The following is a 115343-nucleotide window of genomic DNA, read 5'->3' on the forward strand; positions in this document are numbered from 1 at the left end:
GGCGTCGGCGGGGGCGGCGCCGAAGAAGTCGGGCTTGCCGCCGTCCTTGCCGGCGCGCAGCAGGTGGCTGGTCAGCCCGGCGCTGGCGGTGGTGACCTTTGCCACGGGGATCGTGACGTCGACCTTCGCCGCGGCGAGGTTCTTGGGATCGATGACGAGGGTGCCGGTCACGTCGCCGAAAATGCCGGTATATTTGCTGAAGCCGAGGTGATCGACTTCCCACACGACCATCGTGTGGCCGGCGTCGGCGGCGTAGGTGCCCGCGGTGACGCGCGTCTTGTCGGGCGCGCCGGGGGCGGAGCCGCCCTGCGCGAGGACGATCGGGGTGGCGACGAGGGCGAGTGCGAGGGCGGCGAGGGGGACGATGCGACGCATGAGAAAGTCTCCTGTTGAGGACGGCGGGAAGCTAGGCGAAGGCGAGGGACGGCGTCAATAAGCCCCACGGAAACGCAGCGTTGCGATTTGGGTTGCGGCTGCGCATCACCGCAAGGCGCTTGTGCCGCGCCCGCTTTCATGCTGCAACGCGGTAAGCTACGAAAGCTGGGCACGAAGGCTGGGGGCCGACGTCGATGGATAGCTTGTTCGCCCGCGAATCGGGCGAGGTTGAAAATGCCTTTCTGGCGGCGCCGTTCGAAGCGGACGGCTGGAACGCGGCGTTGCGTCTGTTCGCGCGGCGGACCGGATCGTCGCGCGCGCAATTGCTGGGGCTGGGCGACGACGCGACTTTGTTCAACTTCATGCCCGATATCGACCCCGCCTATCAGCGCGAATTCGTGGAAATCGAGGGATGGCGGCCCGAGGTCAACTGGCGCGTCGCCGCGAGCGGCCGCCCGCTCGAGATATTGAGCGAGGCGCATTACGACATCGCGCGCCAGCACAGCGGCACCGACGATTATGAAGAGCATATCCGTAAGTGGGACGGCGTCCACGGCTGCCAGACCGTGTTGGTCGAGGGCGAGGGGCTGCTCGTCGGGCTGGCGGCGCTGCGGTCCGAGCGCGACGGTCGCACCGGGCAGCGCGACCGCAAGCTGTTCGCCGCGGGCGCGACCTATGCGCTGGCGGCGGTCCGCATGCAGCAGGCGATGGCGCAGCGCGGCGCCGCGATGACCGTCGGCGCGTTCGACGCGATCGATGTCGCGGCCTTTCTGGTCGACCGCCACGGCGCGGTTGCGGCGCTGTCGGGGGCGGCCGAGGCGATTGTCGGCGATGGGCCGGGCGGGGGCGCGGGCGGAGCGCTGCGCCTGCGCCGCGGCCGGCTGGGTGCCGCGCGCCGCGATGCCGATACGGCGTTGCAGGCGGCGCTGACACGCGCGCTGAACGGGGAGGCGATGCAGCAGCACTGGATCGGGTCGCCGCAAGATGGCGAGGACGGGTTATTGTGCGAACTCTTCCGCCTGCCGCGGCGCGAATGGGATTTCGGATTCGACCCGCGCGTGCTGGTGGTCGCGCGGCGCGCCGCGGATATTCCCGCGATGCGGATCGTGCCGCTGCGCGCGGCGCTGGGCCTGACCGAAGCCGAGGCCGAGATCGCGCTGCGCCTGGCGAATGGCGAGGCGCGCGAGGAGATCGCGGCGGGGCGCGGCACGAGCACGCAAACGCTGGGCACGCAGATCAAGTCGATCCTGCGCAAGAGCGACGTCGCCCGCGAGGCCGAACTGACGGCGCTGGTGAACCGGTTGCTGCGCTAAAGGAACGGACCGGAAGATACCGGCGGCGGGTCGCGAGCCGCCGATATCCCCCCTCAGGCCGGGCGCCGTCATTGCCGTGCAACGCCGTGCCCCCCATGATCCACCGGCAGGCCGAGGCAAGCCGTTGATCTGCGGCGGGTATCATCGATCTGTCGCGAGTGTCATACCCCGTTCGGGGTATATGCGACGAGCAGAGGGTCAGGGTCCTGCCCCTAGGGCGCGCGGCGTGCCTCGAACCATTCGCGCATCGCCGCGGCGGCGCAGCCGGTGAAACCGTAGCTGCCGACGGGCGAGCAGCTGTTCGGGCGGCTCGCTGCCGCGGCGCCATTGGTATAGCCGTCGACGGCCGAGGCCCAGCTGCCGCCGCCGGCGGGAACATCTTCCTTCAACTCTTCGCGCAATTCCTTGGGCACGCGGTAGCGTTCGGTCTCGGGCTGCTGCGCGCAGACGACGATCTCGTCGCCTTTGGGTTCGGGGCAGGGTTCGTCGCCATAGGTGTAGAGGACCGAGGTGCGCTGCGGCGGCTCGCCCGATTGCGCGAGCGAGCTGTCATTCTGCGCCAGTGCGGGCGCGGCGAAGGCGAGTGCCGCGAAGAGGGGGAGGAGGAGGCCGGCTGTTTTCTTCATTATCGATCGCGTTCCCAGACCCCGTATCCCCGCGGCGCAGATTGATGCGCGAAGATGAACCTAAGCCGAACTCGCCCGGCCTAACCCATTGCGCTTTCGGCGGGAACGGGAATGCGGCGGCCCGGCGCGGGGCCGATGTTACTCAGATGGTGTCTCGAAAATGGAAAACCAGACCCCGTTCCGGTAGTTCGTCGTAGCGGGGTGGGCCTTTGCAACGCTGCATGCCCCCCGACCCCTCCCGCAAGCGGGAAGGGAGAAGGATGGCAACTTCCGGTCGATATCGTCGCCGCGGAGCGGCTGTCTTGGCCGGTAAACCTTCCGGCAGCCGATCTTTGATGTGAACCGACTGGAGCGCCGCGCCTAACCTGCTAAGGGCATCCTATGCTTCACCTGCACGGCCACGGCGGCACCGTCCAAATCGATGGTGTCAAATATGACTGGGAACTCCTGAGCGAGCCCCAACTGTCCTCTTCCGAAGGCTGGAGGGGCATGAGGGTCGCCCTGCGCCAGAGAGATATGCCACGCGAAGCCGTGCTGGAATTTCCGACGCCAAAGCGCCTGTTGAAAGGTTTGCCGAAAGGGCGTTCGCACATCAACGACGCGATAGCCCTGCGAGGGGTGCGAGCGGCATTGTCGGCAGGATGGGACCCGACTTCTCGCGGCAAGCCGATAGTCTTCATGGTTGATGCCAACGGCGACTAAGCGCAATCGTCTGGAGCACTGGCATCCAGCCTGAAGCGCGGCAATTCCTCCTTTGGGAGAAGGGGAATATGAGGGTTTATTTTAATCGCCCAACCAATCGGTTGTGATCGCTCCCCTATGCCCCTCCGGCGCCAGCGCGGCGCGCAGGGCTTCCAGCAGAGGCGGCAGCGCCTGCGTGAAGGCGTAGGGCGGGTTGACGATAAAAAGGCCCGCGCCGTTATAAATGTCGGGCTGATCGCGATCGTACAACCAATGCTCCACCACCAGAAATTTCGGGATGCCGAGCTTGCGTAGCTGCGCCTTCCACCGCACATGCGTGGCGCGGTCTTTCAGCGGATACCAGATCACCGTCACGCCATGCGCCCATTTGCGGTGCGCGGCGGCGAGGGTGGCGGTAATCTGTGCGCGTTCATCGGTCTGCTCGTACGGCGGGTCGACCACCACCACGCCGCGCGCGGTGCGGGGCGGCAGCATCGCCAGCCAAAGCTCGTAGGCGTCGCGCTGATGCACGGCGGCGGATGTGCCGCGCATCGCGCCGCGCAGGGCATAGGCGTCGTCGGGATGCTTCTCGTTCAGGATCAGAAAATCCTGCGGACGCAGAAGCTGCGCCAAGAAGCGCGGCGATCCGGGGTAGAGGCGCGGCTCTTCCCCGGCATTTACCGCCTGCACGGCGGCGCGATAGTCGTCCAGCAAGGGGTTCGTGTCGGCAAAGGCGCGCACTACGCCTTGTGTAGCCTCACCGGTGCGCCTCGCCTCCTCGCCGCCAAGGTCGTACAGCCCGCACCCGGCATGGGTGTCGATCAGGGTGAGCGCGCTCTCTTTGAGCTGCAACGCCCGCACGAGGGCGATGAGCAGGCAGTGCTTTACGACATCGGCGCTGTTGCCGGCATGGAAGGAATGGCGATAATTCATTGTAACTCAAAATCCTGGCGATCTGCCTCTATACCAACGGCTGGGCGCGGAAGCCGAGCGCGAGGCGATGGAAGCAACCAATCCGGTGCCCGTATAGAATCGGGCGGAAACCTTCAAAGCATTCTGCGCAAGGCCTCAACGAGCCGGATGCGATTGGCTTTGCCGCGAAGCGTCCGGTCGTCTGATGTCGGACGAACATTCACATAACGTCGCATTATCAGAACTGCGGCGCTTCGACGCCCGCGTCCGTCAGTAGCGGACCTGCATCCGCCCGATGTCGAATGACTTGGATCGGTCGTTTCCCGCCACTGCCCTATATGGCGCCGAGCGAGGCGCTGATCGCACCCCACACCTGCGTCAGTTCGTCGGCGGTGATGCAATAGGGCGGCATCACGTAGAGCGTGTTGCCGAGCGGGCGGAGGAGGACGCCGTGGTCGCGGGTGAAGGCGATCAGGCGCGGGGCGAGGTTCGAGAGATAGCCCGCGTCGGGGACGACGATGTCGAGCGCGGCGATGGTGCCGAGGCGGCGCGGGTTTTGGGCGCGCGGGTCGTGGCTGAGCAGCGACAGATGCGCGGCCTGTGCGTCGGCGAGGGTGTCGATGCGTTGCTGGACGGGCTCGTCGCGCCAGATTTCGAGGTTCGCGTTCGCGGCGGCGCAGGCGATCGGGTTCGCGGTGTAGCTCGACGAATGATAGAAGGTCTTGCTGCGGTCGGTCGAAAAATGGGCCTCGAAGATCGGTTCGATGCAGAGGGTGACCGCGAGCGGCAGGCTTCCGCCGGTCAGGCCCTTCGACAGGCAGACGATGTCGGGGATGACGCCCGCCTGATCGCAGGCGAAGCGCGTGCCGGTGCGGCCCCAGCCGGTCATCACCTCGTCGGCGATGAAGAGCACGCCGTGGCGGGCGCAGATGGCGCGCATCTCGGCGAGCACCCATGCGGGATAGATGAGCATGCCGCCGGCGCCGAGGATCAAGGGTTCGACGATGAAGGCGGCGGGTTTTTGTGCGCAGGCGGCTTCGAGCGCGTCGAGCGTCGCCTGTTCGCGGCCTTCGTGCGGGAAGGGGATGGTGTCGACGTCGAACAGCAGCGGCTGCCAGGCGCGGTTGTAGACGCCGCGCTCGCCGACCGACATCGTGCCGATCGTGTCGCCGTGATAGCTATGCTCGAGGACGAGGATGCGGCTGCGCGGCTCGCCGATGTTATACCAGTAGCCGAGCGCCATTTTGAGCGCGACCTCGACGCTGGTCGAGCCCGAGTCCGAGAAGAAGACGCGCGTGAGCGGATCGGGGGCGATGCGGATCAGCTCGGCGGCGAGGCTTTCGGCGGGCTCGTGCGTCCAGCCGGCGAAGATGAGCTGGTCGAGCTTTTCGGTCTGGGCGCGGATCGCGGCCATGATGCGCGGGTGCGCGTGGCCGTGGGTGGTGACCCACCATGAGGAGATGGCGTCGATCCAGCTTTGGCCGTCGGCGGCGTAGAGTTTGGCGTCTTTGGCGTGCGAAATCAGCGGGATGGGGTCGCCGAGGCCGTGCTGGGTGAAGGGGTGCCAGATGGGGGAGGTCATGTGGGAACCATTCTCTTTCGTCATTCCCGCGAAGGCGGGAATCCCGCTTAGTCGCGAACGATGCAAAGAAAAAGCGGGACCCCCGCCCTCGCGGGGGTGACGAAAATTAGAGGAAGTCGGCGAGGTCGAAGTTTGCGCTGAATGCGGCGGCGAGCGTTTCGCTGGTCAGCGGATCGATGATCGGCAGGCGGCCCAGGCGGCGAACGCCCGCGATGTCGGAGATGATCGCCTCGCTGTCCTCCACCGTGTCGCCGAGAAAGGCAATTCCGTGGATCGGGACGCCGCGCGCGCTGAGCGCCTCGATCGTGAGCAGGCTGTGGTTGATCGTTCCGAGCGCGGTGCGTGCGCAGACGATGACGGGAACCTGCCATTTCGCGAACAGGTCGGCGTAGAGCGTCGTGCGCGTCACGGGAACGAGCGCGCCGCCGGCGCCCTCGACGATGAGGTTGCCGGTTGGCGGGGTCAGCGTTTCGATGCCGATGTTAACGCCGTCAATTTCGGCGGCCAGATGCGGCGAGGCGGGGGTGATGAGGCGCCAGGCTTCGGGGTGGATCGGCACGCCCGCGAGGCGCGCGACGGCCTCGCTGTCGGTCTCTTCTTCGAGACCCGACTGGATCGGTTTCCAGTAAGGCGTGCCGGTGGCCTGTGCCAAAGCGGCGGAAAAGATGGTTTTTCCGATACCGGTATCGGTGCCGGTGACGACGAAGCGCGTCATGCCGCGGCCATCGCCTGCGCCAGCGCGTCGGCCATATCGTCTATGTTATCTTCGTCAACATTGAGCGTGATCGCGATGCGGAGACGCGCGGTTCCCTGCGCCACCGTCGGTGGGCGGATGCCGCGGATGTCGAAGCCCGCGTCGCGCAGGCTTCCCGCGATGCGCATCGTGCGATCGTTGTCGCCGATGATCACGGGCAGGATCTGCGTGCCGCTGGCGGGGATGCCGAGCGGCACGAGGCGTTCGGCGGCGTGGCGGACGAGGGCGTGGAGGCGCGCCTGCCGTTCGGGCTCGTTCGCGACGATCTCGATCGCCTGACGGACGAGCCACGCCATCAAGGGCGATGGCGCGGTCGAGAAGATGAAGGGGCGGCCGCGGTTGACGATGAAGTCGGTCGCGACTGCGGGGGCACAGAGCAGCGCACCCTCGGCGCCCAAGGCCTTGCCGCAGGTGTGGAGGGTGATCAAATTGTCGCGGCGCGGCAGCGCGTGTGCGAGGCCGGTGCCGCCGGGGCCGAACACGCCGGTCGCGTGCGCTTCATCGACGACGAGCACCGCGTCGTGGCGGTCGGCGACCGCAGCGAGATCGGCGAGCGGGGCGCGGTCGCCGTCCATGCTGTAGAGGCTTTCGACCGCGATCCATGGGGTTCCGGCGCCGCCGCCCGCGCGCCAGCGGGTGATGATGTCCTCGAATGCCTGTGCGTCGTTGTGCGCGGCGGCGATGCTGCCGGCGCGGCCGAGCTTCATGCCGTCGTGCGCGCTCGCGTGGGTCAGTTCGTCGTGGACGACGAGGTCGCCGCGCTGGGGGAGCGCCGCGAACAACGCGGCGTTGGCGGCGAAACCGGTGGGGAAGAAGAGCGCGGCTTCGCTGCCATAATGGCGCGCGGCGTGCGCTTCGAGCGCCTCATGCTCGGCGTGATTGCCGCGGAGCAGGCGCGAGCCGCCCGAGCCCGCAGGAAGGCCGCGTTCGATGCCGGCGGCGAGGGCGGTGCGGAGCGCTTCGCTATCGGCGAGGCCGAGATAGTCGTTCGACGCGAAATCGCGCCCGGCGCGCGGCGCGAGGGTGCGGCGGCGGCTGTCGTGCGCGAGCGCCGCAAGGTCGGCGTGGTGGGCGATAAAAGGGGAGGTCACCATCTTCTTCCTTCTCTCGTCATCCCCGCGAAAGCGGGAACCCAGTAGCAACGCTGGCTCGCTGGGTCCCCGCTTTCGCGGGGATGACGAAGTTTTTCAGTCTGTGCGGCTGCCGCCTCTTAGCGCCTGCCGTTCTTCGCCGGTCAGCCGGTGCGGGGTGGCGATCGGTTCGAGTGTTTTTGCGTCGAAAAGCGCGGCTTTCCGACGGTCGCCCGAGACGATGTCCTTGATCGCCCGAATAAAAAAGCGCCGCATCAGCGTCGGCGTACCCATGCGGGGCAGATGGCTGGCGTCGCCGGTTGCGTCCTGCGTGAAGAGATGGCCGCGTAGTGGCCCGAAGACCCGTTCGCGCCTTGCCGGATCGCAGGCGGCGGTCAGGATCGTGATGAAGGGGAGTTTGCCGTTCTTGAAGGTATTGAACAGCGGCGTTCGGCAGCAGGCTGCATACCAGCGCAGCGTCGGCGCGTCGGTCAGGTGGAGGCAGGCGAGCCGGTCGCGGCCGGTGTCGAGGTGCATGCGCGCGCAGCGCGTCTGATAGAGCGACGTGCCGCCGTGCGCGTCGAGCAACTGCGCGTGGCCGAGATGGTGCGTGAGGTTCTGGCAATCGGTGCAGTGGCAGACGACATGGTCGCCCTCGCCCGAAACGACGGTCATCGTTCCGGTAACGGTCCCGCAGTCGCAGGCGAAGGAGAGATCGGATGAGGTCATCAGCCGGCCCTAGCGCCTTGCCCGCGATTGCGGAAGGGCAGTCAGGGACAAGCCTCGCGATCATCAATTGCGGTTCCAATCCTCCCTGTCGCGCAGCGATGGGGAGGTGGCAGCGCGAAGCGCTGACGGAGGGGCAATGGCGCGACGTTGCTGGCCCCTCCACCACTCGCTTCGCGAGCGGTCCCCCTCCCCATGGCTTTGCCACAGGGAGGATTTCCGTCAGTTCTTCGACTTGTCGACGAGCTGGTTCTTGGCGATCCACGGCATCATCGCGCGGAGTTCAGCGCCGGTCTTTTCGAGCTGGTGCGCGGCGGCGGCCTTGCGGCTCGCTTTCAGTTCGGGCTGGCCGGCCTGGTTGTCGAGCACGAAATCCTTCACGAAGCGGCCCGACTGGATGTCGGCGAGGACGCGCTTCATTTCGGCCTTGGTTTCGTCGGTGATGATGCGCGGGCCGGTCTTGATGTCGCCATATTCGGCGGTGTTCGAGATCGAATAACGCATGTTCGCGATGCCGCCTTCATAGAGGAGGTCGACGATCAGCTTGGTTTCGTGGAGGCACTCGAAATAGGCCATCTCGGGGGCATAACCCGCCTCGACGAGCGTTTCGAAACCCGCCTGGATCAGGTGGGTGATGCCGCCGCAGAGCACGGCCTGTTCGCCGAAGAGGTCGGTTTCGCACTCTTCCTTGAAGGTCGTCTCGATGATGCCGCTGCGGCCGCCACCCACTGCGGACGCGTAGGAGAGGGCGAGCGCCTTGGCGAAGCCGTTACCCGACGAACCCGCGCCCTGCGCTTCCTGCGCAACCGCGATCAGGCAGGGGACGCCGCCGCCCTTCTGATATTCGCTGCGCACGGTGTGGCCGGGGCCCTTGGGGGCGACCATGAAGACGTCGATGTCGGGGCGCGCGTCGATCAGGCCGAAGTGAATGTTGAGGCCGTGCGCAAAGGCGAGCGCGGCGCCGGGCTTCATGTTGGGGCCGATGTCGTCGGCGTAGATTTTTGCCTGATGCTCGTCGGGGGCGGCGATCATGATCACGTCGGCCCATTCGGCGGCTTCCTTGTTCGAAAGCACCTTGAAGCCCGCGGCTTCGGCCTTTTTGGCGGTTGCCGAACCGGGGCGGAGCGCGATCGCGACCTCCTTGACGCCGCTGTCGCGCATGTTCTGCGCGTGGGCGTGACCCTGGCTGCCATAGCCGACGACGGCGACCTTCTTGCCCTTGATCAGATCCTGGTCGGCGTCGCGATCGTAATAAACCTGCATGTCTTTCTTCCCTATTATTCGTCATCCCAGCGCAAGCTGGGATCGGTCTCGGTGTTAAACTGCGTGCGATCCCAGCTTGCGCTGGGATGACGGTGACTCAGAGCGCCTCCGACCCGCGGGCGATGGCGACGACGCCGGTGCGGCCGACCTCGACCAGCCCGCATTCGCGCATCAGCGCGATGAAGCGGTCGACCTTGTCGCTCGTCCCGGTGATTTCGAAGATGAAGCTGGTGAGCGTCGTGTCGACGACCTTCGCACGGAAGACGTCGGCCATGCGCAGCGCCTCGATCCGCTTGTCGCCGGTGCCCGCGACCTTCACGAGCGCGATTTCGCGTTCGACATGCGCTTCGCCCGCGTCGTTGAGGTCGATGACCTTGTGCACGGGGACGAGCCGGTCGAGCTGCGCGATGATCTGGTCGATGATCGGCGGCGGACCCGAGGTGACGATGGTGATGCGCGACAGCGCGTGGTCGGCGGTGATATCGGCCACCGTCAGGCTTTCGATATTATAGCCGCGCGCGGTGAACAGCCCGGTGATCTTGGCGAGCACCCCGGCTTCGTTGTCGACGGTGATGGCGAGCACGTGGCGCTCGCCGGCTTCGGTTTTGATTTTCATATGTTTTACACCAGTGCCTTGGCTTCGTCGTCCATCGTGCCGGTAACGTCGCTCGGCTGGAGGAGCATTTCGGTGTGCGCGGCGCCCGAGGGGATCATCGGGAAGCAGTTGGCGAGCTGCGCGACGCGGCAGTCGACGATCACCGGTCCCGGGGTCTCGATCATCTTCTTGATGCCGTCCTCGAGCTGGCCGAGATTATCGATGCGCAGGCCCGTCCACCCGTAAGCGTCGGCGAGCTTCACGAAATCGGGCAGGCTGTCCGAATAGCTGTTCGAATAGCGGCTTTCATAGGTCAGTTCCTGCCACTGGCGGACCATCCCCATCCATTCATTGTTGAGGATGAAGATCTTCACCGGCAGGCGGTACTGGCTGACCGTGCCCATTTCCTGGATGTTCATCTGCAAGCTGGCTTCGCCCGCGATGCAGATGACGAGGCGGTCGGGGTGCGCGATCTGCGCGCCGACCGAGGCGGGGAAGCCATAGCCCATCGTGCCGAGCCCGCCGCTGGTGAGCCAGCGGTTGGGCGCCGCGAAGCCGAAATGCTGCGCCGCCCACATCTGGTGCTGGCCGACCTCGGTCGTGATGATCGGGTCGAGCCCGCGCGTCGCGTCGAACAAGGCCTTCACCGCGCGCTGCGGCATGATTTCGGCGCTTGCGTCCTTCTTTTCGGGGAAGTCGAGGCAGCGCGTTGCGCGCCAGCCGTCAACGCGGCGCCACCATTCGCCCAGGTCGCGGCCGTTGTGGCCCGCCGCCTGCCAGCCCGCGATGATCGCATCGAGCGCGCGGCCGGCGTCGCCGACGATCGCGAGGTCGACGGGCACGATCTTGTTGATCGAGCTGCGGTCGATGTCGATGTGGATTTTCTTCGAATCGGGCGAGAAAGCGTCGAGGCGTCCCGTCACGCGGTCGTCGAAGCGCGCGCCGACCGCGATGATCAGGTCGGCGCGGTTCATCGCCATATTGGCCTCGTAAGTGCCGTGCATGCCGAGCATGCCGAGCCATTTCTCGTCGTCCGACGGGAAGGCGCCGAGGCCCATCAAGGTCGAGGTGACCGGCGCGCCGGTGAGCGCCACGAGCTGGCGCAGCGCCGCGCTGGCGTCGGGACCGGCGTTGATCACGCCGCCGCCGGTGTAGAAGATCGGGCGCTCGGCCGCGGCGATCATCGCGACCGCCGCGGCGATCGCATCGGCGTCGGGTTCGACCTGCGGGCGATAGCTTTTGTGCGCGATCTTTTCGGGGATCACATATTGGCCGGTCGCGACCTGCACATTTTTGGGGATGTCGATCACGACGGGGCCGGGGCGGCCGTGCGTCGCGATGTGGAACGCCTCGTGCATGATCGGGCCGAGGCGGTCGGGGTCCATCACCAGATAATTATGCTTGGTGCAGTGGCGCGTGATGCCGACGGTGTCGCATTCCTGGAACGCGTCGGTGCCGATCAGCGCGGTCGACACCTGACCCGTCAGCACGACCATCGGGATCGAATCGAGCAACGCGTCGGTGATGCCGGTGACGGCGTTGGTCGCGCCGGGGCCCGAGGTCACGAGCACGACGCCGGGCTTGCCGGTCGAGCGCGCATAGCCCTCCGCCGCGTGCGTCGCCGCCTGTTCGTGGCGGACGAGAATGTGCTGGATCGTCGGGTGCTTGTAGAGCGCGTCATAGATGGGAAGGACCGCGCCGCCCGGATAGCCGAACACCGTATCGACCCCGAGGTCGACCAGCGCCTGAACCACCATGTCGGCACCACTCATTTCCGTCACGACGAAACTCCTTCCAAACACAAAAAGGCAGCGCCTTGTGCGCTGCAACAGGGTGCGGGCAATAGGTGTATGATTCTAACCTGTCAACAGCTTATCACGTAATATTATTGCTAATTCCTTGATGGAATCGATGTTTAATGACTCGGTGTGGCGCGGCCAGTCAGCGGGCGGCTGGTTGCGGAACCACGTATATTGGCGTTTTGCATATTGGCGCGTCGCGGCCTGCGTCAGCTCGAGCGCCTCGGCGCGGGTGATTTCGCCGCCGAGGTGGCTTGCAATCTGCGGCACACCGATCGCGCGCATCGCGGGGAGGTCGGGGTCGAGACCGCGTGCGAGCAGGGCTTTGGCCTCCTCGACCGCGCCGCGTTCGAACATCTGGACGAGGCGCGCGTCGCAGCGGTCGCGCAGCCATTCGCGCGGGGGCAGGAGGACCAGCGGGGCGAGCGCGATCTCATCGGCGATGCCGCCCGCGATCGCCTGCTGCCAGTCGGCGAGGGTACGGCCGGTCGAGCGCACGACCTCGAGCGCGCGCGCGACGCGGGTGGTGTCGGCGGGGTTGAGGCGCGCGGCGGCTTGCGCGTCGGCGGCGGCGAGCGCGGCGTGCGCGTCGGCGACGGGGAGCGCGCGGACGGCCTCGCGAATGTCGGGGTCGATCTCGGGCACCGGCGCGATACCGTGGAGCAGGGTGCGCATGTGCAGGCCGGTGCCGCCGACGAGGATGGGGACTTGCCCCGCGGCGTGCGCGTCGGCGATGACGCCGCGCGCCTCGTCCGCCCAGCGCACGGCATTATGCGCGTCGGCGGCGTCGATGTGGCCGAAGAGGCGGTGGGATATGCCGTCCATCTCCGCATCGGTCGGCCGCGCCGAGAGGATGCTAAGGTCGGCATAGACCTGGCTCGCGTCGGCGTTGACAACGAGCGCGTCCCGGCCTGTCCCGCAAAGAGATTTTGCGAGCGCGACCGCCAAAGCGCTCTTGCCGCTGGCGGTGGGTCCGGCGATAAGTGCCACGGGAGGCCGCGTCCTGGCGGTCGAGAAAGAAGGAGATGCCATGTTCGTCGCGACGCTGATAGCAGCAGGAAAGCTGACCGACGAGGTGGTTCGCGAAGGGATCGACCGGCTCGCCGCGACGGGGCACGATGTCGGTGCCCCGCACTGGATCGACGAGCATGACGCGGCCGACATCGTATTCCACGGCAGCCTGGTGAGCGCGCGCAAGGAACTGGCGCTGATGGACCATGGCTCGCTCGACATCGTCGTCCAGCCGCTGGGCGACCGGACGAAGAAGCTGATCATCGCCGACATGGATTCGACGATGATCACCGTCGAATGCATCGACGAACTCGCCGATTATGCGGGGCTGAAGCCGCAGATCGCGGCGATCACCGAGCGTGCGATGCGCGGCGAACTCGATTTCCGCGCCGCGCTCGAGGAACGCGTCGGATTGCTCGCGGGGATGCCCGAGGCGACCTTGGCCGACTGCCGCATGGAGCGCGTGCGGCTGACGCGCGGCGCGCGGACGCTGGTGCAGACGATGAAGGCGCATGGCGCGCACTCGATCCTGATCTCGGGCGGCTTCACCGCCTTTGCCGGCCCGGTGGGCGAGGCGATCGGGTTCGACAAGGTCGTCGCGAACGAGCTGGAGATCGCGGGCGGCAAGCTGACCGGCAAGGTGCGCGAGCCGATCGTCGACAGCAAAACGAAATTGGAGACGCTGAAGGCCGAGGCGGCGAAACACGGCCTGCCGCTCGCCGAGACGTTGGCGGTCGGCGACGGCGCGAACGACATTCCGATGATCACCTCGGCGGGACTGGGGATCGGCTATTACCCGCACCCCGCGGCGGGCGAGGCGGCGGCGGCGGTGATCCGGCATCATGATTTGACGGCCTTGCTGTGGGCGCAGGGTTATCCGCGGCGGAGCTGGGTGCTGGGGTAGGGCGGGGCGCTTTCGGCTTGTCGTCGACATAAACCGGCATCGTCACCCCGGACTTGATCCGGGGTCCCGCTTGCTACTCAAACGGGCGAGTCGAACAAACCTGCCAGTTGGTTGCCGCGCTCCATCTTCGATGGATGGAAAAAGCGGGACCCCGGGTCAAGCCCGGGGTGACGAAAAGGGTCGGGGCAGATTGTTGCGAAATGTGGAGGGCGTATGGCGAAGCACCGCATCTATTCAATGAGCGTCGCGAGCGTTTATCCGCATTATATCGCCAAGGCGGAGAAGAAGGGGCGGACCAAGGCCGAGGTCGACGAGATTATTCGCTGGCTGACGGGATATAGCCAGGCGGCGCTCGAGGGCGAGCTGGCGAAGGGGACGAACTTCGAGGATTTCTTTGGCGGGGCGCCGAAGCTGAATCCGGCGCGCGAGCTGATCACCGGGGTGATTTGCGGCATCCAGGTCGAGAATATCGAGGATCCGTTGATGAAGGAGATCCGCTATCTCGACAAGCTGATCGACGAACTCGCGCGGGGCAAGAAGATGGAGAAGATCTTGCGGAGCTGATCACGAACGATGACGTGATCGCGCGCTTTATCCTGCCAGTATTAACGATGTTAACATTGCTGTCGGGCAAATGCGGTCGATGTTTACGTCGTCAACACTGGTGCGGAAATTGATGTCGGCGCGGTGATCCGGCGCGGGCGCGGCGCCGACGGATTGGCGTCAGTCCTTGGTCTTGACCTTTACCCACACATGGACCGTCGCGGCGAATTTGCCGGGTTCGGGTTTGGCCACGTCGATCCGCTCGGCGGTGACGAGTTCGCCGGTGGCGAGGTTGAAGCTGGCCCAGGGTTTCGGCATGCGGCCGAAGGTCATTTTCTGGATCGGCTGGCCGGTGGCGGTGTTCATGATTGTTGCGGTGATACCCATGGCGGCCGGGTAGCGGCAGCGCGATGATTCTGTCCAGTGGGGAAAGCGGGATGGTTATGCGGTCGCGGCGATTTCATCGATCAGCCAGCCGCGGAAGCGCAGCATCGCGTCGTTTTCGGGGCGCGACATCAGGCGGGTGAGCCAGTAGCGGCCGGCGTCGATCGTGACCGCGAAGGGCTGGACGAGCAGCTCGGCGGCGAGTTCGCGGGTGAACATCGCCGGGGGCGCGAGCGCGACGCCCTGACCTGCCGCCGCCGCGGTCGCCATCAAGGCTGAGCTGTCGAAGACGGGACCGCGGAGGACGGGGACGGGCACGCCCGCGGCGGCGAACCAGAGCGCCCATTCGTCGGCGCGGTACGAACGCAGCAGGCGTTCGTGGATCAGGTCGGCGGGGGTCTTGAGGCGCGCGGCGATCGCGGGGGCGCAGACCGGCGCCATCGGCGCGGCGAGCAAAGGTTCGGCATGGGTGCCGTGCCAGGCGCCGTCGCCGAAGCGGATCGCATAGTCGAGCGCCTCGCCCGCGAGATCGACGCGGTTGTTGTTCGTCGAGATGCGCAGGTCGATCGCGGGGTGCAGGCGCGCGAAGGCGTCGAGGCGCGGGAGCAGCCAGCCGGTCGCGAAGGTGCCGACCACGCCGACCTTGAGCGCCTCACGGAAGCGGCCGCCCGCATATTGGTCGAGCGTCGCGGCGACACGGTCGAAGGCATCGGCGACGACGGGGACGAGCGCATGCCCCTCGTCGGTGAGTGCGAGGCCGCGCGGCAGGCGGTGGAAGAGGCGCGTGCCGAGACGGCGTTCGAGCTGCGCGACCTGATGGCTGACCGCGCCCTGGCTGACGCAGAGCTCGATCGCGGCGCGGGTGAAGTTGAGGTGGCGCGCCGCGGCCTCGAAGGCGCGGAGGGCGTTGAGGGGGAGTTGGGCGCGGTCCATTGGGCTTCCTGTATTGTGATATGGCCTGCCTCGTCATCCCGGACCCTTCGACTGGCTCAGGACAGGCTTGATCCGGGATCCATGGCCCGACGGCGGCGCGAGTGGACCCGGATCAAGTCCGGGGTGACGAAAGCTTTGGGAGAAATGTATGAAAAATTCTCATGGCTTTGTCGAGAAATCATGCTTTGTGGGCGGCGCCCGAGCGCGGCATCCCGGCGGGGAAGGGAGACAGATATGATCGCGATGATGACAATTGCCGCCTGGCTTGCGGGTGTGAGCCATGTGCCGCTGCCGCTCGCCCAAGAGGCGAAGGCGCAGATGGTGGCGGGCGCGGTCGCGCCGGGTGCGGACGACCCGTTGACGCGGCCGATTGCGGCCTCGCGGGCGGCCGAATGGCTGGCGCCTGCCAGACCTGAGAAGATTTTCGGGACAAGCTATCTCGTCGGCTTCGGCGGGCTGAGCGTCGCGCTGATCGATACCGGCGACGGGCTGGTGCTGGTCGACGGCGCGCTGCCGCAGGCGGCGCCCGCGATCCTCGCCAATGTCCGCGCGCTGGGTTTCGACCCCAAAGACATCAAATTTATTCTGAGCACCGAACCGCATTTCGATCACGCCGGCGGAATCGCCGCGCTGGCGCGCGACACCGGCGCGACCGTCGTGGCGAGCGCGCGCGGCGCCGAGGGGCTGCGGTCGGGCAAACATGCGGCGGACGACCCGCAGCTCGCCTATGGCGGCAGCTGGCCCGCCGTGACGCAGCTGCGGGTCGTCAAGGACGGCGAGGTGCTGAAGCTGGGCAAGGCCGCGATCACGGCGGTGGCGACGCCGGGGCACACGATGGGGAGCATGAGCTGGAGCTGGCGGGCGTGCGAGAAGCAGATGTGCAAGACGATCGTCTTTGCGTCGAGCCTCAACCCGGTGTCGGCCGACGACTATCGTTATACTGCGCCGGCGAGCGCGCCGATCGTAAAGGCGTTCGAAGCGAGTCATCGCAAGATGGACGCGCTCGCATGCGATATCCTGATTTCCGCGCACCCCGACAATGCGGGGAGCGGACGATATAATGACCAGCCGGGTGCGTGCCGCGCTTACGCCGAGCGGTCGCGCAAGGCGCTGGCAGCGCGTCTCGCGAAGGAAGCGGCCGGATCCTGACCCGCCTGCCGCGACTCTAGTCAGGGAAGCGGCGGCTCCGCCTGGAACGGATCATAGCGGGCCGGGTCATAGGCACCGAAACGCACGGCGCCCTCGGTTTCGCTCCATCCTTTCGACAGCGCGACCGCCACCTCGCCGTCGTCGTCGAGGAGAGCGCGGTGCACGGCGGCGCAGGGCACCGATGCCTGGTCGCGACAGACCAGCGGCCCCGGCGGGAGCGGATCGGATCGCCAGACCTGGCGAAGTGTCGCGGCGGTGCCGGGATCGTCGGCCTGTAACTGGCGCCAGGGGCCTTCGGCGAGCGCCGCGACGTCGGTGCGGCCGGCAAGCAGCTCAGCGAGGGCGGCTTCGTGGGTGCCCGCATGGCGCCGTGTCGCAAAAGCCGGGGCGCGACCGGTGCTTCGCAGCGCGGCCGCCTGAACCAGTGCGCCGGACGTCGAGCCCGGCAGCACTTCGGTGTAGCGCAAGTCGCCGGCGCGTGCGCCGAGGGCGTCGAGCGACGCAAGCCCGCTGTCGCGGCGCACGAGCAGGACGCCCCGATAGCGATCGAGCACGGCCGGAGGCGTGGAAAGGACGGCGATCGGCCGGACATCCGGGCAGGAGCGAGCCTCGACGAATGCGCCGAGATTGGTCATCGCAATATCGATCTCGCCGCGGCAGAGCGCCTTCGCCAGCGCTTCGGGCGTGTCGAGCAAGCGGACCTCGGTCGGCCGCCCGGACGCGCGTTCGACGAGTGCGGCAAGCGGCGCGAGCGCAACCGACCGGTCGTAGCGCGGATAATGATAGGTGCCGACGCGCAGCGCCGGTGGTGTTTCAACCGGCGATGCCCACGCCGCGAGAAGAGTCAGAATCATGACCGCGCGATGGACGGGACGGTCGCCGAAGCAAAGGATTCTCCGACGAACGACATGTCGGCGCGACTAGCGATTCATCACCAGACAGGCCTGACCGCTCTTGCGCACGCTCGCGCAGAAGCTCTCGGCTTCGCCCTTGTTCGCGAAGCCGCCGGCCTGGAGGCGGGTGAGCTTGCCGCTTTTGACCAGATAGGGCGTGCGGCCGGCGAAGGCGGGATTTTTCTTTTCGAGCGCGGTCCAGAGATTGCGGGCGTTCGCCTCGACGCCGAAGGCGCCGAGTTGCGCGCGCCACGGGCTCGCGGTGCCGTTGTGGACGCGGACCGGCGCCGGCGTGGCTGCAGCGGTGGCGACGGGTGCGGGCTTGACCGCCGCCGGCTTGGGTTCGGCGGGCTTGGGCGCGGGCTTTGCCGGCTCTGCCTTCGGCGGCAGTTTGCCGCTTTCGGGCGGCGCGGCGTAGGTCGTGCCCGGCTGGCCGGTGGCGGCGACGGCGTTGGCGGTTGCTTCGGCGGCGGCGGCTGCGGCGGCGCTCGCCACGGGCGATGAGGCCACCGCGACGTTGCGGATCGGCTCGGGTTTGGGCTGCGGTGCCGGCGTGGGCTTGGCGGCGGGCGGCGTGTCGATCACCGGCGGCGGTGTGTAGCGGGTGCCGGGGGTCGAGGCGGGCAGGCTCGCGACCTTCACCGGCGAGGCCGCCGGCACGGGTTTGGGCGCGGGCGGCGCAGCGGCGTTGACCGCGGCGAGGCGCGCCTGCTGTTCGCCGCGCTCGATTTCGGGGAGCAGCGCGAGGCCGCGCTGGCGCTGGTCGAGCGGGATCAGATTGTCGAGCTGCGCGAGGCGCGCCGAAGCGATGCCGAGCCCGGCGTCGCTCGCGCGCTTGGTCAGCGCATAGGCGCGCGGCCAGTCCTCTGCCGCGAGGTCGCCGTTGAAGTGCGCGGTGCCGAGGACATATTGCGCGCGCGGTTCGCCGCGCGCGGCCGAAGCGATGATGAAGGGCATCGCCTCCTGCCGGCGGTTCGCGGTGAAGAGCACGAGGCCGAGATTATCCTCCGCCTGCAAATGTCCCTGCTTGGCGGCGCGGCGATACCATGCCTCCGCCTGCACGAGATCGGCGGGAACGCCGCGGCCGAGCTTATAGGCTTGCCCCAGATTGAACTGCGCATCGGCGTCGCCGGCGAGGGCGAGCGGGCGCCATTCGGCAACCGCTGCCGCATAATTGCCCGCCTGCCAGGCATCGACGCCGTCCTTGACGTCGGCATAAGCGGGTGCCGCCAGCATCGATGCCGCGATCAGCGGCAGAGCCAGCGAAAGGACGGTGCGGAAAGAACGCATCTTATTCTCCAATGACTTGCGCCGCATGAGGCCGGCTGCAGTCCCCGGGTCTTTATAGCGCCAATTGGCTAACACGGCGTTAGCGACAAAAGCGCCCACGCCGAACTTGATCCGTTCTGGTACAAGTTCGTCTTAGGAGAGCGTTTACCATATTCGCGAGGAAGTCGTTCACCCTCTTTTTATCATCGTTAACCCAATTTTAGCGCCCCGCATGGCATCCCTTCGCCGAATTCTGGATTTCCGAGGGGGTAAACGCAGTGCGCGTATTGGCATTGGCTTCACAGAAAGGCGGGTCGGGAAAGACCACGCTGTCGGGGCACCTCGCGGTGCAGGCGCAGCTTGCGGGCGCCGGCCCCGTCGTTCTGATCGACATCGATCCGCAGGGCTCGCTCGCCGACTGGTGGAACGAGCGCGAAACCGACCTTCCGGCCTTTGCGCAAACGACCGTTGCGCGGCTGGCTTCCGACCTCGAAATCCTGCGCCAGCAGGGCTTTAAGCTGGCGGTCATCGATACGCCGCCGGCGATCACCATGGCGATCCAGAGCGTGATTTCGGTCGCCGAGCTGATCGTCGTCCCGACGCGGCCGAGCCCGCATGACCTGCGTGCCGTCGGCGCCACCGTCGACCTGTGCGAACGCGCCGGCAAGCCGCTGGTGTTCGTCGTCAACGGCGCGACGCCGAAAGCGAAGATCACCAGCGAAGCCGCGGTCGCGCTGTCGCAGCACGGCACCGTCGCCCCGATCACGCTGCACCACCGCACCGATTATGCCGCGTCGATGATCGACGGCCGCACGGTGATGGAAGTCGATCCCAACGGACGCTCGGCCGACGAGATCCGCCAGCTGTGGACTTATATGAACGACCGCCTCGAAAAGAATTTCCGCAGGACCGTATTTGCCGCGCCGCTGCCCACACAGGGCAATTATGGCGCGGTTCGCCCGATGGGTGGTGGCTTTGGCCGCCGCATCGCTGGCCAGTGACGGGGAGTACGGGAATCATGGGCGAACCAAAACCTCTCGCATCGCTGAGCGCCGGACTGCTTGCCCGCAAGGGTGGAGCGCGTCCCGCCATGCGCCGCCAGCCGCTCGGTAGCGGCCCCGCACCCCTCAACCCCGGCGGTTACGACGACCTCGGCTGGAACGACATGGGTTATGATGTCGATCCCGACCAGTCGGCCGAACCCGCGCGGATGCTCGACCTGAAGCCGCTGCTCACCGGATCGGTGCTGGCGCATAATGTCGAGGCCGAACATGCGGTCGACGAGAGCGTCGGTCACGAGCTGACGCCCGAATTTTCGGCCGAATATACCGGCGAGTTTGCCGCTCCGGCCGACGATTATGGCGTCGACCAGTTCGAAGCCGAAGCCCCCGAGGTTCCGGAAATCGTCCGCCAGCAGGAATCGCTGATCGAACGCGTCGCCGCGGTGGCGCGCAAGGTCGAGGCGCGTCCGGCGCCGGCGCCGAAGAAAGAAAAGGCACCGCGCGCGCTCCGTGCTCGCGAAAAGGCCGCCTTCACGCTGCGCCTCGATGCCGAGCGCCATCTGCGCCTGCGCCTCGCGAGCGCGGTGACGAACCGGTCTTCGCAGGTGATCCTGACCGACCTGCTCGACGAATATCTGGCTTCGCTGCCCGAAATCGACGCGATGGCGAGCCGCCTGCCGGCGACGCGCCCGGTGCGCGGACAGCGCTGAAGAATAAAGAGGGGGACCCGTCATGAACCGCAAGATGCTGATGAACCTGGCCGTTTCGGGTTTTGTCCTGAGCGTGGCCACCGGATGCAGCGGCATGGGCAAGATGGCCGACGCGCCGTCGCGCGCCGCCGGCAAGCCCGCGGTCGCCGCCAAATCGGCGAGCGAGGCGCGCGTCGCGCTCGAAGCCGGGAAAGCCAGCAAGGCGGTCGGCCTGGCCGAAGCCGCGGTTCAGGGCAGCCCGCGCGATGCAAGTTATCGCGCGCTGCTGGGACAGGCGTACCTCAATGACGGGCGCTTTGCATCGGCGACCGCGGCGCTGACCGAGGCGATCGAACTCGGCGCGAGCGACGGCAATACGGTGCTTTCGCTGGCGCTCGCGCAAATCGCGCAGGGCAAGGGCAGGGAAGCCGTCACGCTGCTGACCGAGCATCGCGCGGTGGTGCCGGCGTCGGACCTCGGGCTGGCGCTGGCGCTCGCGGGCGATAATGAAGGCGCGATCTATGTGCTGAGCGAAGCCGCGCGCGCCGAAGGCGCCGGGGCACGGACGCGGCAGAATCTGGCGCTGGCGTTCGCGCTGTCGGGCCGCTGGGCGCAGGCGCGTATCCTCGCTTCGCAGGATCTGTCGATCGCCAAGCTCGAAGGGCGGATGGCCGAATGGTCGAAGCTGGCCGAACAGCCCGATGCGCAGATGCGCGTCGCGAGCCTGATCGGGACGAAGGTGCGGCAGGATGCCGGCATGCCGGTCCAGCTTGCGCTCAGCAATTTCGGCGCCCCGCAAATGGCCGCAGCCGAGCCCGCAATCCAGCTCGCGAGCGCCGATCCGGCGCCGGTCGCGGACTATGCGCCGCCGCCGCCCGTCCTTGCGGATGCGAGCAGCGCGATCCGCAGCGTCGAACTGCCGATGCCCCAGCGCAACGCCGACGGCGTCGTGCCGGTGACCGAATTGCCGCAGCCGAAACCCGCGGGCGAGGTGATCCTTGCCGACGCCGCGCCCTATCGCGCCGCACCCCGCGTTGCCGGCGAAGGGCGCATCCGCCCGGCGCAGCAGCAGGCGCTCGAGCTGGCGACGGTGCTGATCCCGAAGGCGATGGGTTTCGACGCGAAGAAGCCGAGCGGCTGGGCTGTGCAGCTGGGTGCCTATGACAGCCTGGGCATTGCCAAGGAAAAATGGGGCACGCTGAAAAAGCGGAGCGCCATGCTGGCGAATTTCCCGGCGTCGAGCCACGCCGCGACGGTGAACGGCCGCAATTTCTATCGCCTGACGGTGAACGGCCTCGCGACGCGCGCCGACGCGACGAGCCTGTGCAACGAGTTGAAGGCGCACGGTCAGACCTGTTTCATCCGCGCGATGGGCGGCGGCGAGACGATCCAGTGGGCGTCGAAGGCCAGCACGATGCGGCTCGCTTCGCGCTAAAAGACTTTACCCGGATAAGGGGGAGGGGCGTGGCCGCAAGGCCGCGCCTCTTTTGTTTGGGGGTGTCCGGGTCCGACCGGTTGCCGACTCCAACACGAAGGGTAAGGAAACAACGTCCGCTCACCACCCCAAAGCAGACCTAACGGATGCGTAATCCGCCCTTCCACATCATCGTCGCGCGGCCTTGCACGGGCATGCCGTCGAAGGGCGTGTTGCCGGCCCAGGCTGCCATTTTCTTCGCGTCGACCTGCCACGGCGTACCCTCGTCGACGAGGATGAGGTCGGCTTCTTTGCCCACCGCGAGTTTGCCGGCGTCGACCCCGAGCAGGCAGGCGGGAGTGCCCGCGAGCAGTTCGAACAGGCGTCCCGGCGAGATATGGCCGTCGCGCACGAGGCCGAGGCCGAGCGCGAGCAGCGTTTCGGCGCCCGCCATGCCGGGCAAAGCCTCGGCGAAGGGCAGGCGCTTGTCCTCGGGGCCGCGCGGGTCGTGGCCCGAGGCGAGGATGTCGATCGTGCCGTCGGCGATCGCGGCGAGGCACGCGTGGCGGTCGTCTTCTGAGCGGAGCGGCGGCGACAGGCGCGCGAAGGTGCGGAAATCGCCGATCGCGGTGTCGGAGAGCAGCAGGTGCGCGGGGGTGATGCCGCAGAGGACGGGTAGCCCTTTCGCTTTCGCGGCGCGGATCAGCTCGAGCCCTCGCGCGGTGGTGACCTGGCGGAAATGGACGGGGGCGCCGGTTTCTTCGACGAGCGCGAGGTCGCGCGCGATTGCGATCGCCTCTGCGATGGCGGGGGCGGAGGCGAGGCCGAGGCGCGTCGCCATCTCGCCGTCGGTCGCGACCGCACCGGCGGTGAGCCCTTCGTCCTCGGCATGGATGATCGTGACGAGGCCGAGCGAGGCGGCGTAGGCGAGGACGCGGCGCATCACGCCGCTGTCGGCGATGCGCGCGCGGCCGGTGGCGATGGCGCGCGCGCCCGCCTGTTTCATCAGGCCGATTTCGGCGAGTTCCTTGCCCGCGAGACCTTTTGTGGCGGCGGCGAGCGGGTGGACCCAGAGGTCGGGCTTGCCGCCTTTTGCGGCGCGCTCGACGAGCCCGGCGCCGTCGAGCGGGCCGTTGTCGGGCATCAGCGCGGCGCGCGTGATGCCGCCGAAGTGGAAGGCGGGCTTGTCGGTCGCAAAGACGCCGAGGTCGATGATGCCGGGGGCGAGCCACTGGCCCTTGGCGTCGACGGTCTCGGTGCCGTCGGGGATTTCGGCCGGATCGAGCGCGGCGATGCGGCCGTCGACGACGAGCAGGCTGCCCGCACGCGGCGTGTCGGCGCCCACCAGCTGCGCGTTCGTGATGTGGAGCGGCTTCAGTTCCATCCGGCGACTCCCCGCTTGCGGCGCGTCAGGATGTCGAGGCATGCCATGCGCACCGCGACCCCCATTTCGACCTGTTCGGTGATCGTCGAGCGCACCGGATCGTCGGCGACATTGCTGTCGATTTCGACTCCGCGGTTCATCGGGCCGGGGTGCATGACGATCGCATCGGGTTTCGCTTTTTCGAGGCGTTTTTCGGTGAGGCCGTAGAGTGCGTGATATTCGCGTGCGCTGGGCAGGTAGGCGCCGTCCATGCGCTCGTTCTGGAGGCGGAGCATCATCACGACGTCGGCGTCCCTGATGCCTTCGTCCATGTCGGTGAAGGTGGTGACGTGCATGCGGTCGATCGCGGGCGGGGTGAGCGTCGGCGGGGCGACGACGCGCACCTCGTTGCCGAGCAAGGTCAGGGCGAGGATGTTCGAGCGTGCGACGCGGCTGTGGAGGACGTCGCCGCAGATGGCGATGGTGAGTCCCTCGACGCGGCCGAGGCGGCGGCGGATCGTGAGCGCGTCGAGCAACGCCTGCGTCGGATGCTCGTGGCGGCCGTCGCCCGCGTTGAGCACGGGGCAGTCGACCTTGTCGGCGATAAGCTGGACCGCGCCCGAGCTGCCGTGACGGATCACCATCGCGTCGGCGCGCATTGCGTTCAGCGTCATCGCGGTGTCGATCAGCGTCTCGCCCTTCTTCACGCTCGACTGCGCGGCGTGCATGTTGACGACGTCGGCACCGAGGCGCTTGCCCGCGATTTCGAACGAAAGGAGCGTACGCGTCGAATTTTCGAAAAAGGCGTTGATGATCGTGAGGCCCGCGAGCCGGTCGTCGTGCTTGGCGGCGCCCGAGCGGTTCAAATCGACCCATTGCTCGGCGGCGTCGAGAACGTAGGAAATCTCCCACGGGGTGAGCTGGGCGATGCCGATCAGGTGGCGATGACGAAAGGCATCGCCGCCGGGCGGATAGTCGCTGGCGGGTCGGAGTGTTGATGTTGTCATTAAAGCCGAGCGTCTACGCAGGCGGGGCGATTCTGGCAAGTATGATCCTCCCTGTCGCGCAGCGATGGGGAGGTGGCAGCGCGGAGCGCTGACGGAGGGGTTATAGCGCGACGTAGCGGCCCCTCCACCACCGCCTACGGCGGCGGTCCCCCTCCCCATGGCTTCGCCATAGGGAGGATCAGGCGATCAGCGGATCAAGAAACCCGAGCGCCCACAGCAAAAGAACGACGAGTTCGAGGAACAGGATCGCGATCATCTGCGCCGCGAACGGCTGTTTGCGCGTCTTGTGGCGGATGAGGCGCGACGCGGCGAAGGTGCCGGCGGCGCCGCCGAGCAGCGACCAGCCGAGGAGGGTAGTTTCGGAAATGCGCCGCGCGCCGCTTTTGGCGAATTTCTTGTCGAGGACCATCAGGGCGAACGCGATCCCGTTCGTTGTGCCAAGCCAGATCGGGATATATGCGGTCAACCGCGCGTCATCGCGTCGATGGCGCCTTGCAGGATGAACGCCGCGGCGGCGCTGTCGACGCGTTCGGCGCGTTTGGCGCGGCTGACGTCGGCGGCGATCATCGCGCGCTCGACCGCGGCGGTCGACCAGCGTTCGTCCCAGAGCAACAGGGGGAGGGCGAGGGGCGCGAGGTTGCGCGCGAAAGCGCGGGTGCTTTGGGTGCGCGGGCTGTCGGTGCCGTCCATGTTGAGCGGCAGGCCGACGACGAGGCCGACGATGTTGTGATGCGCGATCAGGGCTTTCAGCGTTTCAAGATCGACCGAGAATTTCTTGCGGATGATCGTCTTGTCGGGGGTCGCGAAGCTCCAGTTCACATCGCAGAAGGCGACGCCGATCGTCTTGGTGCCGACGTCGAGGCCCATGATGCGGCCGCCGTTGGGGAAGTGGGCAGCGAAATCGGGGGCGGCGGTGGTGATCATGCGACCATCCCTAGCCGTTCGTGTCGAGCGAAGTCGAGACACCGTGAAGGCATGCCCTGCCGATGGGCATCTCGACTTCGGCCGATGCGAGCGGATTAGATAGCGGGACCCCGGATCAAGTCCGGGGTGACGAAGGTGAGGGAAGGGGTGACGAAGGAGGAGAGGCGGGGGCGGGCGTCGGCGCCGCGGGTGGCGGCACCGGCGACGGCTTGCCCTCATAGGTTGCGAGGCGGCGGAGGGCGTCGGCGCGGACGTTCGCCCAGAAGAGGGTGATGTCGTAGACGTGATAATTGTTGCCGGGGAGCACATAGCCCGCGACGACGTAATTTTTCGCGATGTCGGCGTCGCCGATCATCAGGAAACCGCGCGTGTCGTCGCATTTTGCGCCGATCTTGCCCGCGATCAGCGACCCGCTCTTGAAGCCCTCGGTCGGCTTGAGCGTGCCGATATTCGCCTCGGGCGGGGCTTCGGTGTCGGGGATGCCGGTGAGCGGGTTGGTGCAGAGCATTCGCGTTTCGGCGCGCGGGCGGCCGTCGAAACCGATCGTGCCGTCATAGGCGCCGGTGACCATCGCGGGATCGGCGGGCTCGGCGAAACTCGCCCAGCCGATGATGCAGCCCTTTTGTTCGGGGGTCTGGCACGCGGGCAGGCCGAGCCCGGCGATGTCGGTGTCGAGGCTGACCGGCCAGCCGATGACGTACGCCGCAACGATGCGTTTCGCGAGCGGGGTGCCCGCGATTTTCGTGCGGAGCAATGTCGTGAGGTGGAGCGCACCCTGGCTGTGGCCCGCGAGGATGATCGGCTTGTCCTTCGGCTGCGCGGCGAGAAAGGCGTCGAACGCCTCCTCGACGTCGCGATAGGCCGAGTCGATCGCCTTGCCCGCGGTGACGCGGTCCTGCGCGAGGAAGGCGCCAAGCGTCGCCTGGCGGTAACGCGGCGCCCAGATTTCGCCCGCGTCGGCAAAGGCGCTCGCCATGCCCTGCACGAACAGGTTCGCGCGGTGGTCGGAATCGCGGTCCTCGAGCGGGGCGTTCCAGCTCGAGCGGCTGTAATAGCTCGTTGGGTGGACGAAGAAGATCGCGGCGTCGCCCTTCGGCGTCGCGGCTTCGGTTGTGGTTGGGGCGGCGTTGGCGGGCGGGATGATCTGCCCTGCCTGCGCTGCGGCGTCTTCGGTGCCGGGGGTCTCGCTGCCGTCGGCGGCGGGGCGCCACGCCGACGGGTCCTTTTCCATGCCCGGGCGCGCGAACCACATTTTCGGGTCGTCATAAGCGTTCGGGGCGACCGCCGCCTGCGGCTTGAATTCGGTGCTGGGGACGAAGGCGGTGCGCGCGATCCAGCCCGGGAAGAGCTGGTACACGACCCCGGCGGCGACGATCAGCAGGATGACGGCGGCAATGATGTAGAGAAATTTGCGGGCCAAATGGGATTCCATACGGTCGGGAGAGATGAATTCGGGCTTCTCTAGCGGCTCCGGTGCCCGGCTACAAATAACTCGTCATGCGGAATTCGGATCCGTAAACAGGTTCAGGAAGATGGTTTTACGCGAAAGGCTTTGACGCATGACCGAAGCGACCGCACCCGCCGCCCCCGATTCGCCCCTCCGTCCGCTCCACGTTTCGGCACGCCTCGACGAGAATGATCTGCCGTGGCCGCTGCGCCCGTGGATCATGGCGGCGATCTGCGCGCTCGCCGGGCTCGGCTTTTACCTGTTGATCGATCATCATTATGACGACGCGCTGTCGCACTGGCGCAGCGCGCTGGCGACCGGCGTTGCCGTCGCGGCGGTCGTGTTCGTGCTGGGGGTCGAGCTGCGTCGCTGGCAGTGGGCGCTGGGTTTCGCGGTTCTTTGGGGCGTCATCCTCGGACTGATCGCATGGCAGACCGCGGCGTATAATATTCAGGGCAATCCGGTCGAATGGCCGTTCTGGTCGGGGATACTCGCGGTGCTCGTCGCGACGCCTCTGTTCCAGACGCGGCGCGATGTCGCGCCCGACTGGCGGTTCTGGAAGCTGTGGCAGATGCCGTATGAGCGGCTCCACAGCCATGCGTGGACCGATGCGGTGATCGGCGCGGCGTCGCTGGCCTTCGTCGGCATCACCTTTCTGCTGACCGTCTTGATCGGGCAGATGTTCAAGCTGATCGGGATCAACCTGATCTTCGACCTGCTCAACGACGAATGGTTCGGCTGGATGCTTGCGGGCGCGGCGTTTGGCGGCGCGGTGGGCCTGCTGCGCGAGCGCGACAGGCTGGTTGCGACATTGCAGCGGCTGGTGATGATGGTGCTCGCGGTGCTGGCGCCGGTGCTGGCGGTTGCTTTGGTGCTGTTCCTGCTGTCGCTTGCGGGGACGGGGCTGCAAAAGCTCTGGGATTCGGGCTTTTCGACCGCGGCGGTGATGATGGCGGCGGCGGCGTTCGCGGTGCTGCTCGCCAATGCGGTGATCGGCAATGGCAGCGACGACCGTGCGACGAGCCCGGTGCTGCGCTGGGCGGCGCCGGTGCTGGTTGTTGCGGTGCTGCCGCTGGCGGGGATCGCCTATTACTCGATGCATTTGCGGGTGATCCAATATGGCTGGACCCCCGAGCGCATCTGGGGCGTGATCGCGGCGGTCATCGCGCTCGCTTACGGGATTGCGGGCCTGTGGGCCGTGGTGAAGGGGCGGCGCGATTTCGACGACTGGCTGCGTCCGCTGCAACAGCGGCTGGCGATCGGGCTGGCATTGCTCGCGCTCTTCCTTGCGCTGCCGATCCTCGATTTCGGGACGATTTCGACGCGCGATCAGCTGGCGCGGCTGAAATCGGGGGCGGTGCCGGTCGAAAAATTCGACTGGGCGGCGATGGCGTTCGATTTCGGGCCGAGCGGCCGCGCGGCGCTGCGGGATATTGCGAAGTCGGCCGACAAAACGAAGGCGGGCCTCGCGAGCTGGGCGCTGAAGGCACAGGACCGTTGGGCGCTCCAGCGCGACGGCGAGGCGATGACGGCGCGCGATGCCGCCTTTGGCGCGCGCAAGATCGAAGAGAAAGTGCGGGTTCAGCCCGCGAGCCGGCCGCTGCCTGCCGAACTTTATGCGTTGCTCGACCAGCGGAGCTTTTGCCGCACGGCGCCCTGTATCGTGCAATGGGTCGGCGACAGCCGCGTCGCGGTCGTTTCGCAAGGCGGCATGCTGACGCACTTCGCGATCGACCCCACGACGAAGAAGTGGAGCGACTATTATGAGGGAAGCGATCCAGCCGAACAGAAACGACGCGAATTGACCGTCGGCGATATGGAACGGGGCGGGGTCGAAGTGCGCGCGGTGACGCGCCGCCAGATTTTTGTGAACGGCAAGCCGGTGGGCGGCGATTTCGAGTGATTTAGTCCTCCCTGACGCGCAGCGATGGGGAGGTGGCAGCGCGAAGCGCTGACGGAGGGGCGATTGCGCTGACGTTGCTGCCCCTCCACCACCGCCTTCGGCGGCGGTCCCCTCCCCATGGCTTCGCCGCAGGGAGGATCAGGATGGTTGAAGCGATCCGGCTGGGATGCTAGCGGCGCGGCTTCGTTAAAGTTAGGGCGATCATGTCAATCGATCAGGCAACAGTCAGGAAAATAGCGTCGCTGGCGCGCATCGCGATCAGCGATGCCGAAGCCGCCGCGATGGAAGGCGAATTGAACGGCATTTTGGGCTGGGTCGAGCAACTCGGCGAGGTCGATGTGACCGGGGTTGAGCCGATGACCGCGGTGATCCCGAACAGCCTGCGGCTGCGCGACGATGTCGTCGATGCCGATCCGCTGACCGGCGGCGGCCGCCGTGATGACGTGCTGGCGAATGCGCCGGCGGCGATGCACGGCTTTTTCGGTGTTCCCAAGGTGATCGAATAATGACCGAGCTTACCAATCTGACCGTTGCGCAGATCCGCGACGGGCACCGCGCGGGCGATTTCAGCGCCGTCGAGGTTGCCGAGGCGTTCAACGCCAATGTCGCGGGTGCGAAGGCGCTCAACGCGTTTATCGTCGAGACGCCCGAGCATGCGCTCGCGGCGGCGAAGGCGGCTGATGCCGACCGTGCTGCCGGAACGCTGAAGCCCTTGTCGGGCGTGCCGATCGGGATGAAGGACCTGTTCGCGACCAACGGCGTCCAGACGACCGCCGCGAGCCACATGCTCGAAGGCTTTGTCCCGCGTTATGAATCGACCGTGTCGGCAAAGTTGTGGGACGCGGGTTGCGGCATGCTCGGCAAGCTCAATCTCGACCAGTTCGCGATGGGGTCGTCGAACGAGACGAGCTATTTCGGCAATGTCATCAGCCCGTGGAAGCGCAACGACGGCGGCAACGCCGCGCTCGCGCCGGGCGGTTCGTCGGGTGGGTCGTCGTCGGCGATCGCGGCGCGGCTGTGCCCCGCGGCGACGGGGACCGACACCGGCGGTTCGATCCGCCAGCCCGCGGCGTTTGTGGGGATTTCGGGGATCAAGCCGACCTATGGCCGCTGCTCGCGCTGGGGCATCGTGGCGTTCGCGAGCTCGCTCGATCAGGCGGGGCCGATGGCGCGCGACGTCAAGGATTGCGCGATCATGCTCGAGAATATGGCGGGCTTCGATCCGAAGGACGCGACGAGCCTCGACATGCCGGTTCCCAATTGGGAAGCGGCTTTGTCGAGCGATCTCAAGGGCAAGACGGTCGGTATTCCCAAGGAATATCGACTGGAAGGCATCGATCCCGACATCGACGCGATGTGGGATGCGGGCATTGCGATGCTGAAGGATGCGGGGGCCGAGGTCGTCGAGATCAGCCTGCCGCACACCAAATATGCGTTGCCGGCCTATTATATCATCGCGCCCGCCGAGGCGTCGTCGAACCTCGCGCGTTATGATGGCGTGCGTTATGGTTTGCGCGACCTGCCGCAGGGTGCGGGGTTGCAGGACATGTACGCCGCGACGCGCGCCGACGGCTTCGGGCCCGAGGTCAAGCGGCGCATCATGATCGGCACCTATGTGCTGTCGGCGGGCTTCTACGACGCCTATTACACGCAGGCGCAGAAGGTGCGGACGCTGATCGCGCGCGATTTCGAGCAGGCGTTTGCAAGCTGCGACGTGATCCTCGCGCCGACCGCGCCGTCGGCGGCGTTCGGGCTGGGCGAAAAGACAGCCGATCCGCTGGCGATGTACCTCAACGACGTGTTCGCGGTGCCCGCGAGCCTCGCGGGGCTGCCCGCGATGTCGGTGCCCGCGGCGCTGAACCGCGAAGGGCTGCCGCTGGGGCTGCAGATCATCGGCAAGGCGTTCGATGAGCAGGGCGTGCTGAACGCCGGGCTGGCGATCGAGGAACGCGCGGGCTTTACGGCGCGCGCCGAGAAGTGGTGGTAACTCACGTCGCCCCAGCGAAAGCTGGGGCCGCTGGCGGCGCAACAGGACGTTAGCGATCCCAGCTTTCGCTGGGATGACGAAATTAGCGAGCGATCCCAGCTTTCGCTGGGATGACGAGGAAAAAACATGTCTGACTATCGCATCAAGGGCGAAACCGGCGAGTGGGAGGTCGTGATCGGCCTCGAGGTCCATGCGCAGGTCACCTCGAACGCCAAGCTGTTCTCGGGCGCCGCGACGGCGTTCGGGGCGGAGCCGAACACGCAGGTGTCGCTGATCGACGCCGCGATGCCCGGCATGCTGCCGGTGCCGAACCGCGAGTGCATTCGCCAGGCGGTGCGCACGGGCATGGCGATCGAGGCGCAGATCAACAAATGGTCGCGGTTCGACCGCAAGAATTATTTCTATGCCGATTTGCCGCAGGGTTACCAGATTTCGCAGCTTTATCATCCGCTTGTCGGCGAAGGTTCGCTGACGATCGCAGCCGATGAGAAGGCCGGGATTCCCGCCGACAAGGCGATCGGGGTCGAGCGTATCCATGTCGAGCAGGACGCCGGCAAGCTGATGCACGACCAGCATCCGACGATGTCCTATGTCGACCTCAACCGCAGCGGCGTCGCGCTGATGGAGATCGTCTCGCGCCCCGACATGCGCTCGCCCGCCGAGGCCGGCGCCTATGTCCGCAAGCTGCGCTCGATCCTGCGCTATGTCGGCTCGTGCGACGGCAATATGGAAGAAGGCTCGATGCGCGCCGACGTCAATGTCAGCGTCCGCAAGCCCGGCGACGAGTTCGGCACGCGCACCGAGACGAAGAACGTCAATTCGGTGCGTTTCGTGATGGCGGTGATCGAGGGCGAGGCGAAGCGCCAGGTCGAGCTGATCGAAAGCGGCGGCACGGTGGTGCAGGAAACGCGCCTCTACGACCCCGACCGCAACGAAACGCGCTCGATGCGGTCGAAGGAAGATGCGCATGATTATCGCTACTTCCCCGATCCCGACCTGTTGCCGCTCGAACTCGACGATGCGTTCCTCGCCGAATGCCGCGCCAGCCTGCCCGAACTGCCCGACGCCAAGCGCGCGCGCTATCTGGCGGCGGGGATTTCGCCGTATAACGCCGATGTTCTGACTGCCGAGGTCGAGGCGGCGCGCTGGTTCGATACGTTGCTCGATGCGGGCGCCAAGCCCGTTGCGGCGGCGAACTGGGTGACGAGCGAATTGTTCGGCGCGCTCAACCGCATGGGCCGCGACATTTCGGATTCGCCGGTTTCGCCCGCGCACGCCGCCGAGCTGCTCGGTCTCGTCGCCGACGGCACGATTTCGGGCACGATCGCGAAGCAGGTGTTCGAAAAGATGCTCGAAAGCGGCGACGCCGCAGGCGTGATCGTCGAGCGCGACGGGCTGAAGCAGACGAGCGACACCGGCGCGATCGAGGCCGAGATCGCCAAGATCCTGACCGCCAATGCCGACAAGGTCGAGCAGTATAAGGGCGGCAAGGAAGCTTTGTTCGGCTTCTTCGTCGGGCAGACGATGAAGGCGATGCAGGGCAAGGCGAACCCGCAGGTCGTCAACGAGTTGCTGAAGAAGGCGCTCGGCTGAGAATAAGTGATCGGATTCACAGCGAATTCAGCTACTTCTGTGTCATAGGCGTTGCAATCGGTGCCTATGTGACGAAGGATGTGAAGATGAAGCGGATTCTGGTTTCGTTTTATAGTGTGCTCGCACTGGGCAGCGCGGCGAACGCGGCGCCCGCGCCCGCACCCGCGGTGAACAACGGTTATGACTGGGCGATGCGCGTCAACGACGAGGAACGCGCGCAGAGCGCGATCCTCGCCTATGAGGTTGACGGCACCGATGACCAGCCGCTGAACTTCACCTGCGAGGAGGGCGGCGACCGCGTCTTTGCGGGGATTTCGGGCGGGGCTCTCAATCTGACCGCGATCGAACTCGAAGCGGGCGGCCAGCGTGTGCGGTTGACCGGAACGACCGACGCGGACGAACTGCCGACCTTCACCGCGCAGGAAATGCCCGCGACGTCGCCGCTGTTCCGCGCCTTCGCGGCGAACGGCTGGCTGCGGATGACCGCAGACGGCGCCACGGTCGATATGGCAGCAACGCCGGGCGGCAAGCAGGCAATCGCGCGCTTTGTCAAATTCTGCGCCGGCTGACGCGGCGCGGCGGATGCTGCGCGCGCTGTTGACGCTGTGGTTGTTGCTCGCCTGCGCGACGCTTGCGCGGGCGGAAACGGTGGTTTTTACCGACGTCAATGTCGTGCCGATGGATCGCGAGCGCGTTATCGCGCGCACGACGGTGATCGTCACCGACGGTGTGATTTCCAGCATCGGGATCAAGGCGAAGCTGCCCGCGGACACGCCGGTGGTGGACGGCAAGGGGGCGTGGCTGGTGCCCGGCCTCGCCGACATGCACAATCATGTAACGAGCCGCGACGATCTGGCGCTGCTGCTCGCCAATGGCGTCACGACGATGCTCAACATGGGCGAGGCGACGAACGCGTTCGCCGGGCGGACGCGGATCGCGGTGAACAAGGGCGAGGTGCCGGGGCCGCAGATCTTCACCGCCTTCGTCATCGACAGCGACCCGCAATATGGCCATTTCGTCGTGCGGACGGCCGACGAGGCGCGCGCGATCGTGCGGCTGGCGAAGACCAACGGCTACAGCTTCATCAAGGTTTATACGAACCTGTCGGCCGAGGCGTTCGCGGCGCTCGCCGACGAAGCCAAAGCGCAAGGGGTCGGGATCGTCGGGCATAATGTGAAGGCGGTCGGGCTTGCGAAGCAACTTGCGGCGGGGCAGGCGATGATCGCGCATGTCGAGGAGTTCTTCTACGGCTTTTTCGCCGAACCGCCCGCCGACGATCCAAACGCGCCGCCCGCCGACGCGCGGATTGCCGACGCGATCGCGCTGGCAAAGGCGCATGATGCGTTCGTCACATCGGACCTGTTCAACTATCGCACCATCGCGGCGCAATTCGGCAAGCCCGAGGTGGTGAAAGCCTATCTGGCGGCGCCCGAGGCGCGCTATCTGTCGCCCGCCGACCGGCTGGCCTGGGCGGGGTCGGGCTATCAGAAGAAGGCGGTCGACCTGTCGCGGCGCGTGGCGTTCGAGGCGCGCTTCGTGAAGGCGATGGCCGACGCCGGGGTGCCGCTGATCGCGGGCGGCGACGCGCCGACGATCCCGGGGCAGGTGCCGGGGTTCGCGCTGCACGGCGAGATCGACGCGATGCTGGCGGCGGGGCTGACGCCGTGGCAGGCGCTGTCGGCGGCGACGCGCACGCCGGGCGAATTCGTCGCCAAGACGGTGCCGGGGGCCGAGAGGTTCGGCGTCGTGGCACCGGGCTATCGCGCCGACCTCTTGCTCGTCGCCGAAAATCCGTTCGAAAGGCCCGCGACGCTGCGCGCGCCGTTAGGGGTGATGGCGGGCGGACGCTGGCATGATGCGGCGGCGCTGAAGACAATGTTGGCCGAGGTCGCGGCGAAGCGCGTCGTTCCCTAGTCGGCGGCTTTCCAGACGCTGCGTCCCTCCTTGATCGTTTCGCGCACCTTGATCGACTTGATGTCATCGACCGGCGTGGTCAGCGGGTTCTTGTCGAGGATCACGAAATCGGCGAGCAGGCCCGCTTTGATGCGGCCCTTGCGGTCTTCCTCGAACGCCTGCCAGGCGGGGCCGGTGGTGAGCGCTTGTAGTGCCTCGTAAGCGTTCAGGCGCTCTTCGGGGCCGCTGACGACGCCGGTCGGCGAGACGCGCGCCATCGAGGTCCAGAGCATGAAGCGCGTGTCGAGCGGGGTGACGCTATAGTCGCTGTGGTTCGACGCGATGAGCCCCGCGGCGCGCGCCGAGCGGAAGGGGCTGATAAAATCGACCACTCCGGCGGGGAAGTTGGTGCGGTGGACGTCGGCCCAATACCAGGCGTGGTTCGAGAAATAGGCGGGGCCGACGCCGATGCGCTTGTAGGCCGCAAGCTGGTCGCGGCGCTGGAACTGCGAGTGGATGACGATCGGGCGGCGGTTGTCGGCGGCCTTGATGCCGAGCGCGTCGAAGCCCTTGATCGCCATGTCGATCGCGGCGTCGCCATTGGCGTGGACGAAGAGCTGCCAGCCGCGATCGTGAGCCTTGCGCGCCAAACCCTGAAATTCAGCGTCCGACATGCCGGGGTGGCCGTGCCAGGGATGATCGCCGGCGGGGCTGCCGCGCGCATAGTCGCGCGTGAAATAGCCGGTGCGCGCCTGCACCGATCCGTCGAGGATGAACTTGATCCCCTGCAATTTCACATGGTCTTGATAGACACCGAACTTGCGGTCGGGGCCGGCGAGCAGCGCGTCGAGCTCGGTGTAGATGGGGAGCAGTGCGAGATCGATCTTGAGCCGTTCGCGCGCCGCGGGGCTGGTCAGGAAGGCGAGGTCGGGGCGCTGCGTCGCACCGTCCTGCGCGTGGGTGTAGCCCTCGGCGAAATAGCGGTTCTGCGCCGCGTCGAGCGCCGCGAGCTTCTGCTCGGCGCTGGGCTGCGGCAGCTTGGCGAGGAGGATGAACATCGCCTTTTCGAGGAGGACGCCGTTCAGCTTGCCCGCGTCGTCGCGCAAGATCATCGCGCCGGGCGGAACGGGCGTGCTTTCGTCGATGCCCGCGGCGGCGAGCGCGGCGCTGTTCGCGACGGCGCCGTGCAGCGAGACGTGAAAGACGACGATCGGCCGGTCGCTGGCCACCGCGTCGAGTTCGGCGCGGGTGATGTGCCGCTTTTCCGCGAGCGTTTCATGGTCATATTGCCAGACGATGACCCAGCCGCCCTTGGGGAGCGCGCGCGCGGCGATATGATCGCGGATCGCGGCTTGCAGGCCCGCGATGTCGGCGACCGGCGGCCCGCCGCCATCGCGCAGGTCGAGCCCGCCCGCCATCATCGTTGCAAGGGTGAAGTGCGAATGCGCGTCGATGAAGCCGGGGAGCAGCGTGGCGCCCTTGAGATCGCGGATCGCGGCGTCCTTGCCGGCGGCCTTGCGGGCCTGTTTTTCGGGGCCGGCGAAGGTGATGCGGTCGCCGCGCGTGACGACGGCCTCGACGGTTTGCGGCGTGTCGCCGTCCATCGTGACGATCGGGCCGCCGCGGTAAAGCGTGGTGTCCTGCGCGGTGGCGGGTGCAGTCGTTGTCAGGAGCAGCGCGATGGCGGCGGTGAATCTCATTTCTCTCTCCCCTTCGGCGCACCGTGCGGAGGGCGAGGGCGGAGGTCAAGTATTCCTGAGCAATCTAACCTTCGTCATTCCCGCGAAGGCGGGAATCCCGCTCATGTAGCAAAAGCGGGATTCCCGCCTTCGCGGGAATGACGGATGAAGGGCGGGGTTAGATTTGCTGCGGCGGCACCTCGTCCGGCCCGCGGCCGGGCTCGTCGATGTCGCCGCCGCCGGGGCTGCCGGGGATTTCGGTCGGCTGGCCGGCGGGGTCTTCTTGCGGGGTGGGCTGCACCGGCTGTTCGGGCGGCGCCTGCGGTTCGATCGTGTCGGGCTTCGGCTTGGGAAGCGGGTCGGGGTTGCTTGTCATTGTCACTCTCCTTGAGTTGACCAACGAACGGGCGCGTCCACCGTTCCGCCAGCGCGGAACGGGGGGCTTTGTGCCCCTTGCCCTCGGCCACGCGTCTGCTATAGCCCCGCGCGGCCCGCACGGGCGTGCGCGGCAGCGCGCGATTTCGTGCACCCGGCCGAAAACACCTGCGGGCGTGGCGGAATTGGTAGACGCGCTGGTTTTAGGTACCAGTATCGCAAGATGTGGGGGTTCGAGTCCCTTCGCCCGCACCAATCTGCAATGCAGGCCGGGATCATGGGGAACTCCGCCACTCTGGCGGGGTTCGATACGAGATTTTGAGCAAGGATAAGACCAAGGCAATGAAGACCGTCGAAACGCTGAACGAAGGCCTGAAGCGCGAATATCGCGTGACCATCACCGCCAAGGATATCGACGCGCGCGTCGACGACGAGGTGAAGAGCATCGCCCCGACCGTCCGCATGCCCGGCTTCCGCCCCGGCAAGGTGCCGCCGAACCTGATCCGCAAGATGCACGGCCCGGCGCTCTCCGCCGACGCGCTCAACAAGGCGATCGACGCCGGCGTGCGCGACCTGATGGCGAAGGAAAAGCTTCGCCCGGCGCTGCAGCCCGCCGTCGCGCTCGACGAGGGCTATGAAGCCGGCAAGGATGCCGAGCTGACCGTCAGCCTCGAAGTGCTGCCCGAAATCGCTACGCCGTCGATCGACGGCCTGAAGCTCGAACGCCTGACCGTTCCCGCCGACGACAAGGCCGTGATGGCCAAGATCGAAGAATTCGCCGCACAGATGAAGCGCTTCGAAGAAGCGCCGAAGACCAAGAAGGCCGCCACCGGCGACCAGGTCATCATCGACTTCGCCGGCAGCGTCGACGGCGTCGCCTTCGACGGCGGCACGGGCGAGGACATGGCGGTCGAAATCGGTTCGGGTCAGCTGATCCCGGGCTTTGAAGACCAGCTCGTCGGCGTCAAGGTCGGCGACGAAAAGGTGCTGAAGGTCAGCTTCCCCGACGATTATCCGGTTGCGGACCTGAAGGGCCAGCCCGCCGAATTCGCCGTGACGGTGAAGGAAGTGAAGGTTCCGGCCGCGTCGAAGATCGACGACGAGTTTGCCAAGACGCTCGGCCTCGAAAGCCTCGACAAGCTGAAAGAGCTGATGAAGGACCAGGTCGAGCAGGAACTGAACGGCCTGACGCGCACCTATATGAAGCGCAAGCTGCTCGATCAGCTCGCCGCCGCGCACGACTTCGAAGTGCCGCCGACGATGGTCGAGGCCGAGTTCAACCAGATCTGGCAGCAGCTCGAGCATGAAGTCAGCCACGAGGAAGATCCCGAAGCGGCGAAGGCCGAACTCGAGAACGACCGCGACGATTACCGCTCGATCGCGGTGCGCCGCGTCCGCCTTGGCCTGCTCCTCTCGGAAATCGGCCAGGCGCATGGCGTCCAGGTGTCGAACCAGGAAATGTCGCGCCTGATCGCACAGGCGGCGCAGCAATATCGCCCCGAAGACCGCACGCGCTTCATCGAATATGTGCAGCAGGATGCGCTCGCCGCGGCGCAGCTTCGCGCCCCGCTGTATGAAGACAAGGTCGTCGACTTCCTGTTCGAAAAGGCCGAGATCACCGACCGCGAAGTGACGCGCGAAGAGATCGAAGCCGCGATCGAAGCCGATGATGATGGCCACGTCCATGGTCCGGGCTGCGGCCACGACCATGACCACGACCACAAGCCGGCCAAGAAGGCTGCCGCGAAGAAGCCGGCCGCCAAGAAGGACGCGGTGAAGGAAGAAGCCAAGGCCGAGGAAGCTCCCGCCAAGAAGGCGCCGGCGAAGAAGGCCGAAGCCAAGGCGGAAGAAAAGCCCGCCGCGGCGAAGAAGGCTGCTCCGGCGAAGGCTGCCGAAGACAAGCCCGCCAAGGCTCCGGCCAAGAAGGCCGCGGCGAAGAAATAAGCTTCGGCTGACGATCAACAAAAAGGCCGGGTGGAGCGATCCACCCGGCCTTTTTTATATCTCGTCGCCCCCGCGAAGGGGGGGCGCTGGCAACCTTGCGCTACGCCGATAGCGGCCCCCGCCTTCGCGGGGGCGACGAGATGATCAGATCACGTCCATATTATAGCAATGCCAGCTGAAGATCGCCGCGGACCCGCGATGCGGGCGCCACGCCTCCGCCAGTTCGCGTGCCAGCTTCTCGCTCGGCCGCGCGCCGAGCTGGAAGATGCGGCCGACGGCCTCCTGTACTGCGAGATCGCCCGCGGGCCAGATGTCGGGACGCCCTTCGGCAAAGAGGAGGTAGATTTCGGCCGACCAGCGGCCGATGCCCTTGACCCTGGTGAGCAGCGCGATCGCTTCCTCGTCGTCGACGGGCAGGGCGTCGAACTGGAGCTCGCCGTCGAGGATCAACTGCGCGAGGCTTTTGGCATAGCCTTGTTTCTGCCCCGACAGGCCGCACGCGCGCAGCGTGTCGAAGTCGGCGGCCGCGACGACCTCCGCCGGGCAACCCTCGCCGAACTGCGCCTCCAGCTTGTTCCAGATCGAGTTGGCGGCGGCGACGCTGACCTGCTGGCCGACGATGGTACGCAGCAACGTGGCATAGCCGCGCGCGCGGATGCGGGGTTCGGGATAGCCGACATTGCCGAGCGCGCGCGCGAAATTGGAATCCTGCGCCGCGAGCGCATCGATTCCCGCGTTCAGCTGCTGCTGGCTGAGACCCATCGCATATTCTCCTTTTGTTCCTTCGGTAGCCAATAGCAACGCTTGATTTGACAAGCAACGCGCGACATAGCGCCACCAACATCGAAGATATGGGGACTAGCATGGCCAAGCTGATTGTCGTGACGCGCGACGGGACCGAACATGAGATCGAGGGCGACACCAGCCTGACGGTGATGGAAAATATCCGCGACGCCGGGTTCGACGAGCTGCTCGCGCTGTGCGGCGGCTGCTGCTCGTGCGCGACGTGCCACGTCCATGTCGAAGCGGGCGCGACCGACCAGCTTCCCGCGATGAGCGAGGACGAGAACGACCTGCTCGATTCGACCACCGACCGCGACGACAGTTCGCGCCTGTCGTGCCAGCTGCCGTTCAGCGAGGCGCTCGACGGGCTGAAGGTGCGGATCGCGGCGGAGGATTGATCCGAACCGTCGCCCCAGCGAAAGCGTGAAGGGTCGGGTTGTCCCCCGGACAACCCTTGGACATGCCGGCGGCATGTCCAACCCTTAACTGGCCGCTATCGTCCATTCAGAACGTGCGCGATCCCAGCTTTCGCTGGGATGACGATCAGCTTTGCGCCGTTGCCACCGCGTACAGCGCGACCGCCGCGGCGTTCGAGATATTGAGGCTCTCCATCCGCGGCGAGATCGGCAGCTTTGCCAGCACGTCGCAATGCTCCATGACATTGTGGCGCATGCCGTCGCCTTCGGAGCCGAGCACCAGCGCGACGCGGCTGCCGTCGAGCGTCGACCCGAGCGTCGTTTCTGTGTCGCCCGTCAGCCCGATGCGCCAATATTGCGCCTCGGCGATTTCCTCGAGCGCGCGCGACAGGTTGACGACGCGGACCCACGGCACGATTTCGAGCGCGCCCGACGCCGAGCGTGCGATGACGCCGCTTTCGGGCGGGCTGTGGCGATCCTGCGTGACGATCGCGGCGGCGTCGAACGCCGCCGCCGAGCGCAGCACTGCGCCGATATTATGCGGATCGGTGACCTGGTCGAGGACGATGAGCGGGCGCTTGCTGTCGGCGTCGACCTCCTGTTGCAACAGATCGCCGAGGAAAACATCCTCGAGCGGGTCGACTTCGATCACCAGCCCCTGATGCGGCGCGTCGCGCGCGACGAGTCGCGCGAGGTCGGTGACCTCGGCGTAGCTGATCGGAATCACCGGCGGCAGGTCGAGCTGGCCCAGGGCCTCGCGCGTGCCCCAGATGCGCTTGACGGTGCGTTCGGGGTTGGCGAGCGCGGCCAATACGGCGTGGCGGCCCCAGAAACGGATGGCCTGTCCGCGCGCGTTTTGGCTGGCGGGACGACGGTGACGGGAAAATTGTCTCATGCGCGCGCCTTTCCCACGACTGCCATTGACAGGCAAGCCTCGTTTCGCCATTGGACCGCTTCCCAAAGCGGGCCCCAATGGACAGGTGGCCGAGTGGTTAAAGGCAGCAGACTGTAAATCTGCCCGGGTTTCCGTACGCTGGTTCGAATCCAGCCCTGTCCACCATCTCTTCAGCGGCGAATATGCGCCGCCTTTCCCCGGCAAAATATGACCGAAGAAACACCTACGGCTGGGGCGTGTGTAATTCTGGTGTAATCTCAGCGGGGACGGAAATGTCCAACGTGCTGATGGCATCGTGCACATGCTCGCCGAGCCAGGCTCGTCCGTCCTGATCTTCGATAGCCGCCTTGAGCAAGCTTTGCCGCTGTGCGACGGAGAGGATCCTGATTTGCTTCCGTGCTTCTTTCTCTTTCGGGATTTCCGGGACGTCTTCCTTCTTCATCCATGACCAGTCTTTAGATGCCGCCCGGTTGCGCGCGCCATCGCGAGCGTCACGTCATATTCGGCCAATTCTGGCTCAACCAAGTCAAGGAATCTCGCAGCCCGAACCGCTCGCTCGACGGCAGCACGGGCGGCGGGAGTGTCGGGATCAGAGGGCGACATCCGGTCAACTGCGGCGCTGATAATTTCGATGGCCTGGTCCAAGCGATTGCGCAGGCGAAGCGCGAACAGGATAGCGCCGCGAGGCGCCCGGCGGTCGATCCGGCGGATGGCTGGTCGCCCCATGCGGCGATGGAGTTTCTGGCGTCCGAAGACTTCTTTCCTCCAGGCTATCTCTGGTATTTCGACCGTTACCGCGCGAGCGTCACATACAAGTTTGGCGACCGGCCGCTTGCGAACCATGCGACCTATTATGTCGAAGGCGACGAGACGCGAGCGACGCTGCTGACACTCGATCTCTGGATGTGGGGGCAGGATAACAAGGAAAGCGACGAGCAACGTTTCGCTGAGCTAATTGCGCTGTTGATGCACCGCGCCGTCGGGCCCGATGCCGTCGCTGCTTTTCGGGAGGTGCTGGATGAGAAGGACAATGGCGTCGCGCTAGATTGGAACGGATATCGCTTCTGCATCGAGAGCGAGGAGCCAGGCGAATCTGGACAATTTTCGGTGACCTTCACGATTGCCCATCCGCAAGAACCGCGCGTAGCCGCCGATGGCGAGGCTCCACAATAGAACTATCTGCAAACGGCCCAGATCGGCCAATTTCGGATGGCATGAAGTGGTATCTTACGGAAATCGAAGAGTCTTCTTCTAATCATGATCGGCCACATTTGGCCGAAATAATCGAGCGAAGGCCAGTCCGATCGGACTTTTGGCGTGATCACGGCAGGCGAGATTGAGGCTGGATCGTCTCTTCAGCCGTAAATCATCCCCAAGAGATGCCCGACCACTTTGTCGAGATCATCGAGTTCGCCACTGGTCATCACGGTCAACGCGCTTCTGTCGCCAAATATCTTGTGCATGTTCGGCGCACGTAGCCAGTCGGCAGTCCGTTCCTCGGGAAAGAGCGTTACGAGCGAACCATAGATCGACAGAACGCAGCCGATCCGGACGATCACGTCTACCGGAATCGGAACGGCCTCGTGCGCTCGCACGCGGATCTTCCAGTCCTCGAAGATTGCAAGCTCATGAATACCGAGCAGATCCATTTGCTCCTTGTCGCTCAGATTCCATAGCTCCGCGATATTGAGGAATGTGCGCATGCCAGCCCCTCCATGTCGGATTGGGTCAACACCGCGCTTCATGAAGTAGGCCCTGGCCGCGAGCCACGCATCGTTCGGATCGTCAATGCTCATCGGGCTGCAACACATCAAAATCTACTGACGCCGTCAGACCCTTGTCGGTCAGCCTGAAAATAGGTCCGCCGGGATCATGGTCCGGCACAAAATGGATCGAGCCATCCAGCAAACAGGGGCGATATTCGCGGCACCATACGGGTGTTAGTCCATCGATCCCTATGTCGACGATTGCCTTCTTTGCGCCGATGCTGGGTCGCGAGATACGGACGATCAGCGCGTCGCATCGCGACAAGCACATCGCGTTTGCGACCCTGGACCGATCGTTTCCGTTGGTCACCGTCGATGGTACGACAAGCAGGAACGCGTCAGGCGCTATCAGATACCGTGCAAACTCGGGCGGCAGGATGGGGAGTTTGCCATCAAGCTCCAGCCCGGCAGTCCGAACGATCGCAAGCGCGGCCATCAATGTCTCGGCTTCCTCGAGCCGATCTTTCGCAGTCATGTATTTTTTCATCGTCAGCCTATTCCTTGCGGCGCCTCCGGCTGGGTGGCGGCCGCTTTCATCTGTTTGTTCCAGCCAAAAGCTGGTTCTTCTTCGTTGAGGGGGATTGGATCCGGCGGGTCGGCCGACACGCCGGCGCAGCCAACGTCCGTTTATTGGCCAGCGGTATCGGCCCCGCGTCGCCGCTTCTGCCAATCGGCCCACTCGGCCGCGATCATCGCTTTGCCTGCGTCGGCGGCGAAGGGGCGCACGAAGGGACCAAAGCCGAAGCATTGGAACTCCCGAGCTGGCGTCATCAAATGAATATGAGGCGGATTGGTCGAGCCAACCTCGATGGGCAGATGCATCGCTGCAATCACGGCGACGTTGCGCTCACGGCATAGGCGGTCGCGTGCGAACTCCCGAACATCTTCCCAGGTGCGATGCAGGCGATCGGGATTGGGAAAGCGAAGCGTGATCATGACAAGGAGGTCCTTGAGGTTGTTGCATGCCTGCTCCTCATATTTTTCGCAGAGGCGCTTCGGATCGAGGAATTCGTCGTTCGCGAAGGGAGGCAGAAGGACGTCCCACCTGTAGCAACTAGGCACCCACGGCGCGGCAACATCGACCTTCTGTCCTGGGCAGAGGCGCTTGAGAACAGAGGCTGGGAGGGTCTGGATGGGGCCGTCTTTGATCTGCCTGCGCACGACGCCGAAAACGAAGTTTGGGTCGTCACCGCCGGGGATCGGGACGAAATCGAGATTGCCGAGGGCAGGGATCTTCTTCATCACCACGGCTAGCCTCCGATCCGGTGCGAAGCCAAATGCGCGCTCGCCCGCTCAAGTCCGGCATCACAATCCCAGTGGTCGAAATAAGGAGCATGCTCCGCGGCGAACAGCCCTTGGCGCATCAACTGGATAGACGGCCCGCGGACTTGAGGAACCAACCAGCTGTCGCCCGCGAGGGTGCGGAACAGCCGATAGCCGAGGAGCCAAGTCAGGTCGGTCGGGCCGGGCAGGACAACGTCGACCGTCAGATCGAGAGACGATCCGTCGGCCGACCGACGCAGCAACAGAACAGGAAGACCTGTTGCGACGGCGACGATCTCCGCCTCGCCAAGGTATAGTGGTGCCTGGCTTGCGGTAGCATGGACGATGACACGTGGTGCCTTAAGAAACAGACTGCCAGGCAGAAACGCAGCCGCCATGCCGTGACCCCGGCTGGCCGAACTATGCATCAGCGTTGCCATATGGCGCGTGATCTTGCTGTCGGCCCGCGTAACCGAGGGGAGCGGAACATTTCCCGGCAGGACCGTGTGAAGCATCGATGTGCGAAGCACCCCTTGCGGCGACGCAGCGCCTATCGTCGTTGCGTCCGCTTCAGAGGGGCCGCTCTCGACGATGGTCGCGTTTGGCGGGTCAGATATCGTAGTGAATTGCATGGGAACTGCTCCTAATCATGAGCCCGGTGCCGGGGTTCGGGCGGCAGCCCTCCTTCAGACGTTTTTCATCCTTCCAGCAGGGGCACCTGCATCTTCCCTTCAATTTCAATGTTGGCGCAGCCGCCGCATATGGCTTACTTCACGCATTCGCTTAGGTGTCGAGCAGATGAGAAGAGATATCTGTGAAAAGGATCTTCAGCTTTGTCCCGTGTCGGCCGCCTGCCTGTCGGCAGGCGTACCGAGAGCGGACCTTAGACGGACCGTCTGCAAGTGGCGGCCCGTAGCATTCAGGCTCGAATAATGGGATATTTGATGTCGAAGAGTCTCGCGCTCGCAGTTGCCAATGCCTTTCTTCTCAGATCATACCCGTAGCGACGCATGTCGATGAATGTCGTTTTGGCTGATCGTCATACGTAGTCAGTAGCTGCTCGCGATCGGCCCCCTCATCTCTGAAAGGGCGCGCGTGCGTTGAGAACAGGCCACCCGCCGCGAGGGGGCGTTTGTCCAATGTATGATGCTATGGCGCAGTGCACAATTTTTCGAGAGGAGCTGTCGAAGCTATGAAAATCCTCGTCCCCGTAAAGCGGGTGCTCGATTACAACGTGAAGCCGCGGGTGAAATCCGACGGCACCGGCGTTGACCTTGCGAATGTCAAAATGTCGATGAACCCGTTCGATGAGATCGGTGTCGAAGAAGCGATCCGCCTCAAGGAAAAGGGCATCGCGACCGAGATTATCGCCGTCAGCGTCGGTCCGGCAAAGGCGCAGGAAACGCTCCGCACCGCGCTCGCGATGGGCGCCGACCGTGCGATCCTGGTGCAGACCGACGATGCGGTCGAACCGCTCGCGCTCGCGAAGATTTTCAAGGCGATCGCCGACGCCGAACAGCCCGGCCTTGTCATCCTTGGCAAGCAGGCGATCGACGACGACAACAACCAGACCGGCCAGATGCTTGCTGCGCTGACGGGCTGGGCGCAGGGCACCTTCGCCAGCGCGGTCAATGTCGATGGCGACAGCGTCAATGTGACGCGCGAAGTCGACGGCGGCCTTGAAACGGTAAAGCTCAAGCTTCCCGCGATCGTCACCACCGACCTTCGCCTGAACGAGCCGCGCTACGCTTCGCTGCCGAACATCATGAAGGCGAAGTCGAAGCCGCTCGATACCAAGTCGCCCGCCGATTACGGCGTCGACACGGCGCCGCGCGTGAAGACGGTCAAGGTTTCGGAACCGCCCGTCCGCTCGGCCGGCGTCAAGGTTGCCGATGTCGATGAACTGGTTGCCAAGCTCAAAGCGCTGGGAGTGCATTCATGAAAACGCTCGTTTGGGTCGAACATGACGGTAGCGCCGTCAAGGACGCCACGCTCGCCGCGGTGACCGCCGCCTCGAAGCTCGGCGAAGTCCACCTGCTCGTTGCCGGTTCGGGCGTCGATGGCGTCGCCAAGGCGGCTGCCGAAATCGCTGGCGTGGGCAAGGTCCACGTCGCCGACAATGCGGCTTTCGGTCATAACCTGCCCGAAAATGTCGCGCCGCTCGTCGCCGAGCTGATGGCATCGCACGATGCGTTCGTCGCACCTGCCACGACCACCGGCAAGAATATCGCGCCGCGCGTTGCCGCCTTGCTCGACGTGATGCAGATTTCGGAAATCCTGTCGGTCGAGGGTCCGAAGACCTTCACCCGCCCGATCTACGCCGGCAATGCGATCGCGACCGTCGAATCGTCGGACGCGAAGCTCGTCCTCACCGTCCGCGGCACCGCCTTTGAAAAGGCTGCCACCTCGGGCGGTTCGGGCACGGTCGAAGCCGTCTCGGCGGGCGGCGACACCGGCATCTCGAGCTTCGTCGGCGCCGAAATCGCCAAGTCGGAGCGCCCCGAACTGACCTCGGCCAAGATCATCGTTTCGGGCGGCCGCGCGCTCGGTTCGAGCGAGAAATATGAAGAAGTTATCGTCCCGCTCGCCGACAAGCTCGGCGCCGCGCTCGGTGCTTCGCGCGCCGCGGTCGATGCGGGTTATGTCCCCAACGACTATCAGGTCGGCCAGACCGGCAAGATCGTCGCGCCGCAGGTCTATTTCGCGATCGGCATCTCGGGCGCGATCCAGCATCTCGCCGGCATGAAGGATTCGAAGACGATCGTCGCGATCAACAAGGACGAGGACGCCCCGATCTTCCAGGTCGCCGACTTCGGCCTCGTCGCCGATCTCTTCAGCGCCGTTCCCGAACTGACCAGCAGGATCTGATCTATCGCGATAAGAGCACGATGTGGCCGCGGGCAACCGCGGCCATTTTTTTGCGTTCGCGGATCATGCTTTTCGTCTTGGGACTATGCGTCGCATACGTTCTCCCCCCTCTTCATGCCCCCCAAACCGGAGGGGGCGGCACGCCTTTGCGACCCTTGTAGATATGCTTCCCAGAATGGGGATGCGGCTGGGCCGATCGCACATCCCGACACGTCAGGCCAACAAGGGGAAGTTTAATGTCTGCGCCCTCGCTGTTCGATCCCATCAAGCTAGGTGATATCGAAGCACCCAACCGTATCATCATGGCGCCGCTGACGCGTGGTCGCGCGGGGTCCGATTTCGTTCCGACCGCGCTTGCTCTGGAACACTATCGCCAACGCGCATCGGCCGGGCTGATCATTTCGGAAGCGACGGGCATCTCGCAGGAAGGGCTCGGCTGGCCTTTTACGCCCGGCCTTTGGACGGATGCCCAGGTTGAAGGATGGAAACCGATAACCGACGCCGTGCATGCCGCCGGCGGCCGGATCATGGCGCAACTCTGGCATATGGGGCGGCTGGTCCATCCGCTGTTCAATGACGGCAAGGCACCGGTCTCCGCCTCGGCCACCAAGGCCGAGGGACGCGCCTATACCTCCGCCGGGCGTCAGGATTATGTAACCGCGCGCGCGCTGCGTCTCGACGAGATTCCGCGCCTGATCGCGGATTATGCGAAAGCCGCCGAAAATGCGAAGCGAGCCGGTTTCGACGGCGTTCAACTGCATAGCGCCAATGGCTATTTGATCGACCAGTTCCTGCGCGGCAGCACCAATTTGCGTGACGATGATTATGGCGGGCCGGTGGAAAACCGCATCCGGCTGCTTCGCGAGGTGACCGAGGCGCTCATCGCGGTCTGGGGCGCGGGCCGGGTCGCCGTTCGCTTTTCGCCCAATGGCGACTCGCAGGGGGCCGACGATTGCGCGCCCGAGGCACTGTTTCCTGCCGCCGCTGCTGCGCTCGATGCGCTCGGCATCGCCTTCCTCGAATTGCGCGAACCTGGACCCGATGGAACCTTTGGGAGCACCGAGGTCCCGAAGCAATCGCCCGCGATCCGCAAGGCGTTCAAGGGATCGCTGATCCTCAACAGCGATTATGACGCCAGAACGGCGCAGGCCGATCTGACAAGCGGCATCGCCGATGCTGTCAGTTTCGGTCGGCCGTTCATCAGCAATCCCGATCTCGTCGAACGCATTCGGGTCGGCGCCGAATGGACGCCCGACAATCCGCGGACCTGGTATTCGCCGGGCGGCGAGGGGTACACGGATTATCCCGCGCTCGTGCCGGCATAGGCAAACAGTCACGGTGAAGATTGCAAAAACCCGGGAGGAAAAGCGACATGGCCGATGACGCTGAGGGCCGCGGCCACCCGGAGGTTGTAGGCAAGCCGTCGGGTTATGCATGGTATGTGCTGGGCGTCCTGTTCCTCGTCTATTTGATCAACTTCGTCGATCGCCAGCTGATCACCATCCTCGCTCCCGGCATCAAGCAAGACCTAGGTCTTGACGATGCCGATATCGGCTTTCTTTATGGCACCGCCTTCGCGGTATTCTATGCCTTGTTCGGCATTCCCTTGGGGCGCCTCGCCGATTCATGGCATCGGGTGCATCTTCTGACTATCGGCCTCGCCTTATGGTCCGCCATGACGGTGATTTCGGGCTTCGCTCGCAACGGCGCCATGCTAGCCGGCGCGCGCATCGGCGTTGGTGTCGGCGAAGCATCGGCGAGCCCCGCCGCCTATTCGATGCTTTCGGATATATTTCCCAAAAACATGCGCGCGACCGCTCTCGCCGTCTATTCGGCCGGCGCCTATCTCGGCGGTGGTCTGTCGCTGATGATCGGTGGCCATATCGTCGGCGCCTGGGACCGCGCTTATCCTGATGGCGGAGCCTTGGGGCTGGCCGGATGGCAGATAGCCTTCATTGCGGTCGGCGCGCCGGGCCTGCTCTTGGCGGTGTGGGTCGCAACGCTTCGGGAACCGGCACGCGGTGCGATGGACGGCGTTCCCACTACAGTCTCGGCCACGCCCTTTCAGGGTTTTGTCGATGAATTATTCGCCGTTATTCCGCCGTTCACGCTGGTCAGCGCGGCGCGAAGGGGGGCGGCAGCGCTGGCGACCAACCTTGCGGTCGCGGCATTGATATCCGGGATCGCGTGGTGTCTGATCAGATGGACCGGGGCGCAGATGCAATGGATCTGCGTCGGTATCGGCTATTATGCGACTTTCTCATGGGCTTGTTCGCTGCGGCAGGGCGATCGGCCGACATTCGAGCTGATATGGGGATCCCCGGCTTTTCTCGCGACGATATTGAGCTACGGCCTCGTTGCTTTCGTAAGTTATGGCGCGATCGGTTTTGCTCCGATCTATGCGTTCGAAGTGTTGGGCGAGAGCGCCGACATGGTCGGATTATGGGTGGGCGGCGGTTGTGCCGGGGCCGGTTTTATGGGCGTCATTCTCGGCGGGCGGGTGTCGGATCATATGCACCGGCGCACCCCCGCGGGGCGCATATATGTCATGGCTGCGGCGCTTCTGGCGGCCGTCGCGCCGATCTGGTTCGCGTTCCAGATCCGGGGAGCGAGCGGGACCGGGGCGCCCTTTCTGTGGTTCGCTTTCTGGATTGCGGCGATGACCTTTTTCTTCAGCGCGATCATCGGCGCCGTCGCCGCGACGACACAGGATCTTGTCCTGCCGCGAATGCGCGGCACGGCGGCTGCGACCCTGCTCTTGTCGACGACGCTGGTCGGCCTCGCGCTCGGCCCCTATACAATCGGTGCCATATCGGTTGAGACCGGCGAACTGGGTTTTGCGGTCACTCTCGCTCTGGGTGTCGTGCCCCTCGCACTTATCTGTCTCTTCATCGCTTGGCTGCGGGTGCCGTTCGAAGCCGCGACTGTTGTCGAACGCGCGCGTGCGGCGGGAGAAGCGATCTGACGCATTTCCGGCTTTCGAGCAACCTTCGCCGAAGCCATGGAGGATGCGCTGCCCCCTCGGAAGGGGGGGTAGCGACACCCCCCATCTATTTTACGCTCCCACCGGCAACAGAAAATACAAGTTGGGAGGGATGATATGCTCAAGAGAAGATTGCTGGCATCGGCCTGCGTGGTGATGATGCCCATAAGCGCTCATGCTCAGGATCGGACGGCCCCTGATGGCGCCTCGTCGGCGGAGCAAAGCGCCACGGATGGCTCCGAAATCATCGTCACTGCGACGCTGCGGAAGGAAAATCTGCAAAAGGTGCCGATCGCCGTTACCGCGGTGAGCGGCGATGCGCTCGAAAAGCGCGGCATCAATGATCTGAAGTCGCTGGACAACGTCACGCCGAGCTTCAGCCTGCAAACCGCCAACAACGAATCCGGCACCGCGCAGATACGCATCCGCGGCATCGGCACGTCGGGCAACAATATCGGCCTCGAAAGCGCCGTCGGAATCTTCCTCGACGGCGTCTATCTCAGCCGGCCGAGCGTGGCGCTCGGCGATCTCGTCGACCTCGAACAGGTCGAAGTCCTTCGTGGGCCGCAGGGCACCCTGTTCGGTCGCAACACGTCGTCGGGCGCACTCAATATCCGGACCCACAAGCCCGCCCTCGATCAGGTCGAGGGCTTTGCCAATCTGACCTACGGCAATTTCGATCACTATAGTGTGCAGATGGGGGCGTCGGTGCCGGTCATCGCCGACAAGCTGGCGGTCCGCGTGTCGGGCGCCTGGCGCAAGCGCGATGGCTGGGTGATCGATGCGGCCGGCGACGACAACTACAACCGCAATCGCTACCTTGTTCGCGGCCAGCTCTATTGGGAGCCGAATCCCGATGTCAGCCTGCGTCTGATCGCCGACTATTCGAAATCGAACGAGAATTGCTGCGCTCCGGTTGTCATCAAGGAGGGCAGCTATGTCGCGGCCGGCATCTATACGGCGGTGGGTCTGCCGGCGAACGGCGGCGTCGGGGTTTCAGGTCCGGAAGCCGTCAAGCAGCGGCGCGCACCCTCGCTCGATCCGTTCAATGACGATCAGCGTCAGTGGGGATTGTCGGGGGAACTCAACTGGCAGATCGGCGATGCCGCGCTGACCGCGATCACCAGCTATCGCGACTATCGATCGACGACCACGTCGGATTCCGACGTCAGCGAACTCAGCGTGCTGGTTGGACCGGGCGCGGCCAACGATCCGGCCGGCCGTCTTCCGGGCTATACGAGGGTCAAGACCTTCAGCCAGGAACTGCGGCTCGCGGGGAGTGCGTTTGATGGCCGGCTGGACTATCTCGTCGGCGCCTATTTTGTCGACGAGCGTATCGAGCAACTGCAATCCTTTGCCTTTGGCCCTGATTTCCAGCGCTATATCAGCACCGTGCTGAAATCGGTCGGCGTACCCGGCACCAACCCTGCGCGCGACATTTTCGCGGGCGGGGTCGAAGCCAACGGCACCTATGCGAACAATCTGTTCCATCAGTCGGGGCAGAACTGGTCGTTGTTCACCAACAACACGTTCCACGTCACCGATGCGATCGGTTTCAATTTCGGACTGCGCTATTCGAACGACCGCAAGCGCGGCACCTTTGATCAGATATCGGCCTCTTCGGACGCCTGTTCGGCGGTGGCCGCCAATCTGCCCAATCTGCCGGCGTCGCTGCGGCCGCTCGGTCCGGCGGTGGTGAGCCTGACGTGCTTCCCGCTGGCGGCGAAGGTCGGCGCGTTCGCCAACGCGCCCGTCGAGTTCGACCGCAAGTTCAAGGATGAGCAGCTTGTCTATACGCTCAAGCTGACCGCCGAGCTTGGTAGCAACACCAACAGCTATGCCAGCTACAGCCGCGGATACAAAGCGGGCGGGTTCAACCTCGATCCGACTGCCGCGATCGGCGGCGCCTCGCCGGCCTTTAAAGCCGAAAAGGTCAGCGCCTATGAACTCGGCATCAAATCGCAGCTTCTCGACCGCGCGCTGACCGTCAACCTGGCCCTCTTCCACCAGGACTTCAGCGATTTCCAGCTTCTGGAGTTCACGGGGGTGCAGTATCTGACCTTCAATGTGCCGAAGGTGAAAAGCACGGGCGCCGAGTTGGAGTTCACCGCCCGGGTTTCTCCGGAATTCACCCTGACGGGCGGGCTGACCTACACCGACGCGCGCTATCCGAAGGATTGTGGCGGGCCGAATCCTGCGCCGCAGGTTGCGACCTTGTGCGGTCAGGTGATGCAGAATGCGCCCGAATGGGTCACGACGATGGCGGCCGACTACAGCAAGGATATCGGTTCAAAGCTGAATTTCGGTTTCAATGCTTCGGCTCGTATGGAGTCTGATCGGAGAACGGCACCGCAGGCCCTGCTGAACGTAGCGGCGGGTACGGGAACCGAAGGGCCAACGCTGAACCGGATCAAGGGACCGTATGATATCCAGGATGGCAATGTGAAGGTGAACCTGCGCGCCGGACTCGGCGATCAGGATGGTCTCTGGCGGGTCGAGCTGTGGGCGAATAATGTCTTCAATGTTCAGACGTGGGGGATCGTTTCGAACACGCCTTTGCGCGGTGTGGGTACGCTTCCCGGCCCGATCAATGCGGGTGGCGCGAGCGTTTCGCGGATGGTCTTCCTACAGGAGCCGCGTACCTATGGCGTGACGTTGAAGACGAAATTCTGAGGTCGCTTTGAACGGGGCGATGGCGGAAAGTGCAAAAGCGCTTTCCGCCATCGTTGCGAGGCCAGGTTCGTCAATCAATCAGGCCATGACGCCGCGCCCAGGTCACGGCATGATAGCGGCTCGATACGCCGAGCTTCTGGAAGATATTCTTCAGATTCCATTTCACCGTCTCGATCGAAATGCCGATCGTCGACGCAATCCGCTTGTTCGACATATTGGCGGCCAGCAGGCGAATGATCTCCTCCTCGCGCGGGCTGAGCGGCGAAGCATCTTCGCTGCCGGTCTGGACGAGCGGGGCGGCCGGCTGGTCGTGCTCGAACGCGCTCAGCAGCATTTCGATATAGGCGATCGTATCGGTATCGCGCTTTCGGGTTGGCTCGATCTTTCCCAATAGCCGCGCCGCTGCCTGGCCCTCGTCCAGAAAGGTTCGGACAAGTCCGAGGCTTTGCCCCCTGAAGAGCGCGCGTTCGAAATGCTCCTGCGATCGATCGAGGTCGCCTCCCGCTTCAGCGATGCGCGCCTGAAGCAGGTCGAGCGTGACGAGCCATCGACGGTGATCCATCGCTTCGGCAAGGGTCCAAGCCGCGTCAGCCTCGTCGCGCGCGGCGTCGATATGCTGATCGAACAGCGCCAGTCGCGCGCGGGCGCAATGACCGATGATTCCGATCTCGGCAAAAATGCCTTTCGGATTGGCGTTGCGCTTTTGCACCTCCGACAATTGCCGGATGGTGGCGCGGGCCGCATTGGTCGATCGCTCCTCGATCTCGATCTCGAGACGCAGGAGCAGAAGGTTGGCGATGCCGCGATCCAGCCCGAAAGACCGGAATGTCTCGAGATGGGTTTCCACCACCGCGAGCGCCCCCTTGTTCGAGAGGCGCCTTTCCAGGCGCGCTTCGGCGAGCGATGCGAAGATCATGAACTGGGCAAAAGCCCGCTGGATATTCTGTTGCCGGTTGGCGAGCATATCGCGCGCTTCGTCCAGCCGGTTGAGCTCGCACAGCGCATAGGCGATATTTACGCCAAGAAGATCGGCGCTGGCGGACCGTCGCCTGTCGTGCGTCAGGCTGTGCCGATAGAGGTCTTCGAGGAGGGGCAGGGCCTCTGCGACACGGCCCTGAAGCAGCAGCGCCATCGCGCGGCCGTCCAGCGCCATCAGCGCCATCCCGTCATGCGGCTCATGCAATTGGGCCTCGTACCGATCGACCAACGCATAGGCTTCGTCGAAGCGAGCGGCGCCCGCGAGCGCGATCGTCTGGGCACCGATGATCAAATGACGCTCGAAGCTGCTTGCCTCCTCCGGGACCGCAAGACCGTCGACCAGGCCGAGCGCGCGATCGGTATCGTCCCGGCGAAGAGCGATCGTCGCTTGCAGAAGCGTGCGGTGGAAGCGATCGGTCGCATCCTGTTGTTCGGGGAAATAGGCGTCGAGCGCCGCCGCTTGCGCCGAGGCGCCGACGAAGGCCAGCGTGATGCTGCAGAAATAGACGAGCTTGGGATAAGGGGCGATCGCGGACAGCGGCAGGGCGTTCACCAGGCGGTGCAGCGCTCCCATCTGGCTCAGCCGCCACATATCGGGTGTCACGCGCTGGGCGACCGATGCGGCGAAGGCGGGATCGTCGCCCTGCGCGGCATGGCCGATCGCTTCGACGACCATGTCGTGCGCGTCGAACCAGCGGCTCGCATGGCGATGAAACCCCTGGATGACTGCTGCGGGGTGGCGTGTGAGCCGCGCCTTGAGGAAGTCGTTCAGCATCGGATGAAAGTGGAACCATGGCTCGTGGTCATTCGATTCGTCGCGCACGAGAAGGAGGTTGTCCTGCTCGATCCTGGCGATCATCGCTTCCGCGTCGCCCCGACCAGTCATCGCGTACGCGAGCGAGGCATTGAAACGCCGGCAGAGTGACAGGATTTCCATGAATTCGGCGACGTCCGGCGACAGCGATCCGACGACCTCTTTCGTCAGATAGCTATGGAGGTCGCTCGATTCCCAATCCATCTGTGCGATATCGATTTCGCCGGCGGGCTTTTGCTTCAGCATGATCGACAGAAGTTGAAGGCTGGCTGGCCAGCCGTTGGTCAGGTCGTGAATTTCCATCGACTGACTGGCGCTCAGCTTCGCGGACCCGAGGCTATGGCGGAGAAAGGATCGCGTTTCGGTGAGGCTGAACGGCAAGTCCGCGCATTCGATCTCGGCGACCTGTCCCATGACGCGCAGCTTGGCGAGGCTGAGCGGCGGCATCGCGCGCGAAGCCAGCGTGACGTGAAGATTGCCCGGATTGTGGTCGATCAGCTTTTGCAGAAACTGATGCGCCCGCGGATCCTGGATACAATGATAATCGTCGATGAGCAGATAGAGATCTTCGTCCTGCGTCGCCAGCGCGTTGACGATCGCGGCGATCGCGCGGTCGATCTGCCCGGTGCCTTCGCTGATCAGCAGCAGATCTTCGTCAAGCTGGAGGCCGAGTTGTTCGAGCGCGGCGAGACAGTGGGCGGCGAAGGAGGCAAGCCCGTCCTCGTCGATGCTGAGCGACAGCCAACATATGCGGCTGCCCTGTTTCATCAGCTCCTGCCGCCATTGTGCGAGCAGGCTCGTCTTTCCGAAACCCGGGCTGCCGGTAACGAGCGTCAGCTTCGCGTGACGGTCGCGCCACAATTTCTTCAGCAAATCGGTTCGCGGGATATAGCGCGAACCGATGCGCGGCGGGACAAAACAGTCCGGGACGGTCGTACCGGCTTCAGTCGATGCGGGGTGGCTCTCCATCGGCGCTACTATAATTGTCCGGTTGCTCATTCCTATCCCTCCCCGTCGGAGGGGACGTCGCGGTCAGTCCGCGACCGGCGTCGCGAGCGGGAAATTCCAGCGCCCGTCCAGTATCTCGGCGCGGGGGCGGTAGAGCCGCACCATATAATTCCAACCCGCCGCGATCGGCAGGCAATTTTCCCGGCCGGCCGTGCAGCCGCCGAACTGGACCGTGACGTTCTTGTCCGCAGCATATCGGGCACTCAAATTGTTGAGCGAATAAATCTTTTGCGGATTGGCGATAAGCTGGCCGTTCCGGTCGTAGACCGTGATCGACCAGAAGGCATCGACGGGCACCGCTCCGACGCGAAGCTTGTAGACGGTATTGCCATCGTTGCGGGGCGGCGTGACGTTGAGATAGGTCGCATCCGCGCGCGGAAGGCCGCCCCATGCTATCGCAGCGCCGACGAGATGCTCGACCGGATCGACCTCCGTCGGCTTGCCGAACGCGCGATCGAGATTGGGCAGCGTTTCGCCGAGCGCAATCAGCGCGCTCTTTACTTTCGTCCGGCTAGTGGCGTCCCAATCGGGTTTGTCGAAGCGGCCGGGGCCGCCCGGCTGGTCGACGACGACCGCATCCTGCAGCCCGCGGCCTACATCGAGGTCGCTCGCACGGGTCGGATCGACGAGGATACGAAGCCCGACAATCGCGTAGCGCGTGCCCGTGGTGGCGCGGTCGATCGTGTAGGTGCCCGCGCCATAGCGCACGAACGGAATATGATGATCCTCGTTGATCAGGGTCAGCGAAAAAAAGCGTGCGCCGGCGTCGGGCAGGGTGATGGTAACCGGGCCGGCGTCAAGGTCGAAGACCGCCGTCGAATAGAGCGTGTCGCGATTGGGACGGACGACCGTTTGCCGTTCCTGCAGAACCAGCTCGCGGTGATGCGAAAAGCGCCCCATCCCGCCGCGTGCGACGATATTTTCGATGTAGCGGTCGGTCTCGGCGCGAGCGAAGTTCGCGGGAGTGACCGGGACCGGCTGCGCGGGGGCAGGGCTCGTCGCGGCCAGCGCGAGCGCCAAAATGGTTTCAAGCGTCATGGTTGTTCTTTCCTTTCAGGTCAGCCGACGCGGCGGGTCTTGCCCGCCCAATATTTGTCGCGCACGGCGCGGCGGAGCACCTTGTGCGCGGCGCTGACGGGCAGATCGGGAACGAAGGTAACCGTCTTCGGCGCCTTGTGCTTCCCGATCCGACCCTTGACGAAGGCGACGATCTCCTCTTCCGACGCGCTGTTGCCGGGCTTCAGGATGACCTCGGCGTGGACGGCTTCGCCCCATTCGGGATGCGGGACGCCGACGACCGCAGAATTGCTCACCGCGGGATGAGCGTTGATCGCGCTTTCAACCTCGATTGCATAGACGTTGAAACCGCCGGTGATGACCATGTCCTTCTTGCGGTCGACGATGGTGATGAAGCCGCGCGGGTCGCGAAAGCCGAGGTCGCCCGATTTCCAGAATCCGTCGGTGAACTCCTGCGCAGTCGTCTCGGGATTGCGGTAGTAACCGCGGATGTTGGCGCGCGATCGAATCCATATTTCGCCGGTCTGGCCCGCCGGAACCTCGCGGCCGTCGTCGTCGGTGATGATGAGTTCGGTGCCGGGCGTGACGCGCCCGGCCGAGGCGAGGCGGAATGCCAGATCCTCACCCTCGGCCAGATGGTCTGCCTTGCCGAGCAAGGTCGCGGGCTGCCAGCACTCGGTCGAACCATAGATCTGGATGAAGATATTGCCGAACCGCTCCTGCAATCCCGCGAGCTTCGCCGCGCTCATCGGCGCCGCGCCATAATAGACCCAGTCGAGTGTCGAGAGGTCATAGCGATCCGCCGATTCCAGCTCGAGCAATCTATAGCAGAGCGTGGGCACGAGGCCGCCGATCGTGATCTTCTCGTGCTCGACGTTGCGGCACCATTCGTCGAGGTCCGGGGCATTCTGCGTGACCATGCAGCAGCCGCGGAAGAAGGCGGGCAATATCGTCACCGAACCCCCGTGGCTCAACGGCGCCATCAGGAGGGTGCGGCCGCCGGGGCTGAAGGGGTTGTCGTGCGGGACATAATAGGCGTCGCGTCCCGCGAGCCAGTTGTCGATCGAATATTCGGCGCATTTGCTCTTGCCGGTCGTGCCACCGGTGAAGCGGTAAATGATCGGATCGTCGGTGATGTCGGTTTCGAATCCCGGATCGGCATCGCTGACGCCTTCGAGCAGATCCCAGAAATGGTCGACGTCATCGAATCCGGGACAAGGGTCCATTGCGACCATCCGGATGCCGCGCTCGCGCAGCGGGCCATGGAAGCGCTCGACAAGATTGCTTTCGAGGAACACTGCCTTGGGTTCGATCCAGTCGATCTGCCAGAGATGCTCGTCGAGCGAGTCGCGATAATTGGTCCACGCCGCTGCCGCCGCGCCCTTGAGGACGGTCGGTGCGTGAAGCAGCGAGAGATTGTCGTTATCGAGAATGCACAGATAGCGATCCCCACGCGCAAGGCCGAGCTTGCCGTGGATCATGTTGATGATCCGGTTGGTCAGCCGGTCGAATTCGGCGAAACTGTATCGTCGGCCGCGCTCGACGTTCACCAATGCCTCAAGGTGCGGGTAGCGATCCGCGATCTCGCGTGTTGTGCGCGCGAAGTTCATCTTCATGGGCGTTCCTCTTCCGAAAACCACCCTAGCTCTACTGCTGCGCGCATGGCCCCCTCGTGTTGAGGGGGGGTGGGCGAGGCGAACGCTCGGGCGCCCCGCCCCCTCGCCAAGAGGGGTTAGTTCGCTTGCGGTGCGGCGGTAGCCAGGAGGACAGGACGCGCGCCATCCTGTCACCAGCGCGAATGGAGGGAATTTTGCGAAATCTGACCGAAGAAGAATTTCTGGCGCTGAACGGCACCGAAATCGGCGTTTCGGATTGGCTTCTCGTCGATCAGGAGCGCGTCAACGGCTTTGCCGAGGCGACAGGCGATTTTCAGTTCATCCACGTCGATCCCGACAAGGCGCGTCATACGCCGTTCGGCCAGACGATCGCGCACGGCTTTCTGACGCTATCGCTGTTCCCGCTGCTCGCTCAGCAAGCCGACCTGCCGCTGCCTGCGGGGATGAGGATGGGGGTCAATTACGGCGGCAACCGGACGCGTTTCCTGGCGCCGGTAAAGGTCGGCAAGCGGGTGCGCGGCCGCTTCCGCCAGCTCGCTTATGAAGCGAAGGGGCCGGGCCAATATCAGCATACTCTCGAATATGTGGTGGAGATCGAGGGCGAGGAAAAGCCCGCGCTGATCGCCGAGTGGGTCACGCTCTACTTCGTCTGACCACCCCCGGAAAACAGATTGGATTTCAGCATGGAACAATCATCCTATCAGAAGATATTGCTGAGCCGGCGCGGCCGCGTTCTGACCCTGACGCTCAATGCGCCAGAGACGCTCAACGCCACCGACAGCGTGCTGCACGAAGAGCTTTCGCGTGTTTTCGCCGACGCCGCGGCCGACCCCGAATCCGACATCATCGTGCTGACCGGTGCTGGACGCGCGTTCAGTGCCGGGGGTGATGTCGACGCGATGCAATTGTCGATCGACAATCCCGAACTTTTCGAAACCGTGATCTTCGAGGCGAAGCGAATCATCTTTTCGCTGCTCGATTGCGAAAAGCCGGTGATCGCCAAGGTCAACGGCCATGCGATGGGTCTGGGTGCGACGATCGCGCTGTTCTGCGACATCATCTATGCTGCCGATCATGCCAAGATCGGCGATCCGCACGTCTCGGTCGGCTTTGTTGCGGGCGACGGCGGCTCGGTGATCTGGCCGCAACTCATCGGCTATGCACGGGCCAAGGAATATCTGTTTACCGGCAAGGCCATGACCGCGGCGCGCGCGGCCGAGATCGGCCTGATCAATCACGCGCTGCCCGCAGCCGAACTCGATGCGGCGGTCGACCGGTTCGCCGACGAGCTCGCCGCGGGCGCGACCAAGGCGATCCGCTGGACGAAGACGACGGTCAATATCCCGCTCAAGCAGCTCGCACACAGCATGATGGACGTGGGCCTCGGCTATGAAGCCATGTCGAACCTGACCAGCGAGCACCGCGACCTGGTCCGCGCCTTTCGCGAAAAGGCAGGCAAGGCATGAGCGGCGCGGCGGGAGCGAGCACAGTCCCGCAGGGTGCGCTCGCGGGTCGCTCGGCGATCGTCACCGGCGCTGCCGGGGGGATCGGCTTTGCGATAGCGGAAAAGCTCAACGAACTGGGCGCCGACGTGACGATCATGGACCGCGACGTCGAACGCGCGCGCGCAACCGCCGAGGCGCGGCTCGCGTCGGGCTATACGGTCGTCGGCGGGGACGTGCGCCGCGAAGAGGATCTGAAAGCCATGTTCGACCATGCGGTCGGCGCGTGGGGCAAGGTCGATATCCTCGTCAACAATGCGGGAATCATGGAATTCGTGATCCCGACCGTCGACCAGGAATTGGCGAAATGGCAGCGGCTGATGGACGTCCACCTGCGCGCCGCCTTCATCACCAGCCAGATGTTCGGGCGCCATGTCCTGGAGCGGCAGGGGAATGGGAATATTGTCAATGTCTCGTCGATCACGGCGCTCCGGCCCATGCGCAGCTCGAACGGCTATGTCGTGGCGAAGGCGGCGCTGGCGGCGATGACCCAGACGATGGCGGCCGAATGGAGCGGGCAGGGGATTCGCGTCAACGCGGTCGCGCCGGGCTTTACTCGCACCCATTTCGCGGGTTCGGCCAACGAGGCCGGGGCGGATTTCAGCGATGTGTTCGGGCGAATTCCGATGAAGCGATTGGGGCAGCCACGCGAAATCGCCGAGGTCGTCGCCTTCCTCGTGTCCGATGCGGCTTCCTATGTATCGGGCGCCCTGATCCCGATCGACGGCGGTTGGGCCGCCAATTCCGGCCCCTAGACTGCGAGCCCCCCCATTTCGGGAGGTTCAACGCTGGGGCGATTGCCTCCACCTCCTTCCCGGTTCCTGCGGGAACCCATTGAAAGGCCATTGCGATGTCGCGCAAAATCTTCGTTGCCGGGGTGGGGATGCTCCCCTTCACCAAGCCCGGCGCCAGCGAGACTTATGAAAAGATGGGCGCGGCGGCCGCACGGCTGGCGCTTGCTGATGCCGGGGTCGGTTATGAGGCCGTACAACAGGCTTATGCCAGCTTCATTTTCGGCGACTCCTGTTCGGGCCAACGCGCGCTCTATGAGGTCGGCCTGACCGGTATTCCGATCATCAATGTGAACAATAATTGTTCGAGCGGATCGACCGCCATCTATCTCGCGCGGCAGGCGATCGAGGCCGGGGCGGCCGATGTCGTGCTCGCCGTCGGCTTCGAGCAGATGAACCCCGGCGCGCCGGCGGGCGGCTATTCCGACCGGCCAACGCCGCTCGATCGCTTCCGGGCCAGCGTCGATGAGCGCACCGGGGCATCCGACATGCCCGTCGCGCTTCGCCTGTTCGGCGGCGCGGGCTTTGAGCATATGGCGCGGTTCGGCACGCCGCTCGAGGCATTCGCCAATGTTCGCGCCAAGGCGAGCCGACACGCCGCACGCAACCCTCTCGCGGTGTTCCGCAAGGAAGTCACCGCCGCGGAGGTTCTCGCCGATCAGGTAATCTGGCCGGGCGTCATGACGCGCCTCATGGCCTGTCCGCCGACCTGCGGCGCCGCGGCGGTGCTCTTATGCAGCGAGGAAGGCGCCAGGAAATATGGCCTCGACACGCGCGTCTGGATCGCGGCGCAGGCCCTGACGACTGATGCGGCGGATACATTCGACAGCGGCGATATGCGCAATATCGTCGGCCATGGCATGGCGCAGCGCGCAGTGGAGCAGGTCTACGCGGCCGCCGGCATCGGTCCGGAGGATGTCGATGTCGTCGAACTGCACGACTGTTTCGCGCAGAACGAGTTGATCATGTATGAGGCGCTGGGGCTTTGCCCCGAAGGCGGCGCGGAAAAGTTCATCACAGACGGTGACAACAGCTATGGCGGCCGCTTTGTCGTCAATCCGTCGGGCGGCCTGCTGTCGAAGGGGCACCCGATCGGGGCAACCGGCCTCGCTCAATGTTTCGAACTCACCCAGCAACTGCGCGGCGCAGCCGACGAGCGCCAGGTCGAAGGCGCGCGCGTCGCGCTCCAGCATAATGTCGGTGTCGGCGGCGCCTGCGTCGTCACCATGTATCGGAGCTAAGCCATGGATTTTCAGCCTGATCCGACGCTGGAGGCGTTTCGTGAAACGGTGCGCGCTTTCCTGCGTGACAATCTCCCGGACGATCTCGTGCAACAGACGATCGCAATGGTGTCGCCGCGCGACGCGATCATCCAGTGGCAACGCATCCTGACCGCCCAGGGCTGGGGCGCGCCCTATTGGGCCAAGGAGCATGGCGGCACCGGATGGACCGTCGAGCAGCAACTCGTTTTCGACGAGGAATGCGCGCGGGTGGGGGCACCCACGCTTGAAGGCTTTGCGCATAAGCTGCTGGGGCCGGTCCTCAACCAGTTTGCGACGCCCGAACAGTGGGAAACCCACGTTCCCCTGATCATGAAGGGCGAGCGGCACTGGTGTCAGGGCTTTTCGGAGCCGGGATCGGGGTCTGACCTTGCCTCGCTGCGGACGCGCGCCGAATTGCGCGGCGACCGCTATGTCGTCAACGGCCAGAAGATCTGGACCAGCCTTGCGCACCGCGCCGACTGGATTTTCCTGCTCGCCCGCACCAATGCGGACGCGAAGAAGCAGGCGGGCATAAGCTTCCTTCTGATCGACATGAAGACGCCGGGCATCACGGTCCGTCCGATCATCAGCATCGACGGCGCGCATCACTTGAACGAGGTGTTCTTCGACGAGGTCGAGGTGCCGGCCGGCAATTTGATCGGCGAGGAAGGCGCGGGCTGGGGCATCACCAAATTCCTGCTCAACAATGAACATGCGACGACCGCCGACCTGCCCGTTCTCAAGGCCTATCTTGCCCGAATGAAGACGTTGGCGAGCAGCCTGAAGATCGGCAACACGCCGCTGGTCGAGCGGGCTGACTTCGCGGTGCAGATTGCGCGCTTCGAGGCCGAACTGCGCGCCGTCGCGATGATGGTTCAGCGCTCCGCGGCCTTCCATGGCGACCAGGGCCATTACGCACATGCGCTGGGATCGATGCTCAAGCTGCGCGCGACCGACCTTCAGCAGCGGATGACGGTCTTCCTCGTCGAGATGCTCGGCGACGATGGCGCGCTCGTCGCGCCCGACGAAGGCAAGGGGCTGACGTCGGAAATGTTCTTCCGCCGCGCGGCGACGATCTACGGCGGATCGAACGAGGTCCAGCGCGGGATCGTCGCGAAATTGATGTTCGGATTTTGAGGAGCTGACCGATGGACTTCACTCTTACCGCCGAGCAGCAGATGCTGAGCGACAGCGTCGCCCGCTTCATTCAGAATGAATATGACTTCGAGACCCGCACGCGCTTGGTGGCTGCAGGTGACGACGACGCCGCCAATTGGCGGACCTTCGCGGAGAATGGCTGGCTTGCGGTTTCCAGTCCCGAAGAGCTGGGCGGGTTCGGCGGCAGCCCGATCGAAACCGCGATCATCAGCGAGCAGTTCGGCCGCGGACTGGTAATCGAACCATGGCTCGGCTGCGCGGTCCTCGCGACACAGTTGCTGCTGGCGAGCGGCGATACCGCAGCGCAGGCGGAATGGATGCCCGGTCTTTGCGACGGGTCGCGCCGGCTGGCCGTCGCCTGGAGCGAAAAGGAAGCGCGCGGCGTTCCCCATGTCGTGGCGGTGCGCGCGGACGGTGATGCCCGGCTTACGGGGCGCAAGACGCTTGTGCTCGGCGGCGTCGGCGCCGACGCCTATCTGGTGACCGCGCGAGTCGATGGCGAAATCGATGCGCGCGGCGGTATCGGGCTGTTTCTCGTCAAGGCGGGTGCGCAAGGCCTCCAGGTGACGCCCACGCCGCTTCAGGACGGCAGCGCCGTGGCGGCGCTCACGCTCGACGCGGTTGCGGCGCGGCGGCTGGCGGGTGATGGTCTGGCGGCACTCGAACAGGCGCTGGCCCACGCCGTCTGCGCGCTCTGCGCCGAGCTCGTCGGCGGAATGGAACGTGCGATCGAGATTTCCGCCGATTATCTGCGCACGCGCCAGCAGTTCGGCGTCACGATCGGCAGCTTCCAGAGCCTGCAGCACCGCATCGCCGATATGTCGGCGGAGATGGAACTCGCGCGGTCGATGCTGTTCGCCGCGCTGGCGTCGCTCGAAAATGACGACCCGGCGGATCGCGGCCCCGTGCTCTCGGGCGCGAAGGCGCTAATCGTGAGCGCGGCGCGCAGCATTTGCGGTCAGGCGATCCAGCTCCACGGCGGTATCGGCATGACCGAAGAGTGCGCAATCGGCCATTATTTCAAGCGCGCGATCGTGGCCGACGCGCTTTTCGGCGGGCGCACGCTGCACGACGCGATTTGCGCCGAAGCGCTGCAGGCCGAATTGACGCAGGCCGCAGCGTGACCGAGGGGGCGGGGCCGCTGTCCGGGCTGCGGGTGCTGGAGATCGCCGGCATCGGGCCGGCGCCTTTTTGCGGCATGTTGCTCGCTGACATGGGGGCGGATGTCGTGATCGTCGATCGGACCCTGCCCAATGCCGAAACCATCGACCTCGGCGCCGCCGCGATAACCAACCGCGGGAAGCGCTCGGTGGCGCTCGATCTGAAGAGCGCCGATGGCATCGAAACCGTTCTTGATCTGATCGCGCGCTGCGATGTGTTGATCGAGGGCATGCGCCCCGGCGTCATGGAGCGGCTTGGCCTGGGGCCGGATGTCTGCCTCGAACGCAATCCGCGACTGGTCTATGGCCGGATGACCGGATGGGGGCAACATGGCCCGCTGGCGCACGCGGCGGGACACGACCTCAACTATATCGGGCTCTCGGGCGCGCTCTGGTATGCGGGGCAGCCCGATGAGCCGCCGCTCGCGCCGCCCAGTCTCGTCGGCGATATCGGCGGCGGCGCTCTCTATCTCGCCGTCGGCGTGCTGGCGGCTGCGATGAGCGCGCGCGAGACCGGAAAGGGCCAAGTGGTCGACGCGGCGATCGTCGACGGCAGCGCGCATATGACCAGCCTGTTACTGGCGCTCAAAGCCGGCGGCGCGATGGTCACCGAGCGCGGACGGAGCGGCCTCGACGGCGCCTATTGGTATTCCACCTATCGCTGCGCCGATGGCGGATTCATCACGCTGGGGGCGGTCGAACCCAAATTCTATCACCTGCTGCTCGAAAAGCTCGATCTGCTGGACGATCCGGCCTTCGCCGACCGCGACGATCTCGACGCCTGGCCTGATCGCCGCGCGCAACTGGAGCGGCTGTTCGCGACGCGCCCGCGCGGCGATTGGTGTGCGCTGCTCGAAGGCACCGATGCCTGCTTCGCGCCGGTGTTGAGCCCCGAAGAGGCGGCGACGCATCCGCATATGGCTGCGCGCGGCGTCTATCGCGAAGCCGGCGGCGTCCTCCATGCAGCGCCTGCGCCGCGCTTCTCGCGCACCCCCGATCCCGCAATAGGCCGCATTCCGCAACGAGGAGGCGATCTGGACGCCGTGCTGGGCGAATGGCTGGCGGACGATGCCGGCAAGCGCGCGATGGGACCCTCCGCCTGATCGAAAAGGCGCGCGATCAGTCGATCAAACCCTGCCGGCGCGCCCATATCATCGCATCATAGCGGCTCGATACGCCCAGTTTCGCAAAGATATTCTTGAGGTTCCACTTCACCGTCTCGACGCTGATGTTCAGTGTCAGCGCAATGCGCTTGTTGGACATGCCCGCCGCGACGAGCGAGACAATCTCGATCTCGCGACTGGTCAGCGGCGCATCCGCTGTGACCCGGCTTTCGCCCGCGGCAGCCGCGCTGCCCTCGTCATTGAACGGTGCGAGCAGGGTGGAGAGGTAAGCCGCCGCTTCGGGGGTCAGCCGATCGCTCGCGGCCAAATCGCGCAAAAGTGCCAGTAGCGGCTGCCCCTCGTCGACGAAGGTGCGAACGAAGCCCGACTGCACGCCGATCTCGATGGCTTCCGCCAGCCGTGCCAATGCGTCGTCGTGGCGATCCATTTTTTCGAGCGCGATGGCGACGACGATAAGCGCGACGGTCTCGAGCTGCCTGCGGTTCAGCCCGGCGGCGGCGTCGCGTATGGCTTCCGCAGTCCGGCAGGCGGCTGGGCTATCGCCCGTCGCGAGAGCGAGGCGCGCGCGCGCAAGGTTTGTTACAATGACGGTTTCCGCCGCGAAGTCGGTCAGGGCCGCGTCACCGTCACCGTCGCCGCCGTTCGCGGCGTTGAGTTGGGCCAGGATCGTTTCGGCACGCCGAACATCGCCGTTTGCGATCAGGATGCGAATCTGTTCGGCAGCGAGATAGGCGACGCCGCGGTCGAAACCGAGCGATCGGAAGTAGCTTTTCTGGCGATCGAGAACGGCGAGCGCGGCATCCGCTGTGTCCTGGAGAAGATCCAGACGCACCCGGCAGAGGATTGTCCAGATCATCGTCTGCGGCGAGGCGGTCTGCCGATTGCTCTGCCTCTTGGTCAGAAGTTCGCGCGCATCGTCGATGCGGTTCAACTCGTATGAGATCATCGCGCGCGGCGCGGCGCTCAGATTGGCGCAGGTCGATGTGCGGCCATGGACCGCTACGGCGCGGGCATAGTCGACGCTCGACGTTGCATCGGCCTCTTTCACCCGCCCGGCGATCAGCAGCGCGAAGGTCCGGCACCCCGCGGCGCGCATCGCCAGATCGTCCTCGGCATCCTCGTCGGGAGTCGGATGGCGGTCGAGAAACGCGATAGCCTCCTCGATTCGCCCGACGGCAGCGAGCCCCGCGACCATCGCCATCAGATAGACATATCGTTCGAAGGCGGTGGGAACGTCGTCGATCCCAAAGGGCGCGAGATGGTCGAGGCACTGCTGCGAGTCCTCGCGTTGCAGGGCGATCGAGGCTTTTACCAGAGCGATCCGGAAGGCCGGGACCGGAGCGCCGCCCGCGTGGCATTCAATCAGGCGCGCGAGCCACGAATGCGCGCGTGCCGTCGCGCCCGTCATCGAGAGGGTGAGCGCCCCCAGATAGAGGATGCGCGGATTTGCGGAGATGGCGTCGAGCGAAAGATTGTCGACGAGGTGCAGCAGGGGACCGAGATAGCTGAGCTTCCAGGTTCCCGGGACCGCCTGTTCGATGATCGCGACCGCTCTCTCGATGTCGCCCGCGAGCGTCGCATGGCGCACCGCCTCGACGACGAGCCGGCGCTGGGCAAACCACTCGCTGGCCTTGCGATGATGCTCGGCGATTTCTTCCGCGCCGCGCTTTGACAGACGAGTCGCCAGAAATTCATTGAAGAGCGGGTGAAAGCGGAACCACGCCGACCGGGCGCCCGAATCGGCGCGCATGATGAGCAGATTCTCTTCCTCAATACGCTCGATCAGCGCCGCTGCGTCGGTCCGGCCCGTGATCATTTCGGCGAGCGAGGCATTGAAGCGCCGACAGATCGACAGCGTTTCCATGAACGCCGTCATCTCCGCCGGCAGATGGCCGACGACATCTTCCCAGAGATAGTTCTGGAGGTCGGAGGATTGCCACGCGAGGTCGAGCAGGGCCGATCGGCCCTCGGGTCTGTTCTTGAGCATGATCGAAACAAGCTGAAGGCTCGCCGGCCAGCCGTTGGTGTGGTCATGGACAAGGCCGACCTCTTCAGGATCGAGCTTCACGCCCTTGACATTCTGTTCGAGGAAATCGCGCGTTTCGGAAAGGTCGAAAGGCAGCTCCCCGCACTCGATCTCGGCGACTTGCCCCATCACCCTAAGACGCGAGATGCTGAGCGGCGGAAGTGCGCGTGACGCGATAACGATATGCAGGTTGGCTGGCCCCTGGTCGAGCAGCTTCTGGACGAGCTGATGCGCGCGGGGGTCTTCGACATGATGATAGTCGTCGAGCATCAGATAGAGCTCGCCCTGCATCTCCGCGATATTGTTGATGATGAGCGCCATGGTTTCGTCGGCATGGCTGCCGCCCTCGTTGGCGAACAGCAGCTCGTCGCCGAGCGGCACGCCGAGCCGTCCCAGGGCCGCGAACAGATGGGTACGAAAATTGGGTAGCAGCTTCTCGTCCGCATGAAGCGAAAGCCAGGCGACCTGCGAACCGGCTGCCATCAATTCCTGTCGCCACTGGGCGAGCAGGATCGTCTTTCCGAAACCGGCGCTGCCGGTCACCAGCGTCAGCCGGCTCTGCCGGTCGCGTGCGAGCGCCGCGAGCAGATGTCGGCGCATGATGAAGCGCGACCCGATCCGCGGCGGCGCGAATTTGGTCGCGACGAGCAATCGCGTGAGGTCGGTGGAAAAGTCTGGGGCGGCCATCTCAGCATCCATCATAAAAGATCCCCGCAGATTGGGAAATCTTCGTGCAACGAAGAGCCCTACCCGCCCACCCCCCACCAAGGGGGGTTCGTTCAGGATCGGGGCGTCCATACCCTTTCCGCTGTCAACCAGATTGCGAAATGGAGCGGGGCGTGCCGATTGTCTGTTCAACCAAAGGAGCCGTGGGCTGGATCGTGCTCGACCGCCCCGAAGCGCTCAACAGTCTCGACCGCGAGGGCGTGATTCAATTTACCGAGCGGCTGACCGCATGGCGCGATGATGCGGATATTCGCGTCATTGTCGTGACCGGGAACGGCCGTGCTTTCTGCGCCGGCGCCGACCTCAAGGAAGCGGGTGGCGCGGTCGGACCGGGCGAGAAGACGCTGCTCGACCGGATCATCATCCTGTTCGACATGCTGCGCGGCTATCCCAAGCCGGTGATCGCCGCGGTCAACGGTCTCGCCTATGCGGGCGGGCTTGAGACGGTGATGTGCTGTGACATCGTCATCGCCGCCGACGGCGCGAAGTTCGCCGACGCCCATTCCAATTTCGGCGTCTTTCCCGGCGGGGGCGGCGCGGCGATCTTGCCGCGCAAGGTCCCGCCCAATGTCGCGCGCTATATGCTGTTCACTGGCGACCCCATCAGTGCTGCCGACGCCCGCACTTATGGCCTCGTCAATGAAATCGTCGCCGAGGAAGAGCTGCGGCCGCGCGCGCAGGCGCTCGCCGAACGTCTCGCCAAGAAAAGCCCGGGTGTTCTCGCGGGCATGAAGCGGGTGGCGATCGAGGCGGCCGACAAGAGCGCCTCCGACGCGCTCCGGCACGAGCTGCTCGAGGCCCATAATCATGGGCGCAGCTACGACATGCAGGAAGGGCTCAAGGCGTTCGCCGAGAAGCGCGAACCCCAGTTCAAGGGATATTGATTATGGAGAATGTCTACATCGTCGGCGTCGGCATGACGCATTTCGGCCGCCACATGGATAAGTCGGTAAAGCAGCTGACGGCCCTGGCGGTCGAGGATGCGCTGAAGGATGCTGGTTGCGACCGCAAGGCGGTCGAGGCTGCCTTCTTCGGGAACACCGGGCAGGGCCATTTTGATGGCCAGCACATGATCCGCGGACAGGTCGCGCTCCTGCCGCTGGGGATTCAGGGTATCCCCATCTATAATGTCGAAGCCGCCTGCGCTTCGGCGAGCAGTGCCTTCAACCTCGCGGTGATGCAGCTCCGGGCAGGTGCGGCCGATGTTGCGCTCGCGGTAGGCGCCGAGAAAATGTATTATTCGGACAAGCAAAAGATGTTCTCGATCTTCGATTCCGCCTGGGATCTCGAGACACGGGCCACCAACGCCGAGGCGATCATCGCACTCGGCAAGGATATCGAGCCGCCGCCGGGCAGCACATCGGACAAGCCGTACAGCTCGTTCATGGACGTCTATGCGGGTTTCGGCCGCCAGCTCATGTCGCGCTTCGGCATCACGCAGCGTCAGGTCGCTGCGGTGGCTTCGAAGAACCACGGCCATTCGGTGCATAACGAGCGGTCACAATATCGGATGCCGATGAGCATCGAGGAAATTCTCGCGGCGCCGCCGATCACCTATCCGCTGACGCTGCCGATGTGTTCGCCGATCTCGGACGGTGCCGCCGCAGCGATCGTCTGCACCGAGGCCGGGCTGAAGCGCCACGGCTTCGACCGCAGCCGCGCCATCAGGGTGCTCGCATCGGGGATGCGCGCCGCGAGCGACCGCGCGCCCGACGACCACAAGGCATCTGCGGGGCATCAGCTCTCGCTGAAGATGTTCGAAGAGGCCGGCGTTGGGCCCGGCGATATCGACGTCGCCGAACTGCACGACGCGGCATCGATCGGCGAACTTACCATCTGCGAGAATATCGGCCTGTTTCCCGAGGGTGAAAGCGGCGTGATGGCAGAAGCCGGTGAAACGACGATCGGCGGCAAGCTGCCGATCAATCCGTCGGGGGGGCTCGAATCAAAGGGGCACCCGATCGGCGCCACCGGACTCGGCCAGATCTTCGAGATCGTCGATCAGCTGCGCGGCGAATGCGGCCAGCGCCAGGTCGAAGGCGCCCGCATTGGCCTTCAGGTCAATGGCGGCGGCGTCTGGGGGATCGAGGAAAGCATCGACCACATCGGCATTTTCGCCCGCGCCTGATTTCAACAAGGAAAAAGACAATGACCTACGTTCTGCCCACGGAAGAACAGCAGCTTGCGGTCGAAAGCTTTCGCAAGTTTCTTGAAAGCGAAATCCGTCCGTTCGCGCGCCAGTATCACGATCGTTTCATTCCCAAGGAGGCGATGCTCGAAATCACGCCGGCGCTCGCTGAATTCGGCCTTCCTGGCGCGGATATTCAGGAAGAGTTCGGCGGGCTCGGACTGCCGCTCGTCACCCGCGCGATGTTGCTCGAGGAACTGATGACCGTGTCGGTCGACCTCGGCCTGTTCATGATGATCAACTGCGGCGTCGCGCGCTTTCTCGCCAATATCGCGCCGGCGCATCTGCGCGAGAAATATATGCCCGGCGTTATGGCGGGCAAGGTCTTCGGCTGCTTCGGCATTAGCGAACCCGATGTCGGATCGAACGTGATCGACGCGAAGACGAAGGGCGTGCGCGACGGCGATCACTGGATCATCAATGGCGAGAAGACCTGGATCACCGGCGGTCATTATTCGGACTTCCTGATCTGCACCACGCGCACCAGCGAAAACGGCCTGTCGCACATCATTATCGACCGCGAAGAACATGGCTATGAAACGCGCAATATCGAAAAGATCGCGCTCAACTCGCAATCGACCGCGCAGATCTTCATCACCGACGCGCGGGTGCCGCACGCCAATATGTGCGGCGAGGAGGGCATGGGTCTCAAGAACACCGTCAAGGAGTTCGAAATGGCGCGGCCGCATGTCGGCCTGCTCTCAATCGGCCTGATGCGCGCCGCGCTCGAAGAGGCGATAGCCTATTCGAAGGAGCGCAAGCAGTTCGGCAAGGTGATTGCGGGTCATCAGCTCGTCGCGGCAAAGATCGCCGAAATGGCGACGATGCTCGATGCGTCGAAGCTGATGTGCTACCGCGCGCTGTCGATGATCGACATGGGCATTCGCTGCGATGTCCAGTCGTCGATGGCGAAATGGTTTACGACCGAAGCCGCGGTCAAGGTCTGCCGCGACGCGGTGCAGATCCACGGCGGCAATGGCCTGACCAAGGAATTCAACGTCGAACGGTTGGCGCGCGAGGCGATCGTCATTCCGATCCCCGACGGAACAACCGAAATCCAGAAGCTGATCATCGCCCGCGCGCTAACCGGCATTTCGGCTTTCGTCTGACCTCCAGCAGGTCAGACCCAACGCTTTCATCGGGGCGGCCGGCATCCTCTCTATGCCTCGATGATCGGGGGAGCCGCGCTTTGCGGCTCCGCTCTCCTCACCTGCCCCGCATCCTCGGTTTTCGTTTGCCGCCTCGTGCGATAGGCGAAACAGGGGATGCGGGACCGTTTTAGTGGAGAAAAATCTTGTCGCACATCGTCAATCGCCGGGACTTGGAGTTTCTGCTGTTCGAATGCTTTGGGATCGAAAGCCTATTCGAAACCGATCGTTACGCGGGGCTCGACCGGACGATGGTGCAAGGGATGCTCGACATCGCCGAAGCCATTGCCGAGGAGAAATATCTTTCCTGCGCGGCTTCGCTCGACGCCAATGAGCCGCGGTTCGTCGATGGCAAGGCTGACGTCATGCCGGAAGTGGGGGAGGCACTTGCCGCATATGCCGAGGCCGGCTTTTTCGCCGCCGGCTTCGATCGCGACCTTGGGGGACTGCAACTTCCCTATGTGGTGACGATGGCGATCAACGGCATCTTCACAGCGGCGAACCTGGGCATTTCCAACTATAGTTTCCTGACGATTGCCAACGCCAATCTGCTCGCCGTTTTCGGCAGCGAAGAGCAGAAGCGCCTGTTCCTGCCGCCGATGCTGGAAGGGCGCTGGTTCGGGACGATGTGCCTTTCGGAACCGCAGGCGGGGTCATCGCTTTCCGACGTGCGTACGCGCGCGGAATTGCGCGGCGACGGCAGCTATCGGATCACCGGTACGAAGATGTGGATATCGGGCGGCGACCACGAGATCGCCGAGAATATCATCCATCTCGTGCTTGCACGCACCCCCGACGCGCCGCCGGGGGTCAAGGGCATCTCGCTCTTCATCGTCCCCAAATACCGGATTTCGCCGGACGGTCAGCCGGCAGAGCGCAACGGCGTGGCGCTGGCCGGCCTCAACCATAAGATGGGCCAGCGGGGCACCGTCAATTGCCTCCTGAACTTCGGCGAAGAGAGCGAAACGATCGGGCATCTCGTGGGCGAGCCGAACAAGGGCCTCGGCTATATGTTCCATATGATGAACGAGGCACGGATCAGCGTCGGGCACGCATCGGTTATGTCGGCGCTGGCAGCCTATCTCTATTCGCTCGATTACGCGCGCGCGCGTCCGCAGGGGCGCGGCGCAAAGAACAAGTCGCCGCTCGATCCGCAAATCCCGATCGTCGAACATGCGGATGTCAAGCGGATGCTGATGGCGCAAAAGGCGGCGGTCGAAGGCGCGCAGGCGCTATCGACTTATTGCGCACTGCTGGTGGACCGGCAGAAGGCGTCGGTCGACGAACGCGAGCAGGAAGAGCTCGGCCTGCTGCTTGACCTCCTGACACCGATCGCCAAGTCTTGGCCTTCCGAGCATTGCCTCGAAGCCAATAAATGGGCGATCCAGATACTCGGCGGCTATGGCTATACGCGCGATTATCCCGTCGAGCGTCATTATCGCGACAACCGGCTCAATCATATCCACGAGGGGACCTTCGGCATCCAGGCGATCGACTTGCTGGGCCGCAAGGTTCGGATGCGGGACGGCGCGGCGCTGAACCTGCTGCTGGAGCGCATCCGGTCGACCGTTGAAGAAGTAGGGGAGCGAGACGATCTGGCCGGGGAAGCCGGCGCGCTGGGCAAGGCCGTCGATGCGCTGCTGCGGGCGACCGAAGCGGTGCTGTCCGAGGACGACCCCGAAGTCGGGCTCGCGAACGCCACCCTCTATCTCGATGCCTTCGGCCATGTCGTCATCGCCTGGCTCTGGCTCCGGCAGGCGCACGCCGCGCTTGATGCCGGAGCGAGACAAACGAACGAGGCATTTTACGAAGGCAAGCTTGCCGCCTGCCGCTATTTCTTCCGTTATGAGTTGCCGACAGTGCACCCTCGCTTCGAGCTGGTGCGCGCGCTCGACCGGACCTGCCTCGATCTCGGCTCTGATCAGTTTATCGGGATTTGAGGCGCCCCCCGTTAGCCCCCTCAGTGCGGGGAGGTGTGCGGCACCGGTTGCTGCGGCATGTTCCCCGCCAGGCAATCATGGTGGCGGGTTTTTCGGATGCAGATTGATTTCAAGGGGCGGGTCGCCGTCATTACGGGCGCCGCCAACGGCCTTGGCAAAGCCTATGCACTGGCGCTTGCGAAAGCGGGGGCGCGGATCGTCGTCAACGATCTCGGCGGCGATAGCCGCGGCGAGGGGAGCGATGGGTCGGCGGCTCAGGCAACTGCCGACGAAATCATCGCGAACGGCGGCGACGCCCTTGCCAGCCATTGCAGCGTTACCGACGAGGCGGGCGTACAGGATATGGTCGAACGGGCCCGGACGCGCTGGGGCCGCGTCGACATCCTGATCAACAACGCCGGCATCTTGCAGGGACGCCATTTTTCGCGGGTCGACATGGCGGATTTCCGCAAGGTGGTAGAGGTCAATCTGATGGGTTCGGCGATCTGCACCCACGCCGTATGGAAGTTGATGCGCGAGCAAGGCTATGGCCGCATCCTGATGACGACATCCGAGGGCGCTCTCTACCCCGTACCGGGTGCCGCGAGTTATGCGGCGGCGAAACTGGGGGTGGTCGGGTTGATGAATGCGCTTTCGGTCGAGGGGAAGGCCGATGGCATCCATGTCAACAGCATCGCGCCGGCGGCTGCGACCCGCATGACGAAGGATATGCTGAGCGCGGATGATTTTTCGCGCATGGGCCCCGAAACGGTGGTCGCCGCCGCGCTTTATCTGGTCAGCGAGAATGCGCCGACCTGCACGACGCTGGCGGCGGGTGCGGGGCGATACGAACGGGCGTTCGTGACCCACAGCCGGGGTGTCGAGGTGGACGACGGGCAATTGACCCCGGCCGGTGTCGCGGCGCGCTTCGCCGAGATCAGCGACCGGAGCGGCGATCAGGCGCCGCAGGGCTTTCACGCGGTGGCGCGGGTCGGATTGGCGGGACGCACTCGCTGAAGCAGACACCGACGACCGGCATCATCGGGCCTGATAGATGGTCACGCCGTCGTCTTGCCGCCGCTGAATGGCGCCGCGCGCGAGGAGGTGGTTGAGCAGGGCGATCGTTTCGCCGGTCGCCAGGCTCAGCAGCGAAATGTTCGAACGCTCGATCGGTCTGCTGAACAGCGTCTCGAACAGGTCGACAGCGCGCTTCGGCGTCGTCAGCACGCGCTCGAGACGGAGCAACGCGTCTTGCTGATCGGCGATCAGTTCATCGATGCGCGCGTGCAAGCCGCGGAAACAGCCTTTGTGCGAGGGAAGCACGAGTACGCTGTCGGGAACCCGATCGCGCAGCGCCGCGAGTGTCTCGAACCATTCGCTCAGCGGATCGTCGTCGGGCTCGGCCGCATCGACCGAGATGTTCGATGAGATTTTCGGCAGTACCTTGTCGCCGGAGATCAGCAGGTCGAGGCTGGGGCAATGGAGGCAGGCATGTTCGGGCGTATGGCCGCCGCCGGCGATCACCTTCCATTCGCGGCCGCCGATCAACAAGGTCTCGCCGTCGCGGAGGCGTTTGAAGCTGTCGGGAAAGGGGCCATAGAGCTGCGCCATATTCGCGCGCCGGGCGATATTCGATGCGACCTCCTCGGCAGTCCATCCTGCGCGCCGCCCGAATTCCTCAGTGCCTTGCGTCGGTTCGGCGCCCGTACGTGTCGCGATCGAACGCGCGGTGAGATATTCGGTGCGGGTCATCCAGAGCCGGCATCCGAACCGTTCGGTCAGCCACCCGGCGAGCCCGGCATGGTCGGGATGCATGTGCGTCACCAATATCCGGGTCACGCGCCTTTGCCCCAGGTCCTCGGCCAGCAGACGTTCCCATGTCGCGATCAGGTCGGGGTGCCGGATTCCGGTATCGACGATCGTCCAGCCGTCACCGTCCTCGATCGCCCACAGGTTGATATGATCGAGCACGAAGGGAAGGGACATTCGTATCCACAGGACGCCCGGGGCGACCGCGACCGTCCGACCCGGTGAAGGCGTTTCGGGGACGCGGGCGGGGCCCGCGGTCTCGCAATTATCTGATTCCATTTGTCGGGTTTAGCGGTCGCTGCCGGAGGGGCGCCCCCTCCCGATGAGTGGGGGCGTGTCTTCACTGCAGAGCGTTGCGTTCGCCCATGGAAGCGCAGGCATTCCGAACTCCCTTGCGCTACGAGGCGCATCCCTGTCTCCAATGGCGCGGAGAGCAGAGATACGCCTCGCGGACGGGTGACGGCAAGAAGAAGGGCTAGAAGCGAACCGTCCCCGAGATGCCGTAGGTCGCAGGCTCCTGCCGTACCGACGTGACGAAGCCGAGCGCCATCACTTGCAGATGCTGGAGATAATCGCGCTCATTGGTCAGGTTGCGGCCATAGACGGCGACTTCGAAATTCCGCCACGTAACCGACGCCCGCGCGCCCAGCAGGCCCAGCGCCGGCACTGTGGTAGCTGCGATGATGGCCGCATTCTCCGGGTTCTCCGGGAAGTTATAGTCACCCGTGGCCATCTTGCCGCGCCAGGCATAGCCGACGTGGAAGCTGGTTTTCACATCCTCGGACAGATCGGTGGAATAGTCGGCAGCCAGCGAGAATTGCTTCTTTGCGATCCCCACGAAGCGTTCCTGCCGCCGGTCGCCGGTCAGGTCAGAAAACCGGCGGTGCTTCGGATCGACCAGCGAACCGCTGGCGCTGAGGGTCAGACCGCGGACGGGCCGGATAGCGAGTTCGGCTTCCAGTCCCTTGAAGCGGGCGGAGCCCGAGTTGCCGATGACCGTCGTCGAACTTCCGACCGTTGCTGGCGGGATCGGGGGAACGGCGACAATCGTGGAACTTTGCCTGTCTTTCACGTCAGTAATATAGGCCGCGACGTTGAAACGGATTTTGCGATCCAGCAGTTCGGTCTTCAGGCCGATCTCATGGGAATAGGCGCGTTCCGGCGCAAAATTGACGAGGCCGGCAAGGGATTGCGCGCGATAGTTCGCTCCCCCGGAACGAAAACCCTTCGAAGTTTTCGCATAGAGCATGGTGTCTTCCCACAGCTTGTAGTCGACACCCAGCGTATAGGACCAGCCCGAGAAGCTGCCTTTGGTCGAGGCACTGCACCTGACGGGATCGAAAATCTCCGCCGAAGCGAAAGGCGCGACCGGCGTCAGGCGACAGCGGATCATGCCGGTGGCGCGATTATAGTCGTTGTTGCGCGATTCAAGGCTCTTGTCGTCGACCGAATAGCGCAATCCGCCGGTCAGACCGAGCGCTTCGGTAATGTGCCACGTTCCCTGGGCGTAAATCCCCATGCTGTCATTCTTGATATAGCCGTAATTGTGGGATGTGTTGGGGTTGAGGAGCGGCGTGGAGATGCTGTTATAGACATCCGAGCCATATTCATGGAAATAAAACAGTCCGGTGGCGAAATCGACCGCATCGTCGAGCATTTTTCCAGTGGTTTGAATTTCGCCGGAATATTGGGTGAAATTCTGCTGCAATTCGGTCGAGAAGAGGACGTAGGGCGTTCCATCGGTGTCGAGGACGTTGCTGCTCTTGACGTCGCGGAGTCCGGTGATGAGCTTCGCTTGACCCCAGGGCACGTCGAGCGACGCGGTGAAGTTCAGCGTGTAGGTGCGGGTGGAAAGGTTGGGGCGCTCGTTAATCGACGCGGTCCGTGGATTGGCGAGACGGTCGGCAATCAACTGCTGCAGAATGCGCTTGCCGTTGCTGATCGCCGTCGCATTGTCGGGGAATCCGTTGGTGAGGCCCACCACCCGGCTCACGCCTGTCCCGACGTTATAATTGGACCGCGTCGCGCCAGCAAATGCGTTGGCGACATAGGTCAAGTCGCGGGTGATGGCGGCTTCGTCCGCATCATAATATTCGCCCGAAAAGAGCAACTCCAGCGTGTCGGTTGGGCGGAGCAGCAGCTTTGCGCGGGCGTTCCAGCGATCACGGCCATTATATCGTTCGCCGGTGAATGGTCCGGCAAAGGGGCCTTTCACCATATAGGTGGCTCCGGTGAAGGCCGTGGTGGCGGTCGATGGCGCGACATTAGTCATATCACCGTCGCGGCGGCTTCGCGATGCAGCGACGCGCAATGCGACCCGGTCGGTGACGATCGGCAAGTTGAGTATCCCGGTCAGTTCCAGTTCGTTGAAGCGACCATAAGAGGCGGACAATTGGCCGCTGATCGCATCGAGTTCGGGATTGCGGGTGTTGATGAGAAGCGCGCCGCCGGTCGTGTTGCGCCCGAACAACGTGCCTTGGGGGCCTTTTAGGACTTGCACGGAGTCGACGTCCAGAACGCTGGAATTCAGACCGTAAGCGCGCGCCCAGTAAACGCCATCGACATAGGTCCCGACGCTGGGGTCGAGCGTTGCCAGAATGTCATTCTGCAATTGTCCGCGCAAAGCGATCGTCGCAGCGCCGGCGCTTGATTGGCCGGGTGCGATATTGAGGCTGGGGGTGAAGTTGCCCAAATCCTGCAATTGCTGGAAATTCTGCTTTTCGAGGTCGCTGCCGCTGAATGCCGTGATGGCGACAGGGACGTCCTGCATATTCTCGCTGACTTTGCGCGCCTGCACGACGATGATCTCAAGTCCCTCATCTTCGGCGCGCGCGTCGCTATTCGCGGGCTGCGCCTCGTTCGCCGACGCCGCCGCGGGCAAGGTCAGCGCGGTCGCCAGCCCGATTCCACAAAGCAGCAGGCTCTTGCGAGCGTTGTTCAGAACCATAAATCCTCCCCAAATATTGCAGTCGATCAACAGGTCGACGCGGCTCTTGCCGTCATCGACCGGGCGTATTTCCCAAGGAGATGCTGTATTTTCGGGCTACGCGGATGGGCGTCGTGGGCAAACCCCTCCTGTGGAGTGGGGTGGGGAGTGGGCTGGCGATCTTGCCGCGCTAGCGAGGCAAGCCGGATCCCGGCCCTGAGGGGGATGCGTCAGCCGACGTGGCGGTTCGCGGACGACCAATATTGGTCGCGCACGACGCGCCGCAGGACCTTGTGTGCCGGACTGAGAGGAAGTGCCGCAACCAGCTTTACCGTTTTGGGCACCTTGTGCTTCCCAAGTTTTTGGCGGGCATGGTCGATCAGTTCGCCTTCCGACGCTTCGCAGCCTTCCTTCAGCATGATTTCAGCGTGGACCGCTTCGCCCCATTCGGCGTGCGGAATCCCAACGACGGCGGACATCAGGACGGCGGGATGCGTGTTGAGCGCGCTTTCGACCTCGATCGCATAGACGTTGAAGCCGCCCGTGATGATCATGTCCTTCTTGCGATCGACGATATAGAGGAACCCGCGCTCGTCGCGGTAACCGAGGTCGCCTGACTTCCAGAAGCCGTTCTCAAACTCCTGCGCGGTGCCTTCGGGATTCCCGTAATAGCCGGGAATCGTGGTGCGCGCGCGCACCCATATTTCGCCGACGCTGCCGTCGGGAACATCCTTGCCGTCGTCGTCGGTGATCCGCACTTCGATACCGCGCGCGATGCGTCCTGCCGAAGCCAGATGGGCCAGCGATCCGTTGGCGTCGGGCAGGTGGTCGCGCTTTGCCAGCATGCCGACGGGCTGGAAGCATTCGGTCGCGCCATAGACCTGAACGAAGACATTGCCGAAACGGGCCTGCAATTGTTCGAGTTTCGACGGGCTGATCGGGGCGGCGCCGTAGAAGATAGTTTCGAGCGATGAGAGGTCGAAGTCGGTCGCGGCTTCCAGCTCGAGCAGGCGGTAGAGCATCGTCGGAACAAGCGTGGCGAGTGTCGCGCGTTCGGCCTCGACATTGCGGCACCATGCGACGAGGTCGGGGGCATTCTGAGTGATCAGGGCGCCGCCGCGGAAAAAGACGGGGAGGACGCCCGTCGCGGCGCCGTGGCTCAGCGGCGCAAGCTGCATCGACCGGGTGGTCTCGCTGAACAGATTATCCTCATCGGCGTAGAGCGCGTCGCAGGTGCCGAGCCAGATGTCCGTCGTATATTGCGCACATTTGCCGCGGCCGGTCGTGCCGCCAGTGAAGCGGTAGATCAATATATCGTTGTGCGCGTCATTCTCGACATCGGGATCGGCGTCCGAAACGCCGTCGAGGAGATTCCAGAAATATTCCACCCCTTCGCGCGGCTCGGGCAGCGGATCCATCGCGACCATCGTGATGCCGCGGCTGTGGAAGGCGTCGTAATAGCGGTCGACGAGGCCGGTTTCAAGGAACGCGACCTTGGGGCTGATCCAGTCCGCCTGCCAGAGATGGTCGTCATAGCTGTCGTGAAGATTGGTGAGGACGGCCGCGGCATCGCCCTTCAACAAGGTCCAGGCGTGGAGCAGCGACAGATTGTCGTTTTCGAGGAGGCAAAGATAGCTCGTCTCCCGGATGAGGCCGAGACGCTCGCGCATCATGTTGACGATCCGGTTCGAGAGACGATGCAGTTCCTCGAAGCTGTAACGCCGGTTCCGTTCGACGTTCACCAGCGCCTCCTTCGAACCATATGTCCGAACGGCCTGCCGCATCATCCGCGTAAAATTCACCTTCATCAGCCTCTCGTCCCTTTATGTTTTCGCTCCGTAGCGTTTTGCAATCGGCATAGGGAGCCATTGCCATTGTGCCATAGCGGATGATCGCCGAAATCTTCCCCCTCGTGGAGAGGGGGGCGAAGGTGCCGCCCGCCGATCCCCCCCGACATGGGTGGTGCCGGGATGCCTGCGCTCCATGGGATCGATGCTGCAGGAAAAACGCACATCAAGGGAAATCTCCAAATGAGCAGAAATTTTGAAGGCCGCGTCGCGATCGTCACCGGAGCCGGGAACGGGCTGGGCCGCGCCTATGCACTCGAACTCGCGCGGCGCGGTGCGAAGATCGTGGTCAACGATCTGGGCGGCGGCCGCGACGGCAGCGGAACCTCGGCGGCGGCGCAGGCCGTGGTCGACGAGATCGTCGCTGCGGGCGGTGAGGCAATCGCCAATTCGAGCAGCGTGACCGACGAGCAGGCGATGGTCGCCATGGCCGAGGAAGCGAAGGCCAAATGGGGACGCATCGACATCCTCATCAACAATGCCGGCATCCTGCGTGACAAGAGCTTTTCCAAGATGAGCATCGACGATTTCCGGCTTGTCGTGGACGTTCATCTGATGGGTTCCGCGATCTGTACCAAGGCGGTGTGGGAGGTCATGAAGGAGCAAGGCTATGGCCGCATCCTGATGACCACCTCGGCTACCGGCCTCTACGGTAATTTCGGCCAGACCAACTATGGCGCGGCGAAGCTGGGTCTTGTCGGCTTCATGAACTCGCTCGGGATCGAGGGCGCGAAAAACGACATCCGCGTCAATACGATCGCGCCGGCGGCCGCGACGCGGATGACCGAGGATATCATGCCCGAAGATATTCTCGCGCAGATGGATCCCTCGACTGTGGTTCCGGCGGCGCTCTATCTCGTCGGCGACGATGCCCCGAGCCGCACGATCCTGTCCGCCGGCGCGGGCGGCTATCAACGCGCCTATGTCACGCTCACGCGCGGCATTCGTGTCGACCCGGCCGACGCAACGCTGGAACGGATCGCGGCAGATATCGACGCGATCAACGACCGCAAGAACGAGTTGTTGCCCGACAACGCTTTCGTGCAGTCGGCGCTTGGTCTCGGCCAGATCTGACGTCGGGAGAATAGACGATGACACGCAAGGTCTATGTCGCCGGCGTCGGGATGATCCCCTTCGCCAAGCCGGGGATGAGCGAAACATATGACAAGATGGGTGCGGCCGCGACGCGGCTGGCGCTGCAGGATGCAGGCGTCGATTACGACAAGGTCGATCAGGCCTATGCCAGCTTCATCTATGGCGACACCTGCAGCGGACAACGCGCGCTCTATGACGTTGGTCTCAGCGGGATCCCCATCTTCAACGTCAACAACGCCTGCGCGTCGGGCTCGTCGGCGATCTATCTCGCGCGGCAGGCGATCGAGAATGGCGCCGCCGATATCGTGCTGGCGGTCGGTTTCGAGCAGATGGTCCCCGGCGCGCTCGGCGCCGTTTTCAACGATCGCCCCTCGACTGCGGGCCGTTTCGTCGAAGCGACCGACGCCGTGCTCGGCGAATCCGACCTGCCGGTCGCACTGCGCATCTTCGGCGCGGCGGGGGTCGAGCATATGAAGCGCTACGGAACGCCGCTCGACTCCTTCGCCAAGGTTCGTGCCAAGGCCAGCCGACATGCCGCGCGCAACCCGCTGGCGGTGTTTCGCAAGGAAGTGACCGCCGAGGAGGTGATGGCGGACCAGGTCGTGTGGCCCGGCGTGATGACCCGCCTGATGGCGTGCCCGCCGACGTGCGGCGCGGCGGCGGCGATCCTGTGCAGCGAAGAAGCCGCGAACAAATATGGGCTCGACAAGCGGGTGTGGATTGCCGGGCAGGCGATGACTACCGACGCGGCCGATACGTTCGAGAGCGGCGACCTGCGCCGGGTGATCGGCTATGGCATGGCGGAGCGCGCGGCGAACATGCTCTACGAGGCGACGGGCATCGGAGCCGAAGACGTCGATGTCGTCGAGCTTCACGACTGCTTCGCGCATAACGAACTCGTCGTCTATGAGGCGCTCGGCCTCTGCCCTGAAGGCGGCGCGGCCAAGTTCATCGACGATGGCGACAACAGCTATGGCGGCCGTTTCGTCGTCAACCCCTCGGGCGGCCTCTTGTCCAAAGGGCATCCGATCGGGGCGACCGGCCTCGCCCAATGCTTCGAACTGACCCAGCAGCTGCGCCACGCGGCCGATGCGCGCCAGGTCGACGGCGCGCGCGTTGCGCTCCAGCACAATCTGGGCGTCGGCGGCGCCTGCGTCGTGACGATGTATCGGAATTGATCGAGCGAAAAGTGGCCCCTCTCCCAGACCGGGGGAGGGGCCGCTTCTTATTTGGGCGGTGCGGGAAGTTCGCGGATGCTCGGCAGTACCCAGTTCTTGTCGAACAGCGCCGGCTGGGGGCCATAGAAGCGGAACATGGCGAACCAGCGCTTGCCCGGCGTCAGCGCGATCCAATTGCCCTTACCGCGCTCCGGGGCGCTTGCCGAGAAACGGATATCGACCGACCCGTCCTTGTTGGTGGTCAATGAGCGTTCATTGCTGTCGATGCCGACAACCGGCGCGTTGCGCAGGAAGCCGCTGGTTTCGAGGTCATAGACATCGACCGACCAGAATTGCTTCGCCGGGACATTCGCCGGGACGTGCAGAACATAATCTCTCTCGCCGGTCAGCCAGGCACCCGACGGGTCTTTCGATTGCGTGACATAGAAGGTCGCGGTACCGAGCCGCTTGGGCGATGCGAAGGCCTTGAAATAGAACCACGCGCGTTCGTCGATCCGCAAGGCGTCGTTGAGCTCGAAGGTGAAGCCGCCCTTTGCGAGCGGCAGCAACTCGCCGGTCGTCGACCATATTTCGTTCGGCCACCAAGGCGTGCGGCTGACCTGTCCCTCGATCATCAAATCGCCGCGGACCTGCGCAGCTGCCTTGGCCAGCGCTTGGCGCTGGCGCGGCGTCGGCGCGAAAGCCTTACCCGGCTCGATGCCCAGCGTCCGCAACATGCCGCGCATGACCATGTCGCGCCGTTCCGCCGGTTCTTCGGCCAGCATCTTGGCGAGGCGGTCGAAGAAGCTGTCGTCCATCCGCACGATCGCGTCGAACAGCCGGTCCGACATGTCGATATAGCGTTGCGGCTTCGGCGCCGCCGCGGTCGAGAGTGGATAGAGCCGGACCTGTTTCGCCATCGCGTTGGCCTCCGCCGCTTCGCGTGGATCGCTGGACACCGGCGTCAGGCGAAGCAGGAAATAGCCGTTGTAGGTCGACATGGCGAGCTGCCGCATGCCGGGCGGCACCGGACCCTTATATCCGGGCGGCGTCAACAGGAAGCGGCCGCCCTTGCCTTCGTCGATGCCCGCATGGCCGAAATCCTCGACCGGGATCTGCCAGCCGTCCTGGAGGTTGCCATAGACGCTGAGCTTGCCCGACGGCGGCATATCAAAAACGACCGGCCCGTCGCGCAGATTGACGTTCGCATAGACATAATGCGACGTCGAATTGGGCGTCGTGGTCTGGTTCTGCCAATCCGAGGGCCGCGACCAATATAGTATGTCGTTATATTTGGCCCCCGCGTCGCGGAAATAGGCGTCGCGCATCGCGTCGGTGCTGACGAGAGGAATGCCCCATATCACGGCCTCGGCGGCGCGGCGTTCAAAGGCGGGCGAGACGCCTTCGTTTGAAGAGTCTGCGTTGGCTGCGCGTGCGGGGGCGGCTGGAAGAAGCGCAGCGCCGAGAGCGAGCGCCAAGGCTAGCGGAGTGTGGTGGATCATGGCTTGGCCTTTCGTGGAGAAACTCGAATGTCATGAGCGTTATCGGTCTGCCAGCGGGAGGGCATCGAACGCGCCGTCGTTGATCCGCGCCGGACCGGCCTGAGATGTCGGTGCCACGAATCCACTCTCACTCAGGCGTGCGTTCCCGGCACTGCGGCAGCGCCATTGGGCGAAGCAAGGGAATCCATGCTCGCGACGAGGGCATGATCAGGACGCACGGAACAGGTCGGGTGTCGAATCGAGGTGGAAACCTTGGAAGCGCGGGGAATTGCCGTGCGGCTCGAGCTTCAGGTGCCGCCGCGCATTCGGGCCGCCACCATCAACGCGCAGGCAGGTCCCGGTAATGAAGGCCGCGCCCGGCGACAGCAGGAAGCTGATCGCCGCCGACACTTCGGAGACGGTTCCGACGCGCTGCATCGGAATATTGCCGGCCGACTGGCGGATGAAATCGACCGCGTCGCCGGTGTAATTGTCGAAGCCGCTCGACATGATCATCCCCGCAGCGAGGCTGTTGACCCGGACGCCCGAGGCCGCCCACTCCGCCGCGGCCGATTGCGTCAGCGAATACATGCCGGCGCGCGCCGCGCCCGAATGGGCGAAATTGGGAAGCCCCATCCACATATCGACGATCATGTTGACGATGGCGCCGCCGTTGGCTGCCATCCAGCGATTATAGACCTCGCGCATCATGTTGAAACCGCCGGTGAGGTTGTTCCGCACGACCGCCTCGAACCCCTTGGTCGAAATGTCCTTGAGGGGCGAGTAAAACTGTCCGCCGGCATTGTTGACCAGCCCGTCGATGCGCCCCTGATCCGCTAGCACCGCCTCGATCGCCGTCGCGACGCCCTCCTCGTCGCGAATGTCGCAGATCTGGCTGGAGACTTTTCCGCCTTCGGATCGAATCTCTGCTTCAACCGCGGCGAGTTTTTCGGCCTTGCGACCCATGATCACCACATGCGCACCGAGCGCCGCAAGTTCGTGCGCAATGCAACGACCGATGCCGCTACCGCCGCCGGTGACGATGATGACCTGGCCGTCGAACAGGCCGGCGCGAAAGATAGAATCATAGGACATGGTTTTTCCTCGAACGACGGCGCGTCACTTGCCGCTCTTGTGCGCGTTGAATTTGGTCAGCGCCTCGTCGAGCGCGCCGCTCGCGGCACGGCGGAGCTGTGCGCGTTCTTCGAGTTCATAGGAGATTTCGACCATCGGACTTTGCAGCGCCAGATCGAGATTGCGCTTGGTCAGGCGGAGCGCGTCGAGCGAATATTGGGCGATCCGCTTCGCCATGGAGTGTCCTTCGGCGAGCAGCTGGTCCGCGGGCACGACCTGCGACACGAGCCCTGCGGTCAGTGCGCGCTCGGCGGGAAGCCGGGCCGAGGTGAAGGCGATTTCGCGCGCCAGCGAGATGCCGATCGTGCGTTGCAGGCGCCACGCGACCCCAAGCTCGGTGCCCGACAGCCCAAGGTTGATGAATGAGGTGGTGAAGAAGGCGTCTTCGCTCGCGATGATGATGTCCGACGCCAGCGCAAAGATCAGCCCCGCGCCGGCGACCGAGCCATTGGCGAGGGTGATGACCGGCTGGGGACAGGAGCGCATGTCGCGCAGGATATCGGCAATGTCCCAGTCGCCGAGAAGCAGGTCTTCGAGAATTGGGTCATCGCCGTGCGCGCCCACCAGATCGAGCCCGACGCAGAAATGATCGCCGCTGCCGCGAAGGACGATCGCCTTGCATTCGCGGTCACGGCGGCACGACGCGAAAAATCGCCCCAGCTCGTCGAGCAATCGCTGGGTGACGGCATTGCGCCGATGCGGGCGATTGAGCGTGACGGTGGCGACGGGCCCGTCACGCTCGATAAGCAGCACTTGTTCCGGTCCGCTGTCTGTCATGGTGATTGGGCCCTTTGTCGTCCGAATATCGGACTCAAAAGCTAGCCATCGTCCGCCCGTCGGATACCCCCCCTTGCGAGGGGGAGAGGGCGGGATTGTAACGTTCGTGACAGTCTTCCGGCTGTGCCTGCGTCAATCTGGCTTCCAATAATATTGGAGGAGGATTCCCATGCCGCGTTTGCGAACTGCCGCTATCTTGCGATGCGCCGCCCTGACCCTGCTGGCTGGCGCCGGCCATCAGACTCTAGCGGCGCAGGCGACCGGCGAAGTCCATGGGCCGGGGACCTCTGGCCCGATCAAGCGCGGCGACCAGCCCGGATATGATTTTCAGGATCAGTATATCGGGGTTCCCGGCAAGGTTCTGGCCGACAATATGGAACCGGTGGTCGAGCATCCCGATCAGGCGGCTGAAGCGCAGCGCAAGCTCGCCGAACTCGAAAAGCGGACCGGAAAGAAACCGAACATCCTTGTCTTCATTCTCGACGATGTGGGCTGGATGGATTTCGGCTTCAACGGCGGCGGCGAAAGCATCGGCGCGCCGACCCCGGATGTCGACCGGATCGCGGCGCAGGGCCTCAACCTGACCTCTGCCTATTCGCAGCCCAGCTGCACGCCGACGCGTGCCTCGCTTCTTACCGGCCAGCTCCCGATCCATCACGGCCTGCTGCGCCCGCCGATGTACGGCAGCCCCGGCGGCCTGGACGGCAAGACGACGATTGCCAAGCTGCTCTCGGCGCAGGGCTATGTCACCCAGGCTGTCGGGAAATGGCACGTCGGCGAGAATGAGGGGTCGCAGCCGCAGAATGTCGGCTTCGATGATTTTCGTGGTTTTCTCTCGGTTTCGGATATGTACACCGAATGGCGCGATCCCCATTTCAATCCCGAAATCGCCTATAGCCCCACGCGGACGGCGATGATCGAGAAGGCACCGTTCAACAAATATGACGTGCATGTCGCAAAGGGCGGAAAGATCGAGGAAGTCGGCCTGATCACGCTCGATTATGTCAAGGATCTCGACCAGCGCTGGGCCGATTATGCCGTCAGCTTCCTTCAGAAGCAGAAGGGCAGCAAAAAACCTTTCTTCCTCTACTACGGCACCCGCGGATGTCATTTCGACAATTATCCGAACGCCCATTATGCCGGGCGCTCGCCGGCGCGGAACGACTATACCGACTGCATGATCGAGATGAACGACATCTTCGCCCGCCTTTACAGGACGCTGGAGGAAACGGGCGAACTCGACAATACGCTGATCCTCCTCACCTCGGACAATGGTCCCGAGGCCGAAGTCGAACCGCACGGCCGCACGCCGTTCCGCGGCGCGAAGGGGTCGACCTGGGAGGGCGGGGTGCGCGTGCCGACCTTCGCCTATTGGAAAGGGATGATCACGCCGCGCCGGTCCGACGGCCTGTTCGACTTGACCGACATCTTCACGACATCGCTGGGCCTTGCAGGGGTCAGGGGTGCAGCCCCGAGTGCGGCGGTCGGCAAGGCGAATTACCTGAGCGGGATCGACCAGACCTCGTTCCTGCTTGCGAAGGACGGGGCGTCGAACCGCCGGAGCATCGCCTATTTCTGGGGCAATCGTCTGGCGGCGGTCCGGATGGACGAATTCAAGATCCAGTTTCTCGCCCATGACAGCTTCGGAACGACGCCGAACGGCAATCACGGCGGCTTCACCGGAACCGTGGCGCCTACCGCGGGCGGGATGATGTATAATCTCTACGCCAATCCGCAGGAGGACAGTTCGGTCGCCATCCGGCATATCCCCGCCGCTTCGGGCCTCGCGCTCGAGGTGCAGCGCTACCAGCAGATGCTCAAGAAATATCCGCCGAACATCGTTGTCAACTTCACCGGGCAATAAGCGCTGCGGTTCGGCGATGACATGTTCGCCGCGGACCCTTAGGCATGGCGCATGGCGGGCGTGAGTGACCTTGAGGCGGCGGCATCGGCGCTGGAATCGTGCCAGTGGCTCGAAGGCCACGGCATCGATCTACGCGGCCGGCTTCTGTCGGAGGGGCGGTTGCGGAGACTGTTGCCGGGACAATGGGTCTTTGCCGAGGGTGATGATTCCGGCGGCATCGTCACCGTCATCAGCGGAACCGTCCAAGTCTATGCACAAGCCATCGGCGACCGCGAGGTGTTGCTCAGCCAGATGGGCCGTGGCGGCACTATAGGTCAGTCGGTGCGCTTCGGCGGAGGCCCGAGGCTGGTGACCGCCATCAGCCTCGGCGACAGTCTGATCCTTCAGGCGGGTGACGACGCGCTGGAGGCGATCGCGCGACAGGAGCCGCTGATCTGGAAAGCGGTGGCCAGCCTTCACTACGCCCAGCTTCGGGGTCTGGTTCAGATGATCGCCGAGTTCGCTTCGCTTCGGCCGCGACAAAGGCTGGCGGCGCGGCTCGTCCGGTTCGCGCAGGGTCATGAGCCGCTGCGTTTATTGGCACTCGCTCAGCAAGATCTCGCCGACATGACCGGCCTCAGCCGGAAGACGGTCAACGCCAGCCTTTCCGATCTTGAGGCAAAAGGCCTGATCCGCCGAAAATATGCAGCGATCGAGATCGTCGACCTGGTTGGACTGCAAGCCTACGCCTCGGCGGCTCAGTGGAGTGAGTGATGTCCGTCCCCGCTGCACCCAATACAACTCACGAAGGGATGCCATTCTTTCGGCATGATGTGCTCGCGACGATGGCTGAAGACCTCTAGCCAGACGAGGTGCAGCCGGCTCGCCGCGTGCGATTTTTTTTAGATATAAGAAACGCTGGTCACGAACGGCAGCTAAAATGCGACCAACGTGAGTTCACCCAGCTAGCGGACTTACTTGGTGTAAATCATGTGTAATGACGCCACCATTTGATGCAATGTTCTGCTAACGTTCCAATCCATGCGCTGAGCGAGAAATCCTAGGATAACCATGGATTCGTATCGTTCGACATCTATTAAAGCATCTGTTTTGTTGGACTGTAAATCTGCCCGGGTTTCCGTACGCTGGTTCGAATCCAGCCCTGTCCACCATTTTCCCATATCGCATATCGAACCAGCGACTTTTCGCTGGCGCGCATCGGCGAGCGGTGCAGGCGGGCCGCGCATCTGATGGTGCCCGATGTGTTGTCGGAAATCTGGATGACGAAGCCGGAGCCAGCCCGTCGGGTGAGGGAGGCGATGGGCAGGCTTGCTCACCAATTCGCTATCGCGACTGCCGCGCGAACGGTGTGAGCCTACAGGATGTCGAACGCGTGCAGCACCAGCCAAAGCAGCGACGACACCGCAAGGACGCAAAGGAACCAGCCTTCTTTGCGCATAGTATTCTGTCCCCCCAGCCCAATGTTACAATTGCTACCCCTGCTCCGACAATTCAAGCGCGATCGCGTCCGGCCGTCCATCGACCTATCGGATTAAGCCATAGGGATTAGGTTGTTGCGCTTGACCAACGCGGGGAGGGGTGCTGCACTCGCCCGGGGGAACAGCGTGCGCATACTCATCGTCGAAGATAACGCCAGGATCGGCGCTTTGACCGCCGAAGGGCTTTCGGCGATGGGGTTTTGCTGCGACATCGCGCCGATACTGTCCGAAGCGTCCGAACTGATTGCCGCGACCAGCTATGATATTATCGTGCTCGACCTCGGCATGCCCGATGGCGACGGGCGCGCATGGCTGATGGTCGAGCGTGCGCACGGACTTGCGACGCCGGTGATCATGCTCACCGCGCGGTCGGCGTTGGGGGATCGCATCGACGGCCTCGATGCGGGCGCCGACGATTATCTGGTCAAGCCATTCGCGATCGAGGAGCTTGCCGCGCGCGTCCGCGCGCTGCTTCGCCGGCCGGGGGCTCGCTCGAGCCCGGTCCTCTCCGTGGGGCCGGTCGATTTCGACACCATCGCGCGCGTGGGTAGGTGCAAGGGCGAACCGCTCCACCTCAGCCAGCGCGAAGCGGCGCTGCTCGAATTGATGATGGTCAAGGCGGGCAGCGTCGTCAGCCGCGAACAGATCGAGGCGTCGCTCTATTCCTTCGACGAGCCGGTAACCCCGAACGCGATCGAAGTGCTGGTCTCGCGGGTGAGGAAAAAGCTCGCGACGCTGGGTGTGCACGATCAACTGGTGACGCTCCGCGGCGTCGGTTATCTGATGCTCGAGCCCGTCGATTGATGCAGCAGGGGCGCTCGATCATCGACGAACTGCGGACAGGCTTTGCCTGGATGGCGGCCGCGGGCAGTGTCGTGCTCGCTGTCTTTCTGGTCGTCGATTTCGAACTGGTCCGAAAGGATGTCCGCGAAAGCTACGGGCATATCGGCCTCGTCCATGAGGTGATCGATCATGTCATTTTCCCGATCATCGTCCTGCTTGCCCCGCTGGCGATCGCGACGCGGTGGCTGATCGCCCGCGCGCTCAAGCCGCTCCATGACGCCGCGGAATTCATTCACCAGGCAACGGGCCGCGAACGCGGTTTTCGCGTGACGCTCGCCGATTTCCCGACCGAAGCCATGCCCTTTGCCGAGGCCGTCAATGCCCTGTTGTCGCGGCTGGACGATGCGGCGCGGCGGCAAGAGGGATTTGCCGCCGATGTCGCGCACGAGCTCAAAACGCCGCTTGCGGTCGCCATGCTGGAACTGGGGCGGTTGAAGACCGCCGATACCGACCGCGTGAGCGCCGATCTCGCGGGGATGAACCGTCTGGTCGAGCAGTTGCTGGTGCTCGCCCAGCTCGACGCCTATGCGGCGGCGCCGCAGCCCTTCCGGCCGATCGATCTGGCGGATGCGGCGCTCGATGCGATCAAGCTTTGCGCGGTCGAAGCAGCGCAGAAGGGGGTCGCGCTCGCGTACCGCGACGAGGGCGGGCCACCGGTGATGGGCCGTATCGAAGCGGTGACCGCGGCGCTGCGCAATCTCGTCGAAAACGCCGTGCGGGTGACCGCCGCGGGCAAAGAGGTGGTTATCGTTCGCGGCCCGGGACCCAAAATTCGCGTCGTCGATGGCGGACCCGGGATCGAGCCCGCCCGGCTGCTTGCCCTGTCGGACCGTTTTCGGCGCGGCGAACATGCGAGTTTTGGCGGCGCCGGCCTTGGCCTGTCGATCGTCGCGCGCATTATGGAAGTGCATGGCGGAGCGATGAAAAGCCATCCGGGCGAACCGTCGATCGAGCTGGATTTCGACAACATTGTAGCGACTTGATACAGATTTCGTGCCCGTCAGCTTTCTGTAAGCAAAATCCGCTACATCTCGAACTGAAGGATTCGGTAGGGCGGATCTTTCCGGCGGACTAGCTCAAGACAAAAGAGGGGAGCAGCTATCCGGCGTTCACAGCGGGTCGCAACCGTTGATGAACTTTGGGGGAAATATTTTGTCCGCTGTATCAAGGGCACTGGTCTGGGAACGGCAGCTACTTTGCCGAAGCGGTCTCGCTTCCATCATCCGGCGCGAATTCATTCATTGTGACGTTGCGACCGCGGGAGATGCCGAACAGGCTCTCGACTGGCTGGCCGCAACCGGCGCGCATGACATGCTGGTTCTCGATGGCGGGATCGACCTGAAGTCGGTGGTCCCCGGTGGTATTCGCGGATTGCGTCACCGCTTTCCGCAGCTTTCGCTGGTGGTCGTCGACTGGCGGCGCGATCGTGACGCGGTGCTCCGCGCCATCTCCGACGGCGCGCATGGTTTTATTCCGAAGGACATGGAGCAGGATGAAATGCTCCAGGCCTTCCGGCAAGTGATGGCCGGGCAGGTCTATGTTCCGCCGATCGTCAGCGATGTCGACGCGGAAGTACGGGCGACAGGCTCTTCTGGTTCGCACCAGGCCTCGCTATCCAGCCTCACCGAACGGCAGCGCGAAGTGCTGGCGCATATGTCGATGGGTAAATCGAACAAGGAAATCGCGCGCTCGCTGCGCATTTCCGAAAGCACGGTGAAGGTCCATGTGGCGGCGGCATTCCGCCTGCTCGGTGTGCATAATCGCGTTGGAGCGGTGGCCGCGCTGCAAAGCCGCGGAGACGCGTCCGCTTTTATCCGGGACCAGTTCCTCGGCCGCCGCGCGAACGACGATTTCAGCACGCGCGCTTTCGGTTAAATTTCATCGATAACAGAATATTTTTATCCCGCTTGTCCCGGGAAAAATATTTGTGTCCGTATATTGTCCAAAAGTACTAAATAGTCCTGCCATCAGGATAGTGAAGAAGACTCATAGAGTCCCATATCGGGCTAGTACGTAAAGTCCAATCGACTCCATATCCCGATTTTACTTAACCTGTTTTTAAGCCGTCGGGTGAGTCGATTCGATTCGCGACGTCGGTCTTGCTGGCGGGGGGCCGCACCAGCTTTCTGTTCAACCTTTCGTCCGCACGATTTTGCGGATGAGGCCGTGTGCGTCCGTCGCATGCGGCCGGACCGGAGACGCGACATGGTACAGCTTACGAAACACGACCTGAACTTCATCCTCGCCCAGATCAAGATCGCAGAGGCGCACGCAGCGGGGGGCGATCTCGCCGCGCTGGTCGCCGGCTATAACGGCAATGACGGGTTCGCGCAGGCGCATCTGCTGCCCTATGGCCTCAGGACCGTCGACGGCAGCTACAACAATCTGCTGCCGGGCCGCGAGAAATGGGGCGCGGCGGATCAGTCCTTCCCGGGCATCTTCACGCCCGAATATATGAACGACGCCGACGGCGATCGCTACGACTTCAATCCGCTGCCCAATGTGGAGACGTGGTACACCAACAATAATTACGCCAACGCCGGCACCGGCAGCGGGTCGTCACCCGGCCCGGGCAGCGGCACCGTGATCGACGCCGATCCGCGCATCATCTCCAACCTGATCGTCGACCAGACGCTGAAGAATCCCGCCGCCATTGCCGCGGCGCTGACGCACGCCGGCCTGTCGGGCCAGCCGCTGATGACCGCGCTGACGCAGATCGTTGCGGCACGCGACGCGCTCGACGCCGCCATCGCGGCGGCCGAAGCCGCCGAAGGGACGATCGGCGATCTTACGGCCGCCGTCGCGGCTGCCCAGCTCGCGCTGACCGGCGCAGAGGCGGTCGATGCCGCGGCTGCGGCGCAGGCGGCGACCGACCAGGCCGCCTTCGAAGCCGCCGGCGCCGAAGTCGCCCCGGCGATGGAGACGCGCGACGTGAGCCTCGCCGCCTATGTGGCGCTCCTTGCCGACACGACGGATAACAGCGAACAGGCCGCCGAGATCGCCGCGGCCTTGGAAGCATATGGCACGGCCGAGGCCGCCTACCAGCTGGCGCAGGACAATGCCGAGGCGGCGGAGGCGACCTCAACCGCCTCGGCCGCCGCCGCCGCTGCCGCCGCCGCCGCGCTTGTGGCGGCACAGGCCGCGCTGACCGGCGCCGAAACCGCGCTGGCAGAGGCGCAGGCGGTCGATGTCGTCGTCGCCGAAGCCAACGCCGCGCTCGACGCGGCGCTCGCCGAACATGGGGTGGAGATGGACGGCAACACCGTCTTTCTGCCGAACGTTTCGCCTGACGAAGGACTGTCGTCGCCGTTCAACGGCTGGATGACGATCTTTGGACAATTCTTCGATCATGGCCTCGATCTGGTCGCGAAGGGCGGCAACGGCACGGTTTATGTGCCGTTGTCGCCCGATGATCCGCTCTATGTTCCGGGCGGCCAGAATTATATTCCGCTCACCCGTGTGACGGTGAATGCCGGCGCCGACGGCGTCCTCGGCACCGCCGACGATGGTCCGGGGCCGAAGAATCTGACCACGCCGTGGGTCGACCAGAACCAGACCTATGCCTCTTCCGCGTCGAAGCAGGTCTTCATGCGCGAATATATCGCGGGTCCCGACGGCAAGCCGGTTTCGAGCGGCCTGCTGCTCGAGGGGAGCAACGGCGGCCTTGCCACCTGGGCCGATATCAAGGCGCAGGCGCGTGACGTGCTGGGGATCGAGCTTACCGACCTCAATGTGGGCAATATTCCGCTGATCGCCACCGATCCCTATGGCAATTTCATCCCCGGCGCGAACGGCTATCCGCAGCTCGTCGAAGGCATGGGCCCCGATGGTCAGTTGGGCACGGCCGATGATATTCTGCGCGAAGGCAATCCCACCGCGCCCGTCAGCGCGCAAGGCGTCGTGCTGACCGGCCATGCCTTCCTCGACGACATCGCCCATGCTGCCGCGCCGGTCGTGGTCGGCGGCGTGCTGCAGGCCGACACGGACTCGGCGCTCGGCTATGCCAATGCCGACGGTACGCCGGGGCCGCAGGGCCAGCGCGGCCCCGCGGCGTATGACAACGAGCTGCTCGACCGCCACTTCATCGCGGGTGACGGCCGCGCGAACGAGAATATCGCGCTGACCGCGGTGCACCAGGTGTTCCACGCCGAACATAACCGCATCGTCGAGCATACGAAGGATGTGACGCTCGCATCGATGGACCGCGCCTTCATCAACGAATGGCTGCTGACCGACCTGACCGATGCGCAGTTCGCGACGCTGACGAGCGGCAATCCGACGGCGATTGCGACGCTGTCGGAATCGCTGGTTTGGGACGGCGAGCGCCTGTTCCAGGTCGGCCGCTTCACCAACGAAATGGAATATCAGCATCTGGTGTTCGAGGAATTCGGCCGCATGATGCAGCCGGACATCGACGCCTTCGTGTTCGAGCCTTCGGCCGACATCAATCCCAGCATCGCCGCCGAATTCGCGCATGTCGTGTATCGTTTCGGCCATTCGATGCTGCGGCAGGACATCGCGGTCATCGAAATGGATGAGAACGGCAATCCGGTGCAGAACGACATCTCGTTGTTCGACGGCTTCCTGAACCCGGTCATGTACGACTCGCTCGGCACCGCCGAGCAGGCGTCGGGCGCGATCATCCGCGGCATGAGCCGCCAGACGGGCAGCGAGATCGACGAATTCGTCACCGACGTGCTGCGCAACCAGCTGCTCGGCATTCCGCTCGATCTCGCGACGATCAACCTCGCGCGCGGCCGCGACGTCGGCATGCCCTCGCTCCAGACCGCGCGCGAGCGCTTCTTCGACGCGACCGGCGACACGTTGCTGAAGCCCTATGAAAGCTGGGCCGATTTCGCGCTCAACCTCAAGAACCCGGCGTCGATCATCAACTTCATCGCGGCCTATGGCACGCATGACACGTTGATCAACACGCAGGCGAATCCGAAGACGGTCGAACAGCTTCGCGAAGCGGCGACTTTGCTCGTGCTTGGCGGCGCCGGCGCACCCGCGGACCGGCTCGACTTCCTCAATGCCGAGGGCGCCTATGCCAATGACGCGAAGCTCGGCGGGCTCAACGACATCGATTTCTGGATCGGCGGCCTCGCCGAAAAGAAGATGGCGTTCGGCGGGATGCTCGGCTCGACCTTCAGCTTTGTGTTCCAGATGACGATGGAAAATCTGCAGGACGCCGACCGCTTCTATTATCTGTCGCGTACGCAGGGGCTCAACCTGCTCAACGAGCTGGAGAATAATACGTTCGCCGAACTGGTGATGCGCAACACCGACCTCGGCGACGATCATTCGACCGCACTGCCGGGCAATCTCTTTTCGGCGTTCGAGATGCCGCAGCTGGAAATGGATATCAGCAAGCAATTGGGCGCCGATCCGGTGTCGGACGATCCGTTCCTCGGCGGCTTTTCCAGCCTCATCGAGCGTATCGACGCCGATGAAGACGGCATCGCCGAATATATCCGCATCAACAGCAACGAGCATTTCGTCGTTGGCGGCACCGAGAATGACGACGTCATCGTCTCGGGCGGCGGCGACGATGCCATCTGGGGCAAGGGCGGCAACGACCGGATCGAAGCCGGTTACGGCGTCGACAAGGTGTTCGGCGGCGAGGGCGACGACATCATCACCAACGCCGGCACCGACATCGGCGAGGCCGACTTTCTCCACGGCAACGAAGGTAACGACGTCATCCATGGCGGTTCGGGCCTGTCGCTGCTGTTCGGCAACCAGGGCAATGACTTCATCATCACCGGCCCCGACGGCAAGGAAGCCTTCGGCGGCACCGGCGACGATTTCATTCTCGGCGGTTCGGGCGGCGACTTCCTGCTCGGCAACGAAGGCAATGACTGGCTGGAAGGCGGGCAGCGCTTCGATACGCTCGCTGGCGAGAATTCGGAGCTGTTCTTCAACTCCTCGATCATCGGCCACGACGTGATGAACGGCGGCAGCGGCGACACCGACTATGACGCCGAATCCGGCGACGACATCATGTTCCAGAATAATGAGGGCATCCAGCGCTCGAACGGGCAGGCCGGTTTCGACTGGGGTATCCACAAGGGCGATAGCACCGCCGCCAATTCGGACCTCGGCATCCCGATCTTCGCGACGCAGGAAGCGTTTATCCTGCGCGACCGCTTCGACCTGGTCGAAGGGCTGTCGGGCTGGAATCTCGACGACACGCTGACAGGACGCAGCCGCAGCACCAACGCGCGCGGCGAGCTGCAGAATACCGCGGCGATCCCGGGCCCGGACTCGCCGCTCGACTCCTACTCGAACGATCTGCTGGCGAAGAACGTCGATCTGATCGATGGGCTCGACGTGCTGGTCGCCCACCTCGGCGCGGGCATCCCGGTGACCAAGGTGGTCAATGGCCAGACCGTCCCCGTGCTCGACGAGAATGGCGTGCAGGAACGCGTGATCTTCAGCACCGCGCAGGCTGGCGACATCCTGCTCGGCGGCGGCGGTAATGACGTGATCAAGGGCCTTGCGGGCAACGACATCATCGATGGCGACCGCTGGCTCAACGTCCGCATCCTCGTCACCCCCAAGCCGGGCGACAGCTGGGCGGCGTTCAGCGTCGACAGCATGACCGAAATCGCGCCGCGCATGGTCACCGGCGAGATCAATCCCGCCCAGCTGTCGATCGTCCGCGAGATCCTCGACGGCGATGCGGCAAACGCGAGCACCGACATCGCGGTCTACACCGATGTCGTGGAAAATTACACGTTCACGCGCAATGCCGACGGCAGCATCACGGTCGATCACACCGGCTTTACCGATCCTGGCGACGGCGAGGATGGGAATGGCGAGGACATTCCCGAAGAGACGCTCCAGAACCGGCCCCTGTCGGATGGCACCGACCGGCTGTTCAACATCGAGAAGCTGCGCTTCTCCGACGGGAATGGCGGCACGGTAGAATATACGATCAGCCAGTTGATCAACGAACCCGCCACCGGCGCACCCGTGATCAGCGACTTGACCCCGACCGAGGGGCAGGCGCTGACCGTCGATACCAGCGGCATCGCCGATGCCAACGGCATCGCCAGCGGCTTTTCCTATCAATGGCAGGTGTCGGAAGATGGCGGCACGTCCTGGTCCAATCTCCAACTCAACGCCAATGGCGCTTCGTTCACACCGAACGAGGGAGTCCTGGGTGTCGGCAGCCAGGTCGGGGATATCCTCCGGGTGGCGGTCAGCTTCACCGATGGCGGCGGCAATGCGGAGACCGTCTATTCGGTGGCGACCGGCGTCGTGGGTGACGACTGGAACGGCCTGCCGCTCGTAAACAACGTTTTTAATGGTACGGCTGGCGACGACATTGCGGACGGCGCGAATGCGGTCGCCATCCTGGGCGGCGGCAACGACACGTTGAATGGCAACGGCGGGAATGATGTGCTTAACGGCGCTGGCGGTGCCGACACCCTGAACGGCGGTTCTGGCAACGATCGCCTCGATGGCGGCACGAGCACCCCGTTTTTAAGTCCCACCCAGCACAATGATGTCGCGGTGTGGGCTGGCGGCGTGGGCAGCTTTGCCTTGGGGTCGAGCGGCACCAATCTGGTCGTCACGGACCTGACTGGCGCCGAGGGCACCGATACCCTTAGCACGATCGAAACGCTTCGTTTTGCGGGTGTGTCCTACACGGTGGTGGCAGGCACGACCGGCAACAACGCCAATCTGAATGGCGCAAACGGCGCCGCCGGATCGCAGGCGGTGTTCGGCCATGCCGGCAACGACTCGCTCAACGGCGGTGCGGCCAACGACCTGTTGATCGGTGGACAGGGCGACGACACGATCCGGGGCGATGCCGGGAACGACATCATCTACTGGACGGCGGGCGACGGCCGCGACGTCATCAACGGCGACACGGCGGCGGCGAATATTGCCGGGACGACGGACACGGTGAAGATCGTCGGCGACAGCTCGGCCGAAACCTATCGCATCTACTCGCGAGCGGCAGCGCTGGCGGCCGGCATCACAGGCCTCAACGCGAACACCGAGATCGTGATTACCCGCAATGGCACCAACAACGCCGCGATCATCGCCGAACTCGATAATATCGAGGAGATTGTGATCAACGGCATGGGCGGCGGCGACACCTTTACGCCGATCGGCACCTTTGTGGGCACCAGCCTGCTGACCAGCACGATCACCATCGAGGGCAGCGAGGGCGACGACACCGTCGATATCACGGCTCTCCAGTCGGCGCATCGCATCGTGTTCCGCTCGAACGGCGGCAACGATGTGATCATCGGCGAAATGCGCGCGCAGGACCGCTTCGAACTCGCCGATGGCAAGACCATCGCCGATTATACGGCGACCGATAACGAGGATGGCAGCACGACGTTGGCGACCGAAGGGCATAGCGTGACCTTCTTTGGCACCACCGCCAACGCACAGAATGCCGGGACATCGCATGACGACGACGATGGTGACGACCATGAGGACGATCATGGGCACGATGACGACGATCATGACGACGATGACGATGCCGTCGTGGTCCCGCCGTCCGACGACGACACGCTGACCGGCGGGGCTTCCGATGATGTTCTGAAGGGTGGATCGCGCGACGACGTCATCCGCGGCCGCGGCGGCGACGACGTCATCGGCGGCGGCTCGGGCGACGATCGTCTCGACGGCGGTGCCGGCGACGACGATCTGGCCGGTGGGTCGGGGGACGATGTGCTGCTCGGCGATGCCGGCGACGATAGGCTCGCGGGCGGATCGGGTGACGACCGGCTCGACGGCGGCGACGGCGATGACGTCATGGCTGGCGGCAGCGGCGACGACATATTCGTCTTCGGCGAAGGCGACGACCGGGTCACCGACTTCCAGCTCGGTGAAGACATCGTCGACCTCAGCGGGCTTGGCATCACGGCGCAGAGCTTCGCCTCGCGCGTCGTCATCAGCCAGTCGGGGAACGACACGCTTGTCCGCATCGACGGGAATGAGCTGCGTCTCGACGGTGTCTCCGCCGCCAACATGCAGACCGCCTCGTTCGCATTTGCTTCGGCGGGGCAGAATTCGGCGACAAATGGCACGCCGCCGGCCGAGAGCGAGGCGACGGCAAACGATCCGTCACCGCAGCCCGTCGATCAGGGCGGAACCGTTACGGTGCCCGATCCCTCGGCACCGAGCCATGATCGCTGGAGCGACGGGTTCGACAGTAGCCTGGGACCCTGGTGGCTGAAGTCGCGGTTCGAAGCGAACGGACACCACGAGCAGGCCCATTATGAATGGAGCCTCCTCTAAAATCCCGCGCCCCCGGGAGGTCCGGGCCGGCCCCCGCCGGTCCGGACTCGACCGAACAGGAAAGAACCAGGGTCATGCGAACCGATTCCGCCGTGCCGCCGCAGATCAGACAGGCCTTTGCCGCGTGCCGTCAGCATTTTGTGGCGGCCGCCGCGTTCAGCGCGCTCGTCAACATCCTCTACCTCGCGCCGACGATCTACATGATGCAGGTCTATGACCGCGTCGTTCCGACCGGCGGGGTGCTGACCTTGTTCTGGATCACCGTCATCGTCGCGCTCGCCATCGCCTGCCTCAGCGCGCTCGACATGGTGCGCAGCCGGTTGATGCTGCGCGCCTCGCTGCGGCTCAACCGCCAGCTGGCGGCCCCGATCCTCGATCGCCTGCTCGCCCGCGCAAAGGGCAATGCCGACCCGGCGGCGGCACAGGCAATGCGCGATTTCGACACTTTCCGGGGGGCGGTCGCCAGCCCATCGGCGATTGCCCTGTTCGACCTGCCATGGACGCCGCTCTATTTCGTGGTCGCGTTCATCATTCATCCCGCCCTCGGACTGTTGATCCTCGGCGCGGGTGTCGTGCTCCTCGGCCTCGCGCTTCTCAACGAGCGGGCGACCAAGAAATCGGCCGCGACGGGCCATCAGGCGATGGCGGCCGCTTATGCAAAACAGGAGTCGATGTTCGAAAAGGCCGAGATCGTCCGCGCGCTCGGGATGCGCCGCGCGCTGGTCGCGCGCCAGATCGCCGATCGCCGCGCGGGGCTGGAGGCCAGCGCAAACACGCAATTGACCGCCGCCCGCTACACCGGGCTGGTCAAATTCGCGCGCATGTTCCTGCAGTCGCTGGCGCTCGGCGTCGGCGCCTGGCTTGCGATCAACGCCGAAATTTCGGTGGGCGCGATCATCGCCGCGTCGGTGCTGCTGGCGCGTGCGCTTCAGCCGATCGAGCAGATGGTCCAGGCGTGGCCGACGATCGGGCAGGCGCGCCAGGCGAAGGCATCGATCGAGGCGCTGTTCCGTTCGACCGACAATCTGGTCGGCGATCGCGTCGCGCTGCCGGCTCCCGAGGGTTATGTCGAGCTGTCCAATATTTCGCTGCGTTCGCCCGACAACAGCGCGCTGATCCTGCGCGGCGTGTCGACATGGCTGATCCCCGGCGAGGTGCTCGGCGTGATCGGTCCCTCGGGTGCGGGCAAGACCACGCTGGCGCGCATCGCCGCGGGGGCGATCCCGCCCGACGGCGGCGAAGTCCGCATCGACGAGGCGCAATATGGCGACTGGGATGCCGAACGCCTCGCGTCGCACATCGGCTATCTGCCGCAGGAGCCGACATTGCTGCCGGGCACGATCGGCGAAAATATCTCGCGCTTCGCGGCGGCACGCGGCGAACATGCGGTCGACATCGACGACAAGGTGACACGCGCCGCGATCGCTGCGGGCATCCACGACCTGATCCTGCATTTGCCCGGCGGTTATAATGCCCAGATCGGCGACGGCGGATTACGCCTGTCGGGCGGACAGGCGCAGCGGATTGCGCTGGCGCGTGCGCTCTATGGCGATCCCAAGGTCCTCATTCTCGACGAGCCGAACGCCGCGCTCGACAGCCAGGGCGAAGAGGCGCTGAACGATGCCATCGCCGCCGCCAAGCTGCGCCAGACGGCGATCATGATCGTCACGCATCGCCAGTCGGCGCTGCGCGACGCCGATCGCCTCGCGGTGCTGAAAAATGGCGTGATCGAATATCAGGGGCCGCGCGGCGAGGTGATGGAATTGCTGCGCGAGAGCGCGGCCGCCGCGGCGAATGTCATCAAGATGACGAGGAACAAAAAACCATGAACGCGATGAGCTTTGGCGACGATTTGCACGGCGAACCGCTTCCCGTCGATACGATCGATTCCCCCAAGCGCGAGCTGCGCACGGGGATATGGATCGCCGCGGCCTTTTTTGTCGGCTTCCTCGGCTGGGCGGCGTTCACGCCGCTCGACGCCGGCGCGATGGCGCAGGGATCGGTGTCGGTTTCGGGCAATCGGCAAGCGGTGCAGCACAAGGACGGCGGCATCGTCACCGCCTTGATGGTGACCGAGGGGAGCGAAGTGCGCCGCGGCGACGTTCTGCTCAAAATCTCCGCCTCCGATATCGTCGCCGCCGAACGCGGCCTGACCGGCGAAGTCGTGGCCTTGCTGGCGCAGCGCGCGCGATTGACCGCCGAACGCGACGGCGCGCGGCACATCGCGCGGCCGGCCGAATTTTCATCCTATCTCGCGGGCGATCGGGTGCTTGCCGACGAGGCAATGCGCGGCCAGCGCCTGCTTTTCGATGCGCGGCAACGCTCGGGCGTTACCGAACGGGGCATGCTGGGCCAGCGGATCGCGCAGCATAACCAGCAGATCGGGGGCTATGGCGCCCAGATGGAATCGAACCGAATCCAGCAGCGTCTGATCAACGAGGAACTGACCGGCCTGCGCACATTGTCCGAGCGCGGTTTCGTTTCGACCAACCGGCTGCGCGCGGTGGAGCGCAGCTCGGCGCAGCTCGACGGCGATTTCGGCGCGCTGCAGTCCGACGTCGCGCGGCTGGAGGAGGCGATCGGCGAATCGCGCTTGCAGATGGTGTCGCTCGACCGGCAGGTGATCGAGGAGGTCGCGACGCAGCTGCGCGAGGTCCAGGTCCGGCTCGACGAACTGCAGCCGCGGCTGTTCGCGACGCGCGAGAGGCTGACCCAGTCGGTGGTTCGTGCGCCGTCCAACGGACGCGTCGTCGGGCTGAAGGTCTTCACCGTCGGCGGTGTCGTCGCGCCGGGCGAAATGCTGATGGAAATCGTGCCGCAGGACAAGGCGCTCGTCGTGCTCGCGAAAGCCTCGCCGAACGACGCCGACGACCTGACGTCGGGCATGCAGACGCAAGTGCGCTTTTCGGGCATCCAGGAACGCAGCCTGCCGATCCTGAAAGGCCAGATCAGCAAGGTGTCGGCGGACAGTTTCGAGGACAATCGCACGGGGATGGAATATTTCGAGATCGAGGTTGTCGTTCCGCCCGCCGAAATGAAAAAGATTGCGGCTCTCCGGGGCGATGGCAGCTTGCGCGCGGGCATGCCCGCGGAGGTGATGGTGCCGCTGCGCGAACGGACCGCGCTCGGCTATCTGATCGAACCGCTCACGCAAACATTGTGGAGGGCCGGCCGGGAACATTAGGTGTGAGCCCTGTTGAGCTGGCCGCTCGCTTCAGCCGCGGTTCGACTGCAGGACCCGCCATTCGTCGCGGGCGAGTTCCCAATAGTTGGAGATGCGGACCGATCCGTCGGGCCTGATACTCTGTCGTTCGCCTTTTGCCTGGAACCCGGCGGCCTCGATCACGTGCGCGGATCGTATATTGTCCTTGGCGGCCGTGAGGCCGATCAGGCGAACGCCGAGATGCTCGAACATCCAGGCGAAGCTGCGCGCGGCGCCTGCCTTGCCCCGGCCGCGACCCTGCACATCGGCCCGGCTCGCTCCGGCGAGTTCGGCGGCCGACCGCTCGGGCCAGATGGTGAAATAGGAATAACCCGACACCTCGCCCTGTTCGTCGAGCGTCACCGCCAATATCGCTTCGCCGCGTGTTTGCCGCTTGCGAGCTTCTGAAATCCAGTGCGCTATGACGTCGGCCGTAAAAGGCCGGGGAAGGTCATAGATCGGGTCGGATATGGCCGGGTCGGCGAGCAGCGCGATCAAACCCGGGATATGATCGGGGCTCGCGAAGCGATGCGTTGGGCCGAGGAGCGAGAGGTCGGCGGTGCCAACGGCGGTGCGGATCGCCGCCGCTTCCTGCGCGGTCACCGCCAGTTTCGTCGTCGGCGGTGCGCTCATTCTGCCGACGCGCTTTCTTTCGCCATGGCCGCTATCGGCGACGGCAGGCGTTCGCGCAGCACCAGCGTTTGGGTGGCAAAGCCGATCGGACCCCGTTCGTCGTAAAGCCGCGACAATGCGGTGCCGACCCCGCCGGCATGGACTTGCGTTTCGGACAGCAGCCCGATCCATTCGCCGTCCGCGGGACGGTGCAGGTGCAGGCTGAGATCGGCGTTGGCGAAAAGATAATGCTCGGCCGACAGCACCCAACTCACGCCGCTGCCAAAGTCGGCGGCCGCGGCGGCGCGCATGGCGGGCGATGTCGGTTGGTCTTGTATCAGCGGGACGGTCAGGCGGAACCATGTCGCGGCCGGGCCGGGCCGGGTCGAATCGCCTTGCGCCATGCGATGCTCCATCGCGCTATGGTAGAAGGAGGTGCCCGTCGACATGCCCGGAATAGAGAGAGGATCGCGGCATTCGTCCGGCGGTGGCAGCAGTTGTGCGGGCCGCCAGCCTGGCGTTTCCGGCGGGAGACCGAGAGTCTGACCGCGTACGAGAAGCGCATGGGCGCGGGCGACCAGGGTCTCGTCGGCGAACAGGTCGATCGTGACGCGCGTGGTGGAACGGCCGGGATGAATATCTTGATGCGTCGTCAGCGGCGCGACGGGTACCGGCTTGATCAATTCGATGCTCAGGCGCGAGAGCTGCCATTCGGGATCGGGCAGGGCGTTTTCGGCGAGATACGCAAATAATGCGCCGGGGGCTCCGCCATGCTGCGCGCGTGCGTCCCATGGGCCGCTCGACAGGATGGTCGGATGCCAGACATCGCCCTGCCGGGCGAATACCGTAGCGGGCTGACCGGGCGACGCCGAGGCCGGATTATGAGGCATGATGCTCCTTGTGCAGCGTATGTCTGGAAAAGGCGATGATGGCATCGTTGAAGATATCGTTGCGGTCGCCCGCGACCATGTGGCCCGCGCCGGCGATATCGGCGACCTCGAGCCAGGGGAGCCGGCGGCGAAACGCCGCGACGCTGGCATCGCTCACGACATCGCTCGACAGGCCGCGAACGAGCAGGACGGGAAGGTCGGGGAGGGTGGCCAGCGTTTCGGCGGCTTCCGGCAGGGCGCCGAGTGAGTCCGACCGCTGCCTGTCCAGCATCCGCGGATCCCAATGCCAGTAGAGCCGCCCGTCGTCGCGGCGGCGGAGATTCTTCATCAGGCCGCTCGTATCGCGCGTCCGGGGCCGGTGCGGATTATAGGCATCGACGGCGGCGGCGGCTTCCTCGACCGAGGCGAAGCCGCTCCGGTGACTGTGCATGAAGGAGAGGACGCGCTCGATGCCGCGGGGCTCGGGTTCGGGGACGATATCGACCAGCACCAGTCCCGCGGGTCGCAAGCCCTCGTGGATCGCGTGAATTGCGGTTGCGCCGCCGAGCGAGGCGCCGACGAGGATGAACGGGACGTGCAGGAGGCTGGCCACGGCCTTCAGATCATTGGCCCGGTCGCCGATGAAATAGGCACCATCGGGCGACCAGTCGCTGTCGCCATGCCCGCGCGCGTCGAAGTTCAGGGTCTGCAAACCCTCGGTGCGCAAGCTCGCCACCGCGCGGCTCCAGCTATGTCGCGTCTGCCCCCCGCCATGGAGCAGGATCACCGCCGGGGCGCCCGCCGGGCCGCCATGATCGACGACGAGATCGAGACCGTCCGCCGAGCGAATGATGCGTTGTTGCATCGGTAGTATATGCTGGACGTCGGTCATGCAGGCTTCCTGGTGGCGGCGGTGTCGAGATGCTCCATCACCGTTTGATTGAACCGGTCGAGCGCTCCCTCGAACCGTCCGAACAGGAAATGATCGTTCGCGCCTGAAGCCAGCCCGGCGTGAATGCCCTCGCCGATCCTGATGTCTTCCTCGAGCGTCTTGATGGTGATCGCGTGGTTGCGCTGCCAATGGTCGCTGCTCTTTCCTTCGCCCGGTTCGCTGCCGGTCGGGGCGAGCGTAGCCAGGCGAAGACTGGTGCGGCCGGGCGCGAGCGGCTCCTGCCTGATCCAGACCACATGATCCTGCTGGACGAGCAACTGGGTCGTCGGAAACAGCGTGTAGACGAGGTTGGCATGGTCGCGCATCCGCCAGCCATCGCGCGAGGTATCGGTGAGCGCTGCCATGCCGGTGCGCGGCAGGACCGAGCGCAGATGCGGCCCCAGCGCGCGATAGCCGGAGAGATTGTCCTCGAAATAGGGGCCGATGGTGTCGCGATGCGCGACGCGGAAGTGATAGGATTCGATTCCGCCTTCGATCAGGAGCTTCCAGTTGGCGTTGCAGACCATGCGGTCTTCGGCCGCGATCGTCATTGCCGCCATTCCCAGCGCGTCGAGCTCGTCCGCGAGCGGCGCGAAATAGCCGTCGAAGTCGAAGCCGCCGCCGGGATTTCCCGCCACCCAGACGAAACCGAAGGCTTCGTGCACCGGCAGCGGCTTCAGCCCGATACCCGCCTTGTCGATCCCGCCGAAGCCGCTCTCGAAATGGGGGGCGCCGACAAGCGGGCCCGAATTGGCATAGGTCCAGCCGTGATAGGGACAGGTGAAGCGATGCGCGCAACCCGATGCGGCCTCGACCAACCGCGCACCGCGGTGGCGGCAGACGTTGAGAAAAGCATGTGCGGCGCCCTGCCTGTCGCGCGTCAGCAGGACGGGAAGGCCGTGGACGTCGCAGCGCAGGAAGGCGCCGGGGCCAGCGAGCTCGCTGACATGCGCCGCGGCCTGGGGCAGGCGGCGCATGATCGCTTCGCGCTCGCGGGTGAAGCGTGTTTCGTCGAGATATTGTTCGACCGGGCTCTGCGCGACGGTCTCGTCGAGGAAAAAGCTTCGCGTCGCGGCGAGCGACCGCAATTCATCGATCAGTTCAAGTTCGACCCCGCGGTCCATGCGAATCCCCTTACCGGTTGGTAGGGACGTTGACTTACCGATCGGTAGGCGTCAAGCCATGGCGCATGGCCACGGCTTTCAAAACCTCCGCCTCCACCCGCGATCGCATGATCGAGGAAGCGCGCGCGCTATTCGCGGAGCGCGGCTTCTACGGAGTCAGCATCGCCCAGATCGCGGCGGAACTTGGCCTGACGAAGCAGGCGCTGCTCCATCATTTCGGAACCAAGGAACGGCTCTATGGGCTGGTGCTGGAACAGATCGCGGGCGAGCTGGCCGGTCTGAAGGCTTCATCGGAACCGGCAGCCGACGCGGCCCGGCGGTTGCAGGACTGGCTCGTCGCGATGATTTCCGACACGCCGCCGCGGATCGAGCGGTCGCGACTGTTGATGCGCGAAATCCTCGACAATCAGGTCCGGGCTGAACGCGCCGGATCCTGGTATCTCAAGCCGTTTCTAGGCGACCTTGTAACGATGCTTCGCGGCGTGCCGGGCTGGTCGGGCGCCTCGGACGCCCAATTGCGCGCCACCGTGGTTCAACTGCTCGGCGCGGTCAATTATCATGCCGTCTCCGGCCCGACCTTTCGGGGCATCTTTGGCACGGAGGCCGCGCAGGCCATGAACGACATATTCGCATCGCAGTTGCGGCATATGGTGCATGCTGTGCTGGCGGCAGGACCGGAGGTGTAGACGCTGCGGCACGGCATCACTTACCGTGCCGCAGCGATCGCTTTAGAAGCGGACGGTTGCGTTTACACCATAGGTTCGGGGTTCGTTCGCGAGGATGCGGTTTGCTGTGCTCCCCGGAAAGGCGCCGTTGTTGAGGCCGAGCGCCGCGCCGAGCGGTTGATAGACCGCGAGCGGGCGATAATGGGTATTGGTGAGGTTGCTGCCGAAGATCGCGAGCGACCAGCGGTCGTCGGGGCCGCTTAACGTCAGCCGCGCACCGAGCAAAGCATAGCCGTCGGCGATCGATTGCGGATTGGCGTCGTTGACCGTGCCGACATATTGATCGGACACGAACGAGACATTGGCGTTGGCCGCCCATGTCCAGCCGCTCGATCCGATATCGCCGTTCCAGTCGACTGCGACATTGCCCGACCAGGGGGGCGAGAAGCTGTTCGGCTTGCCGGTCAGATCCTGCGTCCCGCCGATACCGGGCAGGCCCGAGGCGCCCGCGAAATCGGTGAATTCGGAGTCGAGATAGGCGAGCGAGCCCGAGAGCGAGAAGCGGTCGCTCGGCGCGAGCTTCAGGTCGAGCTCGAAGCCCTGCTGGCGCAGGTTGCCGGCGTTGCGGACGACGAAGCTGACCCCGTCGAAGGCGCGGTCCTGAAAACCCGCGATGTCCATGCGGAAGAAGGTGATGTTCGCAGTGAGCGCGCGATCGAGCCAGCTTGTCTTGGCGCCGAACTCGTAATTCTTGACCGTCTCGCGGTCGAAGACGCGCCGCGTTGAGATCAGATTGCCCTGCGGGTCGAAAGTCGAGAGCGACGGTATGCCGCCGCCCGAATTATAGCCGCCCGATTTATAACCGGTCGAATGGGTGGCAAAGAGCATCACGTCGTCGGCCGGCTTGTAGTTGAGGCTGACGCGATAGGTGAAGCGGCTTTCGGAGAGGCCGGGATAGTCGAGCACTTCGGGCGCGCGGATCGTCTGGGTGAAGGGGCTCGATAGCTGCGAATAGCTGCCGCGTTTGCGGTCGTTGGTCCAGCGGCCGCCGAGGGTCAGCGTGAGCGCGTCCGAAAGATAGATATTGCCCTGCGCATAGGCGGCGATGCTGCGGACCTTCTGATACACGTCCTGATCGGTCGCGGCGACGCCGCCGGTGCTCGCGAAATAGGCCGCGCATGCGGTGCGTCCCGGCCCCGCCGGGACGAGGACGTTGCAGAACTGCGTGTCCATGTTGAGCTGCTCGCCGAGCGCGAATTTCTCCTGGAAATAATAGACACCCGCGACCATGTCGAGATGGCCGCCCAGCCATTCGCGTTCGGGCGAGATGAATTGCAGTTCGTGGTTCTGGCTGCCCGAATCGAACAGGTTGCGCCGCGTCGCGAGCGGGACGGGCAGGAAGATGATGTCGCCGTCGAGCTGGTCGTTCGTCCATTTGCGATAGCTGTTGACGAGGCGCAGCGTCGATCCGCCGCCGATTTCGAGCGAGGCGGTGCTCGACACGCCCCAATTCTTGTCGAGCAGGCCCGAGGCGACCGACTGGTTCATCACCCGGTCGTTGAGGTTGGTGTCGGGGCCGCCGCTGAACGCCGCGCGGAGGAAGGCAAGCCGTGCCGGGGCGACCGAGGCGGGGTCGAAATCGAAATTGACGACGCCGTCGCCGTCGAGCCGCGTGTAATCGCCGCGCACGATCCATTCGAGGTTGCCGAACTCGGCCTTCACCGTGCCGCGCACCGCGACGTCGTCCGACCCGCCGTAAGTCTTGCCGTCGTAAACGTTCTTCCACGGCCCGTCATACCATTGCCCCATCGCCGCGACGCGTGCCGAGACATTCTCGCCGAGCGGCACGTTGATATGGCCCGACAGCTTGTAGCGGTCGAACGATCCGGCTTCGGCCGAGACTGCGCCCGAAAACTCGTCCTCGGGCAATGCGCTGCGGATCGACAATGCGCCGACGCTCGCGTTGCGCCCGAACAGCGTGCCTTGCGGCCCGCGCAGCACCTCGACCCCGTCGATGTCGAGGAAGGCACCGAGGATCGAGCCCGAGCGCGGGACATAGACGCCGTCGACGAACACCGCGACGCTCGGCTCGATCAGCGTGTTGGCGAGGCTGCCGACACCGCGGATGCCGATGCGCGTCGATCCGGTGTTCGACGAACGGACGGTCTGGAAATTGGTCGCGACGCGGCCGAGGTCCATCACGGTTAGGACATTGGCGCTCTCCATCGTCTCGCCGCTGACCGCCGCGATCGAGATCGGCACGTCCTGGATATTCTCGGCGCGCTTCTGCGCGGTGACGACGATCGCGTCGCCCATGTCGTTCGCGGTGTCGGCGGGTTTCGCCTCCTGCGCGGCGGCAGGCATGGCCGCGAGTGCGACAGCGAAGGCGGCAAGGCTCGTGCAGGCAATCCTCTTCATATTTCCCTCCCAGGATGATCTATTGGTGATCTTTGATCGAAGGCTATCGGCGCTCGGGCGGCGATATTTCACATTTCGTGACAGGTTTTTTGCAATGCGCGTCACATGGGTACGAGCGCGAGCCAACCGAGCACCATCGCGGCGAGCAGCGCCGTCTCGCCGATCATCAGTGCGACGGGCTTCCAGCCGACCTGCACCAGATCGCCCAGCCGGGTCTTCATACCGATCGCCGCGATCGCGGTGACGAGACACCAGTGAGACAGCCTGCTTCCGGTTTCGGTCACCGCTGTGGGCAGGGGGACCAGACTGTTGAGCGCGACCAGCGCGACAAAGGCGACGACGAACCAGGGCAACAACGGCGGGCGCTCGCCGCCCGCTGCGCCGGCTTCGCGGCGGCTGATCTGCCCGGCGACGAGGATGACGGGCAGCAGCATCGCGACGCGCAGCAGCTTGACGATCGTCGCGGTATCGCCGGCATCGGGCGAGATTGCGTAACCGGCACCGACGACCTGCGCGACGTCGTGGATCGTCGCACCGATGAAGACGCCGGCGGCATGATCGTCGAGCCCGAGCGCGCGCGTGATCAGCGGGTACAGGACCATCGCGGACGTCGATAGCGCCGACACGCCGATGACGGTGAACAGCGTCGCCTGTTCTTTCCGGTCGTTCGGTGGCAGCGCCGCCGACAGCGCCATCGCTGCCGAGGCGCCGCAGATCGCAGTCGCGCCGCCCGACAGGAAACCGAACAGCGGGTTGAACCCCATCGCGCGCGCCGCGAGGGTCGAGAGGAGGATCGTCGCGCCGACAAGCGTCACGACCATCACCACCGGGCCCCAGCCGAGCGCCGAAACCTGATCCCATCCGATCCGGAAACCGAGCAGCGCGACGCCGATCCGCATCAGCCCTTTGGCGGCGAAATCGATCCCCTCCCGGCCGCGCGGCGCCTCGGTCACGAAGTTGAGCGCCATGCCGAGCAGCAGCGCATGGAGCATGACCGGCGCGTCATAATGTTCGGAGAGGAAGGTCGCGGTCGCGGCGACGACGAGCGCGACGGCAAGGCCCGGCGCCGGGGCAGCGGCGCGCGCAGCGAATGATGGCATGATGCTGGTTCCTAGGGTTGGGAGGCGACCGTTTTGAGGTCGGCGAGATAGCTGCGCCGTGCGGCGAGGAAGAGCAGCGCGGCGATGACGGCCGCGATCGGCAGGAAGCGCAGCGCGTCGAGCAAGCCGATCGCGTCGGCGATCCGTCCGGTAGCGATCGGGCCCGGCGCGAGACCGAGGAGATTATGCGCGAGCGTCAATGTCGCAAAGGCCGAGCCGTGGAGCGCGGCGGGGGTGAGGTTCGCGACCATCGCGCCCGCTGGCCCGGTCGTCCCGGCGACGAAGAACATGGCGATGCCGAGCAGGACAAGCTGGGGCAGTCCCGGCGGCAGCATCAGCGCGACGGTGAGTGCGATCGCGCTACCGAAGCCATAGCCCGAAGCAAGCAGGATTTTGCGGTCGGGCCGGCCCTGCGCGGCGCGGTCGCTCGCCATGCCGCAAAATACCATGCCGCAGCCGCAGATCAGCAGGAACAGCGCTGCCATCCGTCCCGCCGCATCGACCGGCATCGCATAATAGCGGTTGAAATAGCTTGGCAACCAGGCGGGAAGCGCGCCGGCGGCGAAGAGCTGAACGCCGCTTGCGCAATAAGCGAGGCGCACGCTTCGGTTGGCGAAGAGCGCGCGGAGCGAGGTGCGCGGCGCGGGCCCCGATGTTTCGGCGGTGCGCGCGGTCGATCCGGCGATCTCGGCGATCCGTTTCTCGCGCACCACCAGCGGATAGACGATCGCGAGCGCGAGGCCGCCAAGCCCGATCACGGCGAAGGCGGTCCGCCAGCCGTGGCTCGCGGCGATTTCGCCGCCGATCGCGACGCCGAGCACCTGCCCGAACAGCCCGCCCGCCATGAAGGCGGCCGAGAGCGTCGCGCGGAGGCGCTGCGGAAAGACGCTGATCACCACCGCGATGCCGACGCTGCCATAAGCCGCTTCTCCGACCCCGACCATGATCCGTCCGGCGAGCATCTGATGATAGCTCGCAGCGACCGCGCAGAAGAGGGTGGCGAGGCTCCACAGCGCCGCCATCAACGCGAGGCTGCGCACCCGGCCCCAGCGGTCGGCGGCAAGCGAGAGCGGGAAGGTCAGCAGCCCGACCATCAGCGCGACGACCCCTGACAGGAGTCCGAGTTCGGCGTCGCTCAAGGCCCATTCGGCCTTGAGCAGCGGGAAGACCGCGTTGAGCACCTGCCGCGCCATATAGTCGGAGATCAGGAGCCCGAAGCTCAAAGCGAAGACGATCCAGCCATAGAGCGTCGTGTCGCGCGGTCCGCCGGCCGCGATGCCGCCGTTCGCCGTGGGTGCCATTACCGCCATGCCCGTCTCCAATCCGTTGTCGGGAAGCCGGTGGGCGCGATCATGTCAATCCTGCGCCGCGGCGGGCATCGCCAGCCCGCGCGCCTTCATTTCTTGAACAAGCATCGGCGCGCCGAGCGCGACCGAATGCAGTCCGAGCACCGCGACCGCTTCGAGCACCGCCATCACTTCCTCCGGCGTCGCGCCCTTGTCGAGCGCGGCGGCGATGTGGCGGCGCGTGCCCGGCGCGTACATATGTGTACACGAGGCATCGACCGCGATCGCCAGAAATTCATAGATCTTCGGATCGAGGATCCCGCGCCGCAGCGGCAATGTGCCCGCGGCGAGGAAGGTTTCGAGCCACTCGGGATCGAGCGCCGCCATCTCGTCCCACGCGGCGTTCCACTGGCCGCCCGCGCGCATCGCGTCGCTGACGGGGGTGGCGCTCATTGCACCGTGCTCCGCGCATGATCGTCGAGCCGATCGAGCAGCCCGAATACTTCGGGCCACGGTCCATAGCCCGCGGCCGGATTGAGATGCCCGACCTCGCCGGCGTCGTGCAACGCTGCGCCCCACGCATTGGCGAAGCTCGCAACCCGGTCGAACGCCGCGAGCGGGTCGTTGCGGCTCGCGACGGTGATCGCGGGGAAGGGCAGGGCCTTGCGCGGGATCGGCAGCCAGCCGCCTTCCTTGAGCGCGCCGGGCTCGGGATAACCCGCGGGCAGCGGATTTTCGATGTCGGCGGGGGCGACGAGCAGCGCCGCGCGGATCGTCCGCGTTGGCGCGAGCGCCCAATGCACCGTCGTCAGGCACCCGGCGCTGTGCGCGACGATCACCACCTCGCCGGCTATGGCACGAAGCGCGGCGTCGAGCGCCGCGACTTGTCCCGCGCGGCTGAGCCGGTCGGCGGCGAGTGGTGCGACCGTCACCGCGCCGGGGATCGCCCGCGCGGCATGGGTCTGCCAATGATCCTCGACATGATCCCGAAGCCCGGGAACGAAGAGGATCGTCGTCTCGCCGCCGAAAGCCATCGCCTTGCTCCCGCCTCAGGCCGCGTAGCGCAGCGGCAGCGCGCGCTGGCCGGGTTGGCGGTTGGGTGCCATGCCGAGCTTGGCGAGCGTTTCCTCGACCGAATTATATTGCACGCCGATCTTGTAGATCTCGCGCGCTTCCTTGCCAGTCGCGACCTCGCGGCCGAGTTCCTTCGCGATCCGGACGATCTGCTCGATCCCCTGCACCGAGGTCATCTTGTTGCCGTGCTGGTCATAAAGCGTGTCCTCGATGCCGCAGCGGACATGCTGGCCGAGGCACATCGCCATGACATTCACCGGCAGGACGTGGCGCATCAGCGATTCGAGCGTGACGGTCGACCCGTCGGGCGCGCGGCGGATGAATTCCATGAAATTATTCGGGTTCGGCCCGTCGAAGCCGCCGCCGATGCCGACCCAGGTCAGGTTGAGCGGACCCTTGTAGAGCCCGCGGCGCACGAGCCGCTCGACCGTTTCCATGTCGGGCATGCAGGTCAGCTGGAAATGCGGCTGGATGCCCGCCGCGGTCAGCCGGCGCAGATGCTCCTCAACCCACTGCGGCCCCGCGGGCACCACCATCTCGCGATAGGCCTGATACAGCGCCGGATTGGCGAGCGAGGTCTGGCCATATTCCTCGTCGGTCATCAGATCCATGATGTTCATCTGGGTCGTGTTGACCGCGATCGTCACCTGATCGGGCGCGGGCTTCAGGTCGGCGAGCATGTGACGGACCTCGTCCGACAGCCATTTCGCCTCGGCGCCTTCTTCCTCGCTTTCGGGAGCAAAGGAGATCGAGCCGCCGACCTGGATGATCATGTCGGGCACGCGCTCGCGAACCCCGGCGATCAGCTCGTTGAACTTCGACAGGCGCTTGCACCCCGACCCGTCCTCTTCGCGGACATGGAGGTGGAGAACGGTGGCGCCGGCGTTGTAGCAATCGACCGCCTTCTGGATATGCTCTTCCATCGTGAGCGGAATATCCTCGGGGAAATCGTCGGGGTGCCATTCGGGCCCATAGGGCGCGACGGTGATGACCAATTTGTCCTGCGTTTCGGGAAGCAGGCTGTCGTCGAGAAATTGCATCGTCTCTCTCCTTTTCGTTATCAGTAGGGGCGATCGCCGACGATGCCCGCGCGCTCCATGCGGCGGATCGTGGGCGGGTAGTCCATGACGGCGTAGTGCTGGGTCGACCGGTTATCCCAGATCGCGACGCTGTTCGGCTGCCAGCGCCAGCGTACCTGATATTCGGGGATCGCGGCGCGGCCGATCAGCCAGGCGAGAAGCTGGCTCGCGCCCGGCGCATAATCCTGACCATAGCGGACGTTTTCCGCGGTGTGGAAATTGGTGAAGTGCGTCGTGAAGCCGTTGACGAACAGGATTTTCTCGCCCGTTTCGGGATGCGTGCGGACGACCGGATGCTCGGCATCGGGGAAGCGCGCTTTCAGCGCGTGGCGCTGATCCTCGCTCATCCGTGCGCCGAAGCTCGCCTCGATCGAGTGGCGCGCCTTCAAGGGCGCGATGGTCGCCTTCACAGAGTCGGGCAGGTCGGCATAGGCTTTCGCCATATTGGCCCACATCGTGTCGCCGCCGACCGGCGGGCAGGCGACACAGCGCAGCACCGCGCCCATTGGCGGCGCGTCGCGCCAGGTCGCGTCGCAATGCCAGCTATTCTCATAATAATCGGGCGGCGAGGTCTCGTCCTTGTAGATCTGGACGAGCCCCGGATGATCGGGATCGCTGCCGACTACCGGATGATCCTCGAGCGCGCCGAAGCGGCTGGCGAAGGCGACATGGTCGGCGCGGGTGATGTCCTGATCGCGCAGGAACAGGACCTTGTGTTCGAGCAGCGCGGCGCGGATTTCGGCGAACAGATCGTCGTTGCGCGCCGCTTCGGCGAGGTCGATGCCGCGGACTTCGGCGCCGATATGCGTGGTGAGCTTTTCGATCTTCATCGTCCCTCTCCCTCAGAGCACGAAGATGGATGATCCTATCGTCTGGCCGGCTTCGAGTTCGCGATGCGCGGCGACGCAGTCGTCAAGGGCATAGCGCTGGCCGATTTCGACCTTGACGCGGCCCGCGGCCAGATGGCCGAACCACAGGTCCGACAGTTCGGCGCGCTCGGCGGGGTCCGCATAATAATCGGCGAAGCCGGGGCGGGTGAAATAGACCGACCCCTGCATCAAAAGCTGGAAGGCGTCGACCGGCGGGAAGGGCCCCGACGCGGTGCCGCAGGCGACGAACACGCCGCGGCGCTTCAGCGATTTCAGCGAGCCTTCGAACGTGTCCTTGCCGACGCTGTCGAACACCGTCGTCACGCCTTCGCCATCGGTCAATTCCTTGACCCGCGCGGCAACATCCTCGCGGCGATAGAAGATGATCTCGTCGCAGCCGAGCGAGAGCGCCTTTTCGGCTTTCGCCTCGCTCGACACGGTGCCGATGACGCGCAGCCCCATCAGCTTGGCAAGCTGCACCGCGAGCAGCCCGACCCCACCCGCCGCGGCGTGGAGCAGGATCGTGTCGCCGGCCTTCATCCGCGGATTGGTCTTCGCGAGCCAATAGGTTGCCGACAGGCCGCGCATCGTCGATGCGGCGGCATCCTCGAACGAAATGGCATCGGGGAGCTTGAACAGCGGCGCGGCGGGCATGACGCGCGCCGCGCTATAGGCGCCGAGCGGGCTGCCGTTATAGGCGACGCGGTCGCCGGGCGCGAAACCGGTGACGCCTTCGCCGATGGCTTCGATCACGCCCGCGCCTTCGACGCCGATCCCGGCGGGAAGCTGCGCGGGATAATAGCCCGAGCGGAAATAGGTGTCGGCAAAATTGCAACCGACCGCAACATGGCGGATGCGGACCTCGCCCGGACCGGGTTCGCCGACCGCGACATCCTCGATCCGGAGCACTTCCGGTCCACCGGCTTCATAAAAACGAACGGCTTTGGCCATCTCTCACTCTCCCGTTCCGCTGGGGGTAGAGCAGCGCCCGCTTGCGCTTTTCACATTTCGTGACATAATTTTGGCATTAGACGCCAACGGGCGCGATCAGAGGAGAGAAGCGTGGCGGAACTCGTCCGCGTTGCGGCGCTGACCGGCTATTTTCCGGCGATGCGGGGGCTGGGGGCCGACCCGCGGCCTTTGCTGCGCGAATGCGGGCTGTCGCCCGAACTGTTCGCGAATCCCGAACAATTGATCTCGGCGCGAGCGACCATGCGCCTTCTGGAACGCAGCGCCGAGTTTACCGGCTGCGAGACATTGGGCCTTCGCATGGCCGGGGAGCGTGCGCTCGCCAATCTCGGTGTCGCCAGCCTGTTGATCGCGCACCAGCCGACGCTCCGCCTGGCGCTTCAGGCGATCACCGAATTTCGCAACCAGATCAACTCGACGCTCGTCCTGCATGTCGAGCCCTTCGGTGAGGAGGTCGTGCTACGCGAAGATTTTGCGCTGAGCAGCCCCGAGCCGCATCGCCAGTCATCCGATCTCGCGCTGGGCGTTCTCGTGCGCCTCTGCGCGAGCGTGCTGGGCGACAATTGGTCGCCGCTCTCGGTGTGCTTCTCGCGCGGCAAGCCGCAGGCGTCAGAAATGCAGGTCTATCGGCGGCTGTTCCATTGCGATGTTACGTTCGACTGCGAGTTCAACGGCCTTGTCATCGCCGCAGCCGACCTCGACCGGCCTGCGGCGCGCGCCGATTCCGCGCTTGCCGGACATGCTCGCGAGCTGATCTCGTCGGTGATGAACCCCGCGATGCGCACGGCTGCACAGGAGGTTGAGCAGTTGATCATGCTCCTGCTGCCTTCGGGACGCGCCACGGTTCAATATTGTGCCGAATCGATGGGAACCACAGTGCGCACGCTGCAACGGATGCTCGACGCCGACGGGACGAGCTTCAGCGATCTTCTCAACCGTGCGCGAATGCAACTTTCTGCGCAATATCTCGCCAATCCGCGCACGCGGATCACCGATGTTGCCGAGATGCTCGGCTATGGTTCGATCGGCGCCTATACCCGCTGGCATGGTCAGATATTCGGCGTGTCGCCGCGCCAATGGCGCATTTCGGCGAACCAAAGGCAACCCATATCGTCCGCTCCTGGTAACTAGGCGGCGGGACCCATGCCGAGCGGAACGCGTTTAGCGTCCGGGGTTCCTGTCAGTTCGCAAGTTCGAGGATTTGCCCTTCCGACGTCAGCCTTGCGCGAAGCTTGTCGTAGTCGACGTCTTGCACGGCGATCTGGTCGTCGATCGCGATCGATGACGCCGCGGCCGCGGACTGGCCGAGGATCATGAACACCGGCTCCATCCGGATCGAGCCATAGGCGATATGCGACGCCGACAGCGCGACCGGCACCAGC

99 protein-coding genes and 2 tRNA genes (2 of these 101 cut by a window edge) are annotated in these 115343 nt (G+C 64.7%); 48 read left to right on the forward strand and 53 right to left on the reverse strand.

Translation table 11 applies throughout. The annotated features are described in order from the left end of the window. Positions 1-375, reverse strand: partial view of a YceI family protein gene (locus ATE70_RS01325; protein WP_058536156.1) — the 5' portion only. It extends 264 nt beyond the left edge of the window; the window shows 375 of its 639 coding nt (coding positions 1-375); its start codon is at positions 373-375; its stop codon lies beyond the left edge, outside the window. A gap of 194 nt (positions 376-569) precedes the next feature. On the opposite strand from ATE70_RS01325, the gene ATE70_RS01330 reads away from it, so the two are divergent. Beyond that, positions 570-1688: a helix-turn-helix transcriptional regulator gene (locus tag ATE70_RS01330; protein WP_058536157.1), complete on the forward strand. Its 1119-nt coding sequence runs from the start codon at positions 570-572 to the stop codon at positions 1686-1688. A 212-nt stretch (positions 1689-1900) separates the two neighbouring features. On the opposite strand, the gene ATE70_RS01335 is transcribed toward ATE70_RS01330, so the two are convergent. After that, positions 1901-2314 carry a hypothetical protein gene (locus ATE70_RS01335; RefSeq protein ID WP_056371080.1) on the reverse strand — a complete coding sequence of 138 codons (414 nt, stop codon included), beginning with the start codon at positions 2312-2314 and terminating at the stop codon, positions 1901-1903. Positions 2315-2695: 381 nt separating this feature from the next. Between ATE70_RS01335 and ATE70_RS01340 the strand changes: the two genes are divergently transcribed. After that, a complete protein-coding gene (locus tag ATE70_RS01340; RefSeq protein WP_058536158.1) occupies positions 2696-3016 on the forward strand; it encodes a hypothetical protein in 321 nt (106 codons plus the stop codon). An 81-nt stretch (positions 3017-3097) separates the two neighbouring features. On the opposite strand, the gene ATE70_RS01345 is transcribed toward ATE70_RS01340, so the two are convergent. The 9 genes from ATE70_RS01345 to miaA form a co-directional block, all read right to left on the reverse strand. Further along, positions 3098-3928 carry a 23S rRNA (adenine(2030)-N(6))-methyltransferase RlmJ gene (locus tag ATE70_RS01345; RefSeq protein ID WP_058536159.1) on the reverse strand — a complete coding sequence of 277 codons (831 nt, stop codon included), beginning with the start codon at positions 3926-3928 and terminating at the stop codon, positions 3098-3100. A gap of 313 nt (positions 3929-4241) precedes the next feature. Continuing rightward, a complete protein-coding gene (locus ATE70_RS01350; protein WP_058536160.1) occupies positions 4242-5489 on the reverse strand; it encodes an adenosylmethionine--8-amino-7-oxononanoate transaminase in 1248 nt (415 codons plus the stop codon). Between the two features lie 106 nt (positions 5490-5595). Further along, positions 5596-6204, reverse strand: a complete 609-nt coding sequence (gene bioD, locus ATE70_RS01355; RefSeq protein WP_058536161.1) for a dethiobiotin synthase — start codon at positions 6202-6204, stop codon at positions 5596-5598. After that, the gene (locus ATE70_RS01360) at positions 6201-7337 is read right to left on the reverse strand and encodes an 8-amino-7-oxononanoate synthase (RefSeq protein ID WP_058536162.1); all 1137 of its coding nucleotides are present in this window, start codon (positions 7335-7337) and stop codon (positions 6201-6203) included. The genes bioD and ATE70_RS01360 overlap by 4 nt, the downstream gene beginning before the upstream one ends. Before the next feature lie 93 nt (positions 7338-7430). Continuing rightward, positions 7431-8042, reverse strand: a complete 612-nt coding sequence (locus ATE70_RS01365; RefSeq protein ID WP_058536163.1) for a DUF6151 family protein — start codon at positions 8040-8042, stop codon at positions 7431-7433. 219 nt (positions 8043-8261) lie between these two features. After that, positions 8262-9302 carry a ketol-acid reductoisomerase gene (gene ilvC / locus ATE70_RS01370; RefSeq protein ID WP_058536164.1) on the reverse strand — a complete coding sequence of 347 codons (1041 nt, stop codon included), beginning with the start codon at positions 9300-9302 and terminating at the stop codon, positions 8262-8264. 97 nt (positions 9303-9399) lie between these two features. Then, positions 9400-9918 (reverse strand): acetolactate synthase small subunit, encoded by a 519-nt coding sequence (ilvN, locus tag ATE70_RS01375; RefSeq protein WP_037518885.1) that lies wholly within the window; start codon positions 9916-9918, stop codon positions 9400-9402. 5 nt (positions 9919-9923) lie between these two features. After that, complete coding sequence (gene ilvB, locus ATE70_RS01380; protein WP_058536165.1) at positions 9924-11678, reverse strand: biosynthetic-type acetolactate synthase large subunit; 1755 nt, start codon at positions 11676-11678, stop codon at positions 9924-9926. A gap of 75 nt (positions 11679-11753) precedes the next feature. Beyond that, positions 11754-12728, reverse strand: a complete 975-nt coding sequence (gene miaA, locus ATE70_RS01385; RefSeq protein ID WP_058536166.1) for a tRNA (adenosine(37)-N6)-dimethylallyltransferase MiaA — start codon at positions 12726-12728, stop codon at positions 11754-11756. Here miaA and serB point away from each other — a divergent pair. Both serB and ATE70_RS01395 read left to right on the forward strand, forming a co-directional pair. Continuing rightward, positions 12727-13611, forward strand: a complete 885-nt coding sequence (gene serB, locus ATE70_RS01390) for a phosphoserine phosphatase SerB (RefSeq protein WP_058536167.1) — start codon at positions 12727-12729, stop codon at positions 13609-13611. The genes miaA and serB overlap by 2 nt on opposite strands. A 213-nt stretch (positions 13612-13824) precedes the next feature. Then, on the forward strand, positions 13825-14175 hold the full coding sequence (locus ATE70_RS01395) for a DUF2200 domain-containing protein (RefSeq protein ID WP_058536168.1): 351 nt from the start codon (positions 13825-13827) through the stop codon (positions 14173-14175). A 159-nt stretch (positions 14176-14334) separates the two neighbouring features. On the opposite strand, the gene ATE70_RS01400 is transcribed toward ATE70_RS01395, so the two are convergent. Continuing rightward, the gene (locus tag ATE70_RS01400; RefSeq protein ID WP_082639313.1) at positions 14335-14541 is read right to left on the reverse strand and encodes a hypothetical protein; all 207 of its coding nucleotides are present in this window, start codon (positions 14539-14541) and stop codon (positions 14335-14337) included. A gap of 54 nt (positions 14542-14595) precedes the next feature. Next, the gene (locus ATE70_RS01405) at positions 14596-15471 is read right to left on the reverse strand and encodes a LysR family transcriptional regulator (protein WP_058536169.1); all 876 of its coding nucleotides are present in this window, start codon (positions 15469-15471) and stop codon (positions 14596-14598) included. A gap of 234 nt (positions 15472-15705) precedes the next feature. On the opposite strand from ATE70_RS01405, the gene bla reads away from it, so the two are divergent. Then, positions 15706-16620: a subclass B3 metallo-beta-lactamase gene (gene bla, locus ATE70_RS01410; RefSeq protein WP_058536170.1), complete on the forward strand. Its 915-nt coding sequence runs from the start codon at positions 15706-15708 to the stop codon at positions 16618-16620. A gap of 20 nt (positions 16621-16640) precedes the next feature. Here the strand turns inward: bla and ATE70_RS01415 are convergent, their stop codons facing one another. Next, positions 16641-17474, reverse strand: coding sequence for a phosphate/phosphite/phosphonate ABC transporter substrate-binding protein (locus tag ATE70_RS01415; protein ID WP_058536171.1), 834 nt, complete (start codon positions 17472-17474; stop codon positions 16641-16643). 66 nt (positions 17475-17540) lie between these two features. Next, complete coding sequence (locus tag ATE70_RS01420; protein ID WP_058536172.1) at positions 17541-18803, reverse strand: SPOR domain-containing protein; 1263 nt, start codon at positions 18801-18803, stop codon at positions 17541-17543. Positions 18804-19060: 257 nt separating this feature from the next. On the opposite strand from ATE70_RS01420, the gene ATE70_RS01425 reads away from it, so the two are divergent. Genes ATE70_RS01425 through ATE70_RS01435 form a run of 3 tightly spaced genes read left to right on the forward strand, consistent with a single transcriptional unit; the run spans position 19061 to position 21907 of the window. Next, a complete protein-coding gene (locus tag ATE70_RS01425; protein WP_037518907.1) occupies positions 19061-19783 on the forward strand; it encodes a ParA family protein in 723 nt (240 codons plus the stop codon). Positions 19784-19800: 17 nt separating this feature from the next. Beyond that, the gene (locus ATE70_RS01430; RefSeq protein ID WP_058536173.1) at positions 19801-20493 is read left to right on the forward strand and encodes a hypothetical protein; all 693 of its coding nucleotides are present in this window, start codon (positions 19801-19803) and stop codon (positions 20491-20493) included. A gap of 22 nt (positions 20494-20515) precedes the next feature. Beyond that, positions 20516-21907, forward strand: a complete 1392-nt coding sequence (locus ATE70_RS01435) for an SPOR domain-containing protein (protein ID WP_058536174.1) — start codon at positions 20516-20518, stop codon at positions 21905-21907. Positions 21908-22046: 139 nt separating this feature from the next. On the opposite strand, the gene ATE70_RS01440 is transcribed toward ATE70_RS01435, so the two are convergent. From ATE70_RS01440 to ATE70_RS01460, 5 genes are all read right to left on the reverse strand, one after another. Then, positions 22047-23270 carry a dihydroorotase gene (locus ATE70_RS01440; RefSeq protein ID WP_058536175.1) on the reverse strand — a complete coding sequence of 408 codons (1224 nt, stop codon included), beginning with the start codon at positions 23268-23270 and terminating at the stop codon, positions 22047-22049. Beyond that, positions 23261-24256, reverse strand: coding sequence for an aspartate carbamoyltransferase catalytic subunit (locus ATE70_RS01445; protein ID WP_058536176.1), 996 nt, complete (start codon positions 24254-24256; stop codon positions 23261-23263). Before ATE70_RS01445 ends, ATE70_RS01440 begins: the two co-directional genes overlap by 10 nt. Positions 24257-24434: 178 nt before the next feature. Beyond that, positions 24435-24722, reverse strand: coding sequence for a DUF1294 domain-containing protein (locus ATE70_RS01450; protein ID WP_058536177.1), 288 nt, complete (start codon positions 24720-24722; stop codon positions 24435-24437). After that, positions 24719-25180, reverse strand: coding sequence for a Holliday junction resolvase RuvX (gene ruvX / locus ATE70_RS01455; RefSeq protein ID WP_058536178.1), 462 nt, complete (start codon positions 25178-25180; stop codon positions 24719-24721). Before ruvX ends, ATE70_RS01450 begins: the two co-directional genes overlap by 4 nt. A 115-nt stretch (positions 25181-25295) precedes the next feature. Beyond that, positions 25296-26600, reverse strand: coding sequence for a DUF3089 domain-containing protein (locus ATE70_RS01460; RefSeq protein ID WP_058536500.1), 1305 nt, complete (start codon positions 26598-26600; stop codon positions 25296-25298). 139 nt (positions 26601-26739) lie between these two features. On the opposite strand from ATE70_RS01460, the gene ATE70_RS01465 reads away from it, so the two are divergent. From ATE70_RS01465 to ATE70_RS01490, 6 genes are all read left to right on the forward strand, one after another. Continuing rightward, positions 26740-28530, forward strand: a complete 1791-nt coding sequence (locus tag ATE70_RS01465) for a DUF4153 domain-containing protein (protein WP_058536179.1) — start codon at positions 26740-26742, stop codon at positions 28528-28530. A gap of 203 nt (positions 28531-28733) precedes the next feature. Continuing rightward, on the forward strand, positions 28734-29036 hold the full coding sequence (gene gatC, locus ATE70_RS01470) for an Asp-tRNA(Asn)/Glu-tRNA(Gln) amidotransferase subunit GatC (RefSeq protein WP_058536180.1): 303 nt from the start codon (positions 28734-28736) through the stop codon (positions 29034-29036). Next, on the forward strand, positions 29036-30517 hold the full coding sequence (gatA, locus tag ATE70_RS01475) for an Asp-tRNA(Asn)/Glu-tRNA(Gln) amidotransferase subunit GatA (protein WP_058536181.1): 1482 nt from the start codon (positions 29036-29038) through the stop codon (positions 30515-30517). The genes gatC and gatA overlap by 1 nt, the downstream gene beginning before the upstream one ends. Before the next feature lie 126 nt (positions 30518-30643). Then, positions 30644-32110, forward strand: a complete 1467-nt coding sequence (gene gatB / locus ATE70_RS01480) for an Asp-tRNA(Asn)/Glu-tRNA(Gln) amidotransferase subunit GatB (protein ID WP_058536182.1) — start codon at positions 30644-30646, stop codon at positions 32108-32110. Between the two features lie 86 nt (positions 32111-32196). Beyond that, complete coding sequence (locus ATE70_RS01485) at positions 32197-32679, forward strand: hypothetical protein (RefSeq protein WP_058800978.1); 483 nt, start codon at positions 32197-32199, stop codon at positions 32677-32679. 13 nt (positions 32680-32692) lie between these two features. Next, entirely contained in the window at positions 32693-34024 is a 1332-nt protein-coding gene (locus ATE70_RS01490; RefSeq protein ID WP_058536184.1) for an amidohydrolase family protein, read from the forward strand. On the opposite strand, the gene ATE70_RS01495 is transcribed toward ATE70_RS01490, so the two are convergent. Next, entirely contained in the window at positions 34021-35703 is a 1683-nt protein-coding gene (locus ATE70_RS01495) for an amidohydrolase (RefSeq protein ID WP_058536185.1), read from the reverse strand. The genes ATE70_RS01490 and ATE70_RS01495 overlap by 4 nt on opposite strands. A 157-nt stretch (positions 35704-35860) precedes the next feature. Next, the gene (locus ATE70_RS01500; protein WP_058536186.1) at positions 35861-36058 is read right to left on the reverse strand and encodes a hypothetical protein; all 198 of its coding nucleotides are present in this window, start codon (positions 36056-36058) and stop codon (positions 35861-35863) included. 169 nt (positions 36059-36227) lie between these two features. Between ATE70_RS01500 and ATE70_RS01505 the strand changes: the two genes are divergently transcribed. Further along, a tRNA-Leu gene (locus ATE70_RS01505) sits at positions 36228-36312 on the forward strand. An 87-nt stretch (positions 36313-36399) separates the two neighbouring features. Beyond that, positions 36400-38001, forward strand: a complete 1602-nt coding sequence (gene tig, locus ATE70_RS01510) for a trigger factor (protein WP_058536187.1) — start codon at positions 36400-36402, stop codon at positions 37999-38001. 144 nt (positions 38002-38145) lie between these two features. Here tig and ATE70_RS01515 read toward each other — a convergent pair whose 3' ends face one another. Next, positions 38146-38763 carry a DNA-3-methyladenine glycosylase family protein gene (locus ATE70_RS01515; protein WP_058536188.1) on the reverse strand — a complete coding sequence of 206 codons (618 nt, stop codon included), beginning with the start codon at positions 38761-38763 and terminating at the stop codon, positions 38146-38148. Positions 38764-38864: 101 nt separating this feature from the next. On the opposite strand from ATE70_RS01515, the gene ATE70_RS01520 reads away from it, so the two are divergent. Next, positions 38865-39182: a 2Fe-2S iron-sulfur cluster-binding protein gene (locus tag ATE70_RS01520; RefSeq protein ID WP_058536189.1), complete on the forward strand. Its 318-nt coding sequence runs from the start codon at positions 38865-38867 to the stop codon at positions 39180-39182. Between the two features lie 145 nt (positions 39183-39327). Here ATE70_RS01520 and rlmB read toward each other — a convergent pair whose 3' ends face one another. Next, positions 39328-40095: a 23S rRNA (guanosine(2251)-2'-O)-methyltransferase RlmB gene (gene rlmB / locus ATE70_RS01525; RefSeq protein WP_058536190.1), complete on the reverse strand. Its 768-nt coding sequence runs from the start codon at positions 40093-40095 to the stop codon at positions 39328-39330. 79 nt (positions 40096-40174) lie between these two features. Between rlmB and ATE70_RS01530 the strand changes: the two genes are divergently transcribed. Then, positions 40175-40260 (forward strand) — tRNA-Tyr (locus tag ATE70_RS01530). A 58-nt stretch (positions 40261-40318) separates the two neighbouring features. On the opposite strand, the gene ATE70_RS01535 is transcribed toward ATE70_RS01530, so the two are convergent. Further along, positions 40319-40537 carry a hypothetical protein gene (locus ATE70_RS01535; protein ID WP_058536191.1) on the reverse strand — a complete coding sequence of 73 codons (219 nt, stop codon included), beginning with the start codon at positions 40535-40537 and terminating at the stop codon, positions 40319-40321. A gap of 17 nt (positions 40538-40554) precedes the next feature. Between ATE70_RS01535 and ATE70_RS01540 the strand changes: the two genes are divergently transcribed. Then, the gene (locus ATE70_RS01540; protein WP_058536192.1) at positions 40555-41268 is read left to right on the forward strand and encodes a hypothetical protein; all 714 of its coding nucleotides are present in this window, start codon (positions 40555-40557) and stop codon (positions 41266-41268) included. Positions 41269-41450: 182 nt separating this feature from the next. Here ATE70_RS01540 and ATE70_RS01545 read toward each other — a convergent pair whose 3' ends face one another. From ATE70_RS01545 to ATE70_RS01560, 4 genes are all read right to left on the reverse strand, one after another. Next, on the reverse strand, positions 41451-41891 hold the full coding sequence (locus ATE70_RS01545) for an antitoxin Xre/MbcA/ParS toxin-binding domain-containing protein (protein ID WP_058814521.1): 441 nt from the start codon (positions 41889-41891) through the stop codon (positions 41451-41453). Then, entirely contained in the window at positions 41881-42348 is a 468-nt protein-coding gene (locus ATE70_RS01550) for a hypothetical protein (protein WP_058799804.1), read from the reverse strand. The genes ATE70_RS01545 and ATE70_RS01550 overlap by 11 nt, the downstream gene beginning before the upstream one ends. Positions 42349-42488: 140 nt before the next feature. Further along, positions 42489-43106, reverse strand: a complete 618-nt coding sequence (locus ATE70_RS01555; RefSeq protein WP_156419580.1) for a hypothetical protein — start codon at positions 43104-43106, stop codon at positions 42489-42491. Between the two features lie 5 nt (positions 43107-43111). Beyond that, complete coding sequence (locus ATE70_RS01560; RefSeq protein WP_058536196.1) at positions 43112-43756, reverse strand: hypothetical protein; 645 nt, start codon at positions 43754-43756, stop codon at positions 43112-43114. Between the two features lie 560 nt (positions 43757-44316). Between ATE70_RS01560 and ATE70_RS01565 the strand changes: the two genes are divergently transcribed. The 5 genes from ATE70_RS01565 to ATE70_RS01585 all read left to right on the forward strand — a co-directional run bounded on the left by ATE70_RS01565 (position 44317) and on the right by ATE70_RS01585 (position 51648). After that, on the forward strand, positions 44317-45066 hold the full coding sequence (locus ATE70_RS01565) for an electron transfer flavoprotein subunit beta/FixA family protein (protein ID WP_058536197.1): 750 nt from the start codon (positions 44317-44319) through the stop codon (positions 45064-45066). Continuing rightward, positions 45063-45992, forward strand: coding sequence for an electron transfer flavoprotein subunit alpha/FixB family protein (locus ATE70_RS01570; RefSeq protein WP_058536198.1), 930 nt, complete (start codon positions 45063-45065; stop codon positions 45990-45992). Before ATE70_RS01565 ends, ATE70_RS01570 begins: the two co-directional genes overlap by 4 nt. A gap of 236 nt (positions 45993-46228) precedes the next feature. Continuing rightward, complete coding sequence (locus tag ATE70_RS01575; RefSeq protein WP_058536199.1) at positions 46229-47317, forward strand: alkene reductase; 1089 nt, start codon at positions 46229-46231, stop codon at positions 47315-47317. Positions 47318-47364: 47 nt separating this feature from the next. Beyond that, positions 47365-48957, forward strand: a complete 1593-nt coding sequence (locus ATE70_RS01580; RefSeq protein ID WP_058536200.1) for a spinster family MFS transporter — start codon at positions 47365-47367, stop codon at positions 48955-48957. Positions 48958-49131: 174 nt separating this feature from the next. Further along, positions 49132-51648 carry a TonB-dependent receptor gene (locus tag ATE70_RS01585; RefSeq protein WP_058536201.1) on the forward strand — a complete coding sequence of 839 codons (2517 nt, stop codon included), beginning with the start codon at positions 49132-49134 and terminating at the stop codon, positions 51646-51648. Between the two features lie 70 nt (positions 51649-51718). On the opposite strand, the gene ATE70_RS01590 is transcribed toward ATE70_RS01585, so the two are convergent. The 3 genes from ATE70_RS01590 to ATE70_RS01600 are packed head-to-tail and all read right to left on the reverse strand — an operon-like array spanning position 51719 to position 57081. After that, positions 51719-54439 carry a LuxR C-terminal-related transcriptional regulator gene (locus ATE70_RS01590; RefSeq protein WP_082639309.1) on the reverse strand — a complete coding sequence of 907 codons (2721 nt, stop codon included), beginning with the start codon at positions 54437-54439 and terminating at the stop codon, positions 51719-51721. 33 nt (positions 54440-54472) lie between these two features. Further along, positions 54473-55486: a DUF1214 domain-containing protein gene (locus ATE70_RS01595; protein WP_058536203.1), complete on the reverse strand. Its 1014-nt coding sequence runs from the start codon at positions 55484-55486 to the stop codon at positions 54473-54475. Positions 55487-55506: 20 nt separating this feature from the next. Beyond that, positions 55507-57081, reverse strand: coding sequence for a class I adenylate-forming enzyme family protein (locus ATE70_RS01600; protein ID WP_058536204.1), 1575 nt, complete (start codon positions 57079-57081; stop codon positions 55507-55509). 194 nt (positions 57082-57275) lie between these two features. On the opposite strand from ATE70_RS01600, the gene ATE70_RS01605 reads away from it, so the two are divergent. The 7 genes from ATE70_RS01605 to ATE70_RS01635 all read left to right on the forward strand — a co-directional run bounded on the left by ATE70_RS01605 (position 57276) and on the right by ATE70_RS01635 (position 64057). Next, positions 57276-57734, forward strand: a complete 459-nt coding sequence (locus tag ATE70_RS01605; RefSeq protein WP_231732550.1) for a MaoC family dehydratase — start codon at positions 57276-57278, stop codon at positions 57732-57734. Positions 57735-57764: 30 nt separating this feature from the next. Next, the gene (locus ATE70_RS01610; RefSeq protein WP_058536501.1) at positions 57765-58547 is read left to right on the forward strand and encodes an enoyl-CoA hydratase/isomerase family protein; all 783 of its coding nucleotides are present in this window, start codon (positions 57765-57767) and stop codon (positions 58545-58547) included. Beyond that, positions 58544-59338, forward strand: a complete 795-nt coding sequence (locus ATE70_RS01615) for an SDR family NAD(P)-dependent oxidoreductase (RefSeq protein WP_058536206.1) — start codon at positions 58544-58546, stop codon at positions 59336-59338. The genes ATE70_RS01610 and ATE70_RS01615 overlap by 4 nt, the downstream gene beginning before the upstream one ends. Positions 59339-59433: 95 nt before the next feature. Then, complete coding sequence (locus tag ATE70_RS01620; RefSeq protein ID WP_058536207.1) at positions 59434-60615, forward strand: lipid-transfer protein; 1182 nt, start codon at positions 59434-59436, stop codon at positions 60613-60615. Between the two features lie 3 nt (positions 60616-60618). Next, positions 60619-61773, forward strand: coding sequence for an acyl-CoA dehydrogenase family protein (locus tag ATE70_RS01625; protein WP_058536208.1), 1155 nt, complete (start codon positions 60619-60621; stop codon positions 61771-61773). 11 nt (positions 61774-61784) lie between these two features. Beyond that, the gene (locus tag ATE70_RS01630) at positions 61785-62918 is read left to right on the forward strand and encodes an acyl-CoA dehydrogenase family protein (RefSeq protein WP_058536209.1); all 1134 of its coding nucleotides are present in this window, start codon (positions 61785-61787) and stop codon (positions 62916-62918) included. Then, positions 62915-64057, forward strand: coding sequence for a CaiB/BaiF CoA transferase family protein (locus tag ATE70_RS01635; protein ID WP_058536210.1), 1143 nt, complete (start codon positions 62915-62917; stop codon positions 64055-64057). Before ATE70_RS01630 ends, ATE70_RS01635 begins: the two co-directional genes overlap by 4 nt. A 16-nt stretch (positions 64058-64073) precedes the next feature. Here the strand turns inward: ATE70_RS01635 and ATE70_RS01640 are convergent, their stop codons facing one another. Beyond that, positions 64074-66791: a LuxR C-terminal-related transcriptional regulator gene (locus ATE70_RS01640; RefSeq protein WP_197411348.1), complete on the reverse strand. Its 2718-nt coding sequence runs from the start codon at positions 66789-66791 to the stop codon at positions 64074-64076. A gap of 182 nt (positions 66792-66973) precedes the next feature. Here ATE70_RS01640 and ATE70_RS01645 point away from each other — a divergent pair, with 182 nt between their 5' ends. The 5 genes from ATE70_RS01645 to ATE70_RS01665 all read left to right on the forward strand — a co-directional run bounded on the left by ATE70_RS01645 (position 66974) and on the right by ATE70_RS01665 (position 73102). Then, complete coding sequence (locus ATE70_RS01645) at positions 66974-67714, forward strand: enoyl-CoA hydratase/isomerase family protein (protein ID WP_197411349.1); 741 nt, start codon at positions 66974-66976, stop codon at positions 67712-67714. A gap of 2 nt (positions 67715-67716) precedes the next feature. Next, positions 67717-68958 (forward strand): thiolase family protein, encoded by a 1242-nt coding sequence (locus tag ATE70_RS01650; RefSeq protein WP_058536213.1) that lies wholly within the window; start codon positions 67717-67719, stop codon positions 68956-68958. Between the two features lie 20 nt (positions 68959-68978). Continuing rightward, the gene (locus ATE70_RS01655; protein ID WP_058536214.1) at positions 68979-70127 is read left to right on the forward strand and encodes an acyl-CoA dehydrogenase family protein; all 1149 of its coding nucleotides are present in this window, start codon (positions 68979-68981) and stop codon (positions 70125-70127) included. Positions 70128-70312: 185 nt separating this feature from the next. Continuing rightward, positions 70313-72106, forward strand: a complete 1794-nt coding sequence (locus ATE70_RS01660; RefSeq protein WP_082639306.1) for an acyl-CoA dehydrogenase — start codon at positions 70313-70315, stop codon at positions 72104-72106. Between the two features lie 96 nt (positions 72107-72202). Further along, on the forward strand, positions 72203-73102 hold the full coding sequence (locus ATE70_RS01665) for an SDR family NAD(P)-dependent oxidoreductase (protein WP_058536216.1): 900 nt from the start codon (positions 72203-72205) through the stop codon (positions 73100-73102). Between the two features lie 21 nt (positions 73103-73123). Here ATE70_RS01665 and ATE70_RS01670 read toward each other — a convergent pair whose 3' ends face one another. From ATE70_RS01670 to ATE70_RS01680, 3 genes are all read right to left on the reverse strand, one after another. Next, a complete protein-coding gene (locus ATE70_RS01670) occupies positions 73124-74071 on the reverse strand; it encodes an MBL fold metallo-hydrolase (protein WP_197411350.1) in 948 nt (315 codons plus the stop codon). 298 nt (positions 74072-74369) lie between these two features. Further along, complete coding sequence (locus tag ATE70_RS01675) at positions 74370-76841, reverse strand: TonB-dependent receptor (RefSeq protein WP_058536218.1); 2472 nt, start codon at positions 76839-76841, stop codon at positions 74370-74372. A 209-nt stretch (positions 76842-77050) separates the two neighbouring features. After that, positions 77051-78628 (reverse strand): AMP-binding protein, encoded by a 1578-nt coding sequence (locus ATE70_RS01680; RefSeq protein ID WP_058536219.1) that lies wholly within the window; start codon positions 78626-78628, stop codon positions 77051-77053. 222 nt (positions 78629-78850) lie between these two features. On the opposite strand from ATE70_RS01680, the gene ATE70_RS01685 reads away from it, so the two are divergent. Together ATE70_RS01685 and ATE70_RS01690 are read left to right on the forward strand one after the other, a co-directional pair. Beyond that, positions 78851-79741, forward strand: a complete 891-nt coding sequence (locus ATE70_RS01685) for an SDR family NAD(P)-dependent oxidoreductase (protein ID WP_058536502.1) — start codon at positions 78851-78853, stop codon at positions 79739-79741. 17 nt (positions 79742-79758) lie between these two features. Continuing rightward, entirely contained in the window at positions 79759-80940 is a 1182-nt protein-coding gene (locus tag ATE70_RS01690; protein WP_058536220.1) for a lipid-transfer protein, read from the forward strand. Positions 80941-80987: 47 nt separating this feature from the next. Here ATE70_RS01690 and ATE70_RS01695 read toward each other — a convergent pair whose 3' ends face one another. From ATE70_RS01695 to ATE70_RS01705, 3 genes are all read right to left on the reverse strand, one after another. Continuing rightward, positions 80988-82421 (reverse strand): DUF1254 domain-containing protein, encoded by a 1434-nt coding sequence (locus ATE70_RS01695; protein WP_082639304.1) that lies wholly within the window; start codon positions 82419-82421, stop codon positions 80988-80990. A gap of 207 nt (positions 82422-82628) precedes the next feature. Next, positions 82629-83495, reverse strand: a complete 867-nt coding sequence (locus ATE70_RS01700) for an SDR family oxidoreductase (protein ID WP_058536222.1) — start codon at positions 83493-83495, stop codon at positions 82629-82631. 24 nt (positions 83496-83519) lie between these two features. Then, positions 83520-84311: an enoyl-CoA hydratase/isomerase family protein gene (locus ATE70_RS01705; protein ID WP_058540019.1), complete on the reverse strand. Its 792-nt coding sequence runs from the start codon at positions 84309-84311 to the stop codon at positions 83520-83522. A gap of 196 nt (positions 84312-84507) precedes the next feature. Between ATE70_RS01705 and ATE70_RS01710 the strand changes: the two genes are divergently transcribed. After that, positions 84508-86175: a sulfatase-like hydrolase/transferase gene (locus ATE70_RS01710; RefSeq protein ID WP_269433805.1), complete on the forward strand. Its 1668-nt coding sequence runs from the start codon at positions 84508-84510 to the stop codon at positions 86173-86175. A 51-nt stretch (positions 86176-86226) separates the two neighbouring features. Next, on the forward strand, positions 86227-86928 hold the full coding sequence (locus tag ATE70_RS01715) for a Crp/Fnr family transcriptional regulator (RefSeq protein WP_058536224.1): 702 nt from the start codon (positions 86227-86229) through the stop codon (positions 86926-86928). A gap of 200 nt (positions 86929-87128) precedes the next feature. Here the strand turns inward: ATE70_RS01715 and ATE70_RS25070 are convergent, their stop codons facing one another. Next, positions 87129-87491: a hypothetical protein gene (locus tag ATE70_RS25070; RefSeq protein WP_156420150.1), complete on the reverse strand. Its 363-nt coding sequence runs from the start codon at positions 87489-87491 to the stop codon at positions 87129-87131. A 288-nt stretch (positions 87492-87779) separates the two neighbouring features. Between ATE70_RS25070 and ATE70_RS01720 the strand changes: the two genes are divergently transcribed. The 6 genes from ATE70_RS01720 to ATE70_RS01745 all read left to right on the forward strand — a co-directional run bounded on the left by ATE70_RS01720 (position 87780) and on the right by ATE70_RS01745 (position 100947). After that, positions 87780-88457 carry a response regulator gene (locus ATE70_RS01720; RefSeq protein ID WP_058536225.1) on the forward strand — a complete coding sequence of 226 codons (678 nt, stop codon included), beginning with the start codon at positions 87780-87782 and terminating at the stop codon, positions 88455-88457. Further along, entirely contained in the window at positions 88457-89479 is a 1023-nt protein-coding gene (locus ATE70_RS01725; protein ID WP_058536226.1) for a sensor histidine kinase, read from the forward strand. Before ATE70_RS01720 ends, ATE70_RS01725 begins: the two co-directional genes overlap by 1 nt. 148 nt (positions 89480-89627) lie before the next feature. Beyond that, positions 89628-90371, forward strand: a complete 744-nt coding sequence (locus tag ATE70_RS01730) for a LuxR C-terminal-related transcriptional regulator (RefSeq protein WP_082639303.1) — start codon at positions 89628-89630, stop codon at positions 90369-90371. A gap of 330 nt (positions 90372-90701) precedes the next feature. Then, positions 90702-97763, forward strand: a complete 7062-nt coding sequence (locus ATE70_RS01735; RefSeq protein WP_058536228.1) for a peroxidase family protein — start codon at positions 90702-90704, stop codon at positions 97761-97763. Between the two features lie 74 nt (positions 97764-97837). Next, entirely contained in the window at positions 97838-99592 is a 1755-nt protein-coding gene (locus ATE70_RS01740) for a type I secretion system permease/ATPase (protein WP_058536229.1), read from the forward strand. After that, complete coding sequence (locus ATE70_RS01745; RefSeq protein WP_058536230.1) at positions 99589-100947, forward strand: HlyD family type I secretion periplasmic adaptor subunit; 1359 nt, start codon at positions 99589-99591, stop codon at positions 100945-100947. Before ATE70_RS01740 ends, ATE70_RS01745 begins: the two co-directional genes overlap by 4 nt. Positions 100948-100977: 30 nt before the next feature. Here ATE70_RS01745 and ATE70_RS01750 read toward each other — a convergent pair whose 3' ends face one another. Genes ATE70_RS01750 through ATE70_RS01765 form a run of 4 tightly spaced genes read right to left on the reverse strand, consistent with a single transcriptional unit; the run spans position 100978 to position 104501 of the window. After that, positions 100978-101598: a GNAT family N-acetyltransferase gene (locus ATE70_RS01750; RefSeq protein ID WP_058536231.1), complete on the reverse strand. Its 621-nt coding sequence runs from the start codon at positions 101596-101598 to the stop codon at positions 100978-100980. Then, a complete protein-coding gene (locus ATE70_RS01755) occupies positions 101595-102467 on the reverse strand; it encodes a thioesterase family protein (RefSeq protein WP_058536232.1) in 873 nt (290 codons plus the stop codon). Before ATE70_RS01755 ends, ATE70_RS01750 begins: the two co-directional genes overlap by 4 nt. Continuing rightward, a complete protein-coding gene (locus ATE70_RS01760; RefSeq protein WP_058536233.1) occupies positions 102457-103338 on the reverse strand; it encodes an alpha/beta fold hydrolase in 882 nt (293 codons plus the stop codon). Before ATE70_RS01760 ends, ATE70_RS01755 begins: the two co-directional genes overlap by 11 nt. Continuing rightward, a complete protein-coding gene (locus ATE70_RS01765) occupies positions 103335-104501 on the reverse strand; it encodes an aromatic ring-hydroxylating oxygenase subunit alpha (RefSeq protein WP_058536234.1) in 1167 nt (388 codons plus the stop codon). The genes ATE70_RS01760 and ATE70_RS01765 overlap by 4 nt, the downstream gene beginning before the upstream one ends. 65 nt (positions 104502-104566) lie before the next feature. Here ATE70_RS01765 and ATE70_RS01770 point away from each other — a divergent pair, with 65 nt between their 5' ends. Beyond that, the gene (locus tag ATE70_RS01770) at positions 104567-105187 is read left to right on the forward strand and encodes a TetR/AcrR family transcriptional regulator (protein WP_058799800.1); all 621 of its coding nucleotides are present in this window, start codon (positions 104567-104569) and stop codon (positions 105185-105187) included. Between the two features lie 42 nt (positions 105188-105229). On the opposite strand, the gene ATE70_RS01775 is transcribed toward ATE70_RS01770, so the two are convergent. The 8 genes from ATE70_RS01775 to ATE70_RS01810 all read right to left on the reverse strand — a co-directional run bounded on the left by ATE70_RS01775 (position 105230) and on the right by ATE70_RS01810 (position 113943). Further along, the gene (locus ATE70_RS01775) at positions 105230-107584 is read right to left on the reverse strand and encodes a TonB-dependent receptor (protein ID WP_058536236.1); all 2355 of its coding nucleotides are present in this window, start codon (positions 107582-107584) and stop codon (positions 105230-105232) included. Positions 107585-107685: 101 nt separating this feature from the next. Further along, complete coding sequence (locus tag ATE70_RS01780) at positions 107686-108684, reverse strand: YeiH family protein (protein ID WP_058536237.1); 999 nt, start codon at positions 108682-108684, stop codon at positions 107686-107688. Between the two features lie 11 nt (positions 108685-108695). Further along, positions 108696-109994 carry an MFS transporter gene (locus ATE70_RS01785; protein WP_058536238.1) on the reverse strand — a complete coding sequence of 433 codons (1299 nt, stop codon included), beginning with the start codon at positions 109992-109994 and terminating at the stop codon, positions 108696-108698. A gap of 45 nt (positions 109995-110039) precedes the next feature. Next, on the reverse strand, positions 110040-110423 hold the full coding sequence (locus ATE70_RS01790) for a carboxymuconolactone decarboxylase family protein (protein ID WP_058536239.1): 384 nt from the start codon (positions 110421-110423) through the stop codon (positions 110040-110042). Next, positions 110420-111004: an RBBP9/YdeN family alpha/beta hydrolase gene (locus tag ATE70_RS01795; RefSeq protein ID WP_058536240.1), complete on the reverse strand. Its 585-nt coding sequence runs from the start codon at positions 111002-111004 to the stop codon at positions 110420-110422. Before ATE70_RS01795 ends, ATE70_RS01790 begins: the two co-directional genes overlap by 4 nt. A gap of 15 nt (positions 111005-111019) precedes the next feature. Next, the gene (locus tag ATE70_RS01800; protein WP_058536241.1) at positions 111020-112084 is read right to left on the reverse strand and encodes a 3-keto-5-aminohexanoate cleavage protein; all 1065 of its coding nucleotides are present in this window, start codon (positions 112082-112084) and stop codon (positions 111020-111022) included. A gap of 20 nt (positions 112085-112104) precedes the next feature. Beyond that, positions 112105-112953, reverse strand: a complete 849-nt coding sequence (locus ATE70_RS01805) for a TauD/TfdA dioxygenase family protein (RefSeq protein WP_058536242.1) — start codon at positions 112951-112953, stop codon at positions 112105-112107. Between the two features lie 12 nt (positions 112954-112965). After that, a complete protein-coding gene (locus ATE70_RS01810; RefSeq protein WP_058536243.1) occupies positions 112966-113943 on the reverse strand; it encodes a quinone oxidoreductase family protein in 978 nt (325 codons plus the stop codon). A 111-nt stretch (positions 113944-114054) separates the two neighbouring features. Here ATE70_RS01810 and ATE70_RS01815 point away from each other — a divergent pair, with 111 nt between their 5' ends. Next, complete coding sequence (locus ATE70_RS01815) at positions 114055-115092, forward strand: AraC family transcriptional regulator (protein ID WP_058536244.1); 1038 nt, start codon at positions 114055-114057, stop codon at positions 115090-115092. Between the two features lie 49 nt (positions 115093-115141). Here ATE70_RS01815 and ATE70_RS01820 read toward each other — a convergent pair whose 3' ends face one another. Continuing rightward, a protein-coding gene (locus ATE70_RS01820; RefSeq protein WP_058536245.1) for an FAD-dependent oxidoreductase crosses the window boundary here: on the reverse strand, positions 115142-115343 show its final stretch. Its footprint extends 1445 nt past the window's final position; 202 of the gene's 1647 nt are visible here — the last part of the coding sequence; its start codon lies beyond the right edge, outside the window; its stop codon occupies positions 115142-115144.

Origin of the sequence: Sphingopyxis sp. H053 (assembly GCF_001468225.1) — a bacterium.
Taxonomy (GTDB): domain Bacteria; phylum Pseudomonadota; class Alphaproteobacteria; order Sphingomonadales; family Sphingomonadaceae; genus Sphingopyxis.

Excerpts from the sequence above, each read along its gene's own strand:
- ATE70_RS01755 (WP_058536232.1), bottom strand. The coding sequence starts at position 102,467 with ATGCCTCATAATCCGGCCTCGGCGTCGCCCGGTCAGCCCGCTACGGTA.
- ATE70_RS01575 (WP_058536199.1), top strand. The coding sequence starts at position 46,229 with ATGTCTGCGCCCTCGCTGTTCGATCCCATCAAGCTAGGTGATATCGAA.
- ATE70_RS01565 (WP_058536197.1), top strand. The coding sequence starts at position 44,317 with ATGAAAATCCTCGTCCCCGTAAAGCGGGTGCTCGATTACAACGTGAAG.
- ATE70_RS01340 (WP_058536158.1), top strand. The coding sequence starts at position 2,696 with ATGCTTCACCTGCACGGCCACGGCGGCACCGTCCAAATCGATGGTGTC.
- ATE70_RS01465 (WP_058536179.1), top strand. The coding sequence starts at position 26,740 with ATGACCGAAGCGACCGCACCCGCCGCCCCCGATTCGCCCCTCCGTCCG.
- ATE70_RS01685 (WP_058536502.1), top strand. The coding sequence starts at position 78,851 with ATGAGCAGAAATTTTGAAGGCCGCGTCGCGATCGTCACCGGAGCCGGG.
- ATE70_RS01785 (WP_058536238.1), bottom strand. The coding sequence starts at position 109,994 with ATGGCGGTAATGGCACCCACGGCGAACGGCGGCATCGCGGCCGGCGGA.
- ATE70_RS01700 (WP_058536222.1), bottom strand. The coding sequence starts at position 83,495 with ATGTCCTATGATTCTATCTTTCGCGCCGGCCTGTTCGACGGCCAGGTC.
- ATE70_RS01570 (WP_058536198.1), top strand. The coding sequence starts at position 45,063 with ATGAAAACGCTCGTTTGGGTCGAACATGACGGTAGCGCCGTCAAGGAC.
- ATE70_RS01545 (WP_058814521.1), bottom strand. The coding sequence starts at position 41,891 with ATGAGCATTGACGATCCGAACGATGCGTGGCTCGCGGCCAGGGCCTAC.
- gatC (WP_058536180.1), top strand. The coding sequence starts at position 28,734 with ATGTCAATCGATCAGGCAACAGTCAGGAAAATAGCGTCGCTGGCGCGC.
- ATE70_RS01350 (WP_058536160.1), bottom strand. The coding sequence starts at position 5,489 with ATGACCTCCCCCATCTGGCACCCCTTCACCCAGCACGGCCTCGGCGAC.
- ATE70_RS01535 (WP_058536191.1), bottom strand. The coding sequence starts at position 40,537 with ATGAAGAAGGAAGACGTCCCGGAAATCCCGAAAGAGAAAGAAGCACGG.
- bla (WP_058536170.1), top strand. The coding sequence starts at position 15,706 with ATGATCGCGATGATGACAATTGCCGCCTGGCTTGCGGGTGTGAGCCAT.
- ATE70_RS01760 (WP_058536233.1), bottom strand. The coding sequence starts at position 103,338 with ATGACCGACGTCCAGCATATACTACCGATGCAACAACGCATCATTCGC.
- ATE70_RS01490 (WP_058536184.1), top strand. The coding sequence starts at position 32,693 with ATGCTGCGCGCGCTGTTGACGCTGTGGTTGTTGCTCGCCTGCGCGACG.
- ATE70_RS01440 (WP_058536175.1), bottom strand. The coding sequence starts at position 23,270 with ATGGAACTGAAGCCGCTCCACATCACGAACGCGCAGCTGGTGGGCGCC.
- ATE70_RS01430 (WP_058536173.1), top strand. The coding sequence starts at position 19,801 with ATGGGCGAACCAAAACCTCTCGCATCGCTGAGCGCCGGACTGCTTGCC.
- ATE70_RS01705 (WP_058540019.1), bottom strand. The coding sequence starts at position 84,311 with ATGACAGACAGCGGACCGGAACAAGTGCTGCTTATCGAGCGTGACGGG.
- ATE70_RS01690 (WP_058536220.1), top strand. The coding sequence starts at position 79,759 with ATGACACGCAAGGTCTATGTCGCCGGCGTCGGGATGATCCCCTTCGCC.
- ATE70_RS01405 (WP_058536169.1), bottom strand. The coding sequence starts at position 15,471 with ATGGACCGCGCCCAACTCCCCCTCAACGCCCTCCGCGCCTTCGAGGCC.
- tig (WP_058536187.1), top strand. The coding sequence starts at position 36,400 with ATGAAGACCGTCGAAACGCTGAACGAAGGCCTGAAGCGCGAATATCGC.
- ATE70_RS01655 (WP_058536214.1), top strand. The coding sequence starts at position 68,979 with ATGACCTACGTTCTGCCCACGGAAGAACAGCAGCTTGCGGTCGAAAGC.
- ATE70_RS01735 (WP_058536228.1), top strand. The coding sequence starts at position 90,702 with ATGGTACAGCTTACGAAACACGACCTGAACTTCATCCTCGCCCAGATC.
- ATE70_RS01560 (WP_058536196.1), bottom strand. The coding sequence starts at position 43,756 with ATGCAATTCACTACGATATCTGACCCGCCAAACGCGACCATCGTCGAG.
- ATE70_RS01395 (WP_058536168.1), top strand. The coding sequence starts at position 13,825 with ATGGCGAAGCACCGCATCTATTCAATGAGCGTCGCGAGCGTTTATCCG.
- ilvC (WP_058536164.1), bottom strand. The coding sequence starts at position 9,302 with ATGCAGGTTTATTACGATCGCGACGCCGACCAGGATCTGATCAAGGGC.
- ATE70_RS01675 (WP_058536218.1), bottom strand. The coding sequence starts at position 76,841 with ATGGTTCTGAACAACGCTCGCAAGAGCCTGCTGCTTTGTGGAATCGGG.
- ATE70_RS01810 (WP_058536243.1), bottom strand. The coding sequence starts at position 113,943 with ATGGCCAAAGCCGTTCGTTTTTATGAAGCCGGTGGACCGGAAGTGCTC.
- gatB (WP_058536182.1), top strand. The coding sequence starts at position 30,644 with ATGTCTGACTATCGCATCAAGGGCGAAACCGGCGAGTGGGAGGTCGTG.
- ATE70_RS01800 (WP_058536241.1), bottom strand. The coding sequence starts at position 112,084 with ATGCAATTTCTCGACGACAGCCTGCTTCCCGAAACGCAGGACAAATTG.
- ATE70_RS01770 (WP_058799800.1), top strand. The coding sequence starts at position 104,567 with ATGGCCACGGCTTTCAAAACCTCCGCCTCCACCCGCGATCGCATGATC.
- ruvX (WP_058536178.1), bottom strand. The coding sequence starts at position 25,180 with ATGATCACCACCGCCGCCCCCGATTTCGCTGCCCACTTCCCCAACGGC.
- ATE70_RS01600 (WP_058536204.1), bottom strand. The coding sequence starts at position 57,081 with ATGAAGATGAACTTCGCGCGCACAACACGCGAGATCGCGGATCGCTAC.
- ATE70_RS01420 (WP_058536172.1), bottom strand. The coding sequence starts at position 18,803 with ATGCGTTCTTTCCGCACCGTCCTTTCGCTGGCTCTGCCGCTGATCGCG.
- ATE70_RS01740 (WP_058536229.1), top strand. The coding sequence starts at position 97,838 with ATGCGAACCGATTCCGCCGTGCCGCCGCAGATCAGACAGGCCTTTGCC.
- ATE70_RS01730 (WP_082639303.1), top strand. The coding sequence starts at position 89,628 with ATGAACTTTGGGGGAAATATTTTGTCCGCTGTATCAAGGGCACTGGTC.
- ATE70_RS01595 (WP_058536203.1), bottom strand. The coding sequence starts at position 55,486 with ATGACGCTTGAAACCATTTTGGCGCTCGCGCTGGCCGCGACGAGCCCT.
- ATE70_RS01780 (WP_058536237.1), bottom strand. The coding sequence starts at position 108,684 with ATGCCATCATTCGCTGCGCGCGCCGCTGCCCCGGCGCCGGGCCTTGCC.
- ATE70_RS01615 (WP_058536206.1), top strand. The coding sequence starts at position 58,544 with ATGAGCGGCGCGGCGGGAGCGAGCACAGTCCCGCAGGGTGCGCTCGCG.
- ATE70_RS01725 (WP_058536226.1), top strand. The coding sequence starts at position 88,457 with ATGCAGCAGGGGCGCTCGATCATCGACGAACTGCGGACAGGCTTTGCC.
- ATE70_RS01360 (WP_058536162.1), bottom strand. The coding sequence starts at position 7,337 with ATGGTGACCTCCCCTTTTATCGCCCACCACGCCGACCTTGCGGCGCTC.
- ilvN (WP_037518885.1), bottom strand. The coding sequence starts at position 9,918 with ATGAAAATCAAAACCGAAGCCGGCGAGCGCCACGTGCTCGCCATCACC.
- ATE70_RS01745 (WP_058536230.1), top strand. The coding sequence starts at position 99,589 with ATGAACGCGATGAGCTTTGGCGACGATTTGCACGGCGAACCGCTTCCC.
- ATE70_RS01775 (WP_058536236.1), bottom strand. The coding sequence starts at position 107,584 with ATGAAGAGGATTGCCTGCACGAGCCTTGCCGCCTTCGCTGTCGCACTC.
- ATE70_RS01550 (WP_058799804.1), bottom strand. The coding sequence starts at position 42,348 with ATGAAAAAATACATGACTGCGAAAGATCGGCTCGAGGAAGCCGAGACA.
- rlmB (WP_058536190.1), bottom strand. The coding sequence starts at position 40,095 with ATGAGACAATTTTCCCGTCACCGTCGTCCCGCCAGCCAAAACGCGCGC.
- ATE70_RS01750 (WP_058536231.1), bottom strand. The coding sequence starts at position 101,598 with ATGAGCGCACCGCCGACGACGAAACTGGCGGTGACCGCGCAGGAAGCG.
- ATE70_RS01680 (WP_058536219.1), bottom strand. The coding sequence starts at position 78,628 with ATGAAGGTGAATTTTACGCGGATGATGCGGCAGGCCGTTCGGACATAT.
- ATE70_RS01515 (WP_058536188.1), bottom strand. The coding sequence starts at position 38,763 with ATGGGTCTCAGCCAGCAGCAGCTGAACGCGGGAATCGATGCGCTCGCG.
- ATE70_RS01365 (WP_058536163.1), bottom strand. The coding sequence starts at position 8,042 with ATGACCTCATCCGATCTCTCCTTCGCCTGCGACTGCGGGACCGTTACC.
- ATE70_RS01520 (WP_058536189.1), top strand. The coding sequence starts at position 38,865 with ATGGCCAAGCTGATTGTCGTGACGCGCGACGGGACCGAACATGAGATC.
- ATE70_RS01625 (WP_058536208.1), top strand. The coding sequence starts at position 60,619 with ATGGATTTTCAGCCTGATCCGACGCTGGAGGCGTTTCGTGAAACGGTG.
- ATE70_RS01590 (WP_082639309.1), bottom strand. The coding sequence starts at position 54,439 with ATGAGCAACCGGACAATTATAGTAGCGCCGATGGAGAGCCACCCCGCA.
- ATE70_RS01435 (WP_058536174.1), top strand. The coding sequence starts at position 20,516 with ATGAACCGCAAGATGCTGATGAACCTGGCCGTTTCGGGTTTTGTCCTG.
- ATE70_RS01805 (WP_058536242.1), bottom strand. The coding sequence starts at position 112,953 with ATGAAGATCGAAAAGCTCACCACGCATATCGGCGCCGAAGTCCGCGGC.
- ATE70_RS01650 (WP_058536213.1), top strand. The coding sequence starts at position 67,717 with ATGGAGAATGTCTACATCGTCGGCGTCGGCATGACGCATTTCGGCCGC.
- ATE70_RS01610 (WP_058536501.1), top strand. The coding sequence starts at position 57,765 with ATGGAACAATCATCCTATCAGAAGATATTGCTGAGCCGGCGCGGCCGC.
- ATE70_RS01500 (WP_058536186.1), bottom strand. The coding sequence starts at position 36,058 with ATGACAAGCAACCCCGACCCGCTTCCCAAGCCGAAGCCCGACACGATC.
- ATE70_RS01640 (WP_197411348.1), bottom strand. The coding sequence starts at position 66,791 with ATGGCCGCCCCAGACTTTTCCACCGACCTCACGCGATTGCTCGTCGCG.
- bioD (WP_058536161.1), bottom strand. The coding sequence starts at position 6,204 with ATGACGCGCTTCGTCGTCACCGGCACCGATACCGGTATCGGAAAAACC.
- miaA (WP_058536166.1), bottom strand. The coding sequence starts at position 12,728 with ATGGCATCTCCTTCTTTCTCGACCGCCAGGACGCGGCCTCCCGTGGCA.
- ATE70_RS01665 (WP_058536216.1), top strand. The coding sequence starts at position 72,203 with ATGCAGATTGATTTCAAGGGGCGGGTCGCCGTCATTACGGGCGCCGCC.
- ATE70_RS01400 (WP_082639313.1), bottom strand. The coding sequence starts at position 14,541 with ATGGGTATCACCGCAACAATCATGAACACCGCCACCGGCCAGCCGATC.
- ATE70_RS01715 (WP_058536224.1), top strand. The coding sequence starts at position 86,227 with ATGGCGGGCGTGAGTGACCTTGAGGCGGCGGCATCGGCGCTGGAATCG.
- ATE70_RS01620 (WP_058536207.1), top strand. The coding sequence starts at position 59,434 with ATGTCGCGCAAAATCTTCGTTGCCGGGGTGGGGATGCTCCCCTTCACC.
- serB (WP_058536167.1), top strand. The coding sequence starts at position 12,727 with ATGTTCGTCGCGACGCTGATAGCAGCAGGAAAGCTGACCGACGAGGTG.
- ATE70_RS01330 (WP_058536157.1), top strand. The coding sequence starts at position 570 with ATGGATAGCTTGTTCGCCCGCGAATCGGGCGAGGTTGAAAATGCCTTT.
- ATE70_RS01630 (WP_058536209.1), top strand. The coding sequence starts at position 61,785 with ATGGACTTCACTCTTACCGCCGAGCAGCAGATGCTGAGCGACAGCGTC.
- ATE70_RS01540 (WP_058536192.1), top strand. The coding sequence starts at position 40,555 with ATGCCGCCCGGTTGCGCGCGCCATCGCGAGCGTCACGTCATATTCGGC.
- ATE70_RS01580 (WP_058536200.1), top strand. The coding sequence starts at position 47,365 with ATGGCCGATGACGCTGAGGGCCGCGGCCACCCGGAGGTTGTAGGCAAG.
- ATE70_RS01495 (WP_058536185.1), bottom strand. The coding sequence starts at position 35,703 with ATGAGATTCACCGCCGCCATCGCGCTGCTCCTGACAACGACTGCACCC.
- ATE70_RS01765 (WP_058536234.1), bottom strand. The coding sequence starts at position 104,501 with ATGGACCGCGGGGTCGAACTTGAACTGATCGATGAATTGCGGTCGCTC.
- gatA (WP_058536181.1), top strand. The coding sequence starts at position 29,036 with ATGACCGAGCTTACCAATCTGACCGTTGCGCAGATCCGCGACGGGCAC.
- ATE70_RS01795 (WP_058536240.1), bottom strand. The coding sequence starts at position 111,004 with ATGGCTTTCGGCGGCGAGACGACGATCCTCTTCGTTCCCGGGCTTCGG.
- ATE70_RS01585 (WP_058536201.1), top strand. The coding sequence starts at position 49,132 with ATGATGCCCATAAGCGCTCATGCTCAGGATCGGACGGCCCCTGATGGC.
- ATE70_RS01335 (WP_056371080.1), bottom strand. The coding sequence starts at position 2,314 with ATGAAGAAAACAGCCGGCCTCCTCCTCCCCCTCTTCGCGGCACTCGCC.
- ATE70_RS01485 (WP_058800978.1), top strand. The coding sequence starts at position 32,197 with ATGAAGCGGATTCTGGTTTCGTTTTATAGTGTGCTCGCACTGGGCAGC.
- ATE70_RS01445 (WP_058536176.1), bottom strand. The coding sequence starts at position 24,256 with ATGACAACATCAACACTCCGACCCGCCAGCGACTATCCGCCCGGCGGC.
- ATE70_RS01790 (WP_058536239.1), bottom strand. The coding sequence starts at position 110,423 with ATGAGCGCCACCCCCGTCAGCGACGCGATGCGCGCGGGCGGCCAGTGG.
- ATE70_RS01670 (WP_197411350.1), bottom strand. The coding sequence starts at position 74,071 with ATGTCCCTTCCCTTCGTGCTCGATCATATCAACCTGTGGGCGATCGAG.
- ATE70_RS01345 (WP_058536159.1), bottom strand. The coding sequence starts at position 3,928 with ATGAATTATCGCCATTCCTTCCATGCCGGCAACAGCGCCGATGTCGTA.
- ATE70_RS01695 (WP_082639304.1), bottom strand. The coding sequence starts at position 82,421 with ATGATCCACCACACTCCGCTAGCCTTGGCGCTCGCTCTCGGCGCTGCG.
- ATE70_RS01415 (WP_058536171.1), bottom strand. The coding sequence starts at position 17,474 with ATGATTCTGACTCTTCTCGCGGCGTGGGCATCGCCGGTTGAAACACCA.